The 107,748-nt window shown below is 39.1% G+C and carries 78 protein-coding genes (1 of these 78 running past the window's edge); 27 read left to right on the forward strand and 51 right to left on the reverse strand.

From position 1 onward, the window contains the following. Positions 1–470, forward strand: partial view of an exodeoxyribonuclease VII large subunit gene (xseA, locus tag FHK88_RS04705; RefSeq protein WP_227429603.1) — the 3' portion only. 1,045 nt of this gene lie to the left of the window's left edge; the window shows 470 of its 1,515 coding nt (coding positions 1,046–1,515); its start codon lies beyond the left edge, outside the window; it ends in the stop codon at positions 468–470. Positions 471–532: 62 nt separating this feature from the next. After that, a complete protein-coding gene (gene xseB / locus FHK88_RS04710; protein WP_227429604.1) occupies positions 533–787 on the forward strand; it encodes an exodeoxyribonuclease VII small subunit in 255 nt (84 codons plus the stop codon). Between the two features lie 114 nt (positions 788–901). Here xseB and FHK88_RS04715 read toward each other — a convergent pair whose 3' ends face one another. The 5 genes from FHK88_RS04715 to FHK88_RS04735 all read right to left on the reverse strand — a co-directional run bounded on the left by FHK88_RS04715 (position 902) and on the right by FHK88_RS04735 (position 9,545). Further along, positions 902–2,515 (reverse strand): inorganic phosphate transporter, encoded by a 1,614-nt coding sequence (locus tag FHK88_RS04715; protein ID WP_413680435.1) that lies wholly within the window; start codon positions 2,513–2,515, stop codon positions 902–904. Positions 2,516–2,959: 444 nt separating this feature from the next. Then, positions 2,960–4,771: a bifunctional peptide-methionine (S)-S-oxide reductase MsrA/peptide-methionine (R)-S-oxide reductase MsrB gene (msrAB, locus tag FHK88_RS04720; protein WP_227429605.1), complete on the reverse strand. Its 1,812-nt coding sequence runs from the start codon at positions 4,769–4,771 to the stop codon at positions 2,960–2,962. A 423-nt stretch (positions 4,772–5,194) separates the two neighbouring features. Continuing rightward, on the reverse strand, positions 5,195–6,034 hold the full coding sequence (locus FHK88_RS04725) for an ATP-binding cassette domain-containing protein (protein WP_227429606.1): 840 nt from the start codon (positions 6,032–6,034) through the stop codon (positions 5,195–5,197). A gap of 22 nt (positions 6,035–6,056) precedes the next feature. Continuing rightward, a complete protein-coding gene (locus tag FHK88_RS04730) occupies positions 6,057–8,033 on the reverse strand; it encodes a glycine betaine ABC transporter substrate-binding protein (protein WP_319800151.1) in 1,977 nt (658 codons plus the stop codon). Positions 8,034–8,102: 69 nt separating this feature from the next. Continuing rightward, entirely contained in the window at positions 8,103–9,545 is a 1,443-nt protein-coding gene (locus FHK88_RS04735; RefSeq protein WP_227429607.1) for a coniferyl aldehyde dehydrogenase, read from the reverse strand. Between the two features lie 336 nt (positions 9,546–9,881). Between FHK88_RS04735 and lipB the strand changes: the two genes are divergently transcribed. The 4 genes from lipB to FHK88_RS04755 all read left to right on the forward strand — a co-directional run bounded on the left by lipB (position 9,882) and on the right by FHK88_RS04755 (position 12,848). Next, on the forward strand, positions 9,882–10,607 hold the full coding sequence (lipB, locus tag FHK88_RS04740) for a lipoyl(octanoyl) transferase LipB (RefSeq protein ID WP_227429608.1): 726 nt from the start codon (positions 9,882–9,884) through the stop codon (positions 10,605–10,607). A 180-nt stretch (positions 10,608–10,787) separates the two neighbouring features. Then, the gene (locus FHK88_RS04745; RefSeq protein ID WP_227429609.1) at positions 10,788–11,318 is read left to right on the forward strand and encodes an inorganic diphosphatase; all 531 of its coding nucleotides are present in this window, start codon (positions 10,788–10,790) and stop codon (positions 11,316–11,318) included. 528 nt (positions 11,319–11,846) lie between these two features. Then, positions 11,847–12,419 (forward strand): DUF924 family protein, encoded by a 573-nt coding sequence (locus tag FHK88_RS04750; protein ID WP_227429610.1) that lies wholly within the window; start codon positions 11,847–11,849, stop codon positions 12,417–12,419. 24 nt (positions 12,420–12,443) lie between these two features. Beyond that, positions 12,444–12,848, forward strand: a complete 405-nt coding sequence (locus FHK88_RS04755; RefSeq protein ID WP_227429611.1) for a hypothetical protein — start codon at positions 12,444–12,446, stop codon at positions 12,846–12,848. Between the two features lie 81 nt (positions 12,849–12,929). On the opposite strand, the gene FHK88_RS04760 is transcribed toward FHK88_RS04755, so the two are convergent. The 6 genes from FHK88_RS04760 to FHK88_RS04785 form a co-directional block, all read right to left on the reverse strand. Then, entirely contained in the window at positions 12,930–13,955 is a 1,026-nt protein-coding gene (locus tag FHK88_RS04760) for an ABC transporter permease (RefSeq protein WP_413680436.1), read from the reverse strand. A gap of 1 nt (position 13,956) precedes the next feature. Next, on the reverse strand, positions 13,957–15,027 hold the full coding sequence (locus tag FHK88_RS04765; RefSeq protein WP_227429612.1) for a microcin C ABC transporter permease YejB: 1,071 nt from the start codon (positions 15,025–15,027) through the stop codon (positions 13,957–13,959). 72 nt (positions 15,028–15,099) lie between these two features. After that, complete coding sequence (gene gloB / locus FHK88_RS04770; RefSeq protein WP_227429613.1) at positions 15,100–15,879, reverse strand: hydroxyacylglutathione hydrolase; 780 nt, start codon at positions 15,877–15,879, stop codon at positions 15,100–15,102. Between the two features lie 283 nt (positions 15,880–16,162). Then, complete coding sequence (locus FHK88_RS04775; protein ID WP_413680443.1) at positions 16,163–17,959, reverse strand: extracellular solute-binding protein; 1,797 nt, start codon at positions 17,957–17,959, stop codon at positions 16,163–16,165. 159 nt (positions 17,960–18,118) lie between these two features. After that, on the reverse strand, positions 18,119–19,231 hold the full coding sequence (serC, locus tag FHK88_RS04780) for a 3-phosphoserine/phosphohydroxythreonine transaminase (RefSeq protein ID WP_227429615.1): 1,113 nt from the start codon (positions 19,229–19,231) through the stop codon (positions 18,119–18,121). A gap of 186 nt (positions 19,232–19,417) precedes the next feature. Then, complete coding sequence (locus FHK88_RS04785; RefSeq protein WP_227429616.1) at positions 19,418–20,323, reverse strand: hypothetical protein; 906 nt, start codon at positions 20,321–20,323, stop codon at positions 19,418–19,420. A gap of 346 nt (positions 20,324–20,669) precedes the next feature. Here FHK88_RS04785 and FHK88_RS04790 point away from each other — a divergent pair, with 346 nt between their 5' ends. After that, entirely contained in the window at positions 20,670–21,548 is an 879-nt protein-coding gene (locus FHK88_RS04790; protein ID WP_227429617.1) for a carbonic anhydrase, read from the forward strand. Between the two features lie 97 nt (positions 21,549–21,645). Here FHK88_RS04790 and aroC read toward each other — a convergent pair whose 3' ends face one another. Beyond that, a complete protein-coding gene (aroC, locus tag FHK88_RS04795; protein WP_227429618.1) occupies positions 21,646–22,746 on the reverse strand; it encodes a chorismate synthase in 1,101 nt (366 codons plus the stop codon). An 80-nt stretch (positions 22,747–22,826) separates the two neighbouring features. Next, on the reverse strand, positions 22,827–23,885 hold the full coding sequence (gene prmB, locus FHK88_RS04800) for a 50S ribosomal protein L3 N(5)-glutamine methyltransferase (RefSeq protein WP_264480615.1): 1,059 nt from the start codon (positions 23,883–23,885) through the stop codon (positions 22,827–22,829). Between the two features lie 471 nt (positions 23,886–24,356). Here prmB and FHK88_RS04805 point away from each other — a divergent pair, with 471 nt between their 5' ends. Further along, the gene (locus FHK88_RS04805) at positions 24,357–25,625 is read left to right on the forward strand and encodes a L,D-transpeptidase family protein (RefSeq protein WP_227429620.1); all 1,269 of its coding nucleotides are present in this window, start codon (positions 24,357–24,359) and stop codon (positions 25,623–25,625) included. Positions 25,626–25,751: 126 nt separating this feature from the next. Here FHK88_RS04805 and FHK88_RS04810 read toward each other — a convergent pair whose 3' ends face one another. The 10 genes from FHK88_RS04810 to rsmG form a co-directional block, all read right to left on the reverse strand. Then, on the reverse strand, positions 25,752–26,099 hold the full coding sequence (locus FHK88_RS04810) for a PilZ domain-containing protein (RefSeq protein WP_227429621.1): 348 nt from the start codon (positions 26,097–26,099) through the stop codon (positions 25,752–25,754). Between the two features lie 57 nt (positions 26,100–26,156). Next, a complete protein-coding gene (locus tag FHK88_RS04815; RefSeq protein ID WP_227429622.1) occupies positions 26,157–27,293 on the reverse strand; it encodes a DNA polymerase III subunit in 1,137 nt (378 codons plus the stop codon). Positions 27,294–27,299: 6 nt separating this feature from the next. Beyond that, positions 27,300–28,106: a 3-deoxy-manno-octulosonate cytidylyltransferase gene (gene kdsB, locus FHK88_RS04820; protein WP_227429623.1), complete on the reverse strand. Its 807-nt coding sequence runs from the start codon at positions 28,104–28,106 to the stop codon at positions 27,300–27,302. Between the two features lie 108 nt (positions 28,107–28,214). After that, positions 28,215–29,276: a tetraacyldisaccharide 4'-kinase gene (gene lpxK, locus FHK88_RS04825; protein ID WP_227429624.1), complete on the reverse strand. Its 1,062-nt coding sequence runs from the start codon at positions 29,274–29,276 to the stop codon at positions 28,215–28,217. 57 nt (positions 29,277–29,333) lie between these two features. Continuing rightward, positions 29,334–31,115, reverse strand: a complete 1,782-nt coding sequence (gene msbA / locus FHK88_RS04830; RefSeq protein ID WP_227429625.1) for a lipid A export permease/ATP-binding protein MsbA — start codon at positions 31,113–31,115, stop codon at positions 29,334–29,336. 72 nt (positions 31,116–31,187) lie between these two features. After that, positions 31,188–31,649, reverse strand: a complete 462-nt coding sequence (locus FHK88_RS04835) for an ExbD/TolR family protein (protein ID WP_227429626.1) — start codon at positions 31,647–31,649, stop codon at positions 31,188–31,190. Between the two features lie 14 nt (positions 31,650–31,663). Continuing rightward, complete coding sequence (locus FHK88_RS04840) at positions 31,664–32,362, reverse strand: MotA/TolQ/ExbB proton channel family protein (protein WP_227429627.1); 699 nt, start codon at positions 32,360–32,362, stop codon at positions 31,664–31,666. A gap of 121 nt (positions 32,363–32,483) precedes the next feature. Continuing rightward, the gene (locus tag FHK88_RS04845) at positions 32,484–33,518 is read right to left on the reverse strand and encodes a ParB/RepB/Spo0J family partition protein (protein WP_227429628.1); all 1,035 of its coding nucleotides are present in this window, start codon (positions 33,516–33,518) and stop codon (positions 32,484–32,486) included. Between the two features lie 211 nt (positions 33,519–33,729). Continuing rightward, a complete protein-coding gene (locus FHK88_RS04850; protein WP_227429629.1) occupies positions 33,730–34,512 on the reverse strand; it encodes a ParA family protein in 783 nt (260 codons plus the stop codon). A 149-nt stretch (positions 34,513–34,661) separates the two neighbouring features. Beyond that, positions 34,662–35,312, reverse strand: a complete 651-nt coding sequence (gene rsmG, locus FHK88_RS04855) for a 16S rRNA (guanine(527)-N(7))-methyltransferase RsmG (RefSeq protein WP_227429630.1) — start codon at positions 35,310–35,312, stop codon at positions 34,662–34,664. A 268-nt stretch (positions 35,313–35,580) separates the two neighbouring features. Between rsmG and FHK88_RS04860 the strand changes: the two genes are divergently transcribed. The 3 genes from FHK88_RS04860 to FHK88_RS04870 all read left to right on the forward strand — a co-directional run bounded on the left by FHK88_RS04860 (position 35,581) and on the right by FHK88_RS04870 (position 39,999). Further along, on the forward strand, positions 35,581–37,995 hold the full coding sequence (locus tag FHK88_RS04860; RefSeq protein ID WP_227429631.1) for a Lon protease family protein: 2,415 nt from the start codon (positions 35,581–35,583) through the stop codon (positions 37,993–37,995). 247 nt (positions 37,996–38,242) lie between these two features. Further along, positions 38,243–39,274, forward strand: a complete 1,032-nt coding sequence (locus FHK88_RS04865; protein ID WP_227429632.1) for a helix-turn-helix transcriptional regulator — start codon at positions 38,243–38,245, stop codon at positions 39,272–39,274. A 65-nt stretch (positions 39,275–39,339) separates the two neighbouring features. After that, the gene (locus tag FHK88_RS04870) at positions 39,340–39,999 is read left to right on the forward strand and encodes a TerD family protein (protein ID WP_227429633.1); all 660 of its coding nucleotides are present in this window, start codon (positions 39,340–39,342) and stop codon (positions 39,997–39,999) included. A gap of 95 nt (positions 40,000–40,094) precedes the next feature. On the opposite strand, the gene FHK88_RS04875 is transcribed toward FHK88_RS04870, so the two are convergent. From FHK88_RS04875 to aceE, 3 genes are all read right to left on the reverse strand, one after another. Next, positions 40,095–41,075, reverse strand: a complete 981-nt coding sequence (locus FHK88_RS04875) for an ion transporter (RefSeq protein WP_227429634.1) — start codon at positions 41,073–41,075, stop codon at positions 40,095–40,097. A 207-nt stretch (positions 41,076–41,282) separates the two neighbouring features. Further along, on the reverse strand, positions 41,283–42,986 hold the full coding sequence (locus FHK88_RS04880; RefSeq protein ID WP_227429635.1) for a 2-oxo acid dehydrogenase subunit E2: 1,704 nt from the start codon (positions 42,984–42,986) through the stop codon (positions 41,283–41,285). 63 nt (positions 42,987–43,049) lie between these two features. Then, entirely contained in the window at positions 43,050–45,824 is a 2,775-nt protein-coding gene (aceE, locus tag FHK88_RS04885) for a pyruvate dehydrogenase (acetyl-transferring), homodimeric type (RefSeq protein ID WP_227429636.1), read from the reverse strand. A gap of 548 nt (positions 45,825–46,372) precedes the next feature. Between aceE and FHK88_RS04890 the strand changes: the two genes are divergently transcribed. The 5 genes from FHK88_RS04890 (at position 46,373) to FHK88_RS04910 (ending at position 59,014) form a co-directional block, all read left to right on the forward strand. Next, complete coding sequence (locus tag FHK88_RS04890; RefSeq protein ID WP_227429637.1) at positions 46,373–49,207, forward strand: hypothetical protein; 2,835 nt, start codon at positions 46,373–46,375, stop codon at positions 49,205–49,207. A gap of 1,205 nt (positions 49,208–50,412) precedes the next feature. Next, positions 50,413–50,877, forward strand: a complete 465-nt coding sequence (locus FHK88_RS04895) for a hypothetical protein (RefSeq protein ID WP_227429638.1) — start codon at positions 50,413–50,415, stop codon at positions 50,875–50,877. A 61-nt stretch (positions 50,878–50,938) separates the two neighbouring features. After that, positions 50,939–52,801: a DUF11 domain-containing protein gene (locus tag FHK88_RS04900; protein ID WP_227429639.1), complete on the forward strand. Its 1,863-nt coding sequence runs from the start codon at positions 50,939–50,941 to the stop codon at positions 52,799–52,801. Between the two features lie 162 nt (positions 52,802–52,963). Further along, complete coding sequence (locus FHK88_RS04905) at positions 52,964–58,237, forward strand: DUF11 domain-containing protein (RefSeq protein ID WP_227429640.1); 5,274 nt, start codon at positions 52,964–52,966, stop codon at positions 58,235–58,237. A 12-nt stretch (positions 58,238–58,249) separates the two neighbouring features. Next, positions 58,250–59,014, forward strand: coding sequence for a hypothetical protein (locus FHK88_RS04910; RefSeq protein WP_227429641.1), 765 nt, complete (start codon positions 58,250–58,252; stop codon positions 59,012–59,014). Between the two features lie 111 nt (positions 59,015–59,125). On the opposite strand, the gene FHK88_RS04915 is transcribed toward FHK88_RS04910, so the two are convergent. From FHK88_RS04915 to FHK88_RS04940, 6 genes are all read right to left on the reverse strand, one after another. Continuing rightward, positions 59,126–59,818 carry a TetR/AcrR family transcriptional regulator gene (locus tag FHK88_RS04915; RefSeq protein ID WP_227429642.1) on the reverse strand — a complete coding sequence of 231 codons (693 nt, stop codon included), beginning with the start codon at positions 59,816–59,818 and terminating at the stop codon, positions 59,126–59,128. A gap of 391 nt (positions 59,819–60,209) precedes the next feature. Next, positions 60,210–62,339 carry a hypothetical protein gene (locus FHK88_RS04920; RefSeq protein WP_227429643.1) on the reverse strand — a complete coding sequence of 710 codons (2,130 nt, stop codon included), beginning with the start codon at positions 62,337–62,339 and terminating at the stop codon, positions 60,210–60,212. Between the two features lie 399 nt (positions 62,340–62,738). Beyond that, positions 62,739–63,533 (reverse strand): hypothetical protein, encoded by a 795-nt coding sequence (locus FHK88_RS04925; RefSeq protein ID WP_227429644.1) that lies wholly within the window; start codon positions 63,531–63,533, stop codon positions 62,739–62,741. Positions 63,534–63,558: 25 nt separating this feature from the next. Beyond that, positions 63,559–64,512 carry a peptide chain release factor N(5)-glutamine methyltransferase gene (prmC, locus tag FHK88_RS04930; RefSeq protein WP_227429645.1) on the reverse strand — a complete coding sequence of 318 codons (954 nt, stop codon included), beginning with the start codon at positions 64,510–64,512 and terminating at the stop codon, positions 63,559–63,561. A gap of 26 nt (positions 64,513–64,538) precedes the next feature. Further along, positions 64,539–65,321: a hypothetical protein gene (locus tag FHK88_RS04935; protein ID WP_227429646.1), complete on the reverse strand. Its 783-nt coding sequence runs from the start codon at positions 65,319–65,321 to the stop codon at positions 64,539–64,541. A 14-nt stretch (positions 65,322–65,335) separates the two neighbouring features. Continuing rightward, positions 65,336–66,958: an AmpG family muropeptide MFS transporter gene (locus tag FHK88_RS04940; protein WP_227429647.1), complete on the reverse strand. Its 1,623-nt coding sequence runs from the start codon at positions 66,956–66,958 to the stop codon at positions 65,336–65,338. Between the two features lie 541 nt (positions 66,959–67,499). Here FHK88_RS04940 and katG point away from each other — a divergent pair. Then, positions 67,500–69,752: a catalase/peroxidase HPI gene (gene katG, locus FHK88_RS04945; RefSeq protein WP_227429648.1), complete on the forward strand. Its 2,253-nt coding sequence runs from the start codon at positions 67,500–67,502 to the stop codon at positions 69,750–69,752. A 281-nt stretch (positions 69,753–70,033) separates the two neighbouring features. Then, positions 70,034–70,966, forward strand: a complete 933-nt coding sequence (locus tag FHK88_RS04950; RefSeq protein WP_227429649.1) for a LysR substrate-binding domain-containing protein — start codon at positions 70,034–70,036, stop codon at positions 70,964–70,966. Between the two features lie 98 nt (positions 70,967–71,064). Here the strand turns inward: FHK88_RS04950 and FHK88_RS04955 are convergent, their stop codons facing one another. Then, the gene (locus tag FHK88_RS04955) at positions 71,065–72,033 is read right to left on the reverse strand and encodes an AEC family transporter (RefSeq protein ID WP_227429650.1); all 969 of its coding nucleotides are present in this window, start codon (positions 72,031–72,033) and stop codon (positions 71,065–71,067) included. A 24-nt stretch (positions 72,034–72,057) separates the two neighbouring features. Then, complete coding sequence (mnmG, locus tag FHK88_RS04960; protein WP_227429690.1) at positions 72,058–73,953, reverse strand: tRNA uridine-5-carboxymethylaminomethyl(34) synthesis enzyme MnmG; 1,896 nt, start codon at positions 73,951–73,953, stop codon at positions 72,058–72,060. Between the two features lie 469 nt (positions 73,954–74,422). Here mnmG and FHK88_RS04965 point away from each other — a divergent pair, with 469 nt between their 5' ends. Both FHK88_RS04965 and FHK88_RS04970 read left to right on the forward strand, forming a co-directional pair. Further along, positions 74,423–75,859, forward strand: a complete 1,437-nt coding sequence (locus FHK88_RS04965; RefSeq protein WP_227429651.1) for a M16 family metallopeptidase — start codon at positions 74,423–74,425, stop codon at positions 75,857–75,859. A 116-nt stretch (positions 75,860–75,975) separates the two neighbouring features. After that, positions 75,976–77,532: a M16 family metallopeptidase gene (locus tag FHK88_RS04970; protein ID WP_227429652.1), complete on the forward strand. Its 1,557-nt coding sequence runs from the start codon at positions 75,976–75,978 to the stop codon at positions 77,530–77,532. 224 nt (positions 77,533–77,756) lie between these two features. Here the strand turns inward: FHK88_RS04970 and FHK88_RS04975 are convergent, their stop codons facing one another. Next, a complete protein-coding gene (locus FHK88_RS04975; RefSeq protein ID WP_227429653.1) occupies positions 77,757–78,344 on the reverse strand; it encodes a hypothetical protein in 588 nt (195 codons plus the stop codon). A gap of 132 nt (positions 78,345–78,476) precedes the next feature. Beyond that, entirely contained in the window at positions 78,477–79,355 is an 879-nt protein-coding gene (locus tag FHK88_RS04980; protein ID WP_227429654.1) for a D-Ala-D-Ala carboxypeptidase family metallohydrolase, read from the reverse strand. A gap of 419 nt (positions 79,356–79,774) precedes the next feature. Here FHK88_RS04980 and rodA point away from each other — a divergent pair, with 419 nt between their 5' ends. Together rodA and FHK88_RS04990 are read left to right on the forward strand one after the other, a co-directional pair. Further along, complete coding sequence (gene rodA / locus FHK88_RS04985) at positions 79,775–80,926, forward strand: rod shape-determining protein RodA (RefSeq protein ID WP_227429655.1); 1,152 nt, start codon at positions 79,775–79,777, stop codon at positions 80,924–80,926. A 601-nt stretch (positions 80,927–81,527) separates the two neighbouring features. Further along, positions 81,528–82,142: a septal ring lytic transglycosylase RlpA family protein gene (locus FHK88_RS04990; RefSeq protein ID WP_227429656.1), complete on the forward strand. Its 615-nt coding sequence runs from the start codon at positions 81,528–81,530 to the stop codon at positions 82,140–82,142. Positions 82,143–82,495: 353 nt separating this feature from the next. On the opposite strand, the gene radA is transcribed toward FHK88_RS04990, so the two are convergent. The 13 genes from radA to FHK88_RS05055 form a co-directional block, all read right to left on the reverse strand. Then, the gene (gene radA, locus FHK88_RS04995) at positions 82,496–83,932 is read right to left on the reverse strand and encodes a DNA repair protein RadA (RefSeq protein WP_227429657.1); all 1,437 of its coding nucleotides are present in this window, start codon (positions 83,930–83,932) and stop codon (positions 82,496–82,498) included. Positions 83,933–84,094: 162 nt separating this feature from the next. Further along, positions 84,095–84,829: an LPS export ABC transporter ATP-binding protein gene (lptB, locus tag FHK88_RS05000; RefSeq protein ID WP_227429691.1), complete on the reverse strand. Its 735-nt coding sequence runs from the start codon at positions 84,827–84,829 to the stop codon at positions 84,095–84,097. 185 nt (positions 84,830–85,014) lie between these two features. Then, entirely contained in the window at positions 85,015–85,479 is a 465-nt protein-coding gene (gene lptA / locus FHK88_RS05005) for a lipopolysaccharide transport periplasmic protein LptA (RefSeq protein ID WP_227429692.1), read from the reverse strand. Positions 85,480–85,669: 190 nt separating this feature from the next. Continuing rightward, entirely contained in the window at positions 85,670–86,317 is a 648-nt protein-coding gene (gene lptC / locus FHK88_RS05010; protein ID WP_227429658.1) for an LPS export ABC transporter periplasmic protein LptC, read from the reverse strand. 45 nt (positions 86,318–86,362) lie between these two features. Beyond that, entirely contained in the window at positions 86,363–86,887 is a 525-nt protein-coding gene (locus FHK88_RS05015; protein WP_227429659.1) for a KdsC family phosphatase, read from the reverse strand. Positions 86,888–86,953: 66 nt separating this feature from the next. Continuing rightward, positions 86,954–87,964 (reverse strand): KpsF/GutQ family sugar-phosphate isomerase, encoded by a 1,011-nt coding sequence (locus FHK88_RS05020; RefSeq protein ID WP_227429660.1) that lies wholly within the window; start codon positions 87,962–87,964, stop codon positions 86,954–86,956. Between the two features lie 462 nt (positions 87,965–88,426). Continuing rightward, on the reverse strand, positions 88,427–88,993 hold the full coding sequence (hfq, locus tag FHK88_RS05025; protein WP_227429661.1) for an RNA chaperone Hfq: 567 nt from the start codon (positions 88,991–88,993) through the stop codon (positions 88,427–88,429). A 214-nt stretch (positions 88,994–89,207) separates the two neighbouring features. Next, positions 89,208–90,356 (reverse strand): tRNA (adenosine(37)-N6)-dimethylallyltransferase MiaA, encoded by a 1,149-nt coding sequence (gene miaA / locus FHK88_RS05030; protein ID WP_227429662.1) that lies wholly within the window; start codon positions 90,354–90,356, stop codon positions 89,208–89,210. A 17-nt stretch (positions 90,357–90,373) separates the two neighbouring features. After that, the gene (gene mutL / locus FHK88_RS05035; protein ID WP_227429663.1) at positions 90,374–92,242 is read right to left on the reverse strand and encodes a DNA mismatch repair endonuclease MutL; all 1,869 of its coding nucleotides are present in this window, start codon (positions 92,240–92,242) and stop codon (positions 90,374–90,376) included. Positions 92,243–92,432: 190 nt separating this feature from the next. Next, a complete protein-coding gene (gene tsaE / locus FHK88_RS05040; protein WP_413680444.1) occupies positions 92,433–92,972 on the reverse strand; it encodes a tRNA (adenosine(37)-N6)-threonylcarbamoyltransferase complex ATPase subunit type 1 TsaE in 540 nt (179 codons plus the stop codon). Further along, positions 92,965–93,597: a 6-pyruvoyl trahydropterin synthase family protein gene (locus FHK88_RS05045; protein WP_227429665.1), complete on the reverse strand. Its 633-nt coding sequence runs from the start codon at positions 93,595–93,597 to the stop codon at positions 92,965–92,967. The genes tsaE and FHK88_RS05045 overlap by 8 nt, the downstream gene beginning before the upstream one ends. A gap of 242 nt (positions 93,598–93,839) precedes the next feature. Next, positions 93,840–94,148, reverse strand: a complete 309-nt coding sequence (locus tag FHK88_RS05050; RefSeq protein WP_227429666.1) for a YeaC family protein — start codon at positions 94,146–94,148, stop codon at positions 93,840–93,842. A 65-nt stretch (positions 94,149–94,213) separates the two neighbouring features. Beyond that, entirely contained in the window at positions 94,214–95,200 is a 987-nt protein-coding gene (locus tag FHK88_RS05055) for an NAD(+) kinase (RefSeq protein ID WP_227429667.1), read from the reverse strand. 440 nt (positions 95,201–95,640) lie between these two features. Here FHK88_RS05055 and FHK88_RS05060 point away from each other — a divergent pair, with 440 nt between their 5' ends. Further along, on the forward strand, positions 95,641–96,360 hold the full coding sequence (locus FHK88_RS05060) for a Bax inhibitor-1/YccA family membrane protein (protein WP_227429668.1): 720 nt from the start codon (positions 95,641–95,643) through the stop codon (positions 96,358–96,360). Between the two features lie 100 nt (positions 96,361–96,460). Here the strand turns inward: FHK88_RS05060 and FHK88_RS05065 are convergent, their stop codons facing one another. Next, the gene (locus FHK88_RS05065; RefSeq protein WP_227429669.1) at positions 96,461–97,648 is read right to left on the reverse strand and encodes a L,D-transpeptidase family protein; all 1,188 of its coding nucleotides are present in this window, start codon (positions 97,646–97,648) and stop codon (positions 96,461–96,463) included. A 163-nt stretch (positions 97,649–97,811) separates the two neighbouring features. Beyond that, complete coding sequence (locus FHK88_RS05070; protein ID WP_227429670.1) at positions 97,812–100,577, reverse strand: heavy metal translocating P-type ATPase; 2,766 nt, start codon at positions 100,575–100,577, stop codon at positions 97,812–97,814. Between the two features lie 315 nt (positions 100,578–100,892). Between FHK88_RS05070 and mrcB the strand changes: the two genes are divergently transcribed. From mrcB to FHK88_RS05090, 4 genes are all read left to right on the forward strand, one after another. Then, entirely contained in the window at positions 100,893–103,244 is a 2,352-nt protein-coding gene (gene mrcB / locus FHK88_RS05075; RefSeq protein WP_413680445.1) for a penicillin-binding protein 1B, read from the forward strand. Positions 103,245–103,369: 125 nt separating this feature from the next. Then, the gene (locus FHK88_RS05080; RefSeq protein WP_227429672.1) at positions 103,370–104,296 is read left to right on the forward strand and encodes a tetratricopeptide repeat protein; all 927 of its coding nucleotides are present in this window, start codon (positions 103,370–103,372) and stop codon (positions 104,294–104,296) included. A gap of 68 nt (positions 104,297–104,364) precedes the next feature. Further along, positions 104,365–105,279: a 50S ribosomal protein L11 methyltransferase gene (gene prmA / locus FHK88_RS05085; RefSeq protein ID WP_227429673.1), complete on the forward strand. Its 915-nt coding sequence runs from the start codon at positions 104,365–104,367 to the stop codon at positions 105,277–105,279. A gap of 378 nt (positions 105,280–105,657) precedes the next feature. Next, positions 105,658–107,748, forward strand: a 2,091-nt coding sequence (locus FHK88_RS05090) for a hypothetical protein (RefSeq protein ID WP_227429674.1), incomplete at its 3' end; no start/stop codon positions are given.

The raw sequence follows: 107,748 nt of genomic DNA on the forward strand, positions 1-107,748 counted from the left end.
AACAGTGTGAGCAACGCTTTTTTACCATCAAAGCTCAAAGTCAACATACCTTAGCCCTCTGGTACAAAGATAGCCAGTACACCATGCACCAAATTACCCAGTATGCCCAGTTTCACCTACAACAAGCCCAGCAGTTATCTCAGCAATATATTTATCTAACTCAAGAGAATGCTACTAACCAAATACGCACTGCCAAACAGGCTATCACCCAGCAATACACTACCCTTTATCAAGACAGTTATAGACTAATTAGCAATACAAAAACTCAGTTAAGTCATTACCAACAGCTTATCTTAGTCCAGCACCCTAATAGAGTACTAAAACAAGGCTATGCTCTAATCAAAGATGCCAAAACACAGCAAACAATTCCCCATAGCCATCAGCTCTATCCGCAACAAAACATCCAAATACAAATGCAAGATGGGCAAGTCACTGCGACTATCCATAGTACATATACTGATAAAAAATGACGAATATTGAGTGATAAGACATCTACCCTAAATCCTAACACTTTAATAAGCGAGGAATACCTATGGCAACCCGAAAAAAAGCCCCACCAAAAACATTTAAAGATGCCTATGAAATACTAAAGACCAATGCCACCGCACTACAGGCACAAACTGAGCCCGATATTGACAACTTAATGACAACTGTCGAGCAATCCATAGCTGCCTATAAAGTCTGTCAATCACGTATCGAAGCGGTACAGCAAGCACTTGATAATGCCTTTGCTGATGACAGCCTCAATGTAGATGAAACCATTGATAAAAAAGCAGTAGAAAAGTAACAATATAAATAAACAAAAATAAAAAGGCTTCTTATATTAAGAAGCCTTTTACACTTTAAGTTTTAACCGTTTAAGTTTTAGCCGTTGTATTACTTATCATAACTCCAGAGAAACTTACAACACATTAGTAAATAGTACAAAGCTAATTGACGCAATCGTAGCAGCTGCAGGTAATGTAATAACCCATGCCAACGCAATTGGTTTCATTAACGCCCAGTTCGCATTATTATTAACCAAACCAATCCCCAACACGGCACCCACTAAAATATGAGTACTTGATACAGGTAGTCCCATAAAAGAAGCTGCCATTACTACCCCAGCAGCAGATAGCTCAGCGGCAAAACCAGAAGCTGGGTGCATTTCTGCCAGATTTTTACCCACTGTTTGGATAACATTTTTACCAATAAACCATAGACCAACAATCAGAGCCACACCAAAAGTTACCATCGCAATCATTGGAACGGCCGCTTGAGCTTGCACAGATTGAGTACGCAGCACATCCATAATGGCAGCAAATGGACCAATGGCATTGGCAATATCATTTGAACCATGACTAAAGGCAAAGCCTGATGCGGTAAATACCTGCATCCAACTAAACATAATAAAAGTTGCTCTATCTAAACTCTGATCACTTTTTAAAGTTTTAGCATAGATAAAGGTTGCCATCCAAATCACAGCACCAACCATACCCATGATTAAAAAATTGGTCAAAGCAGACCAGCCTAAGTTTAGGTTTTTTAAACCTTTGAACAACAGCATGGCTGAGATAATCATACCACCTAGAGCGGCAACCAAAGGTACCCACATTTGCAATGCTTTAAATGCTTGTAACTCATACTTTTGTTGCTCAATGGCATACAATTTTTTGTAATACGGTGTTTCTAGCTCATCGGCAGTAATAGAATCTTCAGAATAAAGCTGTGCATCTCGTGCTAATGACCCTGTATAAGACAGCTTTTGAATATCACTAAGATGTTCAAAAGCCTTTTTATCTTCCTCTCGAGCCAAGCGCTTCTCTTTATTAAGTTTAACAATACGTTGTTGCGCCGAGTCGTTATAGCTTAAAATATACTTCTTAATCTGATAAAACAGGGCATAAGAAACCACCCCTCCTAAGACTGGTGATAAAACCCAAGAAACAGCAATATCACCAATTTTATCCCATTTTACTAAAGATAGCGCCGTATCACCGCCACCAATGATAAAGCCTAATGTCACTGATGAACCAACAATACCACCAATAATAGAATGTGTCGTCGAAACTGGCCAACCTTTTTTGGTTGCAAATAATAGCCACAGTGCCGCAGCGACTAAAGACGACATCATAATAAATACAAACTGCATCGGCTCAATATGCATTGAGCTCAAGTCAACGATACCTTTACGAATGGTATCTGTTACTTCACCACCAGCAATAACAGCACCCGATACTTCAAATATCGCCGCCACTGCCAACGCTTGTGGAATGGTTAACGTTCCTGCACCAACTGATGTACCAAACGAGTTGGCAACATCATTACCACCAATATTGAACGCCATAAAGACGCCAAATAACGTGGCTAATATAAAGATAAAAATATGATTACCATTGGTATAGTCTATACCCCACCACATAAAATAAGTGGTTATTAAAATCAATAATAATGCAAAAGCAACATTGACCTTAAATGATCCTACTTGTTCTATCTGATGTGGCATACCTGCTTGCCCGTTTTGCCCTGCTTGCATAGCCTATCCTTCATTTGTAGGAGACATAGGAGATGTCATAATGTGAAGTTTGAGGTGTGACTTATATTGGATATTACACATTGATTTTTGAATCTTGAAATTTGGATGTTTATTTTATGTTGTATTAGGGGCTATTAAATATTTATTACCCCTTGTAAATATTAGTTTAATGGGATAAGTATTTAACATACTCTAGACTTCAATAATGACAAATCCCAATACCATAATAAACACTGTTGCGATTGTACTTCCCATATATGACAATTTTATGACAATCTCTATTAACCTGCCAGCTTTATGCCAAATTTGAATTTAAAATAGCAACCCACATTATAAAAATCCAACATAGTAAAAAACCATCACAACGCATTTGCTGTGATGGTCTTTTATTTAATGCTATTTAGACATTAACGACTAGATACAGTCATTGTATCATTTATCACTTTACTCTTTTACCAAGTCAACCAATGCACCATAACCAGACTGAGGCATTAAGTTAACAGGGATAAACTGTAATGCACCACCATTAATACAATAACGCAAACCGCCTCTATCTCTAGGACCATCAGGAAAAACATGTCCTAGATGTGAGTCAGCCACACGGGAACGTACTTCTGTACGCACCATATTAAAGGTTGTATCATTATGCTCAGTAATGACTTGTGGTGCAATTGGCTTGGTAAAGCTGGGCCAACCACAGCCTGAATCATATTTATCAGTCGATAAGAATAACGGCTCACCACTGACCACATCAACATAAATACCCGGTGCAAATAAATGGTCATACTCATGACTAAATGCCCGCTCAGTACCTGCATTTTGAGTAATATGATACTGCTCTTTTGTCAGGGTATTTTGTAACGCATTTTTATCAAAATTTGCATAGCGACTGGGTGCTAATGCTTGCTCAACCGTTGTTGCTGGTGTCAATGCTACCTTTTGTTGTCCAGAAATAGCTGGCTTATCATCAGCAAGACTTAAATCAATATGGCAATAACCATTAGGATTTTTTGCCAGATAATCTTGATGATATTCTTCTGCCAAATAGAAATTATCTAACGGCTTATCTTCAATCGCAATTGGTGCTGAGAACTTATGTTGCAATTGCTGAAGTGCATTTTCAACAATAGGCTTATCTTCTTCTGATGTGTAATAAATACCTGTACGATACTGTATACCACGGTCATTGCCTTGCTTATTCACGCTGGTAGGGTCAATAACTTGGAAGTAATAACCCAACAAGGTTGGTAAGTCAATCTTGTCAGCATCATAGGTGACTTTTACAGTCTCAGCATGTCCAGAGCCTCGAATCACTTGTTCATAGCTAGGGTTTGGTTTATTTGGATTACCATTAGCATAGCCAGACACAGCATCTACCACACCATCAACTCGCTCCATATAGGCTTCTAGCCCCCAAAAACAGCCCCCCGCCAGATAGATAGTACGAGTATTAATAGGCTTGCCTTGGGCATTATAATACACCCCATTTTCTTGCTTAGGTGATTGAATATTATTTTGGGTTGTGGCTTCTGGTGCAGACTTACTATTTTTAAGCTCAGCAAAGTCATTATCAGCATTATTTGCTAACGCATAAGCTTGTTGAGAGGTCAGATTACCTTTGATTAAGCGTACCAGATTGCCTCTTTTATCCAAAATTGCCCAGCTTGGATAGACTTGAACCCCTAGTTGTTGAATAATTGCACCTGAATCATCAATTAATACAGGCAGTTGAGGATAATCTGCTTGCACGCCAGCATACCATTCAACAAATGCATCCTTATCTTTTTCATTTAACTGCCCCGGACTGGCAACAGTAATAACATTTAATCCAGAAAATTTAGGGTCTGTTCGCCATGCCTCTGTCTCTTCTAAAGTCCCGAGACATAAAGGACACCAACTTGCCCAAAATTTTACTAAAGTTGGCTTATCTGTATCGATAACTGCCTGACCAGTTTCACCCAGCCCTTGTGTTAATTGTGGTAGGCTTTGCAGTTGAGTGACAATATCTGATGGCAACATATCACGGCTGTTTGTAATACCTGCATTTTTGACAGACTCATGACCACTCCCACTTGCGCCACTTTCAGCATTGCTCATTTGACCACATGCAAGCAAAACAGTCGCACTCAGTACACTAGTAAAACCGAACACGCTGAAGTTTTTGATACGACGCTTAAGTCTTTGCTTATCAGATGTTTGGTTTACTAATCCATTGACATCCGTCTTTTTCGACTTATTAAAGGGCAAATAATCCATAAAACAATTTTCCTAATTTAGTTTACAATCAGCCAAACCACCAGCATACTTTTATTAATACATACTTTTATTAGCAAAATATCAACACAAAGTAGCATCAAATATTTATAAATCAATATTAGAATATCGGGTGAATGATGTAATCAGGTTTTAACAAACTAACGATATTAGCTCTGTAATCATATACCTTAATGGTAATTTTTATCCCTCTTAGTTTATGAGTACATCTGCTAAAACGTTATACATATCCTCTTCACATAGTACGCCTTTATCATAAGCAAGCAATTCACTTTTTTTAATGATTGCGTTTAATTTAATTGTGAACTTATGTTATCCTTTTAGGGACAGCAAGATATTAATCAGTTCATTATCCCTTGTAAATATTAGCCTGACAGGGTGAAAACTCAACAGAGCCTATCCATCCTAAGTATTTGCATTCATAAATTCAGCAATATAATCATTAACAGGATTATTTTTTAACTCCATTGCTGTTCCTGTCTGTACCAACCTTCCTTGATTTAAAATACTAATCCGTTGTCCCACTTTGATTGCCTCATCAATATCATGAGTAATAAAAACGATGGTTTTCTTTAGTTTACTTTGTAACTCTAAAAGCTGGTCTTGCAATTGATTGCGAATCAGTGGGTCGAGAGCTGAAAACGCCTCATCCATTAGCATAATTGGCGTATCCACTGCCAAAGCACGTGCCAGCCCCACACGTTGTTGCATACCACCTGATAGCTCATCAGGATAACTATCCTCCAGTCCATCTAAACCAACTTCATTGAGCCAATGTCTTGCAATCTCATGTCGTTGTGACTTTTTCACACCCCGCACACGTAGACCATAAGCAACATTTTGCACCACTGTCATATGAGGTACCAAACCAAAATGCTGAAATACCATGCTGACAGTACTCTGACGGAACTTTTGTAATGCTTTGTCATTTAAAGTCAAAATGTTAATCGCCGTACCATCTGGATTCAGTGGGCTATCTATCCATATCTCACCAGTTGTTGGGTCAATTAAACGGTTAATATGACGCACCAAAGTAGACTTACCTGAGCCTGATAGCCCCATAATGCAATGTAGCTCACCTGAATCAATGGTCAGGTTAATATCATAAAGCCCAACCGAATAGCCTGTCTGCTCTTTGACCTGTATGCTATCTGCACCCTGCGCCATCATTGCTAATATTTTATTGGCAGTCGCAGGTCTTGCATCATAGACTTTACTAATATTACTCAAGCGAATTTGACTCATAGAGGCTCTCTTAAAATACAAATCAACGTTGATAGTTTTTTACTGTTTTATTCCGCTCACGCCTTCCTTTTCCAAAGGCTTGAGTAATACGGTCAATAATAATTGCCATAATCACAATCGCAACACCAGCCTGTAGCCCCTGTCCGATATTTAGCGTTTGGATAGACTGTAACACATCCTCACCCAGCCCTGGCGCACCAATCATAGATGCCAATACCACCATTGCCAGTGACATCATCACTGCTTGATTTACTCCAGCCATAATACTGGGTAGCGCCTGTGGCAACTTAATCCAAATCAATAACTGCTTATGATTACTACCAAAGGAACGCCCTGCTTCTATCATTTCATGATTTACCTGAGTAATACCCAGCATGGTTAGGCGAATTAATGGGGGCAAAGCATATATTACTGTGGCAAATAAGGCGGGCACTTTACCAATCCCAAATAGCATCAATACGGGTATTAGATATACAAAGCTTGGCATGGTCTGCATCACATCCAATACTGGTGTGATGATACGTTGCAACAGCTTACTACTCGCCATAGCAATACCAATGGGAACCCCTATCACCACTGTCACCAAAACAGATACTATCAGTAATGCCAATGTGTCAATAAGAGCCAACCATAAGCCAAATGCACCAACCAAAAACATACCTAATGCACATAACAGTACAAACCAAATACGACGAGTGGCAAACCATGCCAATACTGACACTGCTAAGATAATCAACCATGCTGGAATCCATTCCAATAATGACTGTATTGGTAGTAGCCAATAAGTCAACGTCCACTGACTGACTGCTCGAAAAAATGTGCCGTAATCTTGAACAATATGGGCAAGTGTTTGATTTAATGAGCGCTCAAACGACCATGAAGGAAACCAGTTTAATGCAGAAAGGATAGGATTTTTTGCTGTTTGATTTGGATTGTTCAGCGTATTTTTGCTTAGGCTATTTGTATTTTGAGCTAAATTATCTTGAGAGTCAGATAACGACAATCCCAAAGCGGTTGCCATATTTTTTTGGGCTTGCTCACTGACCCATGCTCGCCAAACTTCAGGATTTTGTTGTAAAAACAAACGCGCTTGCTCTGTACCACTGCGCTGGTTTTCACTCATCTCTAAAATGGCTTGATTTAGCTCATCGGCAGAAAACTGCACCTTTTGGAAAGCATCTACAATGTCTGTATGCTCATGGGCAAAAGGGGTCGATACTGCGATGCCCAACTGTGACACAGCAAAACCTGACACACAGTCTGTCTCACTATTTGCATCTAGTAATTCATCCCAGCATGCCCCATCAAACTCAGGAAATGCAATCGGTGCAAAGTCATACTTCGCCACCAATCCTGCTGGTTGCCAATAGTAGAATAATAGTGGCTTATGTTGCTCAAAAGCAGAAGCAATCTCAGCATCTAGCGCCGCTCCTGTTCCGGGATGAACATTATTATAAAGTGTCGATAGCCCTGTATTTTTTAATAAATGGGTATTAAAAACCTCACATGTCCAGCCAGTTGGACAGTTTAATAATCGTGCTTTTTTTGGGTCTTCTGGGTCAATAAATAAGTCTGTAAATTGTGCCAAATCCTGATAGGTCTTTAACTGTGGATTATCTTCTATCACATACCTAGGTACATACCAGCCTTGCGTTGCCCCGCCTTTGAGCGTATCACCAACAATCTCAACCTGACCTGCATCAATCGCTGTCTGCATAATGGGAGAACGTCCCATCCACTGCTCAGCAATGACTTGAATATCATCTTGCACCAGAGCAGACTCTAGGGCAGGACCTGCACCGGGTACTTCCTCCACCTCACAGCCATAGCCATCTTCAACGATATATTTTAATATCCCTGTCATAAACTGCCCGCTCTCCCACGTCAGCGAGCCGAACTTAATGGGTGCATCACAGCCAGCGAATGCCGAAGGTGAAACAAACAACATCAAGGCAAATAAAAAAGAGAACAGACGAAACTGGCGCACAATAAGCCCCACTTATATAATCACTTAGTAATAATGTGTTGTAGATTCTAACGGTTCTGCCCGTAGATTGCGACCAAAGTGCTATTTAATTAACCAATCTATGCCTTTTTTAAACAGCTTACCATAAGGGGGTAAGAGCAGATTCATAGCATTTAAACGTGACTGCACAAATACAGGCTTCATATGACTAAAGCGCTCAAACCCCGTCTGCCCATGATAAGCACCGATACCAGAATCACCAACACCACCAAAAGGTAACTCATGCTGTGCCACATGCAAAATCACCTCATTTACTGCCACACCACCAGATACTGTATAGTCCATCACATAGCGCAAATTATCCTCATCTGAACCAAACAGATATAGTGCCAATGGACGTGGACGTTGATTAATAAAATGCACTACTTCACTGATACTGTCATAGTGAATCAATGGTAAAATTGGTGCAAAAATTTCCTCTTGCATCAGTGTACTATCGAGCGCTGGCTCTGTCACAATCACAGGTGGGAATAACCGACTTTTTGAATGGGCATCAACCTCTGTTAATGGATACACTTTATCTGTATCCAATGCTTCTAAATAACCCTGAACACGGTTAAACTGCTCATCACTAATCAGATGTGTATAGTCTTCATTATGAGCAAGATTTGGATAATGCTTTTGCATCCACTGTTTCGCCAATGTAATAAACTGTTGATGATACTGGCGAGGTAATAAAACATAATCTGGTGCAATACAAGTCTGTCCAGCATTGAGTGTCTTACCCATCATAACTCGATTAACCACTGTCTCAATATCAGCATCATCTAATACCACCACAGGTGACTTACCACCGAGTTCTAAAGTCACAGGGGTCAAGTTTGGTGCCGCCGCTGCCATCACCTTTTTACCCACCTCGGTTGAACCTGTATAAAGCAAATGATCAAATGGCAACTCACTAAATGCCTTTGCTACCTCCACTTCTCCAAGTACAACAGACACCACATCCGCCGAGAAGTACGATGCCACAGCCTCAGCAAAACACTGCGCAAAGTTTGGTGCAGTCTCACTCATCTTTATCATAATCCGATTGCCCGCAGTAAGCGCATCAATCATTGGTGCAACCGCTAAATACAGTGGATAGTTCCACGGTACAATAATACCAACCACCCCTAAAGGCTGAGGGTGAATCTCATTATGAGCAGGTAAATATAGTGCAGAAATCCCTACCCGCCGTGTTTTCATCCAGCTTTGCCCATGTTTTTTGGCATAAGCAATGGCCTGAAAACTCGGAAATAACTCTGCAAAATTGGTCTCATCAACACTACGATGATTAAAATCTTGACTAATTGCTTGTGCAAACTGACTTTGACACTCTTTTAGCATCTGCTCAAGTGCTTCAAGATGTGACAACCGCTGAGTCCATGTCAAAATTGGCGTTTGTCGACTCAGCTTAGACATGGCTTGGAATTGCGCCTGTAACTGCTCCTGATTTGTAATAATAGCTTTTACCTGAAACTGGCTACCATAAAGACTTTCTGACATGGTCATATCCTACCTCTATTCATATTTTTCCCTAAACGATATTTCATTACAAAGCGTGATTTATCAAAACACACTCAAGCCCCGTTTAAAGTCACTTTAAGACAATAAATAGCACTTAACTTCATATAAAAATCACGCTAAAATAACCAAACACTGATGGTTTGTCCTATACATTAGCAGTTTTATTCTTACTTTACTATTTTTATTATCTAGCTAACAAAACCACATCATCATATATAAATCGTATCTAACACAGTCTATTTATCCATCATATATAGATGCCAATTTCATTTAAATCAAATACTTACACTCATTGTCTTATTAGTGAATATCACCATGTCAACTAATACCAATCTAACCTACAAATATCTACACCAAGCCGACTACCAAGAAACCTATGAAGCAATGTTTGACTACACCCTGAAACGAATAGAGCATAAAAAATCTGGACTGACTCCCTTAGCAGATGCATTATGGATTGTAGAGCATAATGATGTCTATACATTAGGACAAGCTGGTAAAGAATCGCACATACTACAACGTACCAACACACCCATTATAAAAACAGACCGTGGCGGGCAAGTTACCTGGCATGGCAAAGGACAACTGGTCGTGTATTGGCTATTTGACCTAAACGCACTGGGTTGGAGTGTGCGCAATCTTGTCTCTCATGCTGAGCAAGCAATTGAAGATGTGGTCAACCACTATGTCATGCCTCATGGCTATGTCGCCCGTGCGCGAAAAGATGCACCGGGTGTTTACCTCTACCCACAACACAGCTTGCCAGAAGAAAGTGCCAATAGCACCCAATCCATGATTGGTAAAATTGCCTCATTAGGCTTTAAAATCAAACATGGGATGAGCTATCATGGTATCGCCCTGAATGTCGACTGTGACCTGAGCGCCTTTCACTTCATCAACCCCTGTGGCTATGCAGGTATGACCATGTGCCGTCTGGCAGACTTTGTAGCATTAAAAAGTGCTGATGATATACAAGGTGTTACTGAACGTTTAATTGACAATATCACACAACGCCACCAAGGGAATATTGCTCTGCGCTAATGGCTATCTTAATCTTACATTTACAGCTCCGTGTACGTGTAGTAAAGCAAAATTTATAGCCAACCACTCTCCTAATCGCACAATGGACAATCTTTATCCTGATTATGACTTTAGCCTATATGCGAAAATTGCTATACTGAGCAACGTTTTTAAACAACCAACTGAATAAAGGAACATAAAATGGCAGATTTTAATAAAATTTTGGACGCTGGTGATGTTGACGCTGGTGAAATCAACGTTGTTGTTGAGATTCCTACTGGTAGTAACCACAAAATCGAATGGAACCGCGAGCTTGCTGTATTTGAGCTAGACCGTGTTGAGCCTGCATTATTTGCAAAGCCTTGCAACTATGGCTTTATCCCACAAACTCTAGACGAAGATGGCGATGAGCTAGATGCACTTATCATCACTGAGCAACCTTTAACCACTGGTATTTTCTTAAAAGCCAAAGTAATTGGCGTGATGAAATTTGTGGATGATGGTGAAGTTGATGACAAAGTGGTTGTTGTTCCTGCAGATGACCGTAACAATGGTAATGCTTATAACAGCCTAGAAGACTTACCAGCACAGCTTATCAAACAGCTTGAATTCCATTTTAACCATTACAAAGACCTAAAGAAAGCTGGCACAACCAAAGTAGAAAGCTGGGGTGATGTTGCTGAAGCAAAAGAAGTGATTAAAGAGTCTATCCAACGTTGGAAAGATAAGTAATAAGTAACTATCACTATATATTCCCAAATTTATGCACTAAAAAACCATGTGTTATAAGTTTATGGGCTAAAAGTGATATAATCAGGTTAAGTCAATATTGGCTTAACCTTTTTTATTATCTTTTAGAGTCTGTTAAACATTCACCCCGTTAAATCAGTATTTGCAATGCTTACAACTGTTTTTCATTTTACCCACCACTTTATTCTATCGTATTCCTCAGCCTCTAATCAGAATCACTAACTTTTTAAAAAGCTTCATAGACTTGCTTTTACCAAAGCTCTCCCATTCCTTGAGAAAAATAATCAACGGCCTCAGCTTTATTTTTTGAAGTCCACGAACGTCTGACTCTGATATCATCCACACTCTGGTAAAAAACAGGAATAAATATATCTAAAATACTTTTATAGGTTTAAAAAATAATATGTTTTTCTTATCAAGACATAGATATTTTTTATCTTATGCTATACTCAAATAGACTATTTTGCCTATTATTTTTATTACAACTAAAAACCATAACTGGAAGTATTTATGTCCTCATCTTCAACTCAAGCATCAACAACCACTACGCCACAGTCCGTTCTTACCTTTTGGTTTGACACCTTAACTCCTGCCGATTGGTTTAAAAAATCAGACGAGTTAGACCAACAAATTAATGATAAATTTGCTAACACTTTACAGCAAGCAGAACGTGGCGAATTGGTACACTGGCGAGAAAATGTGCAAGGCAGACTGGCAGAAATCATTGTTCTTGATCAATTTTCTCGCAACATTCATCGAGACAGCGCAGAAGCATTTAAACACGATGGCATGGCATTAATACTCTCTCAAGAATTGGTTGCTCATCCTGACTTTGCTACACTATCACAAGATGAACGTAATTTTGCCTTACTGCCAATGATGCACTCAGAATCAAAGCAGATTCATCTATTGGCAAGACCCCTATTTGAGCAGTTTGCTAGCCAGCCGACCATTGACTTTGAGCAAAAACATTTTGACATCATCGAACGCTTCGGACGTTACCCACATCGCAATGCCATACTTGGTCGCACCTCTAGCGAAGCAGAGATAACATTTTTACAAGGTCCAAACTCTGGTTTTTAATTTTTCCAATTCATTGCTAACTTTATGTCTAATAAAAAACTACCCAAAGCGGTTGCCATTATGGTTGAAAAAAATAATCTGGTGGCAGCCATCAAAACACTGGCTGAAGAAGAAAACATCAGTATGACTGAGGCAAAGGTGCGTATTGATGACTATGAAGCCGAAATAAAAGCCAAGCAACAGCAAAATATTGCTAAGATTGCAAAAAAACAAGGGCTACAAATAGACCCCATACAAAATGATGCTGTGCAAAAGGATACTATCCAAAACAAGACAGGTGGCTTTGAACATTTAAGCTCAGGCTTAAACAATCACCTAAATGATATTGGCTATAAAAAACCGCTTATTCCTCGTTGGGTATGGCGGTTATCTATTATACTTGTGGTCATGGGAATTATATTTTTTGCACTTTGGCGACTATTTATTTAATGTATTAGTGTCTTTTGTTATATGGTTAGATATGATGAGCAAAAAAGTGTAGTCCTAATCTAAGCAGGCTATCTTAACTGACTAAGACAAACGCGGGTCAAATGCATCACGCAATGCTTCACCAATAAAAATAAGTAAGGATAAAATCAGAGTCAAGCTAAAAAATCCTGATAATGCCAACCACGGCGCATCTAGATTATTCTTTCCCTGTAGCATCAGCTCACCTAATGAGGGTGAGCCTGGTGGCAAACCATACCCCAAAAAGTCTAATGCGGTTAGAGCAATGATATTTGCTGTCAAGATAAAAGGCAACTGAGACAGACTTGATGCCAGTGCATTTGGCAAAATATGTCGCCAGATAATCTGACGGTCAGACACACCTAAGTTTCGAGCCGCACGTACATAGTCAAAGTTACGCGCACGTAAAAACTCTGCACGTACCAAACCCACCAATCCCATCCAGCCAAATAGCAACATCATGGCAAATAACACATAAATGCTAGGGCTAAACAGACTGACCAAAATAATAATCATAAATAGCTGTGGCAAACCAGCCCAGACTTCCATCAAACGCTGTCCAGCCAAATCAACCCAGCCCCCATAATAACCCTGAATCGCACCAACAATAATACCAATCAGTGAGCCTGCCAATGTCAATGCAATACCAAATAACAATGAAACACGTAACCCATAGAGGATTCTAGCGACCACATCTCGACCCACATCATCTGTCCCTAGCCAATTTTGGGCATTAGGTGGGGCAGGATATGGCTGTGCTAGGCTCACATTAGGCGTCTGGTCTGCAAAAGCAATCGGTGGCATGATATAAAAGCCATCATGGTTAATCAGTTGCTGAACCACAGGATCTTTATAATTTGCCTCTGTTTCAAACACCCCACCAAATGCTGTCTCGGGATAAGCCTTGAATACTGGAAAATAATAGCTATCCTGATACTTCACCAATAAGGGCTTATCATTTGCAATAAAGTTTGCACCCATACAGAGCATAAATATCAGTACAAATAACCATAGTGCGATTCTACCACTACGATGGCGTTTAAATCGCTCTATCCTTGCTTGCCAGATAGGATTGTGAATCATAGCCATATTAGCGACTCTCAAAATCAATACGTGGATCAACTAAATGGTAACTTAAATCACTAATCAACTGTAACACCAACCCCACCACAGTAAAAATAAATAACGTGCCGAAAATTACTGGATAATCACGCTGTACTATCGCTTCAAAGCCCAGCAATCCTAGACCATCTAAATTAAAAATAATCTCAATAATAAAGTTTGCTGCAAAGAATATCCCCACCACGGCTGCTGGAATACCAGCAATGATAATCAGCATCGCATTACGAAATACATGTCCATAAAGCACTTGGTTTTCAGACAGTCCTTTAGCACGTGCTGTTAATACATACTGTTTACCCAGCTCTTCTAAAAAACTAAACTTGGTCAGATATGCCAATCCAGCAAATCCACCAATGGTACTGGCTAACAATGGCAATGCCAGATGCCAAAAATAGTCTTTTACCTTACCCAAAAAAGAAAGCTGTTCAAAGTTCTCAGAAACCAACCCTTGTAACGGAAAAATCTGCCAATAGCTACCACCAGCAAAGAACACCAGCAAAATCACACCAAACACAAATACTGGAATGGCATGACCCACTGCCAACAAAAAGGCGGTGGCTTTATCCATTGTGCTGCCATTATGGATGGCCTTATAGATACCTAATGGAATGGCTATCAGATAAATAAGTAAAGTACTCCATAACCCCAAAGAGATAGATACTGGCAACTTAGCAAGGATAAGGTCTATCACTGGCTCACCCTTAAAAAAGGACTCACCAAAATCTAGATGTGCATAATTTTTTAACATCAACCAAAATCGCTCTGGTGCTGGTTTATCAAAGCCATATTGCGCCTCAATTGCCTTTACCATTTCTTCAGACAGCCCTCGTGAGCCTTGGTATTTACCACCATTACCCATGGTTGGAGTAGAAGATGGAGCCACTGCTGTCGCATCACCTTTATTAGCTTGCTCAATCAAAGATATTTGCTGCTCAACAGGACCTCCTGGCGCAGTCTGCACAATGATAAAATTTGCCAACAAAATCAAAAATAAAGTTGGCAACATCAATGCCAAGCGTTTTAATATATAGCGCCCCATTTACTTACCCATTTACTTAGTATTGCAATAGCTTACTTCCATTATCTATATCGTAGCTATTTTTTATTACTACTAAAAGTTATTTTTCAATTCTCGTAATGCAGCAAATACCGTTAATGGCTTAGTATCTACCAAACTGACTTGGCGACTAACGCCTTCAATAGTATCTGCCATATCTGGACGCATAAATACATTAACCTGCTTTTCATGTGCTAATGTCACCGGCAAAGAAGCAATACCTCGCTCTACATTCTTTGTGGCTTCTAACAAACTATGGCGTATCGCTTCATTATTTGGCTCAATAGATAGTCCAAAGCGTAAGTTATCAGCAGTATATTCATGTGCAGGATAAAACAAAGTTTCATCTGGTAGCTTTTTTAACCGCTCAAAGCTGTTATATAGCTCTTCAATAGTCCCTGTAAACACACGACCACAGCCACCACTAAACAAGGTATCACCACAAAACACATGCTTTTGTGATTCAATATCTAGCAGGTATGCAAGATGACTTTGGGTATGTCCAGCAACTTCCCATACCTGAGCAGAATAGCCCCAAGCATTCACTGAACTGCCATCCTTAACAGACTGATCCATACGAACGCCATGCTCACTATGTGCAACAATATGCGTCATTGGATAAGACTGCTGTAACTCTGCCACACCACCTGTATGATCCATATGGTGATGGGTAATCCATATTGCCGTTAAATCTAAGTCATGTATCTCAAGATATGCCATCACTGGCTCAGCTTGACCGGGATCGACAACAATGGCTTGATTATTACTATCATTAATCAGCGTCCAGATATAGTTATCCTTAAAAGCCTTAATGGGGCGAATATGTATGGCCATACAATTCCTTACTCACTATCGTTAGAATAATTCATGTTCAAATAATAAATATGCTGTTATCTTCCATAAAATCAATATAGTCAACAAACTTGATGACTGTTATGGTTTTAGGCTCGTTTGCTTTACAACCGTACTATCTACATTTGCTTTATAACTACGCTAACTATAGTAAGCAGACTATAGAAGTACACACAGCATATATGTAACTTATCTTGCTGATATTACGATAACTTAGGGTTATCAAACCATTAATAAATACTCAATATATTGCTATTACTAGGGTCTAATGCAAAGAATCATAAACTTGCTTTTCTGCCTCCGCATCGACCCACCAATAATCTAAGCCCAGCGCATTATCTGGTAGCTTATCTACATGACGGTATTGCTTCCAATATGCCACATTACTACCTGTATTACCCAGCATAGGTACAATGTAATAACCTGCTCTTAATAATCGGTCTAATACCTTGGTATAAAGGATAATCTGCTCACGATTATCTGCTTTTATCAGTTGCTCTATGACTGCATCTATCATTGGGTTTTTAATACCCATTGTGTTTTGATTACCAATGTCGTCCGCAGACTCACTACCCCAATAGGACAACTGCTCTGCACCGGGTGATAAACTTTGTGCAAAAACATCTACAATCATATCGTAGTCATAATGGCGTTTACGCTCCAAATATTGTGGCGCATCCACATTTTGAATACTGGCATCAAACCCTAAACGTTGCAGATGTCGCACATAAGATAACAGCACACGCTCCATACTACTACCATCAACAACCAAAATCTCAATACGTGCACGTTGACCATTAGGTTGATACAAGTGCATATCTTTATAATAAAAACCAGCAGATAGTAGTAATTTTCGCGCTTCTAACAACCCTTCACGATTAAAACCATCCCCATTAGATTGTGGTAAATGCCATTCATTCAAGACCTGTTGCCGATAATCACTGTCTGCATCAGCCAGTAAAGGCGTCAAAACTGCCATTTCTTCCACACTTGGCTTACCAGTTGCTTCTAGCTCTGAGCCATAAAAATAGCTCTGTGGCTGTTCATATTGCTCATAAAATAGTGTTTTATTAAGCCATTTAAAATCAAATGCTCGTGTTAATGCTTGTCGAACTTTGATATCTTGAAAGAGGGGACGACGCTGATTCATAACCAACCCTTGCATGGCAACAGGGTTTTTCATTGTCACTCTCTCTTTTTTAACCATTCCTGCTTGTATAGCTGGAAAGTTATACGCCTTTGCCCAGTTACTTGCTTTATTCTCTTGACGAAACTGATACTGCCCCGACTTAAAACCCTCAAATGCTACTTCATCACTCAAATAATATACATATTTTACTTTATCAAAGTTATAGCGTCCTTGATTTACAGCAAGTGACTGCCCCCAATAGTTAGGGTCACGCACATAAGTCACCGACTGTCCGGGCTGTATACTACCTAACTTGTAAGGACCACTCCCCATCAACGGTGTCAAACTTAATGTCTCAAAGTTTTTGTCAATAGAAGTTTTTGCAAATACTGGAAACTGTCCAACCGTGAGTAATATCTCTTTATTATCTGCTGAATTAAAAATAAACTTGGCTCGATATTTATCTAGTACCTGTACCTCTTTAATATCTCCCAAATAACTACGAATAAACATCGGACCTTTACTGAGTAGTGCATCAAATGTTGCCTTAACATCTTCGGCTGTCACATCTGAACCATCCCAAAACTTTGCCTTTGGATTAATATGATAAATAATCCAGCTTGGGTCATCAGGGTCGTAAGTTACCTTTTCAGCAAGCTGAGGATACATAGTAAAAGCTTCATTTAATGAGCCACTCATCAATGTATCATATAAAAGGTCTGTTCCTGCCATTGGTACACCTGTTGTCATCCATTTATTGGCACTATTAAAAGTTCCAAGTGTACTCATAGACAACGTGCCACCCTTGGGTGCATCAGGGTTAGCATACGGCATATGAGACTTTCCTTCATATGCCGTTGTGCTATTGTGTGCTAAAGTTGTACGAGTAATGGGGTCGGCTTGAACGGGCAATGTCAGTATACCCAAAGCCATGACTAACAAAGCCTGAGATATTATCCGCTGACCACGTTGTTTGTCTGGTCGCTTATATTGGTGTAAGTTTCTTTGCTCCAGCATCAAGCCCTTTTCCTTATTACAACTTTATATATCGGGTTTATTGAACATTCAGCAAACCCTAAGTATCTCTCATTTTTAAGACTGTGTTTTTTCAAACTCTTGCATAAAGGCAACCAGAGCCTCAACCGCTTCCATACTCACGGCATTATAAATACTGGCTCGCATACCACCAACGTCACGATGTCCTTTTAAGTTTAACAGCCCTGCTTGTTGTGAAAGCTCCAAAAACTTTTTATCCAAAGAAGCATCTGCAAGAGTAAACGGTACATTCATAATAGAGCGATAAGGTTGAGCCACAGGATTTTGATAAAAATCACTGTTATCAATTGCCTCATAAAGAAGCTGAGCTTTACGTTGATTCACTTTGCTAATGGACTCAACCCCACCTTGTGCCTCTAGCCACTCAAACACCAGCCCTGCCAGATACCATGAATAGGTCGCTGGTGTATTTGACATCGACTTTTTCTCAGCAAGATGCTGGTAATTTAACAATGTCGGACACCACTGACTCGCCTGACCTAATAATGACTCATGAATAATCACAATCACCAAACCAGCAGGACCAATATTTTTTTGCGCACCAGCATATATCATACCAAACTTAGAAACATCAATAGGTGCAGATAAAATACAAGACGACATATCAGCGACTAATGGTGCATCAACATCAGGTGCTGTATGAATCTGTACACCGTGGATGGTTTCATTGGCACAATAGTGAAAATACTTTGCACCTTCAGATACACGCCAGTCCTTAGGATTTGGCACCTCTGTAAAGTTACCTGCCAAACCACTGGCAACCTCATTTACCTGCCCTAGCCCCAATACCTGATAACGTTTGGCTTCTTTTAGTGCTTTGCTTGACCATGCACCAGTAGTCAAATAATCACCTGTCCCTCCCATCAATAAATTTAACGGAATGGCAGAAAATTGCAAACTTGCTCCACCTTGCAAAAATAGCACCTTATAGTCATCAGGAATCTGCATCAAGTCTCGTAGCTTCTGCTCTGCACGCTCTGCCACTGCCACATAATCCTGACTACGATGACTCATTTCCATAATTGACATACCACTGCCATGCCAGTCCAGCATTTCTGCCTGTGCTTGTGCCAGAACCTCCGTTGGCATGGTTGCTGGTCCAGCACAAAAATTATAAGAACGATGTGGCGCATTACTTTGTGTATTCATGATTAGCTCTCATGTTAATGTTCAGTCAATAATTAAAATAGGACAGATGTCCTAATTTACTCTTAGGGTCTGTTGAACATTCAAATATTCAACAGACCCTAGTAAAAATACAAATATAGTTATAACAAGTACATAGTAAATCACGACCAGCCAAACCCAGTGAATTACTGTTAAATTTCCATTAGTCTACTGTGTAGAAAGCAACTGCCATAACTTCCGTTTTTGGCTGGCATCAGTCAGCATCTGTTGCAGACTTGGTAGCTGACATAAGCGTTCATGAGTTAGACCATCAGGCAATACTGTCAAACCAGCTACCTGTTTTTTATCATCTTGAGCCATACAAAAGACAAAGCCTGCCAAGCTAGCATTTGCAATTTCCAAGCTATCCATACCAGCACAAATCGGGAAACGTAACTCTCGCTCTGTTGCTGACAACGCTTGCACAATATTCCGCCATAGTTGCTGACAAGCACTGTCTTGTAACTGTTTACTATCTACTAACAATACCCAGCCCCGAAACTGTATGCCCAATAGGCTAAATGGTGCAATACGTTGAACCACTTTTTCTTCTACATTGGCATTGACTGGTTGCAGTTTAGGCTGGCTATCTGGTTGTTGCACTTTATACATCTGTGCAAACATATCACTTGGCTTGTGTTGCCCTGTTTGTTGTATCGCCGTATCTTTTGCCTGCATATCTGAGACAGGTGATACAAATTGATGCTGAGTAAACCTGCTTTCTTCTAATTGGCTAGTATCCGATGACTGAACACCCAAAGTAGTGGCTATACTTGGCTGGCTGGCACTAAGCTCAGTAGATGGAATAGACTGAGCCGTATCTGATGACGGTAAACTTGGTTGTGCAGGTGACTGTATCGAAGACCGTATATATGATTGTTCAGAAGATGGTGTTGATGATATCAACGAAGGTGATGGCTGTTGGTTAAGTTGATGACCAAGCAAAGCACTTGTATCGACCCTTAAAGTAGGCGTCTTCCGACCCACCCAACACTCAATGCCCATCATATCTAAAATATGACGTTGCTGTATATGTCGTGCACTTGTAAAACCTTTGGCAACTGCTGAGGTCATGATAAAAACAGCCTATCCATTATGGATTTTTATAAACTTATATAAAGGAACTATTTTAACAAACGAATCATTAAAATGGTCATTCAACCGCTTAAATACTTCATTCATCTCAACTTTTGTTAAAGTAGTTATAAAGTTTGTGTAATTATGTTAAAATAAAATAACAGCATCATATTAAATGCTGTCACAAAAACAGTGAAATCATATCTCAAACTACCGTTTGCAAACAACATTCATTGTCATTATGAACGGTCACTTTATAGCAATATTCTGATGATAGAAACTTAATTCAAGGATGTTGAAAGTTTCACTACAAATGTATATTTATTTTCAAGGAACAATGTTCATGCAACTATCTTTTCAACGCCTACCACTTGCTATCAGTCTATCTGTAGCAACCATTGCTATCACAACTTTAAGTGGCTGTAATAACCATCGTGCAATGGAAGAAAGCACACCTGTTACTATCATCATGCCAGCAACCCAACATAGTGAAAGTGCTACTCATCAACAAGTCCATAATACAACAGATGCACATATCCCGTTATGGTCTTATGATGAAGGCTTAACTGGTCCTGCACACTGGGGCTCTAGTATTGATGCACACTCTGTTTGTCGTACAGGTGTCAAACAGTCCCCTATTAACATCACCCAAGCCTCTGGCTCAACAGAGACGGCACCCATCACCCATTATACACCTAGTGATGTTGACGTAAAAAATAATGGACACACCATCGTTTTTACCTTGGATAATGATGATAACACGTTAATGATTCATGGTGAAAAATATACTTTAAAACAGTTCCATTATCACACACCAAGTGAACACCAAATTGCAGGGGTCAACTATCCTGCTGTTATTCATTTTGTTCATGCAAATGATAAAGAAGAACTGGCCGTTATTGGTGTTATGCTAAACCCAACTGGTGAAAATACAGCATTAACTAAGCTCATACAAACTGGTATAGAAGCCACGCAAGCCCATAATACAATCACCATTCATAATGTTGATATTAACAAACTACTACCTACTAATAGCCCCTATTATCATTATAGCGGTTCACTAACAACACCGCCTTGCTCAGAGCAAGTACAATGGTTTGTCATGACTAAGCCACTGGCTGTATCACAATCTACGCTTGCGACCATGATACAGATGTATCATGATAACAACCGTCCTGTACAGCCTGTTGGTAGTCGCACCGTTGAAGTTATCAACCCATAAGTATATACATCACTTAAAGTGAAAAAAGACCCAAAATGGGTCTTTTTTTATTGCAAAAACAGCATGATGGATAAAGCTCACACTGTTGATATATTCACTAAATAGCAGAAATAGGTGCTGTCACATCTGCATTTTGCCCACGATGGCGTAGATAATGGTCTAACAATACAATTGCCAACATTGCTTCTGCAATAGGTGTAGCGCGTACACCAACACAAGGGTCATGTCTACCCTTAGTCAGCATTTCCACTGGCTCACCTTGTAGATTAATACTACGTCCTGCCGTAGTAATGCTTGAAGTCGGCTTTAACGCAATACTTACCCGAATGTCTTGACCAGAAGAAATACCACCCAAGATACCACCTGCATGATTCGCAGTAAAACCCTCAGGTGTTAATTCATCACGAGAAACATGACCAAATTGACCTGCCACTGCCATACCATCACCAATCTCAACACCCTTAACGGCATTAATACTCATCATTGCATGCGCAATATCTGCATCCAAACGGTCAAAAACTGGCTCACCCAATCCAACGGGTACACCACTGGCAATAACCTCTAGCTTCGCTCCACAACTCGTTCCTTCTCGGCGCAAGCTATCTACCAATGCCTCAAACTTTGGTAATGTATCAAAGTCTGCACAAAAAAATGGATTGTTATTCACAAACTCCCAATCAATTTGCTCAACTGGAATATCTTTTGCTACCTCTGAACCAATTTGAGTCACATAGCCTCGAATATCAATACCGAGATGCTCTTTAAGATATTTTTTAGCAATCGCACCTGCGGCCACCCGCATTGCTGTCTCACGAGCCGAAGAGCGTCCACCACCACGATAGTCACGAAAACCATACTTCATACTATACGTATAATCTGCATGACCTGGACGAAATGTATTCTTAATATCACTATAGTCTTTTGACTTTTGATTGGTATTACGAATTAACAGCCCAATTGGTGTTCCTGTGGTTTTTCCCTCAAACACACCGGAAATAATCTCCACCTCATCATCCTCACGACGCTGAGTAGAGTATCTCGATGTTCCTGGCTTGCGACGATCTAGATCTCTCTGTAAATCTTGTGCAGACAGCTCAAGGCTAGGTGGAACACCATCAACAATTGCCAATAACCCTGCGCCATGTGACTCACCACACGTCGTCACTCGAAACACCTGCCCTATACTATTTCCTGCCATACTATCGCCTCAAATCTGCCTTATATTACCAATATACCAAGCATCTGCTCAAAAAACTTTAAACACTTAGCCAAAACTAACTATAGACTAACAGATGCTTTTACTGCAAACAAAGAACGATTCGCCATTAATTGCTGGTAATCCATAGCAAAAATTCCTCGACCACCTCGGGCAAAACGTAACCAGTTAAACTCAATATCAGGATAAGCTTGACACAGCGCCCACTCACTATCTCCAACTTCACAAATCAACAAACCATTTTCACTCAGATAATCTGGCGCATCATGCAAGATATGATGTACCAAATCCAGTCCATCTTGTCCTGCTGCTAGCGCATGCTCTGGCTCATGTAAAAACTCAGGTGGCAAATCTGCCATAGTTGCTGCATCGACATAAGGTGGGTTGGTAATAATTAAATCATATTGATTTTCTGCAGGTAACTTATCAAACAAATCAGACTCAATTAAATTAACCTGATATTCCATACCATGATGCTCCACATTAACAGCAGCAACTTCTAAAGCAGCCTTATCAATATCAGTGGCATCCACAGAAGCATCTACAAAACGACTTGCCAAAGCAATTGCTAAACATCCAGAGCCAGTACATAAATCTAAAATACGCTCAGGTTGTGGCAGTTGCTTATCTTCCAGTCCATGCGCAAAAAAATCCTGCTTACCTGTATTCTGTTGATTTATCTGTGCTTGTTGAGACGACGGTTGATTTAGGACAGAATAGGACAACTCGTTGGTTTGAAAATAAGGATAAAACTGCTGACGAATCAGCTCAGCAATTGGTGAACGAGGAATCAACACTCGCTCATCAACATAAAATGGTAAATCACAAAAATAAGCAAGATTAATCAGATAACTTAAAGGACGACGTTGAATAATACGGTCTTGCAATAATGTCAAAATATCTGTTTTTTCTGAAGGGGTCAAACGACAATCTAATATCTGCTCATCTGCTGACCAATCTAATGCTAACGGATGCAAAACAATGGCTGTTGCCTCAGCAAACTCATCTGTTGTCCCTTGCGCAACCACAACATCATGAATGCGTAACTGGGTCACAGCAAAACGAATCATATCACGAATACTGACCAGACTATTCATAGCTTCACCGAAACTAGCATTCATCTCTTCTAAAGCTGCTTCAAGCTCAGCCTCATGATTCAAATCAGAAGAGACATACTCTTGTTGAAACTGCTCAGCACTCATAACATGATGATTGGTCATAAACTTTCCTTTTAAATTATTTAAAAAATATTAGCACAGTAATTATACTTGTGTAACGATGCTTGTGTCATTGAAAATACAACTTTATTCTTTTCGGGTATTAACTAATAAATACAGCTTTTTACCATTTTTGAACCGAATAACACGCCCGTACATTAGTGAATGGATTTTACCAATTATTCTACCTTATTTCACTAATGCCATGCTCAAACTCAATCTAGATACAATATAACATAACTAATTTATCAAAATAGCGACATAATATGTCGCATAGATTACTAATATAGCAATTTTTGTCGTAAAAATTTGCCAGTCAGCCTAATTATGAGCATAATAGCGACATCATGTTCACAATTATAGTGATGACTCATTATGTTAAAACGCAATAAACTCTCTACCCAACTTGCCAGCATCCTTTGCTGTGCAACTTTATCATCTGTCAGTGTGGCTACTTTTGCTGCTTCTACATCCTCTCAACAGACACTACCTGTCCGTAGCGTCGATGAGATACCAACATTAATCATTAATGACCAGGTTGTTGAAGATGCAGACTTAAGTGATATTGCCAATAATAGAGCAACAGCTAATACTGCAAACCAAACCTTAAACAATGACCGCACTGAAGAACTAAGCGATGACATTGAAGAAGGACAAGCTGTCGCACCAGCAACGAGCAATACCGATGAATCTTCTATTGCCAGTATTGAAAACAATAATGTGCAAAATAGAAACGGTAAAGTCTATACCACACTAAATCTATCAGACTATGCCAAACAGGTGAATGACGCAGTTTGGTCACCTAATATGAATGTTAATACTGCAATGACAGTTAAATTACAAACATTATTAGACTGGAACCATGCTTCACCTGGTCCAATTGATGGTGGCTGGGGAATGAATAGCAAAAAAGCCTTAAGTAACTTTCAGGCAATGCATGGCTTACAGCAAACTGGACGAATGAATGCTGAAACTTGGGAAGCATTAACAAAAAACATTGATATGAATCAGCCTGTATTGGTTGAGTATACTCTAACCCAAGATGATATCAATACACCTTTTGCGACTACACCAACAGGCGCAGAAGCAAAATCGAGAATGAAAGGTCTTTACTATCAAAACATCATTGAGATGCTAGGTGAACGCTTTCATATGGATGTACGCTACCTAGAGAAACTTAACAAAGGTAAGTCTTTTACTGCTGGAGAAACCATCACTGTTATCAATGTTGGTGAACCACTAAAAGAACGTATTACCCGTGTAGTTGCTGATAAAGATGCTAAAACTTTATATGCGTACAATGGTAATAAGCTGGTAGCTACTTATCCAACCACCGTCGGTAGTAGTAGCACACCTTCACCACACGGTACTTATAGAATTGTTAATAAAGTGAAGATGCCATGGTACAAAGCCACTGTTGGTAGCGATGCAGATAAAAAAGTCTATATGCTACCACCAGGACCTAACAATCCTGTTGGTGTCGTTTGGATGGGGCTATCAAAACCATCTTATGGATTACATGGCTCACCAAGACCTGAAGGCATCAGCCGTCAAGCCTCTCATGGCTGTATCCGTCTAACAAACTGGGATGTTCTTGAAGTCTATGCCAACATCAACAATGGTGCGACTGTTGAGCTAAAATAGGCTATCCATAGTATAGCCAGACAAGACTGTATTGCTATATACGAAGAAGGGCAGTTTATCTAAACTGCCCTTCTTCTATCTAGTCTGTCTCACTCTATTAAGATTAGGTCTGTTGAACTTTTATCTCTACATGGTATAAGTCATCTGTACAGAATCAGACTTACCTGCCAGCAAACGCTCCATCTCATTTTTCATTCTTAATCCAACCTCATCATTGCCAAATTGTACCGCAAATCCTGCAGGACGGTTTGCCTGAGCTTTATGGTTGACCCAAACAACCTTACCATTTAATGGCATACGCTCACTAGATCCTGGTAATGTAATAGCTACGAATACTTCGTCACCAAGCTGATGCTGACGATTAGAAGGTACAAATACAGCACCATTATTTACAAACGGAAGATAACTGGCATAAAGAGTTTCAATGTTCTCAATATGACAGGTAATAATACCACCACGTCCAGGCATTGCCATAAATAAAGTTCCTTATATGTTTTATATAAACATCAAATTTTAGATATCACATAGCTACTAAATTGTAGCAATCTGTTGCATCAATTTATCATATGCCAGCTTCTCTTGGACATTTTGTTGTACAGATAGCTTAATATCAGCTATCAAGTGCCATAAACTCACCCAATCTTCAAACTTACTGTCCATCAAGTCTGCTATCTGATTGAAGTGAATATCTCGCTGTTTAGGCTCAACTTGTAGCTTAACTCGCTGAATATCAACAATCATTAACTCAGATAGCTCAATAAACTCTACTAAGCTTAACTGTGACTGCCAATAATCACTGGCAGCTATGCTACTACGCCGTCCACAACGCAATGCCTGCCATGTCGTTAACCACAGTTTTCTCATACCATACCAAGCAGACTCCAGCAACACCATGGCTTTAAGTGGCGCACCATCCGCTACTGCTAATAGTTGGGAGGCATCATACTGCCCTACTGACAGTCTCTTTTCCTGATAGTTATTATGATACAAAGCTAACTGACGCTCTAAAAAATCATAAACTAAATTTGTAGAAATCTGGTCAATGGGTACTTTTTGTACTCGACTTTTGATGGTTAGTAGTAATTGTGCAGGAGTATCACTAATCAATAATAAATACACGCCATCTTTTGGTTCTTCCAATGTTTTTAATAGTGCATTTGCTGCTGCCACTGTCATGGTATCAGCATAATCAATCACACATACTCGCTGCCCACGACTACCTTGACTCACAAACGGTTGCAACGCTCGAATATCATCAACCTTAATTTTATCAGATATACTGCTTTTTTCTTTAGTATCGCTATTATTCTTAGCTGACTTCTGTTTGTTAGAGATGTCATCTATATCTTGATTTTCTAGTATCAAACTACTTTGAGGTAATACCATTAAGTCAGGATGTGTACCTGAAGCCAACCATTGACAACTTTGACATACACCGCATGCATGATATGTTTGTTTATCTCGATGGCTACAAAGCAACCATGCGGTAAAACGCCAAACAAAGACACGTTTACCAATCCCCGACATACCTGAAAACAATAAGCCGTGAGGCAACTGCTGACTACGAGATGTCAGACTCTCCCAGACTTTTTTTTGCCATGGATACGGCATCGCAAAATAAGTCGATGTTGTATCAGATTGGTTATCCAGACTATCCGTAGGTGACATTAATAACTATTCCATACTGATAAATTCTGATTTTGGCATCGCATTGAGTCGCTCTAAGTCTTCTTGCGTATCCACACCAGCAGGTAAATTAGTCATAGCTTGCGCCACCGCAATTTTTCCACCATTTTCTAAAATACGCAATTGCTCCAAACATTCAAGTTGTTCTAATACACCCTGCTCCCAAGACACAAACTTTTTCAACAGACCAACACGATATGCGTATAAACCCAAATGACGATAAGCATTATTAGGAACAGATAACGCTTGATTATCTGTCAGTTGCGTATGATTGGCTAATGCCAACGCATGCTCTCGATCACAAGGTATCGGCGCACGACTAAAATATAGTGCATTGAGCCTATTATCTGTCACAACTTTAACAACTGAGGGACGCATAAACTCATCATGTGTCATAATTGGCTCACACAAAGTTGCCATGACACACTCTGATTTATTAATCAGTAAATTTTTCACTTGCTCTAATAATACAGGCGGCACCAGTGGCTCATCACCTTGCATATTAACAACGATGTCATTATCAGCCCACTGCTTAATACTTGCAACCTCTGCCAGTCTATCTGTACCTGATGCATGGGTTTCAGAAGTCATGACCACCTCATAACCAGCTTGCATACATACTTGGGCAATCTGCTCATTATCAGTTGCAATACAAACATCATCAGCAAACTGTGCTGCCTGTGCTTTTTCCGCTACCCAAAGTATCATTGGCTTACCATGAATATCTAACAATGGTTTGCCTGGAAGACGCGTACTTTTATAACGTGCTGGAATAACAATATGGACTTTTTGCATTGTGCAACACCTGTAACTAAGAGATCGTTTTTTAATTAATTGATAGTATATTAACTGGAGCTGTTAAACAGTCATCTTATGAATATTTCAGAAGTATGAAGTATTCAGCTACTCTACTTTTATACCCACATCTGCTAGTTGCTGAAACAGTAAGTCATAACATGGTGATGATAGCTGCGCAGACACTGGTAAAACCCAAATAGACAAAGCAGCGATTTTTGAGTATTGTTGTGCTAAAACTTTTATCTTAACTGCATCTTTACTGGTAATAATAATTGGATAATCAGACAAATCTAATAAATCATCTTCCACAAACGCATGATGATCAGGAAATGCTCGCTCAATAACCTTATAACCTAACTGACGTAACGACTGAAAAAAACGTTGTGGATAACCAATTCCACTCACTGCATACACAGTTGCACCATTTTTTGGGGAACTTGATAGATTTTCTGTATCTAGGCACTCTTTCTTTGCTAGCAAACGGTATAGTTTGGATGGTTGCAACTGCATATAATAGGTATCATTTACATCACCATGCTGAAGATCAGACTGAGCAGTAATATGATAAATGACTGTCGCACCATCTAGCCGCGATAAAGGCTCACGTAAAAATCCTGTTGGTAACAACTGCTGATTACCAAACCCTCGACTACTATCAACCACTATCCACTCAATATCTCTTTGCAACGCATAATGTTGTAACCCATCATCTGCAATTATTAACTGCAAATTTGGATACACAGATAATAGTTTTTCAATTGCCTGTTGACGATTGGGACAAACACTCATAGGTACTTGGGTATTCGCCACAATAAGGCACGGCTCATCACCAACTGCTTGCGGTAAGCTTTGTTCAGTGACCAATGTGGGCATCAGCTGCGTATCCCCACCATAGCCACGGCTAATAACACCAACAGCAACACCACGCCTTTGTAGCTCATGCACAAGAGAAATAATCAATGGTGTCTTTCCACTGCCCCCCACACTGATATTCCCGATGACCATCACTGGTATAGGCGCTCGATAGCTTTTCAGACAACCATAGTGATAAAGCTGCTTCCGTAAAAATACAACCATGCCATATAGCCAGCTAACTGGTAATAATAACCACAGCCACTTAGCTTGACGTTGCCACGCTTGTGTAAATAGCGTCTCCAATTGCGCCATATCTGATCAGCCTATCTATACAACATTATACAATCTAGAAAGTCTACTATTTATATATTAAGCCTCTGCAAAATCTCGAGCATACATCTGAGCATATTGACCACCAAGCTGTAACAACTCATCATGTGTACCAATTTCTTTAATATATCCTCCATCAAGCACCACAATCTTATCTGCAGACTCAATGGTAGTTAATCGATGCGCAATGACCAACGTTGTGCGGCTCTTCATAATATTATCTAATGCTTGCTGAATATAATATTCAGACTCATTATCTAGTGCACTGGTTGCTTCATCTAAAATTAAAATCGGTGCATCTTTTAACAATGCACGAGCGATAGACAAACGTTGGCGTTGACCACCAGAAAGTTGTAAACCATCAGCACCAATATCACTACCATAACCATTAGGTAGCTGCATAATAAAATCATGCGCAAAGGCAGCTTTTGCCGCTGCGGTAATATCCTCTATTGGCTTATCTGCCAAACTACCATAGGCAATATTATGCTCAACACTATCATTAAACAACACAACTTGTTGGTTAACCATAGCAATTTGCGCACGCAATGACTCCAAGGTTAAAGAATCAATTGGTTGATTATCCAAAAATATCTGTCCAGATGTTGGCGTTAATGCTCGTGTTAATAAATTAACCAGTGTCGTTTTTCCCGCACCACTACGTCCAACCAGAGCAATTGTTTCCCCCGCCTTAACTGACAAACTAAAATCTTGCAAAGCCTTAGTACCATCTGCATAAGTTAATCCAACTTGTTCAAAGCGAATATCACCATGCAGTTTTGGTGTTAATGTTCCAGTATCTTGTTCCTCTGGCTCATCTAACAATGCAAAAATAGACTCTCCAGCAGCGATACCTTTTTGCAATTGCTGATTAATATCCGTTAAAGAGCGTACAGGCTTACTCAACAGACCCGCTGCGCCAATATAAGCGATAAACTCACCAGCAGTCGTACCACTCATTACCTCTGGACGCAGTGCCAACCAAACCACCACACACATAGCCATAGCCATCAATAACTGAATAAGTGGCGTATTGATACTATTGGTAATAACTACTTTCATACCTTGACGCAGGTTTTTCATAGAAGCGTCATTAAACCGCCGTGACTCATACTCTTGCCCACCATAGTTTTTAACAACTTGATAGCCATTAATGACCTCATTGGTGATATGACTGACACTACCCATGGTCTGCTGGATACCCTTTGATAAATGCAAAAACCGCTTGGATGCATAACGTACCAACCACAAAATAGGTGGCAATACCACAAATAAAATCAAAGTCAGTCGCCAATTGCTATAAAACATATAGCCCAATAAGGCAATCACTGTTAAGCCATCACGTAACAGCGTTTTTAAAGATCCTGTACTGGCTGCGGTCACCTGCTCGACATCAAAGATAAGTTTTGAAGAAATCGTACCAGAAGGATTTGCCAAATAAAAAGCACTAGGCAGACGTAACAATTTATTAAATACTTCTACCCTAAGTCGATATACCAAATTGCGAGAAATAAGTGCTGTAAAATAGTTTCCCAAAAAGCTGGCAAAACCACGAGTGATAAACAACAGAATGATTAAGATAGGAAATAGATTTTGCTGAGATTGATCACCACGATTAATGGCATCAGTAATGAATTGTAGCAACTTAGCTATCCATACTTCAGTTGCAGAATTAATAGCAAAACCAATAATGGTTAATAATAATGCCCACCAATATGGCTTTAAATAGCCAAGCAATCTAAAGAAAGTATGTCGCTGGCTAATTTCTGGTTTAAGTGTTGCTGTTAGCTCAGGATTTGAGGACTTTGCAAACGATGGCATGACAGTCTTTTATCCTTTATAGATATGAAAAAAACACAGAGGCGTGATGCTGGCAGAGGATATGGACTGTAACTACTCACTAGTCGCTGGGGCTGATGTACTTACTCCAGAGATGCTTTGTCCAACAGGAACAATCGTACTGATGTTTAAGTTCACAAATCCCATTTTACCTGCCACATCCATCACTCGTACTACAGACTGATGTGTTGCATTACCATCGGCAGCAATGACAAATACCATATCTCGTTCACTACCTGCCTCTTGATTAAGCATATTAGTCAGTTCAGCCTCACTATCCGACCCTAAAGCAATACCATTGACTGAATAGCTACCATCTTCTTGTACAGCTACCTCAATGGTCTTAGTATCTTCAGTAACCTCAACACCTTCAGCTTCTGGCAGTACAATATTTAAGCGACTGAAATGGTTAAATGTCGTTGCTAATAATAAAAATACAATCAAAAATAACAAACAATCAATCATTGGGGTCAGATTGATTTCAAGTGGCTCAACTGTAGGTTTTCTAAAACGCATACCTTAACTCTTATCTAATCGGTTAATATTGCATCACTACCCAGCTTTGAAGCCATTGCAGTTTCTTTATTATTCATATCTTGAGCGCTGATGGCTTCAGGAAAAAGCTGATAGTCATACATCTCTTGTATCATCATACCAGCTTCTGTTTCAAACCGTGCATTGATATCAACAATTCGGCGCTGAAAGAAACGATAAGCAACCAAAGCAGGAATCGCAACAATCATACCTGCCGCTGTAGTAATCAATGCTTGTGATACACCAGCAGCCAGTAATGTTGGGTCTTGCATTGCACCATCAGTAATTGCTAAGAAAGAAGAAATAATCCCTAATACTGTTCCTAATAATCCTAATAAAGGAGCGATTGCACCAATTGTGCCAAGCATATTAATGTTTTTTTCAAGCTGATGAATCTGCACACTTGCACGATTCTGCATATGCATGGTCATAGAATCTAGACCGTACTGACGGTATAACAGTCCAGTTGCCAATATATCACCCAATGCTGTTTTTTCTTTTACATTGAGCAGTTGTACGCGACTAATATTACCATTTTCACGCAACCGATTAATCAGTTGCTCACGTAAGCGCTTTGGTGCGACTTTTTCATACTGTAGCTTCATGCTACGTTCAATCATAATCACTAATGCCAGAACAGAGCATAGCACAATCGGTGCCATTAACCAGCCGCCTGCTCTTATTAACTCCCACATGACCACACCTTAATTATTATTTTTTTGACAAACATACTATCAATGCTACCCATCATTTAAATTATCAGCACTCATTTAAAATATTGAACGCATGCTTATTTAAACATGATAGAAAAGCACCTTAATCTTCTGTCAAATGTTTCATTAACTGCTCTAACTCATCCTGTGTATGAAAAAATATTTCCACACTTCCCTTGCCATTTTTTTTCTGCTTAAGCTTAACCTCAGCACCTAATGCTTCTGACAGTCGTTGATTTAGAGCGACGATTTCATGATTATTTACTTTCAGTTTATCTGTTTTTTCTGACTCGGGCTGTAAAATGGATTTGACTAACTTTTCAGCCTCTCGTACTGTCATCTGATTATCGATGATTTTTTTAGCAATGATGGGCTGTTGCTCTTGAGACAATGACAACAAAGTACGCGCATGTCCCATATCCAGTTGCTTATCAGCAAGATACTCTTTAACCGTTTCATGTAACTGATTGAGTCGTAATAAGTTAGAAACAGTTGTACGTGCCTTACCCACCACCTCAGCAATCATAGCATGACTCATACCAAACTCAGTATGAAAACGCTGGAGTGCTGCTGCTTGCTCAATCACGCTCAAATCTTCACGCTGAATATTCTCAATCAATGCCAGTGCGATTGCTAGCTCATCAGACAAAGCACGTTCAATAGCAGGAATAGTTGTCTCTCCTGCCATTTTGGCAGCTCGCCAGCGACGCTCACCAGCGATAATCTCATGTGTCACCTGCTCTGCTGTTTTATCTTCATTTGCCAATAATGGACGAATCACGATTGGTTGCATCACACCATGTTGACGGATAGAGCTAGCCAACTCTGCCAGTGCCGTTTCACTCATATCACGGCGAGGCTGGTACTTACCTGCTTGCAACTGCTCTACTGCTATCTGCACCAGAGACATTTGTTCTTCACCATTGACTTGAACAACTGATTTTTTACCAGCTATTTTATTTGCAGAGGCTTTAGCCGTCGCACCTTGAGACTTCTTACGTCCAGTTGCTTTTGTAGACACTGACTCAAGAGAATTATCATCACGAAGTGCTGAGGCTGTAATCTGTTTTTCTTTTTTAATGGACCCCAATAAGGCATCTAACCCCCTATTTACAGCCAGTCCTCGTTTTTTTGCCATGACAACTTATCCTCTCACCCACTTTTATCCAAGTTGTATACAGACAACCCCTGCACACATTTACACTATACATCAACACAACACACTTAGCACCTAGCCCTTGTGACTAGCAACTTTATTTAGTAGGACAATAAAGCCTAATAAATTCCTTGTGAATAAAGGGGCGACACGATACCACGCTTACTCACAAAGTCAATGCCATTAATACGCTTTATTCAACTTTTGGCAAATCCAAAGTCAACTGTTGGCTTTGTTTCATCACCTCACTTGCCAGCTTTTGATAAGCCCGAGAACCTTTAGAATACCTCTCAAAGGTCAGCACAGGCATGCCATGCGCTGGTGCTTCTGCCAAACGCACATTTCTTGGAATGATGGTCTGATACATCAAATCCCCAAAATAGGCTTCCAGCTCAGCAGACACATCATTTGCTAGAGTATTACGAGCATCAAATAAGGTTCGCACCACACCACGAATATGTAAATGTGGATTTAACTCTTTAAGGCGGTCAATGGTATGTGACAAATCTGCCAGTCCTTCAAGGGCATAATACTCACACTGCATCGGAATAATCACCCCTTGCGTTGCAACCATGGCATTGACTGTCAGTAAATTAAGACTCGGTGCACAATCAATGATGACATAGTCATAGCCTGTCAGCGACTGCATGGCCTGCTTTAATAAGCTGTGGCTATCTACCAGTCCCATCAAGCTAATATCAATACCAGACATATCACGGTTTGCACCCACCACATCAAAGCCTGCTGGACTAGTGACTATGGCATCAGCTATTGCAACGCCATCTAATAAAATATCTGCAGTCGTCAACTGCAACTCACGCTTTTCGATGCCAGTACCCGTAGTCGCATTACCTTGCGGATCCAAGTCTATCAATAATACATTATTTTTTTTCGCCGCCAAACAGGCAGCCAAATTCACTGCGGTTGTGGTTTTACCCACACCACCTTTTTGGTTTGCAATGGCAATAATTTCCATAAACACACTCAGTAATACTGACAGTTAAGAGTTAATATAAGATTATTAATATAAAGCAAGAGCGTTTAAAATTAAAATCATTTAAACTGAATTCATTTCCACAAAATAATCAGCCTGTCACTCATACATGTAAATCATGCTAAGCTCTATCAAATAAGATGCAAATTTACTAAATGACGAGTATCTGGCAACTGTGGCACAGACAAGGGTACAACATCAATATTCCATGTTGCCGACAACTGCTGTCTTTCTTCTACTTCAGGGGCATGTCCTTTCATTGCCTGCAAACAGCCATTGGCTTGCATTTTTGGTGAAGCTAGCGTCACAAAGTCTGTTAAGCTGGCAAAAGCACGAGAAGTTACCACATCAAACTGCCCTTCATAATGCTCAATACGGCTGGCGATGGGGGTAATATTCTTTAACGCCAGCTCACTACTAATTTGCTTAATAAAACGAATCTTTTTTTGGTTACTATCCAACACTGTACAATGACGCTCAGGTTGACAAATTGCAATTATCACTCCTGGTAATCCTGCGCCTGTACCAATATCTAACAGTGTACCATCATTTAAGAAAGGAACGATGCTCAAGCAATCAAATAAATGCTTAATCAATGCTTCTTTTGGCTCTGTAATCGCAGTTAGGTTATATGCTTTGTTCCACAATAACAACTTATCTAGGTACATCAGCAATGTTTGTTGTTGCTGAGCTGTCAAAGCCAATTCTATCTGCACCAGTGCTTGTGACAATTGCTCAGAAAAATCTGCACGGTATTTCTCAATTATTTTAAATTGTGTCATAGTTAAAGGTAGCTCACCATCTTATTATATTGAAGGACAAATTGCCTTCATTAGAACCGACATTATATAGTCATTTCTATGAAATTTCACTAATAGAACCTTACTGGTATCTGTAAATAGCAGACGCTATGGTACAGAATTTTGAGGATACTTTTAACTGGCTTAATATACTGGGGTCTGTTGAAGCTCGCTGAAATTAAAAATCCAGATTTCACTTTATAGTAGACGATGTTATCATCGGCAGTTACTTTCTTGAAAATATGTTCATATGCAAAAATCACTATCTTATAAAACTGTCAAACAAATCAAAACTGCCTGTCAACTTAGTGCATCACAAGTGAAGTGTTACACTGATCCAAATACTTTACCAAAAACTACCAATGAGGTCGCTGTTTCTAACAATGCAGATTTTTTAGGTATTGGACAACAACGTGCGCTCACTGCTATTGAGACAGCGTTGGGCATTCCTGCCAGTGGTTATCATATATTTGCAACGGGAGAAAGTGGACTCGGAAAACGTACTCTGATTCTAAAAAAACTGCAAGAACATGCTCAATCACAACGGACAGCAGATGATTGGGTCTATGTCTATAACTTCGTTGCACCTCGCTCACCAATTGCACTATCCTTGCCAGCAGGACTTGCCAGTTTTTTGGCACAAAATATACAACAACTTTGGGAAACTGCCAAAAAACAATTAACCCAACACTTTAATAGTCCACACTATCTCCAGCAGTTAGATATCATCAAACAATCAACGGCAACACAGTCTAACGATAAAAAAAGTAAAAAGAAAAAAAGTCACAGTACATCCAATACCACCATAGCTCATTCTGCACAGCCAAAATATCTGAAGACTGATTTTGCTCAGCTAGTAGAAACATTGACACTAGAAGATAAAGCCATTGCCCATATTGAGTGTCTACAACAAGCCTTAGCATCACATACCATTACCCCTCTATTTAAGACATTTAAACAACAACTGACTGAGTACTGGCACAAAACCACCTTGACTGATGCAGTTAGTAAGCCAATACAATCTGCACAGTTAGATGCTCTCTTAACACATTTACAAAATATAGAAAATGATATGATTACTCATATCATACAGATTGTTAAAGATGCATCAGAGTTTTGCTGTCATGGAATGCAAACTGTTCCTAGTCGTTATGACTTTCATATTATCGCTCAACACACGCCCGCATCTGGTGCGCCTATTGTGTTTGAGGACATGCCCACCCATCTAAATTTACTGGGACATATTGAGCAGTTAACCCAAAATGGTAGCATTAACAGTGATGTTAGTATGATACAGGCAGGTGCATTACATCGTGCCAATGGAGGCTACCTGATATTAGAAGCAAGTCATTTATTAGAACAGCCTTATGCTTGGCAAGGGTTAAAACGAGCCTTACAATCTGGACGTATCAAACTTTCCAGTCTAGAGCAAATGCTGGTACACAGTGACAGCCTATCTCTAACTCCCGCATCTATCCCTCTTAATGTCAAAGTTATTTTATTGGGTGAGCCAGATTTATATGAGCAACTGCTTGAGTTAGAGCCAGACTTTAATGCAATATTTAAAGTTCGTGCTGATTTTCATGATGAAGTCCTCCGTAATAAGGACAGCATTTATGCCATGATTGGCAAAATTACAGACATGATACTGGCAGATAATCTATTGCCATTTGATAATACAGCACTTGCCAGCCTTATTGACCACCTCAGCCTACAAGCAGAAAGCCAACATAAACTAAGTTTACATAGTGACCGTCTGGCACAAATATTACATGAATCCAATCGCCATGCACGGCTTAATGACTGCACTATTGTCTCAGCAAGCCATGTTCAACAAAGCATTGTTGATATTACGCAACGCTCAGGCTATCTTAAAGATTTATACTGGCAAGAGTTAATTGACGGACAACAACTGATAAGTACTCGTGGTAAAGCAGTAGGACAAATTAATGCTTTAACCATCATTAATTATGCAGACAGTGAATTTGGACTGCCAGCACGCCTAACAGCCGTTGTTCAGCATAGTATTGGCACAGGTGATATTTTAGATATTGAGCGTGACGTTGAGCTGGGCGGTAGCCTCCATGCAAAAGGCATGCTGATTATGAATAGTTATCTACGTGCTTTATTTAGTCCATTTCATACTCTTAATTTTACTGCCTCTATGGCTTTTGAACAGAGCTATGCTCATATAGATGGTGATAGTGCCACATTAGCAGAAGCCTGTGCATTACTATCAGCACTAGCAGATACTCCCATACATCAATCTTATGCCATCACAGGCTCTATGAATCAACTTGGAGAAGTACAAGCGGTTGGTGGTATTAATGATAAGATTATTGGGTTTTATGATGCTTGTATTGAGCAAGGACTAACAGGACAGCAAGGTGTTATTATTCCCAGTGCCAATATTAGCCAGTTAATGCTTCGAGATGACATTGTTAAGGCAGTTGCATCAGGGCAGTTTCATATCTATGCGGTACGCACCTTGAGTGAAGCACTGACTATTTTAACTGACCTTAACATCGACCGTATGAATAAGAAACAACGCTACCATAAATCCACCCTTTTTGGGCGTATTTTAAAGCGCTTGGAAATGTGGGAGATGGATAAAGAGCAAGAAGAAGATGACAATATAGAAAAAACGGAAAAAGACAATGGTTAAAATCAAGCTTAACAAAGCTCAAATTTAAAAAATAGGGTCTAAAAATTTAGCCAATGTTTACACAAAAGTAAAATAAGCTATATTCCTTGTAAATACTCACTTGACGGGGTGAATGTTCAACAGACCCTAATGGTAATGAAGAGTAAGTAAGATAAATTTGAGCTAAGATAACAGATTTATAGTAGAACAACACGACAATACCTCGTAACATAACTCCCATCTATAAGCTAAATAAAAGACTAGACACATGGAAACATCACCAAAACAAGACAGCACCGCCACCACCGCCAGACAATGGCAACTTCTTTCACAATTGGAGCGTGGACGCTGGCTCGGTACAGCTCATATTCATGAACAACTACAATTAGCAGGATTTGATGTCAGTCTACGCACCATTCAAAGAGACCTTAATGCACTGGCAAAACGCTTTCCCATCGAAAAAAATAATGCCAATCCTCAAGGTTGGCGCTGGAAAGATGACGCACCCATACAAAGTCTGCCACATATGAACCTTTCACAAGCAGTGGCTTTTAACATGGTTGAAGCCAACTTAGCCCAACTTTTACCACCAGCCATACTTGATGAGTTGTTTCCATGGTTTGACCTTGCACGTCGTCAACTCAAAGACAGCAAACTGACGCATACTTGGCTTGACCGTGTACGTATTGAACCTGCGACACAATCACTAATTGCACCCAGCATTGACCTAAAGTGCAAAGATGGTATTTATGAAGCAATATTTCATCAAAAACAAATTTGTGCCGAATATACCAGACGCAATACAGATGAACCTAGCAACTACCTTCTTAACCCACTCGCTATTGTTCAACGTGGCGTCATTATTTATTTATTGGCAACTCGTGTAGAAGACCCAGAAGCCATTATTCGTACCTTTGCTCTACATCGCTTTACACAAGTAGAAGTTGAGGACGCTGATGTCGTCATACCAAAAGACTTTGACTTAGCAAGTTACCTAGATGCTGGCGGAATGGGATTTGCCCATCCTTCTTTCAAAGATTTACCAAATCATGGAAAAAATACTGCCATTACCCTTGTCTTTCAGGGACAAGCTGGGAAAAGCCTAACCGAAAGTAAACTGAGCGAAGACCAACAAGTCATCGAAAATGAGGAAGATGACACACTGACAGTTACTGCGACTGTCAACTTAACCTCACAACTGGTTTGGTGGTTGCGAGGGTTTGGTAATGGATTAAAACATATCCAACCCAAAATACTTGCAGATGCTGTTAGGCAAACAGAAGAAATTACAGAAAGCTAGTTTCTAATTGATAAATATCAATCATCACAATCCAACATTAGCCCCTATGAACTGAAGAGCCAACTATGTCAGACAGTATACAAACCGACGCATCAACTCTTTCTCAACCTCTACCAGAAACATGGCTACTTAGTGAGCATAATATCAAAAGTCATAACCTTGTTTTTGGTCTAAACTTTCGCCCCACAAAAGTTCCCAAATCAGGGCTTATCAATCGTATAAAAAACAAACAGCAGTCAATGGATATTGATATCTCTTGTCTGTTATTTGATGCTAACTGCACGCTTGTCGATCAAGTCTGGTTTAAACAGTTACGTGACCAATCCCAAGCCATTCGCCATCACGGCGACAGCCTTAATGGTAAAGATAGAGGTAGTTTGGCAGAGATAGACCATAATGTCGATTTAGAGCAGATAGAGCTTCGTCTATCTAAACTTCCTGAAGAAGTGCAATATCTTACATTAATCGTCTCTTCTTACTATGGACAGCCACTAACACAATTAGAATATGGGGCAGTTAGAATCGAAGATGACGAGGGCAACATCATTGACCTACAAGACTTAAATGCTCTACCTGCTAATTGCAATGCTTTATGGTTAGCTTGTCTCAGTCGTGAATTAGGTGAATGGCGTGTCACCATGCACAAATTCCCACTGGCACATCATGACATTCCTCATATTGCTGATGACATCAAAAAAGAGCTACTACGTGCTTTAGCACTTTAAAACATACCAATAACATACTCAAATATAAAAATCCCTTGTTAATATATTAGCAAGGGATTTTTTCAGCCATAAACCTATAAAAAGACTATATAAAACTATAGCTTCTCACCACAATGTGGACAGTAGCATTTTTTTTCCAGCTCTCTCATCTTATTTTCATGCTCCTGCTCTCGTAGCACCTGTGTCACAATCTCTTGTGCATCTTCTTTATTTAACCCAATCTCCCGACGTAGCTTATCAATTTTTAATGTATTCTGCATTAAGCTAATATTTTCATTTAACAACAACTCTTTAAATCTAAGCTCTAACTCTTCACGCCGTTGCTCTAGCTCAGATGCCAGACCAGATGCCAAAATACCTGCAGGTAACGCAGCTAAGCCAACACCCAAAATAGTAATCACTGCCCCCAGTACCTTACCAGTAATAGTAACAGGGACAACATCGCCATATCCCACTGTGGTCAATGTCACCACTGCCCACCACATAGACTTTGGAATCGACTCAAATTCATCAGGCTGTGCTTGATTTTCTACCAGATAAATACCACTAGCAGCCATCACAATCATAATCACAAGAATAAATAGAACTGCTTTAAATGAATCTTTTTCCTTATTTATCACCACCAATAAAATACGCATTGCCACAAAATAGCGTGTTAACTTAAGTAGACGGAACAAACGTAATATTCTTAAGAAACGTAAATCAATATTAACAAAGAAGTTCAAGTATGCAGGGGCAATGGCAATCAAATCAATCAGCCCGCTCGGACTTTTTATCCAGTTCCACCTTTGCCTCCATTTGCCAGCACTGGGATCTGTTTCAACAATACACCAAACCCGCAATAAGTATTCAATCGAAAAGACCACTAAAGAGAAGTCTTCAAACCAATTAAAATACTGCTGATAAGGATAATACCAAGTATCCACCGACTCACAAATAACAGCCGCCACATTCGCCAAAATTAAGAAAATTAAAAAACGATCCACAGCCCTACTGAGTCTATTTTCAAACTCATTATTTTGCAAAACGTCATAAACATATCTTCTTAAACGGCGATAGGCAGTAAGATGACTCATAATATCCCAATAAATAAATGGTAATAATTTAAAAAACTCAATAATATACTAAACCTAATACAATAAATCACCTAAATTCAACTTATTGCTAAGTCATTTTGATTAATAACAACTATACGACCAAATATAATCAAAGAAAACCATAAATAAAAAAGACCATCCGAAGATGGTCTTTTTGTACAATTTCAAAATAATCTATAATAATAATTATAGTAAAATACGACGTGGATCTGCCAGCAATGTTGCCAGATAACGTGTAAACACAGCAGCATCTGCGCCATTAATCACACGGTGGTCATACGACAATGATAATGGCAACATCAAACGAGGCTCAAAGCTTTGCTTATCTGCATTCCAGCGAGGTTGCATCGTTGCTTCTGAGATACCCAAGATACCCACCTGAGGCCAGTTAACCAGTGGTGTAAAGTATGTACCACCCAAATTGCCTTGGCTTGAGATAGTAAAGCTTGCTCCTTGCAAATCTTTTGCACCCAACTTTTTATCACGTGCTTTAGCGGCCAACTCACCAATCTCGATAGCAATCTGTTTAATACCTTTGCTTTGTGCATCTTTGATGACTGGAACAATTAAACCATCATCGGTCGCAACAGCAATACCCATATTAACTGTCTTACGAACAATCAACTGTGTATTATCATCGCTTAAATGACTATTAAACTTAGGATGTTGCATCAACGCATAAGCTGTCGCCTTGACAATAAATGCCAAAATCGTCAGACCAATACCTTGCTTCTTAAAGTCACCTTTTAGCTCACCACGCAGTTTTTCTGTCTCAGTAATATCAGACAAATCAAACTGGGTTACTTGTGGTAAGTAAGTGTTATAGTTAAGCTGTGGAATAGAGACTTTCTGTAGACGGCTCAGGTCTTGAGTCTCTATCTCACCCCAGATATCTGTCTTACTCATATCTGGCAAGTTTGGCAAACCACTATATCCTGTCACATTACCAGCAGAAGCCACTGGTTGAGCAGAAGCACTATTACTCATCTGTGCTTTCACATAAGCAAACACATCCTCTTTGATGATACGCTGATTCACTGCTGAGCCAGAGACTTGAGTAATATCCACTCCCAACTGCCGAGCCAACTTACGTACTGCTGGTCCAGCATACACTTCTGTCAGCTTCTCATTAACTTGTGCTTCTGTCAGTTTTTGTATAGGTGCTGATGCTTGACTTGCTGAAGTAGGCGCAGCTTTGGTTGGTGCTGGCTTGCTACTTTCTGGCTCAGCCTTAGCAGCAGGTTTTTCCACAGGCGTTTGCTCTGGTGCCGGCGCAGTAGATGCACTACCTGAACTACCAACAATAACAATAAAGTCCTGACCGTTGGTTACTGTATCACCAGCTTGTACCAGTATTTTTTCTACCTTACCAGTTGCAGGTGCAGGTACTTCAACAGAAGCCTTATCAGATTCTATTAATAAAATAGACTGCTCAGCTTCCACCTCATCACCAACATTCACCATCACTTCAGCAACTTGTGCCTCATCAACACCGATGTCAGGCAGTCCATAAGTCTGTGCAGATGCTTCTGCTGGGGCTGTTGGCTGTTGCTCTGTCTCTACTGGTGCATCGCTTTCTTGAGACTGCTCTGCACTTTCTGCCTGAGTATCTGCATTCGTTTTTGTCTCAGCATTTTCTGTTGATGCCTCTTGTTCAGCTCCAGCATTGGCACTGATTTCAATCAGTGCGCTGCCTTCACTCACTTGATCACCCACATTAACCAAGATTTTTGTCACTTTACCTGCAGCCGATGCAGGCACTTCAACAGAAGCTTTATCAGACTCTAGTAGTACGATATTGTCATCTTCAGTAATGACATCACCAACACTGACCATAATCTCACTGACTTCTGCACTATCCACACCCAAGTCTGGGGCTAAAATTTCCATTATGCTATTCCTTATTCTGTACTATTTGATGTCTGCATTAATACAATTGCGATTATGTTGTCGTTATTTTGCGACATCATCCTGACCTTCATTAACAATCTCATCATCTTCTTCGATAAGCTCAGGAACTGGATTCGGATTCACATTATCTGGTGCTGGGGCATCTGGGAAGTGATCATAATGAGGCTGTGGTTGCCATGCTGGTGGCTGATCAACGTCTATCTCAAAGCTAGAGATAGCATCTTTCACTAAGCGCATCTCCACTTCACCTTCATCTGCCAGTTGTTTTAATGTGGCCACAACAATATGTGCAGCATCAACATTAAAGAAGCTACGCAACTGCTCACGGCTATCAGAGCGACCAAAGCCGTCTGTACCTAGTGTGGTATAAGGTCTGCTATCTGGCAACCATGCACGAATCTGCTCTGAATAGTTGCGCATATAGTCCGTTGCAGCAACTACGATACCTTCATGTGGTGCAAGCATTTCTGTAACCCAAGGTGTTTTCTCTTCTTCCATTGGGTGCAAACGATTATAGTCATCACACGCCATACCATCACGTGTCAACTCATTAAAGCTGGTCACACTCCATACATTGGCAGAGATATTAAACTCTTCTTTTAATATCTTCGCTGCTTTTTGTACCTCACGCAAGATAACACCAGAGCCTAACAACTGTACCTGAGTTGAACCATTATCTTCTAACAAGTACATACCACGTTTGATACCCTCTTCAACACCCTCAGGCATCTCAGGATGCTCGTAGTTTTCATTCATCAGCGTGATATAGTAATAGACACGCTCACCTTCACCATACATACGGCGTAGACCATCATGCATGATTACGGCTAGCTCATAGCCATAACAAGGGTCATAGCTGACACAGTTTGGCACAGTGCCAAATAATATCTGTGAATGTCCATCTTGGTGTTGCAAACCTTCACCATTTAACGTTGTGCGTCCTGCCGTTGCACCAAGCAAGAAGCCCTGAGCCTGACAATCACCTGCCGCCCACGCCAAATCACCAATGCGTTGGAAGCCAAACATCGAATAGTAAATATATAAAGGAATCATTGGTAGAGCATTGACTGAATAGCTAGTTGCCAACGCAATCCACGCACTCATTGCCCCTGCCTCATTGATACCTTCTTCTAGCATATGCCCATCTTTGGCTTCTTTATAGCCCATCAGTGCATCATTATCTTCTGGTGTATAGGTCTGACCAGCCGCCGAATAAATACCTAACTGACGGAACATACCTTCCAAACCAAACGTTCGTGCTTCATCAGGTACAATCGGTACAACACGATCTTGAATGTCTTTATTTTTCAACATCGCAGACAAGATACGCACAAACACCATTGTTGTTGACTGCTCTTTACCCTTACTACCTTGTAGTATGCGATCAAACAGCGATAACTCAGGAATATTAAGTGCAATATGACCACTACGACGATTCGGTAAATGTCCACCTAAAGACTCACGACGACCTTTCAAATACTTAATCTCAGCCGAGTCTTCTTCAGGACGGTAGAAAGGTAGAGTTTCAAGCTGCTCATCAGTAAATGGCAAATCAAAACGATCACGGAAATATACCAATCCAGCCTGATCTAACTTTTTGATTTGGTGTGCCTTGTTTACAGCCTGTGCCTGATTTGACAAACCATAACCTTTTACTGTTTTTGCCAAAATAACAGTTGGCTGACCCTTCGTTTTCATTGCTTCGCTAAAAGCAGCATACACCTTAACAGGATCATGACCACCACGATTTAGACGGGTAATATCTTCATCAGTCAGGCTATCTGCCATCTCTTTTAACTCAGGATACTTCCCAAAAAACTGCTCACGAACAAACTGAGGATCACGCGCCTCATATAGCTGATACTCACCATCAACCACTTCTTCCATACGATACTTCAACGCACCGCTATCATCACTGGCTAATAAAGGATCCCAACGTCCACCCCAAATTACCTTAATCACACGCCAGCCAGCACCACGGAATACAGACTCAAGCTCTTGGATAATCTTACCATTACCACGTACTGGACCATCCAAGCGTTGCAAATTACAGTTAATTACCCAGATTAAGTTTTCTAAACGCTCACGACCTGCCAGTGAAATAGCACCCAAACTTTCTGGCTCATCCGTCTCACCATCACCCAAGAATGCCCAAATCTTACGTCCTTCATCCTCAAGCAGACCACGATTAACCATATAGTTCTGTACGTGTGCCTGATAGATCGACATAATAGGACCTAGCCCCATAGACACTGTTGGGAACTGCCAATAATCTGGCATCAAATATGGATGCGGGTAGCTTGATAGCCCTTTACCACCGACTTCACGGCGAAAGTTCTCTAACTGCTCCTCATCTAAACGACCCTCGAGGAAAGAGCGCGCATAAATACCGGGTGCAGAATGTCCTTGGTAATAAATCATATCACCACCAAAGTGGTCACTGGCTGCACGGAAAAAATGGTTAAATCCAGTCTCATACAATGTCGCACTAGAAGCAAACGTTGCCAAATGCCCGCCCAAATCATCATCATTCTTATTAGCACGCATCACCATTGCCAATGCGTTATAGCGGATAAGCGCCCGTATTTTGCGCTCCATATGTAAATCGCCAGGATAAGCTGGCTCATCTTCTACTGGAATAGTATTAATATATGCCGTATCCAGACGATTAAAAGGCAGACCTTCTTGTACCGCCATATTATAAAGGGCTTTTAACAAAAACTGAGCGCGATCCTTATCAGCATGCTTGATGACTGACTCGAAGGCATCTAGCCATTCTTGCGTCTCAGTATTGTCATTATCCTTATAGTAGTTCATCGCGAATCCTTTAATATCAAAAAAGTAAAGTGGAAGCCAATTATTCAGGGTATGCTTTACACATTCCCAAGCACTTGAGTATGCTTTATATACTCATACTACTGCCTATTATAGAAGGTTCTTGACCATTTTGTTATCAATCATTAAAAATGACCAACCTATAGCTATTTAGTAAATAAATAGCTACTATACGCAGCGACAAACATCCATAAAATAGTGACATAGTAAAATAGCAACATAGTGATAGTGACCAGACAGTCCCCCCATAAATGAAGTATAACTGGTATAAAATCATACATATTTGTACAATTACCTAATGTTACATTCAATTCTTCTTAAAAAAACACTTTTAACCACTCATACACTATTTAACACATCCCGTATACAATTCTCTTAATAAGTACTTAGAGCTTGGTTACAATGAATCCATATTACTCTAAATATTTTTTGCCTTTGCTCAACTCTTAGTCTGTACCAGCATAATAACAGTGCTCAGACACACACAAAGGCAGCACATATTTTATCATTATCAAGCTAGGAAGACCTGCATGAAACTGCTATATAGTCTACTGACACCTACAGATCGTAAAGCCCAAACCACACAGCGTCTCCAGATGCCACAAGGTATGGAGTCGCATGGTATGTATGACTCGGCAGATGTTCATCTACCAGTCATCAAAACTAATACAAAAAATAGCAAACGTTACCTGCATATCGCAATTGCCATGTTGATGGGTACAGTCAGTATGGGGGCGATGGCAATAGATGATCCATTAGCAGGAAAATATGCAGGGTGGTCAGGACAACCTACATATACAACGACTATCACTGATGGTAGTGAAAGCACACAATTAACCGGAAAACTGACATCACCTAGCGGACAGTTTAATAGTCCTCCTATTATTAATAATCCATCAAACTCCAGCGCTCAAGGTACGAATTATTTTGTACTAACCCAAGATGCAGACAATCGAAATGTTAAAAGCACCTTAACTTTTACTAGTACAAAACTTTTAAGTGACTTAACACTAACACTCTATGATATTGATGCTGCCACATATTGGGATGAAGTAACTATTTATGGTCATAACTCTAAGTCTAATAATCCTAACCAGAAAATTGCTCCAATTGAAGCCCCAGACTTGTTTTCAAACTCTAAAGTTGAAGCTGTCCTAAAAACCTCAGGGCAATCATCGTGGTTAATATTACGACTCCCTGCTACAAATAAAAAAAATACACCTCGTTCTCCTATCTCACATTATACATCCTCAGAATTTGCAAAAGCAGTTACTTTTAGCAGTTCTGTAGACACAATTGTTATTGAATATGGTAATTATACTTTTTCACAACCTAATCCAAATTATACTGAATATTCAAATCCTCAATATCAGTCATTAGGTATAAGATTTGATACAGTAGATATTGGAGGAAGTACATATGTTCCTACAGTTCCTCTTAAACAACCTATTAAATGTCCTGATGACTGGAAGCCGGCTATATCAGATACGTTTGCTTCAGAAGATTATCACAACTTACTTGATGCATTAGGAGAAACTCCCTTTAATGGCAAAACCACACCATACATTTATATTAATGGTATCAATGATGAAAGTTATCTAGATGCCAGAATGAAAACTACATTTGCTAACATAGTACAACAAACAAGTGGTGCTATAAGGGTGTTAGAACGGCAGGCTCCTTTGGGAGGAAGAGTGCAAACATATGTAGAACAGAACCAAACTGTTGCTAACAGCCAAGGTTACAGTATTATTGAATATGAATTTAAAAATAAATTTGATAATAATCCCCAAGAGGTGCGCAACCTTACTCTAAGTATATATGACATTGATTATAATTCTAAAGGTTACAGTGATAAAGTAACTATTACTGGATTTACTAATGATGGTATCCCTGTCAAACCAATAAGAAAATCTATAGGAACAGATGTTGTTGAAGATTCTATTTCTAACTCCTATTATGGCAATCAGGAGTCTGGTAATAATATTTGTCGTTCACAACCATTTGATTCTAGATGCTATGTAACTGTGAAATTTGAATCACCTATTGTAAAATATCAAATTAAATATAATAACAAAGAAAGTTTCTCCTCTTATATATCACAAGAAATCTTCTCAACCTTAGATGGCTACTGCTATCAACCACAACCACGTTTAGTGTACTCTAAAGACCTGAGTGCTAACCGCATCCATGATACTGATCAGTTTACAGTTCAAGTTTTAGCAGATAATAGTAATATAACATTCCCTACTAACACTACTACTGAAGGTACTGGTAACACTATCGATGCGGGGACAGGTACAACAGGAACATTTAAAGTTAACCCAACCAAAACCTATACTTTAACTGAAGCTGCATCTGGTACTACTGACCTATCCAACTATCAAGCAACCTATAAATGTGCCAATGCCAATGGAAGCGAGATAGAATCAACCAACCCTTTAAATCCGAAAGCATTCAAAATGACCTATGGTCAAGAGTGGACATGTACTGTTACCAACGCTCCTAAAAAATACGTCTTTGAAGGCACAGTGTTCAATGACAATGGTGGTATCAGTGATAGCAAGGCTAGCCCTACAGCATTAGGTGGTGTTTATGACAATGATAAGTACTTCAATGGTCAACTAGATGAAGGTGAAAAGGGTATTTATGAAACTGGCCTCAAAGTTTCTTTAACAGACTGCAATAATCATATTATTGACACTGCTGATGTATCAAGTAGTGGTGACAATATTGGTAAATATACTATCAGTATTCCCAAAAGTGAACTCAATGGTGCAACTTCGGTATGTCTTGTTGAGCATACTGGGGATGATCTAAGTGAAAACTTGCAAACATATAGCATAGATACTTCACCCAATAAGCTCCCTATTACTCTAGACTCAGAGCAACTAGAATACCCAAATCAGAATTTTGGTAATGTAACCGAAGAAAATACTGCCCTTGTATTAGTCAAGCGTCAATATTTCCATGATTGTAAAAAAACTATCTCTGATATTCAGAATGCAGAAATAGATCCCAGTGGTGGACCAACAGCTGGTTTTAGTAAAGATACAATTACCGATGACCAAGGAGGAACGGGTAGTATTGGTATCAAACAATGTATCGCCTATCGTATTGATGCATATAACAGAGGTTTTGTAGAGTTATCTCAAGTTATTATCAAAGATACACTGCCAGAGAGATCTATCCTAACGACACCTCTGCCTAACAGTCCTGATGATATAAGCTTTAGTGATAGTTCGATTGGTGAAAGCGAAAATGGTCAAGTCATTACTAACCCATTTATATTACCTAAACGAACCAACTCAAGTGAATTAAAAAGAAAAGCTATTTTCTTTAATACTAATTTCAATATCAATTAAGCAATAAAAAACCATAATTCGTTATAAATTTATAAAATAGCCCTCTATAAATAGAGGGCTATTTTTATCTCAATAACCTTTTTCTATAAGAAAAAGCTTTCCTCACAGACACATGTCAAAGAAATCTAAAACAGATATACCTCAAAAAGCACAGATAGTACAGTTGTACAGTAAACATAGTCAACACCACAACTGTTTAATAGTTCTTTGACTATAATTTACCTTGACTATCTTCATTGGATATAACTAGCATTTCATACTCAAAAAAAGTACCTATTAACACCTTGTTTCATAGAATTTCTCAGCAAGATAATAACAGTAAATTAAATATAAAATTAAAAAAACTATAATAACATCAAATATCAGCAATATTTCCCAGTCTCTCAATTTTATTATTAAGTTTATTTTTTGACAAACGGTATAAATATCAAGACAAAAAGCATAAATGGCTTATTCAGATGGACCAATGAACTCATAACAACCATTAGCTAGACAGTAAATCTTAATATATCTAAGTTGACAATATCCCTATTTTTTATATGGATATAAAGTCAATACAGTCACTTTTATTCTACTGACACCATGCTAACCTGATCTCAGTTTCCTAAATAGCACCGCCTATATTTTAAGTAAGTAGAAAATCATTATACCATACCTCAACTCATTGATATTAAAAAGAAAATAATAAAAAATAGTATCGCTAGTCTATAACAACACACTAACTTAAACTACAAATCACCGTAAATAAAGAAAAACTAACACAACATAACACCAAAATTTATCATCTATTTATCTGACCATATCTGACTATATTTCAGCAACACACTGACAGATTTTGACGTAATTAATAAACAAAATTGTATAATATCAATAAAAAAGCAGTAAATTAAAATCAAAAACATATCATAGATATGTAATATTTCTGCATTGTACTGACCATTCATCCCATTTAAATACAAATAAATGGTTTTCGTCCTCTATTCCATTCACTCCATCGAAACATGCTTTAAGAGCATCTTCATTATCACTATAATTATTAACATTGATACTTCTATAAGAATAACTCAACTGTTACTAAACAGATATGCTACAAAACACAAAACTTATGGAATGTGATATCAATAGTAGGATTGGCTTAATCAACATAGCAGTCAATGCTATCACTGATTCAATATAGCTCAACTACGACACTCAAGGAGAAAACTTTGAAACTATCTCAACTAGCACGTATCGCACTACTGGCAGCCACGACTTTTCTAGCAGGAGGCACTTCAGCATTCGCTGCCGATGCACTGCAAATGAACCTACAACAGTTTAAAGTCGTTAAAGCCAATGATGGCAAAATAAGCTATGTTCCGGTTACTACTGCCGATGCAGGTACTGTTATCCAGTACAAAGCGACCTATAGCAATGTCACAAATACACCGATTAATGACATCACTATCACTGTCCCTGTTCCTGTCGGCATGAGCTTCACAGGTGAAGCTTACCCTGCCAGTGCACAAGCGACTACTGATGGCACGAATTATGCAGATATGCCTCTGATGCGCCGTGTTAATGGCAAATTAGTAAAAGTACCCTATTCTGAATACAAGTCTTTGCGCTGGAATATCAAGCTACTTCCAGCCAAAAAATCCGCCGACGTTAGCTTAAATGCAACCGTCAATTAAATCAAACCACTTGGACACAATGTCCTTAATTTTACTACCCGAAGTCTTAGGAGACTGACACATGAAAAAACAAAACTTTCAACAATCTTTACTTGCAGTTGGTGTTATCGCTGCATTAGGTCTATCAGGGACGGCTATTGCAGCTGAAGCAAAACCTGTTACAGAAACCTTTGACGTTACCAACGTTGCAAAAGCTACTTACCAAGTAGATGGAGTAGAGCAAGGTGAAGTAGAATCTAACCCAGTAACCGTTACTGTAAGTAAAGTTATTAAGTTTGAACTAACTAATAACAATGACAAAAAAGTAACTCCAGATGGTACAGTAACTTTTGACCACAAACTAACCAACAAAGGTAACACTGACGATACCTATACAGTAAAAGTTGAAGACCTAACTTCGGGTGATGACTTTGACTATACAGGCACAACTGTCAAATATAAAAAACCAGGTATGGCTACCTATGAAGAGATTCCACCTGAAGGTATTACCTTAAAACCAGATGAAACAGCCGATATCCAAGTAACAACTAAAGCTTCAGATAATGACATAAATGAAGCTGGTAAGCTAAAAGTTACTGCTGAAAGTACACTAAACCCAGCAGAATCAGGAAAAGTTACCAATATCGATACAGCTGTAACTGTCACTCCTATCTTTGCCATCAAAAAAACAGCTGAAGTAACTCAAATCATTGCTGGCTCTACAGCACCATTTGAATATCGCATTGAAATTAAAAACACTGGTAATATGGATGCCAATGGTATAACGATTGAAGATGCTCTACCAGCTGGCTTAGTATTTGCAGACGATAAAGAACTTTCTGTACAAGTCAATGGTAGTAATGCTGACCATACTGATGCTTCAACCGGAAATACATTAGTACTAACAGGTATCAATATTGCTAAAGAAAGTGCTGAAACGCTTGTTGTTAAATTTAAAGTAAAACCAGTAAATGCAACAGATGGCACTACATATGAAAACATTGCTACTGTTAAATACACACCAACAGGTGACGGTACAGAAGGTGGTGGTGCAGAGATTATTGATACCTCTAAGCATGATGATGACGTTGCAGGTGATCCAAATGACACCAATGATACTCCAGCACCAAAAATTCAAGTACTAAAACCTGGTTTGACATTTGAGTCACCTGAAGAGATTACTCTACCACCTACTGGTGCAAACGATACGAATGACTCTGTCTTCAAGCATACCATCACCAATACTGGTACAACAGATCAAAACAACTTAAAACTAACTACAGACGTTACTTTAGATAGTGGTAATATCTCACAGACCATCTATGTAGACAATGGTGATGGTATATTTAATCCTAGTGAAGATACTATATATGCTGGTACTACACTACCAACTATCAAACCAGGTAAACATCTAGACATCTTTGTCGTCAATACTGCAACTAATGCTAACCCTGGTACAGATGGTGTATCAGCACTAAGAGAAGAGTATACCATTAAAGTTTCTGGAAGTGGCCTAGCTACTACTGCTAATCTACCATCAGTAACAGATAAAGTGAAAATTGCTGCTCTTGAACTTAAAAAAGAACAAGCAGTAGCTGCTTGTGAAGCAGATTTAAGTTCATTGACATTCTCAAAAGCAGCCATAACAGAAGATGTAGAACCAGGTCAGTGTATCTACTATCAAATCTCAGCAATCAACCATTTACCAAGCTCAAACCCAACTCAGCAACTAAAAGAAATCACAAATCTAATGATTTCGGATACGCTTGATGAAGTTGGTACAGGCATTGGCAAAGTAACATTTAACAATGATATTACTAATACTGGTCTAACCAATGCTGCTACTTATGACTCTGGTAGTAAAACTGTATCTAGTGCTGGTAATACCCTAGCAGCCGAAGCAACTGCTAAAGTTAACTTCAGTGTTACAATTAACGAGCGATAAGAACAAGCGAACATATCGTTTTATTCTTATCTCAGATATCATTAAAAATATCTAAATATAATATCTAAGCAACATTATCTTCCTTTTGTCCAGTACAGAAGGAAGATAGCCCAAGCTTTAACTCTTTTTTCCTTTATTTATTTACATAAGTAGGTTTAATACATGACTCAATCATTGACTCGTCCTAACTTTTCGCGTCGCTCGTCCACGACGTTAAAATTATTGACAGCTTCGATGCTACTTATGCAAATGAATGCAGCAGTAGCAGAAAATGGCAATGGCTCATTTTTTATCAACAATACTGCTACTTCTAGTCACAGTATTGATAATATCGACTTTAACAATACATCAAATGAAGTAACAGCAACTGTCCATACTCTACCTATATACTCTGTTGTTTTAAGCCAACCAGCAAAACAGATAGTCTCACCAGGTCAACAGGTAGAGTGGTTAAATATATTAACCAATAATGGCTCATATGATGAAACAGTTGAACTGTCTTTTAGTGTCCCTAGTACACTATCAAACTTTGAAGTTTATCAAGACTTAAATAAAAACGGTAAGATAGATGCTGGTGAGCCAAGCATCAAAGACCAGATCAAAATTGGACAAGGTGAAAGCATCCAGCTAATCGTCAAAGCCTTAGCCAGTCGAGATATGAAAGACAAATCTACGGCAAGTATCGAAATCGGTGCAACCGTGATTGAAGATACATCTGTTACAGCAAATGCAACTGATGAGCTAGAAACTATTGCTCCATCTATTGAGTTTATGAATAGTAGCTTTACAAGCACTACAACAACAGATCAAGTCGGACAAGAAGTCTACGTTCAGACCTCCTATGCCCAATGTAACATAAATCCCAATTCCCGCGACCAAGTTTGGGTAACGTTACACTCTACAAAAACAAAGGATAGCTACTCACTCAAAGCCATCGAGACTGGTAATAATACTGGTATTTTCCATCTATCTGCTCCAACTGAAAATAATGCCAATGCTGTATCAGACAACATCATACAAACCCTACAAGGTGATGTCATCACAGCAACACTTGATGCCTGTATCAAGCCCTCAGTTGGCATTAACCAAACACCTAGCTCTAACGACTTTATCAACATCTCGGATAAAATTTCTACAAATATAGAAATGAGAGATAACTTACCAAGTTTACAAGTTGTTAAAACTGGTGATGTAACAGAAGCTGAGCTTGGTGACTATGTAAACTATAGCATCAAAGTTACAAACCGTGGTCTGTCTACTGCCTATGACGTTGACCTAAAAGATGCCCTGCCAAGAGGCTTTGCATACGTCTCTGGTTCTGCTCGAGTCGATGGTAAACCTGTAGCTGACTTTAATGCTGAAGGTAAATATAAAGTTCTTGGCTTAGATGATCTAAAAGCAGGACAAAGTAAAACTGTTACATATCGAGTACTAATTGGCTCAACAGCAATTGATGGAGATGGTATTAACCGAGCGACTGCTGTTGGTAAAAGCAATTTAGGGGAGTTCCTGTCCTCTCGAGAATCACAGTGGAAAGTCGATGTCAGCCGTGGTGTTATCAATACAGATGGTATCATTATCGGTAAAGTATATAATGATATCAACCGTGATGGTATTCAGCAAAAACAAAATGGTGAACTTGGTGTAGCTGGTGTCCGTATTTATATGGAAAACGGCAACTATGCTGTAACTGATGCAGAAGGTGAGTATAACTTCTACGGTATCAGTGCAAAAACTCACGTTCTAAAAGTAGACCCTTTAACACTACCAGAAGGTGTCGAACTCATTGACCAAAGTAATCGCAATGCTGGTGACCCCAACAGCTTATTTGTGGATATGAAGTATGGTGAGCTACACCGTGCAGATTTCGCGATTATTGATGGCATGGGAGACACTACCCAGCGTCTTACTGACATACTTATAGAGCGCAGCAATACAGTTGGTGTAAAAAACGATACATTAGAAAAAACAGTTCGTAACCAGTTAGCATTAGAACCTAACAACAATACCAATAAAAATAATGTTGACGCCAGTGGATGCAAACAAAATAACTCTTTAGATGAAGGGCTAAGCTGTAATACTGCCATTTTAAGAGTAAATGATGACAGTACAAACAATGTTCAGTCATTACAAGTAAACCGTATTGCGCAACCTGAAGCAGTTCAACTAGAAGAACATTTAAAAAATGTTCCAAATAATAATGTTACATTTATTAATCTAAAAGACCAGCAGCAACTAGACAGTAAAGTTCAATTAATACAGGTTCAAGCACCACTAGATACCACCTTTACCTTATATGCCAATGGTCAGCCTGTATCGAAAGAAAAAATTGGTAAAACTGCTACCCAGCAAAAACAATCTGTTTCTGGATATGATTACTATGGCGTACAGCTAAATGCTGGTCATAATACATTACGTGGTGTTGCAAAAGATGCTTCTGGCAATATTATTTCTGAACAAAGCATCCAAGTATATGCACCTGAACAACTGCAGGAAATAGACTATCGCACTCAAGAACAACTCGTCACGGCTAATGGACATAGCCAATATCAAGTCGTTATCAGCTTAAAAGATAAAGATAATCGTCCATACTTATCACCAACATTTGTTACTATTGATAGTAATATTGGTCGAGTAAACCTAAAAGATGAAAGCCCAGATACACCTGGAATACAGACCAGTATTTCTGGTGGTGAATTATTAATACCTGTCATTGCACCAACAAACCCTGGTAAAGGGCAACTAACCGTATCAGCAGGTACATTAAAAGAAAGCATTGACCTAGAATTTACACCTCAGCTGCGCCCTCTCATTGCCGTCGGTGTGATAGATGGCTCTGTATCATTTAAAGGCTTCGATAGTAGTAAAGTCTCTGCTGCACAAGACCTATTTGAACAAGAGCTACAAGAATTCTCTGGTAATGACGACTACTCAACCAATGGTCGTGCTGCCATGTTCCTAAAAGGGAAAGTGCGTGGTGACTACCTTCTAACACTATCTTATGACAGTGACAAAAAAGGTGAGCGTCTATTCCGTGATATCCAGCCAGAAGAGTACTACCCTGTCTATGGTGATGCCTCAGCAAAAGGCTTTGATGCACAGTCTAGTAGTCGCCTCTATGTTCGCCTAGATAAAGGACGCTCATACGCGATGTATGGCGATATTAATACCCAAGTAAATAATGATGAAGGTCTAAAACTTGGACAATATAATCGAACATTGACTGGTCTTAAAGCCCAGTATGAAGACGATAAGACACGTGTGACTGCATTTGCAGCACAAACCAACACATCTCAAAGTGTTAATGAAACACGTGGCTTGGGTATTTCTGGCCCCTATCCAATATCAAAAAACTTTGATAATGTACTAGAAAACTCAGAGACAGTTGAAGTCATTACTCGTGATGCAGATAATCCAGGTATTGTTATTTCTCGCCGGAGACTGACTCGCTTTGCTGATTATGAAATTGATCCAATCAGCCATAGCTTGTACCTTAAAAACCCAATTCCAAGTCAAGACTTTGATGGTAATCCCATCTACTTACAAGTCACTGTTGAAGTAGATAATGGTGGCGAAGAATACTGGCTAGGTGGTATCTCTGCCAAACGTGATATTACTGATAGGGTTTCAGTAGGTGGTAGCTATGTCCAGAGTGATAATCCAGAGAATAAAGAAGAGCTTGCCAGTATCAATAGTGTCATTAACTTTAGTGATAACTTAAAACTAATTGCTGAGTATGCACGTAATAAAGCTGAAAACCCTAACTACCAGTCAGCTAACCAGATTAATACAACAACAGCTTCAGGACAAGATGTTAAAGGTGATGCTGTACGTGTAGAACTCACTTATGATGATAATAATCGCACTCGTGCCAAGGCTTATTACAACGATGCAGATATTGGTTTCGTTACTGGCTCATCACCTATTACTGCCGGACGTACAGAATCTGGTGCTAGCTTAGACTATCGTATTGGTGATACCCGTAAGACAACCATTAAAGTTGAAGGTGTACTTACCAAAGATCATAAAACAGATGATGTCCAACAAGGTATCAAAGCCGGTGTTGAACGTCAGCTGACTGACAATATTACAGCAGAAGTTGGAACTCGTTACTATAAAAGAACAGCTGCTGCCTCTCGTGATATACAAGCAGCCACTGATGTTGTTTCCTTAACCAACAATACTAGTATTAATGGTGACATCATTAATCAATCAGCACTAGATGCTGTCAATAATGATACCGATATTGAAGGTACAACTGTACGTGCTAGAGTGACAGCTCGTCTTCCCCAGTTTAATAAGTCAGTTGTTTTTGCAGAATATGAGCAAGATATTAATCACAGTCATCGTAATGCAACCTCGATTGGTGGTGAAACAGCTCTTGGCAACATGGGACGCATATATGCACGCCATGACCTAATTAACAGTTTAACTGGTAGCTATGGTCTTGATGATACATCTGAAAGACAACGTACTGTAGTCGGATTCGATGCCAACTATATGAAAGACGGTAAGGTCTATAGTGAGTATCGCTCTCGTGATGCTATTAGCGCTCGTGAGGCAGAAGCAGCCATTGGTCTAAAAAATAAGTGGTATGTTAGTGATGGACTAACACTAAATACATTGCTAGAGCGTGTTGAGTCTTTACAAGGTGAGTCAGATAAAACAACCACTGCTGCCAGTATTGGTGCCGAATACCTCGCAAAAGATAACTATAAAGCCTCTGGAAGATTTGAAAAACGCTGGGGACAAACCAGTGAAACAACACTTGCTAGTGCAGGCATCGCGTATCGATACAATGAAGACATCACTTTACTAGCTAAAGATATCTACTCAAATACTGATTATGATAACGGCTATCGCACTATGAATCGCTTCCAAGTTGGTGCTGCCTACCGAGATACGGATAGCAATCAACTAGATATGCTGGGTAAAGTTGAGTATAGAACAGATGACAATGCAACTGGTAATGCACCATATGAAAGAGATGCTCTCATCTGGTCATGGCATGGTAACTACCACCCTACTCGTCCTCTAACTTTATCTGGACATTACGCTGGTAAGCATACACAGTATAAAGCAGAAAATATCGATAGTAAAAATACTGCCCATGCTGCTTATGTTCGTGGTATGTATGATCTCAATGAGCGCTGGGATGCTGGTCTACAAGCAGGGACTTATTGGAATGATCAAGCAGATGATTTATCTTATATGCTTGGTGCAGAAGTTGGATATAGCCCTATCACAAACTTATGGCTATCACTAGGCTATAACTTCGTCGGCTATCAAGATGAAGATATTGCTTATGATGATACCACTGCGCAAGGTGCTTACTTCCGCATGCGCTTTAAGTTTGATGAAAACTTATTTAAAGGTAAAGATCCTCAGGTTAATAGACGCTTACTTCCTGAACAAGAACCAACCCAAAATCGTTAGGAATATTTACGCATGAGCCATACTATCTTATCTTTAGCAAAAACTACGATTTCAGCCGTGGTGCTTGGTCAGCTTGTTCTACTTGGCTCTACCCAAGCATCTGCTGCTACTGAAATAACTCCATACAACCCTCAAACCTATTGCACACCAGAAATTGAGGCGCAGACATCTCATCCTGACCATGAAAGTCAGATGCGTTATGATATTGACTGTATGATAACTGAACTAAAACCTTATCAACAATATCAAGGAACTTCATCTAATATTCCCTATTATGCTTATAAAGCTCAGGGTTGGTTAAATTATGCTTACAATGAAGATAGTGAAGGTAGCTTAACAGATGCAGGTGCATATGCCTTAAACGAAGCATTAGTAATTCTAGATGCTTTACGCCATAACCAAACTGAGCAACTTACACTGGTCACTGATATCCCTCCAACATCAGCACTTATGCGTCCAGACTTATGGGCACAATTAATTGCACTTAAACAAAATAATGCCAGTACCATCTCTCCTCGAGATTTGGCATATAGTGAAGTACAATTAGTATGGGCTGCTGCAGAGCATTGTGAGCGAGGCTGGCGTCATTCTCGTCAGCACTTCTTAGCCGCTGAACGATATTTGGATAAAGCGACAAATCTTTATATTGACACATATAACGATTCACAAGCCCAAAAACTACAACAAGATACTCGCAGACTATTTACTTCTCTTGAAAATCTAGATAGAGAGGATAACCAGTGTTATGGTCAAAAATTTGTAGTAACAGACTATTAGTTTAGATGATTTAAATATCAACTTATTTTAAAAGCCAACATATATATTTGTTTGAATAACATTAAAAAAGCTGACTGTGATGAGTCAGCTTTTTTCATATGAACATAGCTACTAATGAGAGCGTCTTGGCAACTTTTCTGGTAAATAACAGCGTAAATATGCGATAGATGCTATCATTGCTTCTTGAGCATACTCATCTGTTACCTGCTCATAATGGCGAAATGATAACCCAAAAATACCATGAATAATACTAAAAGTAACCAACATAACCTTTTCTAAATCTTCATATGATGGCATCTCATACTGTGAGGACAAGCGTTGGTATGCCAATTTGACAACTTGATTATCCATTCTTTCACCAAACTTATCACCTTCAAAGTCTGGTGTATTAGCACCATAGATAAGCTGTGCTTTAGTAGGGTCTTCTTTTAATACACCAACCATTGCTTCTATTAAAGCCTTAACATATCCCTGCCAACGATCAAAATTGTTAATGTCTACCTTTTCCAAGGTTTCCATAATTTCAATGGCATTTAAAAAACGTAGGGCAAGAAATATCGCTTCAACATTTGGAAAAAAATGATACGCAGAAGCTCTTGGTATACCTGCTTCCACACATACTTCTGCTAAAGTAATGTCTTTAACAGGTTTTGTCTCACTTAGCTTTTTTGCACCCATCACTAGTTTTTGACGTCGAATACGCCCTTGCTGGCTAGTAAACTTAAATTTGTTTGGCACCAATTGTCTAGCTAGCTCAGAATCCACCAGCATGTCTTTAATTGTATTGTCTCGTGATTCAGTCATGACCATTCCCAATTCGTTTACGACATAATTCCAAAAATAAATAGTACATTCTATCCAAAACGCTTACAGCAAATGCCAGATATATTTAAAACAAACACTTTCGACATACGGTAAGATATCTCAGATAAAAAGCAAAAAATCATCATAATAAGCGACTATAACTGATTAATATTCATATTTATTACCTTAAAAGCACATAATATCATGATAAAGTGTACATTCCATCATAATATTACTACCACTCAATCACAACTTAATTACGTAAGTTATTGTATTCACAAGTTTATTTTTCTTCATTTAGTGTAAAATTCTAATATAAAATAAGTATCATTATGCTAATTAATGACTTTTAAAAAATAAAACTTATAAATAATTCTAAAAACAATATTTATTAATGCGTACCTTTTAGAAAATTAACTTCAGCAACTGTTGGTGTTTTTGGTGTTTGATGACGTGGTACACCAAGTGGACGACCTAAGTCATCAACTTTTCCACCATATACCATTTGTCTATACTTCATACTATACGGAATATTAGAATTTACGCTATGACAGTTGGTATTATAGTAATCAAAATAGCTTGTACCAGTACATAAAGAAACAGGTCTTATAGACTCTAGTTGACGACTGACTTGCAACTGTGCTTCTGGCAGTATTTTGGAAACAACGAAAGATACTCTTGGGTTAATCTGTGGATCAGTAATACGGTTCTTTTGTCCTTGAATAATTTGTGGTCGTTTGGTTTTCGAGTCCATTACCATGACATAACGATTAACACCAAATCGTGTCAACATCATTGCCTCTTCAAACATCATGGCGATATCTTCTTGCACTGTATAATAACCATAATCATCATTTGCTCGACCAGAAAAGAACCATTCTGCTACCTGTTTACCACTATATCCCAGTTGCTTAGAACTTGGAGTCTGCCCTGCATACCAAACTTGGGCTAAATCAGATAGTTGTTTATTGTTGAGGGGATAACTTTCTTCTAATTGACTAGAGACTGTTTGATATCCATTTCTACCAATCATATCGTATGCTGCCAACTTTGACAGTTGCTCAATACTATAATTATTTGTACTTGCTAATGTTTGTTGTGATACATAGTCATTGGCATGTGCCAACTCATGATAAAGCAAACTGGCTAGAGGTAGAGCTATCGTTTGCAGACTACGACTACGCTCACTCGCATGAGTGGGATAATAGTCTTTGTTATATAAAACACTTCTATTATCTTTTTCATAGTCAAAATCAAAGAAATAGTTAAATTTCTTAGTATAACCAGCGCGATAGTCTTTTGAATCAGTTAATGTATCCCTTTGTTCTGGTGTCATCCATAAATAGTCTGCACTTAGATACATTGTGCCTGTGCCACCCCAATAGAAAGAAGGCTTTACATTATCCGAAATAACAATCGCTGTGGTACTGCGCAATAAACGTTTAAAATCATCATGTTTATCATAATTGCGTAAAAACTTTTCAAAGTTTTCCCCCATCCAATCATGAGAAACCACAACTCTATCCATAATATCATCAATTGTTGGCTCTTCTGTTGACTGTCCTATAAAAGGCAAAGCAGCCAGATGACAGAGTCCCTCTGTGTTCACTTTATATGACATAACACAATCAGGCAGTAAATCTGCAACAGGAGATTGACTGCGATATGCATAATGGTGATTTAACGGAGAGGTAGATAAACAATATTGCCCACTAAGTGGCGAGTCACAGAAGTAATCTCCTTTTACAACACTACCTGGGCGTAATAAAATATATGCGGTATCTTTGACACTGGGGTCTGCTTTTAGGCTAGCCTCAAACGTCAATACCTCATCTTCCCATACCTTAGACAAGGTAATTTGTGCCAGCTCACTTTTAGAGTTTTGAGAGATGACAGCATCAGGACCAGAGGTCTGTACAATATTCCACTGGTCACTTGAGATAGCTTCTCCTGTATCAAAGTATAGACTCACTGTACCATTACTAGTTGCGACTCTATCTACACGTAACCTTGCTTTTTTCTGTTGTGATGGATTTGGAACAACATTTACTTTATAGAGAAGGGTATCTATTGTTTGCGGCGCATTATAATGATTTCTTTGCTGAACTGTTAGCTTTAGTGTATAGACACCAGGCTTATCAAATACAAACGAACTGGCTGGCTGATGCTCTGCACTAATATGTACATTTTTAGCATCCCCATGTATTACTTTCCATTGATAACTATCAATATCTTGAAAAATTTTTCCTGCCTGCTGTACTGCCAAAAACCCAACTTGCTCACCAACATTAATCGTTCTATTAACATCACCTTGTAGATGATAAAACCCACTTACACTGGTTAATGGCTTTACAGAAGGCGTCGGTTGATTTGTATTTGGAGGATTCGGTATTGAAGATGATGAAGGAGATGAATCTGAGCCACCACAACCAGTAACATTTAAAGTCATCAATATTGCTATTGCTACTGGTAAAGCTTGTTGTATATATTTTTTATTATAAGATTTATTTAATATCATCATAAGAACCTTTTAAACACCTAAGTTAAGTACTATCATAATAGTACCTAACTTGGGAATTTTAGAAAAATATAAAAGTATATATGATAATACTAACGTATTTTTTTATAAAATGCTGATTTGTTTTTAGCTTTATTAGAAAAATAATATCAAGATAAAATCCTTATCCTTGCCATTGAGCCATCGTTACTCGCTCATTGTTACCATAATCTTTGACGGTGTGTACATTTTTCCAGCCTTGATTAAGTAGCAGTTCTCGTACTGCACTGCCCAACAAAATAAAGCAAGCATCAAACTCTACACTAGATTCTCACACAGCAACCATTTGTCTTGTAGTTATACAGTTTACTCTTAAATCAACCCCCAAAAGCCATACTTTGATAGCTATAATTATCATGCATATTAGGTATAACACACACTGCTATCAAAAATCATATGATATTGCTCTTTGTGTTGTAGCAGGTTCGTTAATGTCATAGGATAATCCTCATCATAAAAAAACACAAACCCTCTAATAAATAACTCTGCAAATGATTTATAACGTATAAATGTTGCCTCACTAAGTGAATATATAGAAACTTCATTTTCACCATCTAAAAAACAAATATCAGAATGTAAAAAAGCTAAAGCTCCATTAACTTCCAATTCCCCATCTGCAATGACATAGTAATTTAACAAACTATCTTTATTTAAAGCAGGTAAAGATAAAAAACCATCTAATTTTTCATAATTAAAATAGTCGTCCACTTTATTATATTCATCAAAGCTGTCTTCATCAAAATGTTCAGATAAATACTCAATAATCTCTAGCATTTCCTTTTTGTCTTGCCTATCTGAATAGTTTTTTAATACCCTCCAGTCATTTGGTGCATAGAATGTCGCTAAATCTTTAATATTTGGATATTTTTCCTTAACATCTTTGGCATACATCAAATATAAAGCAAAGAATTTATCAAAGAAAAATAAAACACCTGATTGCCACAAATCTATATAAGAAGGTGGCAATTTTATTTGTGCCTCTGGCATCTCATAAATTGGCTGTTTTACAATATCTTGCCACAATGATAATAAAAAGTTAATCTCATCAATTTCAAGATACTCTTCTAAATTATCAATATTATTTTCCAGCTCATAAGTTAATAACTCTCGCCATTTTTCCGCTGTACCAATATAACCAGATATTAAATTAACATTCATTATGACTTTCCTTTTATCATAATCCTTATCCTTGCCATTGAGCCATCGTTACTCGCTCATTGTCACCATAATCTTTGACAGTATGTACATTTTTCCAGCCTTGATTAAGTAGCAGTTCTCGTACTGCCCTACCCTGCTCAAAGCCATGCTCGATTGCCAATAAGCCCCCTTGTTGCAAATAATTAGGGGCATGATTGATGATGGTTTGGATATCTGCCAACCCTTGATTGTCTGCCACCAATGCGGTGATGGGCTCAGCGATTAGTGCGGTTAAATGACTATCAGCTTTATCAATATAGGGCGGATTGCTAATAATAACGCTAAATTTATCACGCTCTTGATTGTTTTCTTGATTGGACTTAAAGATATTAGCGAACCAATCACTTTGGATAAATTGTATATTAGTCACATCATTTAATTGGGCATTTTGTTGAGCAATACTTAATGCTTCAGCGCTAAAATCAACAGCAGTTACTTGCCATATTTTAGGCATCATTTTATCCAATTCATAAGCCAAAGATATTGCCAAACAGCCTGTACCTGTCCCTAAATCCAGTAACTTGTATTGAGTTGGGTTTGAGGTTAAAGGTTGGTTATTATTGCTTAGGCTATTTTGGTTTTGCTGTATCCATGCCAACACTTGCTCAACCAACACTTCACTGTCAGGACGTGGGATTAAGGTATGTTCATTGACCAAAAATTTTAATGACCAGAATTCTTGATAACCTAGCAGATAAGCCAATGGTGTACCTGCCTGCATTTTTTGCACACCAGCTTGATAGTGTTGATACTCGTCTGCACTAAGCTGATAATCAGGATTGCTAAATAAAAAGCTATTGGGCTGTTTTAATACAAATAGTAGCCAATCAGTGAGCCAAAAGTCAGGCAGGGTTTGCCTATTTTGACTGGAGTCTAAAAATTGAATTGGATTGGTTTTGATTTGTTTTTTAAGTTGGTTGATGGTTACTGTATTGGGCATAAATTGACTCGTGAAAATGTCTCTTATTAAAATACATAAATATAAATATTAAGTAATAGATAGAGAACTAATACAGGAAAGAGAGCATATTGATGAAGAATAAAGTCTGCTTGGCTTTGAGTAATTTTTTGCTTACTTTGATTTTTCCATATACCCACAAAAATACTGACTAATATCATAATCAGCCCAGTAGCAAATAAAAATTTTATATCCCAAGCCATATAGGCTCGTTGCCAGAATAACTTTAATATTATGATTAGCCAAAATAAAGACCATATCATCAAATTTACTTTTCTATTTTTCTTTTGATAATATTCCTGACTTTCTTTATTTACACTGCTTTGTACTAATTGTGGCAATTTATTTTTTAACTGCTGTACTAAGTTAGAAAAATCTAGACAGTATTGACTATCAATGGTCATTTTTGGTTTATTTAAACTGTAGCTTTGTTGACTGTCATAAATTTTCAATTTTTGGTCGTTGTCTTGCTGTTCTAGTCCCGTAATATGACTAATATCTGTTAGAGCAATATGTTTAACACGAATAAAACTGAAGTAATAATCAAGAGAGTTATGGCTAATTTGCCAATATTGTCCCCAATAATTATTAACAGAAATCCAAATCAAAAAAATCACAAATACATAGCCAAGCCAATGAGTCGCCTGCCACCAGTTAAAAAAGATATCAACTGTTGGCATATAGGCAGATGACATAGCCAAAAAGATAAAAATTATAAAAATATCTATCTTCTGCATATGGGCATAATGATAGTATCGCTTTATAGCACTATTTTTAGAGGCTTTGCCCATAAAGCCAACCTTATTTAATCATCATAAATATCATCATTACCACCAATGACTATATGTTTATCAACCAAATAAATCAGTCCTAAAATCGGCACACCAATCAATGCGGTAAAGATAAAGAAAAACGGATAGCCCATATTATCGACAATCGTTCCTGAGTAGCCGCCCAAGACTTTGGGTAATAAGGTCATCAATGATGAGAAAATTGCATACTGAACCGCAGTAAAACGAATCGAGGTTAATGCTGATAAAAAGGCAATAAACACCGCACTGGCAAGCCCTGCCGCCAAATTATCAAAAATTACTGCCAAATACATATAAGGCAAACTGGCTGGGTGCATGGTCAATAGTACAAATAATAAGTTCGTAATACTGGCTAAAATAGCCCCTATCATCATCGCCCGCATGATACGGATTTTTTGTGCCAATACACCACCTAAAAAGCCCCCCGCAATAACCATCACCACACCGACCAATTTTACGGCATTGGCGATGTCGGTTTTGCTAAAGCCCATATCTTGATAAAAGACGTTGGAGATAACCCCTGCAACAATATCTGAAATACGATATAGACCAATCAAGGTGAGTAATAGTAAAGCCTTTGAGCCATACCGACGGAAAAAATCAACAACTGGTTCAATCCATGTCTGGTATGCCATTTTTTTATTAACCAGTCCGATTTGCACCAACAAATAACCAATAGTTAAAGCCACTGCCAAACTGCTTAATAAATGCGTCACTTCCAAGCCAAAACTTGTTAGCACCCCTTCAGTTTCAGGTAATATACCACCCAACTCTTTAAAGGCAAAAATAAAACCAATCACTGATAAGGCAAAAACAGCGACCAAACGCAGATAATCAGAAGCAGGTTTATTTTCAACTATTTTTTCACGGATAGGCTCACGAATGATTAAGGTTGTTGCCACGCCCACACCCATCACGCCAGCCATCACCCAGTAGGTATTTCGCCATGCCTCATAGCTATAAGCCGTCTCATTTGAGCCAAAATAGGTTGCTAAATATAACGCCCCTGCCCCAGCGACAATCATACCGATACGATAACCTGCGGTATATACCGCCGATAACACCGATTGAAAATCTGGCGGCGCAAGCTCAATGCGATAAGCATCAATCACGATATCTTGCGTCGCTGAGGAAAAACCTAAAAGTACTGCTCCGATTGCCATAAAGGTCAAAGCAGTGATTTCTATCTCTCTACCAAATATTGAAAAATGACTGACATTGTCAATGGCAACACTGGGATTAACACTTGCCATTAAACAAATAGCAAGGATAATCAATATTTGTGAGACTAACATCCATGCCCGCCTGCGTCCTAGCCATGCGGTTAAAAATGGCAAGGGTACAGCATCAATTAATGGTGCCCAAATAAACTTAAACGAGTAACCCAATGCCGCCCAACTAAACATGGTAACCACACTGCGGTCAACGCCTGCCTCACGTAGCCACAATGACAAACTTGAGAAAATCAGCAAAATAGGAATACCTGCCGAAAAGCCCAAAAACAGCATAATCAATGCACGTGGGTCTAGATAGGCTTTACTTGCTTCAAACCATGATTTCTTTTTGATATTTTGGGACGGTGGAGAGACGTTGGCAGATGATGTATTTGTGGACATAGTAGCTCACAGCATAAGAGTGTAGATAAAGGTAGATATACAGATAGATAATAATGATACAAAAACTACATATTACTGTAGATTTTAAGCTTTGGCTAGCAACCTCTGATAGTATGCTTGAATATCGGGATTTTCTAACCCTCTATCATCATTCCTTCTACTTAGCCTCATCTAAACCACCAAATTACAGTAGAAAATTCATACTTCCCTTACACTTAGTAACTTTATCATTTCTTTTAATTTATTTTTCAAATCAATTAATATATTTTGATTCGTTCTACAAAACACAATGTTTTGATGTATCAAATTTCCAAATTAAAAGCTCATGTGTATCCTATATTTCAAATCAAAGCAGGTTAGATATTTATCTTTAACCGTAATAACAACCACAAACTGCTTTTGCTTAATGGCTTACGTTTTGCAGATAAAACCGACATTTGGTAGCAAATTATCTACAAAATGCTCATATCAAGGTTGTTTATAAAAACGATATGATAGTCAGCGGTAATAGCCAAGTTAACACTCAGCCAAGGATACCATTATGGATAACAGCAAAAACACTGGTAAATGCCCAGTAGACCACAGTCAACTAAATCAACAGCAAACCCCTCAAACAGGTGGTTGCCCCGTTATGCACCAAGCGCATACCAATCAAGAAAGCTCAGTAACTGACTGGTGGCCTAATTCACTGAACCTTGACATTTTACATCAACATGACCGTAAAACGAATCCACTTGATGAAGACTTTGATTATGCTAAAGCTTTTGAGTCTTTAGACCTAGATGCGGTAAAAGAAGACTTAAAACAACTAATGACTGACTCGCAAGAGTGGTGGCCAGCTGATTGGGGACACTACGGCGGTTTAATGATTCGTATGGCATGGCACTCAGCAGGTACTTATCGTAAAGCAGACGGTCGTGGTGGTGCGAACACTGGTAACCAACGCTTTGCGCCTCTAAATAGCTGGCCAGATAATGTTAACTTAGATAAAGCCCGTCGCTTATTATGGCCAATTAAGAAAAAATATGGCAACCGCTTATCATGGGCAGACTTAATGATTTTGGCAGGTACAATGGCTTATGAATCAATGGGTCTGGAAAGCTTTGGCTTTGCTGGCGGTCGTGAAGATATCTGGCATCCAGAAAAAGACATCTACTGGGGTGATGAGCGTGAATGGCTTGCACCAACAGAAGAACGTTATGAAAATGATGAAGACCGTGAGTCATTAGAAAATCCATTAGCTGCCGTACAAATGGGCTTGATTTATGTTAACCCAGAAGGGGTAGATGGTAATCCTGATCCACTACGCACAGCCCAAGATGTGCGCACTACCTTTGCACGTATGGCAATGAATGATGAAGAAACTGTCGCTTTAACCGCAGGTGGACATACTGTTGGTAAGTGCCACGGTAATGGTAGCGCAGAAGTTATTGGTGCTGAGCCAGAAGCGGCTGATATTACCGAACAAGGCTTTGGCTGGAGCAATCCTCAAGGCTCTGGTAACGCAGGTAACACCGTATCTAGTGGTCTTGAAGGTGCTTGGACAACCAACCCAACACAGTGGGATAATGGTTACTTCCACCTACTATTTAACTACGACTGGGAGCTTAGAAAAAGTCCAGCAGGCGCACACCAATGGGAGCCTATCAATATTAAAGAAGAAGATATGCCCGTTGATGCCCATGACCCAAGCAAACGCCGTAACCCCATCATGACTGATGCAGATATGGCAATGGTCAAAGACCCAGAATACCGTAAAATCTCAGAAAAATTCTACAATGACCCTGAGTATTTTTCACAAGTATTCGCTCGAGCATGGTTTAAGCTCACTCACCGTGACTTAGGACCAAAAAGCCGTTACTTAGGTAAAGATGTACCAAGTGAAGATTTAATCTGGCAAGACCCTATCCCAAGCGTCGACTATACTCTAAGTGATGCTGAGATAGCTGAACTAAAACAAACGTTATTAAACTCTGGTTTAAGCCGTCAAGAGCTGATTAATACTGCTTGGGACAGCGCACGTACTTACCGTGGCTCAGACTATCGTGGTGGTGCAAACGGTGCACGTATCCGTCTTGCTCCACAAAAAGACTGGGAAGGTAATGAGCCTGAGCGTTTACAAAAAGTGTTAGCCACTCTTAGCGACATTCAAGCCAAACTAGATAAGCCTGTTAGTATTGCTGACTTGATTGTCTTAGGTGGTAGTGCTGCTGTAGAACAAGCTGCTAAAGACGCTGGGTTTGACATCACTGTTCCATTCAGTGCAGGTCGTGGTGATGCCACTGATGAGATGACAGATGCTGAGTCTTTTGATGACCTAGAGCCTATCCATGATGGCTACCGTAACTGGGTGAAAAAGGACTATGCAGTTGCTCCTGAAGAATTACTACTTGACCGTACACAGCTTATGGGACTAACTGCTCCTGAAATGACTGTACTTATCGGCGGTATGCGAGTTCTAGGTACAAACCACGCTGGTAGTCAGCATGGTGTCTTTACTGACCAAGTTGGTGTATTAACAAATGACTTCTTTGTTAATCTGACCGACATGGGTAATACATGGCACCCTGTAGAGAAGTCTGCACAAAACAACTTATATGAAGTACGTGACCGCAAAACAGGTGACGTTAAGTGGACTGCAACTCGTGTAGACTTAGTATTCGGTTCAAACTCTATCTTACGCTCATATGCTGAAGTTTATGCTCAAGATGACAATAAAGAAAAATTTGTCAAAGACTTTGTAAAAGCATGGGTGAAAGTAATGGATGCTGACCGTTTTGATATCAAACGCTAGTTTTGATACCTTAGGACGACATATCCTAAACTGTTCTCTATAAAAATTATAGATAGTAGCCATTGTAATAATGGCTACTATTTTATTTATGCCATAAAAGAATATAAAAATACTGATATTTCTCTTTATAAGAATATCTTAAATTCATTACACTACCCACCTGTGGCAGGTATATATACTAATATAGTGCAGAATTAAAGAATGGTATAAATATTTATCTTTCACTGACAATGCCCAACTTTAATTTTGACAACATCATCACTTATTTATAGGACTTATCTATGGCAATCAATGTGGTTGTTAACCAAAGACATTTACAAATCCAGCTAAAACAGCTAGAAACTGTCTGGCATACTGTCATCAATGGCTATAATCTTAGTCAAGCTGCCAATGTACTGCATACCAGCCAATCCAGCTTGTCAAAGCACATTGCTGCCTTAGAAAACCAACTTAAAACAGATGTCTTTATACGTCAAGGTAAACGACTAACAGGGCTGACTCCAATGGGTGAAGCGTTGTTGCCACATATTGAGTCTATCTTTGCTGAGATACGCACCATTGAAAACCTTAGCTTGGATTACAATAACCCACAGACAGGTACACTAACCATCGCTACGACACATACGCAAGCCCGCTATGTCTTACCAAAAATCATCAAAAAATTTAAAGAGAATTTTCCCAAAGTACAGCTAGTGTTACAACAAGCTGACCCTGAAACCATTGCTGATATGGTCATTCGGGGACAAGCTGATATCGGTATTGCCACTGAGTCCCTACTGCATAATGCTTACTTACGTTGTTATCGTTATTATGACTGGTCACATATCATCATTGTACCCAATGACCATGAATTAGCAGGACAAACAGATATTGACCTACCAACACTTGCCAGCTATCCACTGATTACTTATCACGGTGGGTTTACAGGACGTAGTACCATTGACAAAACTTTCCAACAAGCAGGGCTTGAGCCTGATATTGTTTTAGCCGCCTTGGACGCTGATGTGATTAGTACCTATGTCAATGCAGGGCTTGGTGTAGGTATCATTGCTGAGATGGCATTTGAGCCCAGCCATTATCAAAACTTAACAGCCATTCCAGTAAGCCATTTTGGACGTTTTACCAGTTGGATTGCTGTACGTGATGACTCTGAAGTACGTCAGTTTGGACAGGCATTTATTAAACTATGCCAAGGACAATTTGCTAAGCCATGATTTAAAACCACAGAATCAATAGCTTCTTGTAACTCGCAATACCAAAACTTTAGTATTGCGAGCTTTGCAATCATTAACCCTTTTAATTCACCTCACTCTTACATCAATCCAAAACCACGCAATACAGCAACCCCCACCGCCATTGCCAACATTGAAAATACAGTGGTAAATGCCAAAATATTTGCCGCTAGCACCTCATTACCACCCAGTGCCTTTGCCATTACATAACTGGCCGCAGCAACAGGTGAGGCAACCATCAAAAATAGCACCCCAAAATGTACAGGTGATAAAGCAAACACCAGCCCTGCCCCAACAGCTAATAACGGAGCAACCACAATGCGTCCAATACTTGCCTGCATACACAGTCCAGATGGTTGAATCATCGACTTGACATGGATACTTGCCCCTGCACAAATGAGTGCTACTGGTAGAGCCGTTGAGGCTAATAAATCCATCGTTTTATGCAACACACCTGTCATTGCTGGCAGTGGTAATGCCTTATAGATAAAGGCAGCAACTAAGGCAATGATTAATGGATTGCGGATAATTTTTTTACTAACCAACCGCCATTTATCCAGTTGTCTACTATGGGGAGTTTGTGAATCATGCGAAGAACGGCTAAGGGTTATCACGGCCAAAATATTAAAGACAATGGTAATTACTCCCATATATACCGCCCCAATGCTTAACCCTTCTGGTCCATAAGCATTGGCAATGGTAGCAAGCCCAATAATTGCCATGTTACTGCGAAACACCCCTTGCACAAACACTCCCTTATCTTGTTTATCGGCGACAAAGCGTTTGGCATATAACTCTGCCCCAAAAAACAATAATAAGGTGACGATAAGTCCTACCATAATCAGTTTGATTTGCTTAGCATAACTGACCTCACTACCAACCACACTTAAAAACAACAAACAAGGCAAGCAATAATTAAAGACAAAATAAGACGCTTGATTGATAAACTCTTGCCCAATCTCATGACGGCGACGCATAAAAAAACCCAACCCCATTAACAGCAGGTTGGGTAATGTAATGGATAAGGCAAAGGCAATCGCACTAAACATAATATCAATCGCTATATTAACTTATTAACTGCTTAATGCCGATTTTGCCTTACGTTGTTTTTTTAGCATCATGCCTAATAGTTGAATGGCAGCAGGCGTGACCCCACTGATACGACTGGCTTGTGCCAAAGTTGCAGGGCGAACTTGTTGCAATTTTTGTACAATCTCATTAGATAAACCAGATACTACCGCATAGTCAAAATCTAATGGCAACTGGGTATTCTCCAAACGCTTCATTTGCTCAATATCTTCTTGTTGACGGTCAATATAGCCTGCATATTTAACCGAAATTTCGATTTGTTCACCCACTTGAGCATTAACGGTTGAGTCTGTTATCGCTGCAATGTCCTCAAAATGGACTTGTGGACGTTTAAGCAAATCATAAGCATTGGATTCTTTGGATAATACTTCACCTGTTTTTTGGGTAAATTTATCACCCAGCTCATTACTAGGCGTTGCCCACAGCTCTTTTAAACGTGCCGATTCCGTGGCAACTGCTTCCATTTTATCTTGGTAGGCTTGCCAGCGCGTATCATCAACTAAGCCTAACTGTCGTCCAATCTCTGTCAAGCGTTGGTCGGCATTATCCTCACGCAATAATAAGCGGTATTCAGCACGACTGGTAAACATACGATACGGCTCTTTGGTGCCATGAGTAATTAAATCATCAACCAACACACCCAAATAGGCTTGGTCACGGCGTGGCACCCAACTGTCCATTACTGGGTTATCTTGAGTGGATAAGGCAGCATTAATCCCCGCTAATAGCCCTTGCACCCCTGCCTCTTCATAACCTGTTGTGCCATTGATTTGTCCTGCAAAATATAACCGTTCAATGGATTTGGTTTCTAAAGTTGGCTTTAGGTTTTGTGGGTCAAAATAATCGTACTCAATGGCATAACCGGGTCGGGTAATATGGGCATTTTCCAACCCTTTCATGGTACGGATAAATTCGAGCTGTACATCAAAAGGCAAACTGGTAGAAATCCCATTGGGATATAGCTCATGAGTGGTCAAGCCTTCAGGCTCAATAAAAATCTGATGGCTATCTTTATCCGCAAAGCGATGGATTTTATCCTCAATAGATGGACAATAACGCGGCCCTACCCCTTCGATTTTGCCTGAAAATAAGGGTGAGCGGTCTAAATGCTGACGAATGATGTCATGAGTTTTAGCATTGGTATGCGTGATATAACAATTCACTTGCTGAGGGTGCATATCAACATTGCCCAAATAGCTCATTACTGGCAGTGGTGTATCCCCCGGCTGTGGTATCATCACGCTAAAGTCCACTGTTTTGGCATCAATACGCGCTGGTGTGCCAGTTTTTAGACGACCCACTGGCAGTTTTAATTCACGCAAACGCTCTGCCAACTTAATACTGGGCTGGTCACCTGCCCGCCCACCTTTGGCATTTTGTAAGCCAATATGAATCACTCCACCCAAAAATGTACCTGAGGTTAGCACCACTGTTTTGGTACGAAAGACAATGCCTGTTGCTGTTACCACCGCACAGGCTTTGCCATTTTCCACCAATATATCATCGGCAGCTTGTTGGAATAAGTCCAAATTTGGCTGATTTTCTAGGGTATGGCGAATAGCAGCTTTGTACAAGATACGGTCAGCTTGTGCACGTGTGGCTCGTACGGCTGCCCCTTTTCGACTATTGAGTACCCGAAACTGAATACCAGCTTTGTCGGTTGCCAATGCCATTGCCCCACCTAAGGCATCAATCTCACGCACCAAATGTGATTTACCAATACCACCAATGGCAGGGTTACAGCTCATCTGCCCCAGTGTTTCGATATTGTGGGTCAATAATAAGGTCTGCACGCCCATACGAGCTGCTGCCAAAGCCGCCTCTGTGCCAGCATGACCACCGCCAATCACAACCACGTCATAAGTTTTTGGATATTGCATATGGTTAGCTTGCGCTGTATATTCCATCGTCGTCTCACTTGTACAGAACTTTAAATAGGTCTAAAATCGGCTAATTATAACAAATTCTCTATCAAACATCTTAGCGCATTCATAGTTCATTACTAATAAAATAAGGCTGAAGCTTTATCATCATGGGTGCCTAATGCAGCTTCAACTTAAGCAACCTTACAAATCTCTTACACCATCTTATATTTTTGCAAATAAAGATGGTCAAATAAGAATAATTTACATATAAAGAGCTCTATAGTTATAAACTCTCATATTTATTTTTGCTGATAGGTTTGGTGCTTTATAAAGAGCCCTATAGTGAAACTATAGAGATTATAGAAATATTGCAAGAAACATAAAGGGATACCACTATTTTTTACTTTTGGGTAAACATGAATGTTCAACAAACCTTAGCTAATTTTTATAACCACTTTTTTCCACAACAACAAGAGTCAACAATATGACAAACTTTTCATCATTATGTAATCAACATACCTTTTCATTAAAAACCCTAACTTTAGCCATAGCAACAACTGTTACCTTAGGGTTATCTGGTTGTCAAAGTTTACATCCTCATACAGATACTCAATCCAATCAAGCAACGACGACAAGCACAACAGCCCAAAACAACCGCCATGAATATACATTGGATAATGGACTAAAAGTTATTATCAAAGAAGACCATCGCGCACCTGTAGTGATGAGTCAAATTTGGTACCGAGTCGGAGCAACCGATGAGCCAGCCGACCAAGGTGGTATATCTCACCTATTAGAACACATGATGTTTAAAGGTACTGATAAGGTTTCTAGCAATGATTTTGAACGTCTGATTGCGAAGTTTGGTGGACAAAATAACGCATTTACCAGCTATAACTATACTGGCTACTATGAAATGTTCCCTGCCAATCGCTTGGGCTTAGCACTAGAGCTAGAAGCAGACCGTATGCAAAACCTACAATTTGATCCCGAGGCTTTTGCCAGTGAGCGTCAGGTTGTGATGGAAGAGCGCCGACAGCGTACTGATGATAACCCAATGTCACGCTCGTTTGAGCAATTTAATCTCATTGCTATGCCAGATAGCCCTAAAGGGGAGTCTGTTATCGGACCTATGTCTGAAATTCAAGGGCTAACCTTAGCACAACTACAACACTGGTATAAAACATGGTATGCCCCTAATAATGCAACCCTTGTCATTGTCGGTGATGTTGACCCACACAAAGCCCTTGCACAAGTGAAGCACTACTTTGCTGACATACCTGCCAGCAAACTACCCACGCGCCCCTCTGTACATCAAGCTGGTTTTCGAGGCTACCAACAAACAGTCCGCAAAGAGTCTGTTCAAGTTCCTGTTTTATTGATGGGCTTTAACGTTCCCAGCCTAACCAGCACCACAAACTCATCTGATGATACTGCCTATGCGTTGGCATTACTGCAAGATATTTTAGATGGTGGACTCTCTGCCCGCTTTGAATCAAGACTGGTGCGCCAACAGAATCTACTTGCCTCTATTGGTAGCTCTTATAGTGCTTTTGACCGAGGTGATGGTCTATTTCTTATCCAAGCCAGCCCACGTGAAGGCGTCAGTCTAGCAGAAACAGAAGATGCCATATTGGCAGAAATTGAGCGCCTAAAAACAACCCCAATCACTCAAGAAGAGTTAGCAAGAGCACGTACTAATATTGTTTCTGGGCTTATCTACTCACAAGATAGTGTTGAAGGACAGGCGCAAATGATTGGCTCCATGCAATCCATTGGACTTGATGACCGCTTATTAGCTCAGCTACCTGAAAAATTTGCTTCTATCACACCACAACAAATACAAGAGGTCGCAAAAAAATACTTAGTCAAAGATAACCTAACAGTAATGCAGATTATCCCAGAAGATACAGACAGATAGTTAAAATCCATAACCTTTTTCATAAGGGCTTGTTCACTATCTAGCTAGCAAACCCTAATCAACTGGTATTATCCTGAATCAATACGACTAAATAGCACCCTAAAATAAGGACAATTATGCACACTTTACATCATAAAAAATCAAGCACACAACCAACACGACACTTTCGTCAGCACTTACTTGCCTCTGTACTGGCTATTTTGACACTATCAACCACAGCAACCGTATACGCAATGCCGACAGAAACAGAGGAACGTCGCGCAACTGAAGTTGATACCAGCCAACCTATTGTTGCTATTGATAAACTTGATAGCCTAAAGCAGAATGAACCACTGCACATGACCCTGCCTGATATCCAACACTTTACAACAGACAATGGTGTGCCTGTTGCATTTGTACGTACAGATGAGCTACCTATGGTGGATATTAGCTTAAGATTTAATGCAGGTAGTGCACGTGACAATGCCATTCGTCCAGATGGCTTTGGCATTGCTAATATGACAGCAACCATGCTCAGCCAAGGTACAAAAAATCTAAATGAAGATGAGTTTGCTACTGCCACAGAACAACTTGGCATTAATCTTGGGGCTGGTGCATATAAAGATATGTTTGTTATCTCACTACGTAGCTTATCGGATGATGCTCACCTAGAGCCAGCCTTAGCACTATTTGCTGATATGCTTCAAAATCCCGTTTTTGATGAAAATATACTGCAAAGAAATAAAGCTCAACTGATGCTAGGATTACAACAACAACAGCAAAACCCAAGCAATGTCGCCAGTAAAGCATTTATTCAAGCACTTTATGGTGATCATCCTTATGCTCACCCTTCATCAGGTACATTAGAGACTGTTCCTAGTATCAGCCAAACAGACTTACAACAGTTTTGGCAAAAGTTTTTGGTAGCAAGAAATGCAAATATTGCCATCACAGGTAACTTAACTGAACAACAAGCCAAACAAATTGCTAACCAGCTTACTTCCATATTACCTCAAGGCGAGCCAGCCCCTGCATTACCAGAGCCCAAACCCCGAACCTCTGCGGAGCGTATTGACATTCCATTTGATAGCACCCAGACCACTGTCATGATTGGTCAACTAGGAAATACCCGAACTCGCGACCCACAACAAATGCAAGAGCAGACCAATTTTGCAATTGGAAACCATATTTTGGCAGGTGGGGACTTTAATGCACGCCTTATGACAGAGATTCGTAAAAATCGAGGCTATACCTATGGTATCTCTGGAGGTATGAGCCCCATGCAAGCCAAAGGACCATACCTAATTAGTTTTTCGACACGTAACGACAAAGCAGAAGACGCCATCAACGCAACCCTAGAAACAATTGAACAAACCCTCCAAACTGGCGTAGATGACAAAGAAGTCACCCTCACCAAAGACAACTTAACCAATAGCTTCCCAATGAGTTTTGCCAGTAATGCTAGTATTAATGCCATGCTTGGTATGATGGGATTTTATCAGCTACCTGACAGCTATTTGACTGAATATGTCCAACGCATTGAAAACAGTAACACAAATACGGTCAATCAAAGCCTACGCTCTACACTAACACCAGAGAACTTCCTAATCGTTACAGTGGGTCAACCTTCTGCTAGTAATGGTAATAATGACAGTAATAACAAGGACAGTGGTGATAACCGTGATAAGGAATGATTCAGTCACAATAAGCATCATCAAACAGAAAGTAATGCTTTAAAACCTTATCATCACCCTTATCCTTTACCTATTCTATAAAATAGCCAGCATAAAAAAGGCTCTAAACCAGACACTAGAGATACACTAGATTGGTTTAGAGCCTTTCTTAACACACATTCCAATTAAATATATTCCAATCAACCTTTAATACATACAATATTTCTATATACAACAACACCTTACTACTTATTATCGTCTGTTAAACTAATAGTAATATCATAATCAATCGGTTTCCGATTACCCGAACCATCATGAGTAATCCGTATCACATATTTATCGGTCTTCTGTACCAAATAACTACCATTATCAAAGTTATACTGATCGGGAGTAATCAGATTTTTCTGAATAGATGCTTTATTACTGGTCACCCCAAGATACTGCCCTGACACTGGATAAATAAAATAGTCACAATACTTATCTTTTAATAGCTCTCCATGACGTACCAAGCTATTACTATCAACATTTCTAACCAAAAGTTTGGGACAAATATCATGACGACGGGCAGCACGGCGAGCATAAGTATTTGCTAGCCTCTCTTTCATCATTTCCGCACTTTGTGCAACTACTGGGTCTATCTTAACGTTTGAGACTGGCTGTACAGGCTCAACAATATGAATACGCGAAGAACGTGTTGAGGTATCTGCTTTGGTTTCTTGCTCCGCATTATCTTGATCTTGGGGCATTAAATCTGGTTCTCCCTCACTTACACAGCCAGCCAATACTGTACAACATGCCACTACCACCATCATATAAGATTTAAGTCGTATCACAATATTTAATCCAGATTATATTTATTAAAAGCAAGACCCTTACACGAACCGCAATATTATTTAGGATATATAAGGTCTGTTACATATCCAATGCTATAGCCCAGCCCTATCAAAGGGCTCACTCAAAGTCGATTATTCAAAACGGCAAGGTGAGCTGCTACTAGAATGTGAAGCGCCCCATTTTCTATAGCCTTGCGTATCAATATGAATTGACCCTGTCGGATACAAGCCCAAACCAAAGTTATACTCTTCACCCTGATATGCCCAAAAAGCACACATATTATTTTGTAAGTTACTAATCTGCCATTCATTATACTGATATTCTGGCACCCAAATATCAATCGCACCATTAAGCATATGTTTACTACCAGAAGAACCACCAGCACAGTCATTTAAGTCAGGTGGGCGATATACAGAACGTATCTGTGTACTGGCAGGCAAAATTCCTTGCTGTCTTAATACCGAATAAAGACGTAGTGTCTGTAACATATTATGCCACAAATACTCTGGTGGAATCTGATATGGCTCATAGCCACAAGACTGCCAGCTACGTGCAGTTGTTAGCAACTGTTGCATCGGCGGTACGTTATAGTTACCCAAATGAGATGCTAAATAATCACGATAGCGTGCAACTTGATAACGACGACCACTCGCTGCATTTAGCCAGCGATTAAAGTCCATCTCATTAACAATAATACCTGTACTTACGCCACCTTGAGGAGAAACACGAACTTGCTCATCAATCACCAATCTTGTATCCAAGTTTTGACTACGCTCAAACTCTTGTTGCTTTGAACTAATGAGTCCTGCCAAATTATCCTTAGTGCCATAGTTCACACGACGTGTCGGCACAGGTTGTACTGTAGATTGAGAAGGACGTATAACAACTTTAGGAGAGCTTTCACGCAAAGAAACTTCCGCCATACCGGCTGGTATAGTGCCATAGACAATGCCACTAAATATGGCAAATGATATAGTAAGAGTGGATAAATGATGAGAAAGTTGAGACATTTTTTATAACCATATTTGCTTATTATTTAGTTGTACTATTCCAGTTTATAGTGTAAACGATATTAATAACCGTGTCTGCATCATTATTTCAAAGTAACTTTCAGAAAAATTAATACTGTTATAGTTTTGTTTACAGGTATATTTTGTTGCATCATTACCATAAAATATACTATCAAATTTTTGCCAAGCACGCTAAACTAATGCGCCTATATTAGATTTCGTTGAATATTCATCATCCTAATCCAATATTTACAAGAGTTACAACCTTTTAGCTTATATGTAAAATCTGGCTAAATTTTTTCTACAATACAAAGATAAAGCTCAACAGTTTATAATCCCAACTATTTCTGTTTATACTTTTATCTTTACAATATCGTTATATTATTTCAAAGTAATTCATCTATTTTTGTTGTTTGCCTATGTCTTCTACCTCACCAAATCAACAACAATATCGCTTTTCCCGACAAACACATCATTTTGGTCATGATCACACACCAAATATTTGGGAACGTATTCATATTGATCCTTGGCTCACATTATTACTACTCACCATTTGTTTTTTAAGTCTTGCCATTCTCTATAGTGCTTCTACTCAAGATATGGCAATGGTTATTCGACAAATGGTCAGCTACAGTATTGCCTTTACTGTCATGTTTGCTATGGCTCAAATTCCACCCAGCATCTATCGCTTATTTACACCCTTTTTCTATGTTGCTGGTGTCTGTTTATTACTACTTGTCGAAATTGCAGGTGAAGTACGCATGGGTGCTCAACGCTGGATTAGTATTCCTGGCTTTGGTAGTGTGCAGCCATCAGAATTTATGAAACTGGGTATGCCAATGGCTTGTGCTTGGTTTCTTTCAAAACGGGACTTACCGCCTAAAATAACTACTGTAGTGATTACCCTGATTGTCATCATGCTACCAGTTTTACTCATTGCAAAAGAACCAGATTTAGGAACTTCTCTACTGGTTGCTGCCAGTGGTATTTTTGTATTATTTCTAGCAGGACTACCATGGTGGATGATTGGATCAGCAATTGCAATGATGATACCTCTAGTCTGGGCTGGCTGGCAGTTTTTTATGCATGACTATCAAAAACAACGAGTCTTAACGTTACTTAACCCAGAGTCTGACACTTTAGGTACTGGTTGGAACATTACCCAATCCAAAATTGCCATTGGTTCAGGTGGTATCTCTGGCAAAGGCTATCTTGAAGGAACACAGTCACATTTACACTTTTTGCCAGAAGGTCATACTGACTTTATCATTGCCGCATTTTCAGAAGAGTTTGGTCTCATTGGTGTATGTGTTTTACTGTTCTTATATGCTTGTATTTTGATGCGTTCTTTATATATTTCACTGATACATAAAGATACTTATGGTCGGCTTTTAGGTGGTGCAATAGCTATCTCATTTTTTGTATACGTCTTTGTCAATATTGGCATGGTAGGTGGTATTTTGCCAGTTGTTGGTGTACCACTACCACTCATTAGTTATGGAGGTACGGCTGTTATTACACTAATGGCAGGTTTTGGACTACTCATGTCTATTTATACTCACAACCCATAACTTTCTCATCAAGTAACAATGAGATATCCATTGTCAACTTAACATAGATTATTTGAGATTATTGCTTATTGACAATAACCTTAAACCAAATGGGAAAGCTAACTATAAATTAACTGCTATTTCTTAATAAAGATTTCTAATATTACCATAAGTTTGCTGACTAATAGATATTCGTATGTTCAAGGTTGTAATCATGCAGAAGTTAAGGTAACCTATTAGGTACTGATAGTCATGGGACAAAATCTGTCTAAATTAACCAGACAAAATTCTATACTTTTGTTCTATTATATCTCTTTATTCTATAATGATGGTGTTGCTGTATTGGAGCAATATTATGTTATGTGCTTAGTATTTAATAAATATTTAACACATATTGTAGCTTAGTAAGAGTCAAGGTTTTCACTTATCTTACTAGTAAAGTCTACTGAATAAAGGAAATAAATACAGACGCTTTTTAACACAATTACTCGATACTTGGTTATCAAATAGATGCTAATACAGATTCTATATTAAGCATCGCCGCTTACCTAGTATCGTTTTATTTTGCTTTATAAAAAGCGACGACTGGTTGATTATCTAATTCTTAAATTATGAGGTGCTTATGAAAAAGCAACAATCCCGTCTGCTTTTAACAGCTTGCTTAATCGCAGGATCTAGTTTTAGTTTGACAACAAATGCAGCTGAGCTACCCACGACATCATCTGTATTGTCTTCTCAGTCTTCTACATCAAATATCGATCATGTTTTAAATGAACTGACACGCCAACATAACAATGCCTCCAGTCTCGTCAAACAAGCTCGCCAGCCTGTATCCTTAGCTGTAAAAAGCCCACTACTAACAACTGACACCTCTATTGCTACCAATGATGAAAATGTATTAGAGCGCTTAACTGCAGTTGCATCTAATAGTGTCAGTCGCTTTAAACAAACTGGACTAGCATCATGGTATGGTCGTCAATTTCATGGACGTAAAACAGCTAGTGGTGAAACTTTTAATATGAATGCTTTAACAGCAGCTCACCGCTCCCTACCGTTTAACTGTTATGTTAAAGTTACCAACCAATCTAATGGTCAAAGTGTCGTTGTAAAAGTAAATGATCGTGGTCCATTTCATGGCAATCGAGTTTTAGACTTATCTTATGGTGCTGCTAAACAAATTGGATTAACCCAAGATGGTGTTGGTAATGTCACAATTGAGCGTGTGAGTGGTCCATAATCGTTCATTTATGTTATTCATAAATTAGACAAATACAATACTAGCCACTTTTTGCTTAATACTAAAAACCTTCTGTATGGTGTTCTACAATACAGAAGGTTTTTTGTAATCAATTCACATTCCTCTAAAACAAAGACAGAAGAATCAAGCCAATATAAAATAATTAAAATAATCAAGTACAGGTAGCTCTCGCTACTAAAAGTAGGAATATTAACGAGTTCATTAACGCACTGTTTATCAACATCAGAAGGCAAATTTAGCCAATTTTAAATGAAAGTAAAAATAGCCACATCCCCTGGAGATATTAGCCTAACGGGGCGGGATATTAAACAGACCCTATATTCTACGTTCAGCTATAACTCAAATACATGCGCAATTGCATCATCCAAACGCTCTACAGGTATCACAGTGATTCCAGCAAACTGCTTCATTTGGCTTTTTGGTGCATTTGCCTTGGGTACAATGGCATGAGTAAAACCATGCTTCATTGCTTCCTTTAAGCGCTCTTGTCCATTTGGTACAGGGCGAATTTCTCCTGATAATCCGACTTCACCAAACACTGCTAAAGAAGAAGGTAATGCTTTTTCTCGAATACTAGAAGCACAAGCTAACAACACCGCCAAGTCTGAGCCTGTTTCCATCACTTTCACACCACCAACCACATTTACGTATACATCTTGTCCACTGGTATGAATACCACCATGACGGTGCATGACCGCCAAAAGCATGGCAAGACGTTGCTGATCTAATCCCAATGCCATTCTGCGTGGCTGACCTTGTGAGTCATCAACCAATGCCTGTACTTCAACCAAAAGTGGACGCGTTCCCTCTCGACTTACCATCACCACCGAGCCAGCAATCGGCTTATCATAACGACTTAAAAATATTGCCGATGGATTTGCTACTTCCTTTAACCCCGTATCAGTCATACCAAAAATACCCAGCTCATTCACTGCACCAAAACGGTTTTTCACTGCTCTAATCATACGGAATCGAGAGTCAGACTGCCCCTCAAAGTACAAAACAGTATCAACCATATGCTCTAATACACGAGGCCCTGCCAGTGTTCCCTCTTTGGTCACATGCCCAACCAGAAATAATGCTGTTCCTGTCTGTTTTGCATATCGTGTCAACATAGCAGCAGACTCACGAATTTGACTGACACCACCTGGTGCTGAGTTAATCGCTTCTGTATAAATTGTTTGGATAGAATCAATCACAGCGACAGCAGGTTGCTCTTGCGTCAAAGCAGCACAAATAGTCTCTACATTAGTTTCTGCCAATACCCGCAATTGATCTGCTGGTAATCCTAGTCGTTGCGCACGCATTGCCACTTGCGATAAAGACTCCTCTCCCGTTACATAGAGCGCACTACCTGCCAGTGAATCTACTTTTGCCATATTAGTTGCAGTTTGTAGCAAAATAGTTGACTTACCAATCCCCGGATCACCACCAATAAGTACCACAGACCCTGCAACCAAACCCCCACCCAACACACGATCAAACTCACCAATTCCAGTTGGTAAGCGTGTATCCAAAGAGACACTAACTGCACTTAATGGCATCACCCCACTATGCGCTCCAGAATAATTTTGATGCGCAGTAGTAGATACTGACTTTGTATGAGTTGACTTAGTAGAATGACTGTTATTCTTATGGTGAGGCATACTGACATTAGGTGCTTCAACCAATGAGTTCCACTCCCCACAGTCAGAGCATTGTCCAGACCACTTACCAAAATGTGCACCACAGTTTTGGCACACATAACTACTTTTATTATTTTTTGCCATTAGCCGACACCACAAATTATCATAAATGATTAAACCTATATTTCTATCTACCATTTGCCAGTGGATGATGACATATATGCCCCATTAACCAAATAAAGCTAATGGGGCATACTAAAATCATAAACGTATAAGTACTACTAATTACAATCAAACTGCTTGAAACTAAACTTGGAAATCTTTACCAAGATATACTTCTCTAACCAGCTCATTATTAAGAATATTCTCAGGCGTTCCTTCAGCAATAATAGCGCCTTCACTGACAATATAAGCTTTTTCACATATTGCCAATGTCTCTCGAACATTATGGTCTGTAATCAAAACACCAATACCACGATTTTTTAATGCCGTAATTACTGCTTTTATATCCCCCACTGAAATAGGATCAACTCCAGCAAAAGGCTCATCCAATAAAATAAATTTTGGGTTAGCTGCCAATGCACGTGCAATTTCACAGCGTCTTCTTTCACCACCAGATACACTCATACCCAATGAATGACGTACATGCTCTAGACTAAACTCAGTAATTAGTTGCTCTAAGTTTTGTTGTTGTTGCTGTTTATTCAGGTCTTTACGTGTTTGTAGAATTGCTAGAATATTCTGCTCAATAGAAAGTTTACGAAAGATAGAAGCTTCTTGAGGTAAATAGCCTATACCCGCTTTTGCTCGCTCATGCATGGCATATGCTGATAAGTCCTGATTGCCAAGTTTAACAACTCCTTTATCCAACCCAACCAGACCAACAACCATATAAAAGCTTGTAGTTTTACCCGCACCATTGGGACCTAGTAACCCCACTACTTCACCTTGAGTCACTGCAAATGAAACATCTTTGACCACCCAGCGTTTGCCATAGCGCTTTGCCATATTACGCATTGATAATGTTAAGCGTTCAGTCATTCCTTCTTGGTGACTGTTGTTATATTGATAGTGAGTCTGACTTACTTGCTCAGTTGTTGATGTTACATTTGTACTCATAGAATACTAATTCCACTCAAAGTTTTTCATCAATCCAAATATGCCTTAAACTTTCTAATACTTTACTCTGCAATAACATAAAATCTAAGTCATATAACCGCTATTATCTAACGTATTCCCTGACGACGTACATTTGGATTTGGTGGTATGATTAACTCCACACGTTGACTACCCCCTGCGGTTGCCTCAACATCACCAACTTTTAAACTATAACGAATCACATTACCTGAAAAACTTGCACCATTTTGTGTTAATCTAGCATTTCCTGTCAGTGTAACAATACCCGTCACTGCATTATAGACAATTTCATTTGCTTGTCCTTTTGCCAACCCTTTTTCCTGTGTGACAACCTGTTGCATCGTTGCAGGTCTACCTGTTGCCACTGCTGTTTGAATACTACGACCATCCGCTAAATTCACCGTCAGATTAGAGGCAGTTAGCTTCAAAGTACCTTGAGTAATAATCACATCTCCAGAATAAGTGGTGACACCTGTTCGCTCACTATAAGTTGCTCTATCAGCTAACAGCTTAATCGGCTGATTTGCATCTGAAGGTAATGCATGGCTTGTCATACTAAAGAGTGACAGCACCAATAAACAAACAATAGATGAGATATTTTGACCAGATTTGTACATAAAACATAGACTCATAACGTAAAAATAAAGGTGCTATTTAACTCAGCATTATCAGCATAATAACAGAAGGCTTTGCCAAATAGGATATTAACACATGCAATAATTACAACAATACTTGCATCATTCATTAAAATAAGGGTTTGTCTTGACGAGTAGGTGGCATAAATGTCATGGCAATCTGTGCAAACTCATACTCACCTGTTGCTAAGTCTGCTTGGAAACTGTTTGCCTCAAAACTATTATCTCCCTGCTTCACCATGATAGGTTGATTACTTAAAAGAGTCTTTCGATGTATATTACCCAAAAGTGTCTGCGCATTTAATACCATGCTTTCTGATACAGAATGTGGTGTTATTGCCCCACTATCACTGCTATTATTATCATTACTATCAACTGACCTAGCCTCTTTACTGGGTAAGCGATAACTAGATAGCACCACATTGTCTTTCATGACAATATCACCACTATCATGATTCAAAGAGGCTAACTGTGCTTGTAATGTCACACCCTGATTTTGCTGTGAGCGCCATTTTACATTAACCTGATCCATCTGATCAGTATTACTATCCATATAATGTGTTAGCTTATCTGCCTTTAGTAAATAATCAACCTCACCTAAATGATTAGTCTGTAAAGCATGAATTCCTGTTGCCTCATACTCAATATTAGACGCGCTCAAAGTAATAGGATTATCTAAGCTACCCTGCTCTTTATATAACCAAGATGCCAAAATGATGGCAAGAAAGGCAAATACAATTAACATTCGCGTATTCACAACGACTCCAAAATATGGTGCATCATATAACGACTATAAAAATTGTTATAACACATACTGCTGAATATAGTCATCATATACACCATGACCTTTTAATATCAGATCACACACCTCACGTACTGCCCCCATTCCACCTGTTCGAGATGTCACCATCATCACACGAGATAAAACTTCTTGATGGGCATTAGGAACCGTCGCAGAGAATCCGACTGACTGTAACGCCTTAATATCTGGCAAATCATCACCCATATAAGCACACTCTGCCAAACTAAGCTCAATATCTGCTAGCAATTCATTAAGTGCTACTAACTTATCATCTCGACCTTGTACAACATAATCTATGCCAATTTCTTTGGCACGTTTTTCAACCATTGGGCTTTTACGCCCTGTAATGATTGCTGTTTTAATACCATATTTTTTTAAAGCTTTTACTCCAACACCATCTTGGACATAAAATGCTTTGGTTTCTATACCATTAGCATCATAAATAATCTGACCATTAGACAAAATACCATCAACATCTAGTGCCAATAGCTTTACTTTTCCAGCTTCATTAATTAAATCACACATTATTACTTTCCTATATTATATTTATATCAACCTTATATAAACTTATTGATGAAGCCTTAAAGTCACCTAACTCACACCTGCTTGTAATAAATCATGAATGGTAATCACACCTTCAAGTGTCTGATCTTTATTTAATACCAATAATTGATTAATAGACTTTTCATTCATCAAGCTAAGAGCATCCGATGCCCGCATCTCTTTACTAACTTGTTGTGGATTAGCAGTCATAATCTCTTTCATTGGTGTCGATAGTGCTATTTGCTTTTCTAAGCCACGACGTAAATCACCATCAGTAAAAATTCCCACTACTCTATCTGTATCATCAACCACAACTGTCATACCCAACCGCCCACTGGTCATCGTAAATAATGCTTCATGTAATGATGCATCTACTGATACTTTGGGTAAACTTAAATCTTCCTCTGTCTGATGCATCAAATCTGCTACTCGCATCAACAATTTACGCCCTAATGCACCAGCAGGATGAGACATGGCAAAGTCCTCAGAAGTGAAGTCTCGCGCATGAACCAAAACAACAGCCATCGCATCACCCAAAGCCAAAGTCGCTGTGGTACTAGATGTTGGTGCTAGGCCAAGAGGGCATGCTTCATCAAATGCACCCAAGGTCAACGCCACATTAGCTGACTTAGGTAAGATACCGCGTTTGTCACGACTAATACTAATCATAGGAATATTTAACTGCTTAACCACAGGCAACAAAGTCTTAATCTCATCTGACTCACCTGAGTTTGATATGGCTAACAATACATCACCAGCCACCAGCATGCCCAAATCACCATGCCCTGCTTCACCAGGATGCATAAAAAAAGATGGCGTACCTGTAGAAGCAAAAGTTGCAGCAATTTTACGCCCAATATGACCAGACTTTCCCATACCAGTCACAACAACCCGCCCCTGACACTGAAAAATTAACTGGCATGCTTCAACAAATCGTTCATCTAACTGCTCAATTAGTAAATCTAATGCGGACTGCTCTGTACGAATTGCAGATGTTGCAAGACTAAAAATCTCTTTTTTAGAAAGGGAGATGTTTCCAGAATGGTTTGATTTTATCATATGAGTTTGCCTATACTTTGGCTGACTTAATAAAGTTCTGTTATACTTTTTAAAGATGCATCAAGATAGAGTATAAACTATTTAATCATTGTATAAGATAGATTATTTTTAAAGTGGATAAATACGATAAGATAATCATTTTCATTAAAATTAGATAACAAAAAACCTGCGTCTAGCACAGGTTTCTATTGAATCACTTAGCTCTGCAAATAAGATAAATATTCCAAAACATTACTTGTTTATATATGTATCACATATCATTGTCAGCAGATTTTTTAGTATTCTTTTAACTTAACAACCAGCATCTATTACTGTTTTATTATAATATAGCAAGGTCTAGTTATCGTTAAAAAATGTAGTTATCAAAATAACTTACTGTACCAGTAAATAAATATTCAACTTTTTTAACTGTGATTATTTAGCTAAATCAAATATTTATAAGTACTGGTAGAGATATTTATTTTAATTATTACCAGAATAATCTTCGTCTTGACCATCATCAAAGTCTGTATTTTCTGATATAGGTTTTGGAGCATCAAATCCACGCTCTTCAAAGCCTCTATCTTCGAAACCACGTTCAGCACCAAAACCACGTTGTGCACCAAAGCCACGGTCAACGCCAAAGCCACCACGCTCCGCACCAAAACCACGATCTTGGCTAAAACCACCGCGTTTAAAACCTCCACGGCTACTTCCAAAACCTTGATCAAAACCACCAGTTGCCATACCGCCAGCACCACGCTCAAAACCACCAGTACTACCATAACCAGCTTGATAGCCACCAGACTGAATACCACCAGCACTTGGTACGCTAGATGTACCACGTGGATTACGAGCTGGCACTACTGTAGAGATAGCATGCTTATATACCATCTGGCTCACTGTATTTTTCAATAGTACAACATACTGATCAAATGATTCAATTTGACCTTGTAGTTTAATACCATTTACTAAAAATATAGAAACCGGAATACGGTCCTTACGCAATGAGTTCAAAAACGGATCTTGTAACGTTTGCCCTTTTGACATTTGAGTATATCTCCTAAGTATTGACGCTATTTCATACAAATATAAGCGTGATTTTATCTAATTAAAATTAAATAGATGGTTAAATATTCTTATCAAGAAAATTTGTTTTATAAATACCTAGATAGATAGGCATTGTAAAGTATGTCATAACAATATAATATCAAGCTATTATATTACTTATTATTCATACCGAATCAGTAAACTTTTTATTGTTCTATATGGAAGTATCCATAAACTTTTTTAATTCTTGCACATCATCAAAAGTCTTTATCCTACTTTTAGAACACTGTGTCAATGTATTTGTAAAACAATCAAGTTGTTCAAACTTTCGCAACCAAGTAAATTGTCTTTTAGCAAGTTGCCTAGTTGCATATAATGCCTTATTTTTCATATCTTGACAAGCCACTGAGGGTGGTATGTCGTTATTCTTTGGTGATAACTTTGTAAGTGATAAACTCATCTTTTCTTTCTGTATCGTACACATTCTATCATGTTTATATGTCGTTGTAAGCTTCTCTTGGCATACTTGGCTGAGCGACGCTGTAGCATCCATTAATAAATCCATCACTGGATGCTCAATATTCTGTAAATAATCCAATACTTGACGATATCCTACACAACGCATTGAGGGCATCTGACGAGATAATGGATATTGCTCAATCAAAGATATGACTTCTTCCACCAGACCTTGTTGCCACATAATATCTAATCGTTTCGCAATACGTTGATGTAACCATGCTCTATCTGGAGTGACTATCAAGGCATGCCATTGCTGTTCTGGATTATTTGCCAGTGCAACTTTTGGTGTTTGTTGCCACACACTGAGGGGCTGACCTGTCTGCATATATACTTCAACAGCACGAGTAATGCGCTGTGTATCATTTACCGATAGTCGCTGTGCCATCGCTGGGTCAACTTGCGTTAAATAGTCATGTAACGCATGGATGCCTTCTTCTTGTCGCTTTGCCTCTACCTTGGCACGTATGCCTGCATCACTATCTGGTATGTTTGAAATACCATCAAATAGTGACATGTAATACATCATCGTTCCACCCACCAATAGAGGAATCTTTCCGCGCCTATGGATTTGAGCAATCAGTGTGTCTACATCTGCCACAAAGTCCGCAACACTATACTGCTGAGTTGGATCAATAATATCCACCAAATGATGTGGATATTGGGCTAATTCATCTGCCGAAGGCTTGGCTGTACCAATATTCATATCTCGGTAAATCAGTGCTGAATCCACAGAAACCAGCTCAAACTGACCTGTATCATACAACTCATAAGCAAGTGCTGTTTTACCACTGGCTGTTGGCGCCATCAGGCAAACCACACTGTTTTTATCATATAGTGTGTTCATTATGTTTCTTTTAGCCTTTATTCATTTGCATTTGCTGAATCAATCATTGCCGTCAATATTTGTGCTAATTGACCATAATTAATAGTAGCTAATGACTGATTTTGTATAAAATCCTGCCAAGATTGTATGCGCTCTGAGTTAGAAGATATGGATTCTGGACAAGAAAAAAACTCATAAAAAGATTGATTAATTTGTGACATTGCATCTGGTGCAGACATATCAATATTATCTTGAAACATAGATGATATGTCTGATTGAAACATAGATGATATGTCTGATTGAAAAGATTGCAAGAATGACACCAGCTCATTGTAATCAATCAAACTCATACCCTGTTGGTGTTGTATGATAACGCCATCAGCTAACAACTGGGGATACTGTTCTTGTGCCATGAATAACAAGCATTGTGGAATCAATGGTAATCGTGTTCTAGATGAATTATCTAGGATAGAGCCAGATGGAACGGAGCAATTAACACGACCGTTAACTTTAACATCCTGAATATCATTGCTATCATCGTTTTGGACAAATGGCTGAACCGTGTTACTAACACAGTGATATGCCTGTTTTGGCTCATTAACTTGGTGAATATGGGTATCATTACTTTGTCTTGTATTCTCAGGCTGTATTACCAACTTCGGACTTTGCTGTTGTATCCGCTCATACCATGCCTGTAAACGAGAGGTCACCATAACTTCCAGATGTGCCAACACATTAGGAAGGGTATGAATACTGATTCGCTGTTTACTTGGGTGGACATTCACGTTCAGCCAGTTTTGTGGTAATGTAAAAAATAGTACGTAGCCCACCTGCGTATGGCTGGCTTGTACCCTTGCTGGTAATGCTTGGCGGATACCATCACGTATTGTTTGTGCAATACGTGTGTCTTTAACCAATCGCCCATTAATATAAATCAACTTTGGTAAATCTATTTTTGCCCTATCGCTCTGGATATTTTCAGATTCAGCTTTCATAGCACGTTGAGAAGAGTACTGAGAGAATATATCTGGTAATAATAAAGTACCAGTAATACCTACTTGACTAGATTGCTGTAACTGTTCTTCTATATCCTTAATTAATCCTGATAGGTCGACTTGCAAAGGCAATGGCTCTAAATCATGTGCAAACTCACGCGCAAAAATTGTCTTGAGACGTGATAAAATCTGCGCTATACCACTACCACAGCTAACACCTTCTATCGTTGCCATATCAGAGGTAAATAATGTACTGGCTGACTCATCCATATCTGCTGTAATAGCTGGCAGGTGCAAACGACGCTTACCATCATGCCACAAACTAACAGTAACTTGGCTCACTGCCAATGCCAGTTCCCGTACCACAGTTTCAATATGTGCAAACTCAGTAGCAATTGACTTTAAATTTGCACGACGAGCGGGAACATTAAAATATAAATCTTTTACAGAAACAGTTGTTCCTTGGGTGTGCAAAATTGGTGATACCAACGGCTCATCATGAATCACACCCACAACACTGAGTTGCCTACCAATACCACTATCATCATGACAGCTACTGAGTGTCAATCGAGATACAGCCGCTGTTGATGCCAATGCCTCCCCTCGAAATCCAAGGGTTTGTATCCCGTGCAAATGTGCCACATCAGCAATTTTACTGGTCGCATGACGTGTTACTGCCATCACCATATCATCAGGATGAATACCACAGCCATTATCACGAACTTCTATCTGAGCCATACCACCTTGAGTAACCTTAATCTCAATCTCTGTTGCACCTGCATCAATGGCATTTTCCATTAACTCTTTTACAACAGAAGCTGGGCGAGTTACTATCTCACCTGCTGCCAACTGATTAATCAATAAAGGAGGCAGTTTTTTAATACGTGCTGAATCAGAAGAAAATATTGGCATATAATACTGCTAAAGTTAATATGGTTCATATAGCTAAGTTAAACACTTAGTCTTCTACTACTATAATTAATTCAAATTATAATACTGATGATATGAGGAAAATGAGTAAAGATATTAAAGATATATAGAGGTAGTACAAATTAGCTTAGCAACATCACAATTTTTATATTAATTTCATAATATTAATCTATTAGTTCGACATTAATGTTGCCAAGCTTAATCCAGCATGAATGCCTATTTTACTAAGCTGTAAATGCACTTGACGTTGATGATTTGATAACTGGGTAATATCAATAAATAAATGTGGTGCTGGCAGGTATTCATCAGCTTGGCTTGCCCATTCAATGATAATTAAAGCATTAGGATCATTAAAATACTCATCAAAGCCAATAAAAGACAGCTCTTCTGGGTCTTGCAAACGATATAAGTCAGCATGATAAACTGATTTTGACCCACCAGCTACTTGTGCAATTTGATAAGGCTCAACTAAAGTATAAGTTGGACTTTTCACTGAGCCTTGATGTCCCAATGCTTGTAGCCAATAGCGTGTCAATGTGGTTTTTCCTGCACCCAAGTCTCCCGATAACCACACACTACCAGATGGTATTATTGTCACCAACTGCTGTGCTAATAACTGTGTGTCTGCTTCAGTACTTAGCAATAACTGAATAGCATCAGACTTTGTACTATCAGAAGCCTCAACTTTAGAAAAATTAGGCACATTAGTCATTGCCTTTGTCTCCATCAACGCTTCCATCTTTTACCGTTACTTGCATATCCACACTAGGATTCATAAACGGCTCACCTCGTAGCAACTTGGCATACATCTGTGGGTCGTGCCATTCACTTTGAATCTGCTGGCTAAACTCAAAATCTTCTAAACGCAATTTACCCATCTGTTCATTACGCACATCCTCAGCAAAGCACTGTGCATACCCTGTTGCCGTTTCATGAGCTATCACAGAATACACCTGCACATCAGCTTCACCATTGCACATCTGAGTCTGTCGTAAAATCGCATCTGCCCAAAAGAAAATGACTCGAGAAAATTGCTCAGCAGAAGGGGATACTGGCAAGCTAATCCAACGGGCGCTAAACTTTTGACAAGCTTCAATATACTCAGGGTCATCTTTATTCCAAAAACAGATGGCATGGTCAAAGCTGTCTATCATATCCTTGATAGATGACTTTAACAGACCAAAATCATACACCATCTGTCCATGATCAAGGCGATGTGCCTCTAATATCAGCTCAATCTGATAGCTATGCCCATGAATCGAGCGCTTGCAACGATCTGAGCTACAATTACGCACAATATGAGCGTTTTCAAATTTAAAAAGTTTTCGGATACGCATGATAAAATCAATGATAAAAAAATGGCATGGGTGGATAGTATACCAAATCCCATGCCTGACTTCAGTGAACTATCATGAATAATCATGATTGACTTACTTAAACTATTAGAGTCTGTTGAACAGTTATCTTCATAGGAAAAATCTAACCAATTGATACATGAAAGTAAAATATAGCTGTATCCCATGTAAATACTAATCTAGCGGGGTGAAATCTCAACAGACCCTCACCTATTGAAAATGGCTTAATGACGAAACTTCACTGGTTGTACTGCACCAGTTGGGTTTGGTAAGTTAGGATAATGGTGATCATGCTCTACATCACATTCCTCCCCAACAGTTGCACCACTATCATCAACGGGCTTATGAATATAACCAATACGCTCTTCAGGTGGTAAATGCTCATGCTCCCATATCATCACCGCTTGCATACAAGTTTGGCGCTGTTCATCAGTCAACCTGCGCCCATCTGCCCATTTACCCAACTCAACGGCTGTACGAAACTTTTCCACCAGTTCAGGCGTTAATGTATCAAGTACTTGCTGTTTATCCATTATTTCTACCTTAACTATGATTTAGCTTGAATAGGATATCACGATAATAACCATGATTTTAAAAACTAATCCTGATTATCCAGACTGAATTCTTCGGCATGTGCATTCCAGTTTAATTTTGTACGACATGCCTTATAAAAATCAAACCCTGGAGGATGCAATAATGTTAACTTATCAGGATGTTTACGAATATGCAGTTGCTGGCCATGGTCTAATGGTACACTGGTTTTACCATCTGCACTGACCATCGGCTGAGTGCGATTATCTTTATGAATCTGAATCACAATCTCACTATTGCCACTCACCACGATTGGTCGGCTCGATAAGGTATGAGGATGCATTGGTACTAAACAGATGGCATCCATACTTGGATGAATAATAGGTCCTCCCCCTGATAAAGCATATGCTGTTGAACCTGTTGGTGTCGCTACAATCAATCCATCGCTGTGCTGGCGGTACACATCTAATCCATCTATTTTCATCTGAAAGTCAATCATATGCACAGACTTACCTGCATGAAGCACAACATCATTGAGTGCCATATCCTCATGAATAACATGGCGTCCTTCCAAAATCTCACACGTCAATAAAAAACGCTGGTCAAGCTGATAATCTCCCATTAAAACTTGACATAACTTTTTACCAACTTCATCTGGATTAACATCCGTCAAAAACCCTAACCGTCCACGATTCACACCCAAGACTGGTACACGATATCTTGCCAGCGCATGTGCGGCGTGCAAAATTGAACCATCACCACCAACCACCACAACCAAATCGCATATCTCTCCAATCAAGCTACGCTTAACAATCTGTAGTGTTTGAATATGCTCAAGCTTCATGTCTGGTAAATGGGCTGTCTCTGAATCCATAATCAGATTTAATCCCATTTCATTGACACGCTGAGCTATCTCTGTAATGGTCTGAATCACACTTTTTTTATGCGCCCGCCCCATCAAGCCAATACGCCGAAACGCTGGATTTTTAATGTTGAAAAATAATGTAGAATCCGATAAATTCGGGATTTTATGCGACTGTGCAGAGTGTTCCATGAGCTGGGATACTATTATAATGGATAAATTATGAAGCTTTTATAATAAGCAAAATAATACAATGAACATGACATCAACTATTATTTTTATTAACGTCAGTCAATTATATCAACCTGTGTTTTAGGGAGAGCTTTACTTCTTAAAGTAATGGTACAAACATCAACCCATTACATTAACTGCCCTATACACCAATGGTTGCAAGCCTAGCATAAATTTTAGCAGGATGCATCCTGCCAACAGCACTCAACTAACAACTTAAATACATACTTAGAAAATATATCATGAATTGATAAGATTTCTATATAAATTATCATAACAGTTTTACTATTGTTTTTCTTAAATTAGTACTTATAATTACAGGACTTAACTTAAATCAGGAATGCGGTATAGACCCATTTTTACTTAACTAAATACTGCAACTTTTATAAGGAAACATAACTATGGCAAACCCAATTGTCAGCCGTACCCAGCTTGCTACTGGTGGTCGTGCGATGACTGTCAAAGGCGTCATCCAAAAAACCAGTTTTTTACTTGGACTTAGTGCTGTCACTGCACTTGGCTTTTTCTTTTTTATCTTAACTCAAGGTCTAAGCTATTCTTTTGTAAAAATTGCCGCTTTCGGTAGTATGTTTGCTGCTTTTGGCTTGGCACTTTTGATTACTTTCAAACCACATTTAGCAAAAACTTTAGCTGCACCTTATGCTATTTTAGAGGGATTGTTTTTAGGTGGCATCTCTTCATTCTTTATGGCGATTGCACCTACCGTTCCTTTAACTGCATTGAGTGCTACTTTTGTCACTGCCGCTATCATGCTTGGTTTATATCGTACAGGTGTCATTAAAGTAACAGAAAAGTTCCGCTCTATCTTAATGTCAGCCGTATTTGCCATCATGCTACTATACTTAGTACAGTGGGGCTTTGTGATGTTTGGCTCAAGCCTTCCTTTCTTATTTGATGGAGGCATGATTGCAATTGGTTTTAGTCTATTTGTAGTTGTGATTGCTTCATTTAGTTTATTGTTAGATTTTGATAATGTTGAGCGTGGCGTCGCCATGGGTGTATCAGAAGAGTATGAGTGGATTTTTAGTATTGGTATTCTAGCCACTCTAGTCTGGATGTATGTAGAATTCTTACGCTTACTTAGCTACTTACAAGACTAAATAAACCAGTATCAAGACAAACAAAAAGGTCGTTCAACTTGAACGACCTTTTTTATTCTCAACTAATAATGAATAAAGCCTTCTTCTAAAAATAGCTTGCTTATAAGAACTCAACAGCTGCGCCTTCATTAATTGTGGAATATAGAGCCAAAGCATCCCAGTTTGTCAAACGCACACACCCATGAGAGTTTTGCTGGCTTATCTTCTCTGGCTCTGGAGAGCCATGTATACCAAATCCTTGTTTATTTAAGCCAAGCCATACACGCCCGACAGGATTATTTGGACCTGGAGGAATCGCACTGTTTTTATTACGAAAGTTACTATTATAAGTTGGATTCAATACTCGATTGATAACTTTATAATTCCCATTTGGCGAAGGGGTATAACGTCCTCCAACTGTCGTAGGGTATGTGGCAACCAGATTATCACTATCATCATAAGCATAGAGTATATTTTGCTTTTTATCGACCACAACTTTATCTACAGCTTTCATATTTGGTGTACCACGATTATAGATCGTAATGGTTTCACCCGCCTTAAAACGCTTATCTGTATTTAACGCGCTTAACAACCCCTGACTCATATGAAACTTTTCTGCCAATGCTTCCTTAACACTTCGATACTGCACTCCTTTGCCTAACCTTGGCAAATAAACATCATCTTTAGTCAGCGTATAATTAACCAAAACAGGACGATTGGCTAGTTCAGTATCTTCAACCAACTTTAACCATGTATCAACGTTCATCTCATTGGTTTGTGGTAAGTTATTTGCTTTTTGAAAAGCTTGCATCGCCTTGATGACATTACCACCGAAAGCACCATCTACTGCACCGACACCATGTTGATGCCAGTTAAGTAGCGCTTGAATTTTTATAATTACATTACGATTTAATTCTTTTTGTCCATACCATGAGGTGATATTAACTTTTAGTGCATCTAAAGTTAAGTTTTCTACTGAATAATCAATATCTGGAACTGCTTTTGCTAGACGTGCTTCGATACTACTGCCATCGTCATCTTGCTGCTCATCATCTTGTATACCATCCTCATCCTCAGCGAGTAATTGACTGTCTTCTGGCAAAGCATCTTCTGATTGTCCCTTCTCATTGACATCTTCTGTCTCACTGACCTCAGTATCTGCCAGTTGTTCAGCTGATTGCTGAGTGATATCATCCAAATTAGTATCCAACCCAGCATTGAGGCTAGTCTGTCCACTTTGATTACACGCTGATAGTAAAGTAATACTTAAAATACTACTGATGGCACAAACCATGTATTTTGCTTTCATATTCATTTCAACAATTTTTTAACAGAAGTTGTGATAATAGTCGGCAAAATAATAACATATTTTTCTAGTAAACAACGCCATGTTACAGGTTGTTAATACTATTTAATCATCATCTCATACCATTACAGTTCTCTACTTAAGGCATTCAAAACTTTCACAGAAGCTAAGCTTGTTTTAACCGTAGTGCATTTAAGACAACTAATAAAGAGCTTAAAGACATACCAATAGCAGCCAACCAAGGTGGCACAAAACCTAAAGCAGCAGGAATTAAAACCACTGTGTTATACCCCAAAGCCCAATACAAATTTTGCTTAATGATTCTTTGCGATTGATCAGCAACACGTTTTGCATCATTTACTGATGTTACCTGTCCATCTAATATCACACTATCACTAGATACCTGTGCTAGGTCTGCTGCCCCCGCAATCGCTGTTGAGATATTCGCGGCTGCTAACACTGGTGCATCATTAATACCATCCCCCACCATCATAACCACAGCGCCTTGTTGCTGTAACTCCTGAATATGATGCACTTTATCTTCAGGTGATAGTCCATTATAAGCTTGATTAATGCCAAGCGCCTTTGCAACTTTTAAGGCTTGTTCACTTGGATCACCTGTTAGCATCAGTGGCGTGATACCTTTAGCTTGTAATGTGGCAATCATCGTTGCCATACCATCACGCACTTTGTCATTAAAATAAAAATAAGCCAATGGTTGCCAAACAGATTTACTTCCATCTACCACCTGTTGTGACAATGTAACCACTGTACTGGCATGATATTTTTCTAGGTTTGGTAACTGGACATTCAATTGCTTATCTACTGACTCTAACTGGGTATTAGTAGCAAATGCAATATGCCCTAGACGATACCGTATACCATCAATTTTTGCTTCAACACCACCTGCAGGATATAACTTTAAATCTTGAGTTGTTGGTAAATGTAGCTGATAGGCTGCTGATAAAATTGCATGGGCAATCGGATGGCGACTGCCAGTTTCAAGAGCAGCCGCTATTGCTAATAGTCGTTGAGCGCTGGTCGTGCTTTCTGGTGTTTCTATTTTATTCGCTGTGTCAGCTAACGTTTCAATATGCAACAGATTGGGTTTACCATAAGTTAATGTACCTGTTTTATCAAACGCCACATGTGTCACTTCTGCCAAAGTCTGCAATGTGTGACCACGTGTTGCTAAAAATCCATAATGGGCAACTCTATTAGTCGAAACAGTCAAGGCTATTGGGGTTGCTAAAGATAAGGCACACGGACAGGTTGCAACTAATACTGCCACTGTTGCCCAAATGGCTTGGCTAATATCATTAGGGTCATACCAACACCAGCCCAAAAATACCAATATTGATAAAACCAAAACTCGTGCTACAAACCAACGTGCCCATTTATCTGCCTGTTGTGCAATTTTTGGTTTTTCACTCATCGCACGATTCATTAGCCTATCAATTAAGCCCATTTGGCTATCTTCAGGTAATGCAGTAACCAGCATCACAAAGGGTTGGCTATCATTTTGTGAGCCACCCACAATAGCATCACCCAAGTTCTTGACAATTAAATCACTCTCACCAGTCAGTAGGCTTTGAGAGACTGTCGCTGTTGGACTACACAATACCCCATCAGCCAAAACATCCATACCCGCTTCAATAAAGATAACATCACCAACCTGTAACACATGGGCAGTAATTTTCTGGCTTACAAGCTCAGAGTTATCTATAGAATCATTAAGTGTCCTCTCTAAATTGTGTGTTCTTAACGCTGCTAACTGTGCCAGTCGTTGTATATACTGTGCATATTTTGACTCTGGATAATCATTGCCACTTTGATTTTGTAGAGATGATTTATCAGCCGTAAACTGTAATGCCTGTTGCGCCAGCTCTGACTCATGCCCCAGTTTTTCTACCAACGTTGGCTCAAGCACTACCAAATCATTTGCCATATTAGAGGCTTTTAAACGGGCATTATGCTCAATATAACGCCCTGCCAATAAAAAGAAGATAAACATACTAACAGAATCATAATAAGTCTCTCCTTGACCAGATATTGTTGCATATAAACTGGCAAAAAACGTCACAAATAAGGCAATACTCACTGGCACATCCATATTGACTTGCCGAGCTTTTAGCGCTGTCCATGCAGATTGAAAAAAAGGCAATCCAGCATAGAAAAATACAGGTACACTAACAAACAAAGAGACCCAACGTAAAAAGTCACGATGCTCTAATAACATGCCCCGATATTCACCAAAATACAGACCAACTGCAAACATCATCGCCTGCATTGCTCCTAATGCAGCAATACCAAGGCGAATCAACATCTGTTTATTGTATCGTGCCAGCATGGCTTCATGTGTATCTTGTCGATATGGTCTGGCATCATAGCCTATTTGATTAATCGTTCCCAAAATGCGACTAATTGGCAATTTTGCCTCATCCCAGATAACTCGCATACGCTGATTGGTCAGGTTGACTTGACATTGTGAGACACCGTCCAACTCATAAAGCCGAGTCTCAATCAACCAAGTACAAGCTGCACAGCGTAAATTGTTAACGGACAGCTCTGCTACTGATAAACCATCTTGTGCATATACAAACTGCGACTTAACTTCCTCATGATCATATGCCTCTAGCTGTGTCATCTGTATTGGTAGACTGGCAGTACGATTAATCTCTGTACGATCTAAATAATACTGCTCAAGTCCTGCTTCTACGATACTTTCACTAGCAAGCTGACAGCCCAAACAGCACATCTCACGAGACTTGCCAAGTACTGTTGCAAAAAAAGGTGGCGTTGGCACAGGGTCTCCACAATGAAAGCAATAGCCTTTATCAGGGATGATCAATTGCTCAAATAATGCTGAAGATACTGGTTCAGTAGAAGAACTATTAGAAGTAGAGCTTGACGGAGCTTGTGAATTTTTCATAGCTAACAATAAAATCAAATGCCAAGATGGAAAGTCATATTGTAGCAGTTTTCATTACCTTACCTTTGAGATTATTCAAAAGTGAAAAAATCATGAAAACGTACAAATCTGTAGGAATACTACTGATATTTACTATGATATTATTGAAAATACACCTTTTTTAAGTCATCATTAGACAGTTTTTAGTCAATTTGGTAATCGTCTGTGCAAGATTCTCATAAACGTACTTCTATATCACCAGCTCAACATCCATCAAAACAAGCCCAAAAAGGCTCTGTTATTGGGTTTTTATTCTTAGTTATTATCATTATTGGTATGATCATGCTAACACTATATGTGCTCAAGCTTGATAAGACCATTACAACAAAGTTTGAGGGTAAGCGCTGGAACATACCTGCCAAAGTCTTCTCACAACCACTTGAGCTATATCAAGGTGCACCTGTCACCCAAAGTGACTTGGATACATGGTTAGAATTGCTTAACTACCGTAGCAACCAACAATATGAACGGACAGGTACTTATCATAAAGCAGGCAGTGAATACTTTATCCATACTCGTGGCTTTAGTTATAGTGCTAATGATGTTGATGAAGAACAAATCATTAAACTTAAATTAGCAAATGGTAAAGTTGCCAATATACAAAGTACCCAACCAAATCGACTGGGTATTGTTCGTCTAGAGCCAGTCACTATTGGTGGTATTTATCCTGATAATAATGAAGACCGACTGGTAGTCTCTATTGATGATATCCCCCCTACGCTGATTGATGCTCTTATTGCCACAGAAGACAGAGGGTTTTATGAACATAAAGGTGTATCATTACGTGGTATAGGACGAGCTGTCTATAACAACTTCTCTGGTAAATCTATGCAGGGTGGCTCAACCATCACTCAACAGCTGATTAAAAACTTCTATCTAAATTCAGACCGTACACTAAAACGCAAAGCAAACGAAGCCATTATGGCACTATTACTTGAGCTACATTACGATAAACGTGCCATTTTACAAACCTATCTTAACGAAATTAATCTTGGTCAAAATGGTAACCGCTCTATCAACGGTTTTGGTCTGGCAGCTCAGTTTTATTTCAATCAGCCACTAAATGAACTTCGTCTTGACCAACAAGCAATGCTGGTTGGCTTGGCAAAAGGTCCAACACAATACAACCCTCGCCGCAATCCTGAAACAGCAAAAAATCGCCGTGATACGGTCTTACACAATATGCTAGTAACAGGCAAAATAGACCAAGAAACCTATGATCAAGCCATTGCTCAGCCATTAGATGTGATTGAAAAACCCAACGTCGGTAAAAGTCGCTTCCCTGATTTTTTAGATATTGTGAAGCGTGAACTAAATCAGGTATATCACCAAGATGACCTAAAAAATGAGGGGCTACGCATATTTAGTACCCTAAATCCAATTGCCCAACTAGCAGCAGATAATGCTGTAGAAAAAGAATTGGGTCGCCTGCGTAAAACCAGCAATAAAACTACAGAGCTACAAGCAGCATTGGTCAGTGCGAATCCTGATACAGGTGAACTATTATCTGTGGTTGGTAGTGGTAGTGAGTTTACAGGGTTTAACCGTGCTATTGATGCCAAACGACAAGTTGGCTCACTATTAAAACCTGTTATTTATATGACAGCACTAGCGTCTGGCAAATATAATCTAGCCAGTCCTGTCAATGATAACCCCGTTTCTATCACCTTAAGTAATAACTCTGTTTGGTCACCAAAAAACTATGGTGGACGAGATCATGGCTATGTACCACTTACCCAAGCTTTAGCAAAATCCTATAACCAAGCTGCAGTTAATACAGGTATGGAGTTTGGCGTTGGCACATTTGTTAACCAGTTGCACCGCCTTGGTATCAAAGAAAAGCTGCCAACCTATCCCTCAATTTTCCTTGGCTCTGTCAATCTGAGTCCAATGGATATGCTCGGTATGTATCAAGTATTTGCTTCTGGTGGATTTCACACTAGTATTCATAGTATCCGTAGTGTCGTTGATAACCGTGGTCAAGTCTTACAACGTACAGGCTTAAATACCAAACAAGCCGTTCCAACTGATGTTAACTTTTTAACAAACTATGCCCTACAGCAAGTTGTTAACAATGGTACAGCCACTCGCGCACAATCTCTTGGAAAAAATCTAAACCTAGCAGGAAAAACAGGTACAACCAATGACTATCGTGATGCTTGGTTTGCTGGATATAGTGGTAACTATGTCAGTGTTGTTTGGGTTGGACGAGATGACAACAAACCTATCGGGCTAAGTGGTGGTAGTGGTGCGCTACCCGTTTGGATAGACTATATGAAACGCCTAAAATTATCTCCAGTTGCACCTGTACAGCCCGATGGTATTGAATGGCTATGGCTGGAAAATGGAACTGGCAAATTATCACGAGAAAGCTGTGAAAATGCAGTCTACCTACCAGTCTTATCTGCCTCTATCCCTAAAGAAGCCAGTGACTGTGCGGTAGAGATGTATGAGCAAGAGCGCCTGCGAACACAAATGTCATGGCTTGAACAACAACAAGCAGCCATCCAACAAGAAGAAGGAGATTCCTTTACAAATGATGAATCGCAAGAAGTCATTGAATCTTCCGATGAGAATAATAACGAGACCAGTGACACATGGTATGATAAAGCGTTAGAGTGGTTCTAAAACCATGTAATCTATCCCATTATATCGGTATCACTCGCAACAAATAGATAGGGCTGGATTTTCCCAGCCCTTATCATTAACTAGCATTGCAATAAGAACCATAACCATTACACATGAGTGCCAAAATGATGCATCTACCGAAATCACCACTGGCTGTGTCACAGCAGGAAAAATTTACTTTAAGACCACATAGCCCCATACAAGCTCTTATCATTCTGAGCATGGCAATATTGATCTGTGCCTGTCAAAGTGTACCAGCTGTACAGCAGACATCACCACAGCCACACATAACATCTCAACCACAGCACACAGCTAGTGAAGCGACATCCCCACAACATACTCAGAACACTATTACTACTATTGACTCTACAAACACTAATGAGCAGTCACCTAATAGTCATACTACAACTACTATAGAAGACGATAAAATCGGTACAGCACCAAAAGACTATGTTACGCCTTCTCATACTCCTGAAACAAAATCACCAACCCCATCATCTTCCTCTTTAGATACAAATAATCCTGACCCAAGTATACTAACACAACCCACACCCAACGTATCAGAACAACCACCTAGCACAAGTATAGAAGCGCAAACAACTGACACGCCCACTGCACCAGTAGTCATCGTTACCATTCCTAAACCCGACCCAGAGACGACTCGACAAATATTACTGGAGCGAGCCAGAGAGAACTCACAAAATAACACTGGTCACACCAGAATACTCAACACAGGTGACAACTTACCAGCCTTTCGTCAACTCATGGACATTGGTGTCTCACAACTGCAAGCCAACCAACTAAACGCAGCAGAAAACAGCTTTACTCGTGCTCAACGTCTTGCACCACAGTCATCGGCAGTTTACTTTTATCTTGGACAAGTAGCACTGAAAAAAAACCAACCTCGTAAAGCTGAAGCCATGGCACGCCGAGGCTTAATCGTGGCTCAATCTCCTGAACGTAGACGCGCCTTATGGCAAATTATCTTACGCTCAGGACAGCAGCAAAATAATCCAAGAGTAATTCAAGAGGCACAAAACGCACTACGTTAATGCTCATTACATGTCATAACCAACACTCATCAACAAGCCATATCAATTTTTTTAAGGAACGAACTATCATGCAATGGCAACAACTACACTTACAATGCCCAAAAGACCAAGTCGACTTAGCAGAAAGCCTACTACTAGAGTCGCAGGTCTTATCTATAGTCTTAGAAGATGCTGGTGATCAACCATTATTTGAACCCATGCCCGGACAATCCCCCCTTTGGGATGATGTGATTGTTACTGGTATTTTTAGTGCTGAAATGGCTCAAGAAATTGAAGCACTTGCACAAGAAATTGCCAGCCAAATTAATGCCAGTCGTGTTTGGATAAGCCAAGTTGCTGACAAAGACTGGGAAAGAGAATGGATGACACACTATCATCCTATCGAATGCGCCAATAACCTATGGATTGTTCCAAACTGGATAACACCACCGAATCCTAAAGCAACCAATATCATCATGGACCCCGGTCTTGCCTTTGGTACAGGTTATCATGCCACCACTCGTCTTTGTCTTGACTGGCTTACTGAACAAGACTTACAGGATAAAATCATTATTGACTATGGATGTGGCTCAGGCATCCTTGGAATAGCAGCACTACTTCTAGGAGCAAAGCAAGTCTATGCTGTCGATATTGACCCACAAGCTGTCCTAGCAACAAAACAAAATGCTGAGCGCAATCATGTTGCACAAAAAATCATGACATTCTTACCAGAAGAATTTGATGCTTATCGTAAAGAACAAAATCTGATGCCTGTCGATATCATCACAGCAAATATCTTAGCCAAACCACTGATGCAACTTGCACCCTACTTTGCAACACTGATAAAACCACAAGGTCAGATTGTGTTAGCTGGACTAATTGAACCACAACTTAATGATGTTAAACAAGCATTTGCGCCATGGTTTACACTCGACGGCTCTCATGCTTTTAGCAATGATACTGACAAACATTGGCACCGTTTATCTGGCATTTTTGCTGGATAGTAATATAATTTTACATATGTTAATATAAATAAATAGTGAAGATAGATATTATGCTATTTTTATCACTTATCATCGGACTTTAATTGAGTAGCCATGAGCTTTTAGTTATGATTTATACTCACGGTCTGTATCGGTCAATATAAATAAAAAATTACTTTATATGATAGAGAGCAAGTATTATGCCAGCATTTAGGCAAAGTAAGCATACCTAACCTGCTAGTCTGGCATAATATTCGATGTTATTAATGATGGAAATTTATAAAAAGCTTCACTATTTATAGTTTTATGAAGTACTAAATTAAGTTAGCATAATCAATATATTGGTTTAATAACATAAGTCAACTTGCCAATTATGGCATCAGTATACTGTAGATACTTATGGATAATTATCTGAAAGCCCGATGCCCTAAATGCCATACAACATTTGTATTTGGTGTTGATCAGCTCACATCCAGCAACCAGACAACCTGTTGCGCACAATGCCAATATACATACCCAATTCATGCTCACCTAGTTACCATACCATTAGCAAAAAAAGCGCATTGTGAAAAATGTCAACAAACACTTACTCAGCAAACTGCAACAAACCGTAATAAAAAAGCTGATATTAGAAAATCAGTCAAACATTATCCTGAGTATCCTGCTCAAATGACTTCACGTGCTAAAAAGTCAGCAAAATCGCGCGCAAAAACTAAAAATACTGAATACACCATAGATCCATCTGATATAAAAAAAATCAGAAACCGACTTGATCGCAACATTAAACAGCTGACAAATGAAAAGCTATCATCAACCAGTGTTAACTTACAAAAACCATTATCTAATAAAGCAACAGCTCATATTACCAAAAAGACCACTAAAACAGCTGGTCATAATAACACTACCATACCATCAACCGCTTCTACTAAAATTTTACCAACAAATACAACACATCTAATTAATGAGATCATTCAAAAAAATATAACGACGACAGAAGCAGAAACAGTGAACCATATCATAAATGATAAGGTCCAAGACTATGTCATGCACAATGATAATAGCAATACAATAAAACAAAACATAAATACTCAACAACCTTTACCTACAGACTCACCTGAAAAACAAGCTCAGCAAGTTATCAACACCGCAACTACTGCCACTCCAACAAAAGCAACTCCCAAAATGACAGCGCCAAAAATAGATACTGCTGGTTCTCAAACTAATGAGCAACCTATAGGTAACTCAACAGAAGCGCTCAATACTGACAATACTGATAACAACATGCCTATAACATCACAAGACGAAAATAATAATCAAAAAGATACAAAATCCATTACGGTCAAGAGAGATGTATCTATCAATAATATTAAAGTTGTAAAAGATACACCTGTCCCTATTGGAATACCAAGTATAAAGAGCAATGACGATAACAATAACGCTTTTGAAGATGAAGACTGGATCAGCCAACTATTAGCTGATGATGACGAAACACCTACACAAGAAGACACAGTCACTGCTGATACCGAAGAAACACCGACAAATCCAGATCAGGATGAAGCTTGGTTAAACGAACTACTTGCTGATGATGAATCAGAAACAACTTCTACAGAAAATGTTGATGCTCCTGTTTCTATGGAAGATGAGGTTTCAAGTGTAGAAACTGCTTCTGTAGAAGATTTAGAACAGCCTAACGACTCATCCGAAGAGCCTTTTACTCTAGAATTAGATGAAGACAACAAGACTACACAAGCAGAAGAAATACCGACAAATCCAGATCAGGATGAAGCTTGGTTAAATGAACTGCTTGCTGATAATGAATCAGAAAAAACTTCTACAGAAAATGTTGATGCTCCTGTTTCTATTGCAGATGAAGTTTCAAGTGTAGAAGATACTGCACCAGCAGAAGATTTAGAACAGCCTAACGAATCATCCGAAGAGTTTACCTTAGAATTAGATGAAGACGACAAGACTACACAAGTAGAAGAAACCCCTGTAAATCCAGATCAGGATGAAGCTTGGTTAAATGAACTGCTTGCTGATGATGAATCAGAAACAACTTCTACAGAGACTGTTGATGCTCCTGTTTCTATGGAAGATGAGGTTTCAAGTGAAGAGACTGCACCAGCAGAAGATTTAGAACAGCCTAACGAATCATCTGAAGAGTTTACCTTAGAATTAGATGAAGACGACAAGACTACACAAGCAGAAGAAACCCCTGTAAACCCAGATCAGGATGAAGCTTGGTTAAATGAACTGCTTGCTGATGATGAATCAGAAACAACTTCTACAGAAAATGTTGATGCTCCTGTTTCTATTGCAGATGAAGTTTCAAGTGTAGAAACTGCTTCTATAGAAAATATAGAAGAGACTAGTGAATTATCTGAAGAGTTTACCTTAGAATTAGATGAAGACGACAAGACTACACAAGCAGAAGAAATACCGACAAATCCAGATCAGGATGAAGCTTGGTTAAATGAACTGCTTGCTGAT

It is taken from the genome of Psychrobacter sp. I-STPA6b, from assembly GCF_020662265.1.
GTDB lineage: Bacteria > Pseudomonadota > Gammaproteobacteria > Pseudomonadales > Moraxellaceae > Psychrobacter.

Bases quoted from the DNA above. Each gene is read 5' to 3' on its own strand.
- FHK88_RS04775 (WP_413680443.1), bottom strand. From the start codon at position 17,959: ATGGCTTTGGGTATACTGACATTGCCCGTTCAAGCCGACCCCATTACT.
- FHK88_RS04950 (WP_227429649.1), top strand. From the start codon at position 70,034: ATGGCAATCAATGTGGTTGTTAACCAAAGACATTTACAAATCCAGCTA.
- FHK88_RS04790 (WP_227429617.1), top strand. From the start codon at position 20,670: ATGCAACTATCTTTTCAACGCCTACCACTTGCTATCAGTCTATCTGTA.
- FHK88_RS04935 (WP_227429646.1), bottom strand. From the start codon at position 65,321: ATGGGCAAAGCCTCTAAAAATAGTGCTATAAAGCGATACTATCATTAT.
- gloB (WP_227429613.1), bottom strand. From the start codon at position 15,879: ATGGCCATACATATTCGCCCCATTAAGGCTTTTAAGGATAACTATATC.
- FHK88_RS04765 (WP_227429612.1), bottom strand. From the start codon at position 15,027: ATGGGGCGCTATATATTAAAACGCTTGGCATTGATGTTGCCAACTTTA.
- FHK88_RS05070 (WP_227429670.1), bottom strand. From the start codon at position 100,577: ATGAAAAATTCACAAGCTCCGTCAAGCTCTACTTCTAATAGTTCTTCT.
- FHK88_RS04925 (WP_227429644.1), bottom strand. From the start codon at position 63,533: ATGAATGTTAATTTAATATCTGGTTATATTGGTACAGCGGAAAAATGG.
- kdsB (WP_227429623.1), bottom strand. From the start codon at position 28,106: ATGCAAAAAGTCCATATTGTTATTCCAGCACGTTATAAAAGTACGCGT.
- FHK88_RS04810 (WP_227429621.1), bottom strand. From the start codon at position 26,099: ATGGCAATGCCTGGACGTGGTGGTATTATTACCTGTCATATTGAGAAC.
- FHK88_RS04785 (WP_227429616.1), bottom strand. From the start codon at position 20,323: ATGACCTCAGCAGTTGCCAAAGGTTTTACAAGTGCACGACATATACAG.
- FHK88_RS04915 (WP_227429642.1), bottom strand. From the start codon at position 59,818: ATGACTGAATCACGAGACAATACAATTAAAGACATGCTGGTGGATTCT.
- FHK88_RS04750 (WP_227429610.1), top strand. From the start codon at position 11,847: ATGTCCTCATCTTCAACTCAAGCATCAACAACCACTACGCCACAGTCC.
- msrAB (WP_227429605.1), bottom strand. From the start codon at position 4,771: ATGGATTATTTGCCCTTTAATAAGTCGAAAAAGACGGATGTCAATGGA.
- lipB (WP_227429608.1), top strand. From the start codon at position 9,882: ATGTCAACTAATACCAATCTAACCTACAAATATCTACACCAAGCCGAC.
- tsaE (WP_413680444.1), bottom strand. From the start codon at position 92,972: ATGACTAATGTGCCTAATTTTTCTAAAGTTGAGGCTTCTGATAGTACA.
- FHK88_RS05080 (WP_227429672.1), top strand. From the start codon at position 103,370: ATGATGCATCTACCGAAATCACCACTGGCTGTGTCACAGCAGGAAAAA.
- FHK88_RS05020 (WP_227429660.1), bottom strand. From the start codon at position 87,964: ATGATAAAATCAAACCATTCTGGAAACATCTCCCTTTCTAAAAAAGAG.
- FHK88_RS04755 (WP_227429611.1), top strand. From the start codon at position 12,444: ATGTCTAATAAAAAACTACCCAAAGCGGTTGCCATTATGGTTGAAAAA.
- FHK88_RS04955 (WP_227429650.1), bottom strand. From the start codon at position 72,033: ATGTTTAGTGCGATTGCCTTTGCCTTATCCATTACATTACCCAACCTG.
- lptB (WP_227429691.1), bottom strand. From the start codon at position 84,829: ATGACTGAACGCTTAACATTATCAATGCGTAATATGGCAAAGCGCTAT.
- FHK88_RS04900 (WP_227429639.1), top strand. From the start codon at position 50,939: ATGAAAAAACAAAACTTTCAACAATCTTTACTTGCAGTTGGTGTTATC.
- xseB (WP_227429604.1), top strand. From the start codon at position 533: ATGGCAACCCGAAAAAAAGCCCCACCAAAAACATTTAAAGATGCCTAT.
- FHK88_RS04880 (WP_227429635.1), bottom strand. From the start codon at position 42,986: ATGGAAATTTTAGCCCCAGACTTGGGTGTGGATAGTGCAGAAGTCAGT.
- FHK88_RS04970 (WP_227429652.1), top strand. From the start codon at position 75,976: ATGCACACTTTACATCATAAAAAATCAAGCACACAACCAACACGACAC.
- FHK88_RS04840 (WP_227429627.1), bottom strand. From the start codon at position 32,362: ATGTGGGAGTTAATAAGAGCAGGCGGCTGGTTAATGGCACCGATTGTG.
- lpxK (WP_227429624.1), bottom strand. From the start codon at position 29,276: ATGGCGCAATTGGAGACGCTATTTACACAAGCGTGGCAACGTCAAGCT.
- miaA (WP_227429662.1), bottom strand. From the start codon at position 90,356: ATGAACACACTATATGATAAAAACAGTGTGGTTTGCCTGATGGCGCCA.
- FHK88_RS04815 (WP_227429622.1), bottom strand. From the start codon at position 27,293: ATGTCACCTACGGATAGTCTGGATAACCAATCTGATACAACATCGACT.
- prmB (WP_264480615.1), bottom strand. From the start codon at position 23,885: ATGAATGCTAGTTTCGGTGAAGCTATGAATAGTCTGGTCAGTATTCGT.
- FHK88_RS04870 (WP_227429633.1), top strand. From the start codon at position 39,340: ATGTCAGACAGTATACAAACCGACGCATCAACTCTTTCTCAACCTCTA.
- FHK88_RS04805 (WP_227429620.1), top strand. From the start codon at position 24,357: ATGTTAAAACGCAATAAACTCTCTACCCAACTTGCCAGCATCCTTTGC.
- FHK88_RS04715 (WP_413680435.1), bottom strand. From the start codon at position 2,515: ATGCAAGCAGGGCAAAACGGGCAAGCAGGTATGCCACATCAGATAGAA.
- hfq (WP_227429661.1), bottom strand. From the start codon at position 88,993: ATGTCAAAAGGGCAAACGTTACAAGATCCGTTTTTGAACTCATTGCGT.
- FHK88_RS04905 (WP_227429640.1), top strand. From the start codon at position 52,964: ATGACTCAATCATTGACTCGTCCTAACTTTTCGCGTCGCTCGTCCACG.
- FHK88_RS04990 (WP_227429656.1), top strand. From the start codon at position 81,528: ATGAAAAAGCAACAATCCCGTCTGCTTTTAACAGCTTGCTTAATCGCA.
- FHK88_RS04845 (WP_227429628.1), bottom strand. From the start codon at position 33,518: ATGGCAAAAAAACGAGGACTGGCTGTAAATAGGGGGTTAGATGCCTTA.
- FHK88_RS04865 (WP_227429632.1), top strand. From the start codon at position 38,243: ATGGAAACATCACCAAAACAAGACAGCACCGCCACCACCGCCAGACAA.
- FHK88_RS04980 (WP_227429654.1), bottom strand. From the start codon at position 79,355: ATGTCTCAACTTTCTCATCATTTATCCACTCTTACTATATCATTTGCC.
- prmC (WP_227429645.1), bottom strand. From the start codon at position 64,512: ATGCCCAATACAGTAACCATCAACCAACTTAAAAAACAAATCAAAACC.
- katG (WP_227429648.1), top strand. From the start codon at position 67,500: ATGGATAACAGCAAAAACACTGGTAAATGCCCAGTAGACCACAGTCAA.
- FHK88_RS04920 (WP_227429643.1), bottom strand. From the start codon at position 62,339: ATGATGATATTAAATAAATCTTATAATAAAAAATATATACAACAAGCT.
- FHK88_RS04745 (WP_227429609.1), top strand. From the start codon at position 10,788: ATGGCAGATTTTAATAAAATTTTGGACGCTGGTGATGTTGACGCTGGT.
- mrcB (WP_413680445.1), top strand. From the start codon at position 100,893: ATGATCATGCTAACACTATATGTGCTCAAGCTTGATAAGACCATTACA.
- FHK88_RS04875 (WP_227429634.1), bottom strand. From the start codon at position 41,075: ATGAGTCATCTTACTGCCTATCGCCGTTTAAGAAGATATGTTTATGAC.
- FHK88_RS04890 (WP_227429637.1), top strand. From the start codon at position 46,373: ATGAAACTGCTATATAGTCTACTGACACCTACAGATCGTAAAGCCCAA.
- prmA (WP_227429673.1), top strand. From the start codon at position 104,365: ATGCAATGGCAACAACTACACTTACAATGCCCAAAAGACCAAGTCGAC.
- FHK88_RS04910 (WP_227429641.1), top strand. From the start codon at position 58,250: ATGAGCCATACTATCTTATCTTTAGCAAAAACTACGATTTCAGCCGTG.
- FHK88_RS04940 (WP_227429647.1), bottom strand. From the start codon at position 66,958: ATGTCCACAAATACATCATCTGCCAACGTCTCTCCACCGTCCCAAAAT.
- FHK88_RS04860 (WP_227429631.1), top strand. From the start codon at position 35,581: ATGCAAAAATCACTATCTTATAAAACTGTCAAACAAATCAAAACTGCC.
- FHK88_RS04850 (WP_227429629.1), bottom strand. From the start codon at position 34,512: ATGGAAATTATTGCCATTGCAAACCAAAAAGGTGGTGTGGGTAAAACC.
- FHK88_RS04735 (WP_227429607.1), bottom strand. From the start codon at position 9,545: ATGTCAGAAAGTCTTTATGGTAGCCAGTTTCAGGTAAAAGCTATTATT.
- radA (WP_227429657.1), bottom strand. From the start codon at position 83,932: ATGGCAAAAAATAATAAAAGTAGTTATGTGTGCCAAAACTGTGGTGCA.
- FHK88_RS05055 (WP_227429667.1), bottom strand. From the start codon at position 95,200: ATGGAACACTCTGCACAGTCGCATAAAATCCCGAATTTATCGGATTCT.
- FHK88_RS04760 (WP_413680436.1), bottom strand. From the start codon at position 13,955: ATGGCTATGATTCACAATCCTATCTGGCAAGCAAGGATAGAGCGATTT.
- FHK88_RS05050 (WP_227429666.1), bottom strand. From the start codon at position 94,148: ATGGATAAACAGCAAGTACTTGATACATTAACGCCTGAACTGGTGGAA.
- mnmG (WP_227429690.1), bottom strand. From the start codon at position 73,953: ATGCAATATCCAAAAACTTATGACGTGGTTGTGATTGGCGGTGGTCAT.
- FHK88_RS04835 (WP_227429626.1), bottom strand. From the start codon at position 31,649: ATGCGTTTTAGAAAACCTACAGTTGAGCCACTTGAAATCAATCTGACC.
- rsmG (WP_227429630.1), bottom strand. From the start codon at position 35,312: ATGACACAATTTAAAATAATTGAGAAATACCGTGCAGATTTTTCTGAG.
- FHK88_RS04725 (WP_227429606.1), bottom strand. From the start codon at position 6,034: ATGAGTCAAATTCGCTTGAGTAATATTAGTAAAGTCTATGATGCAAGA.
- mutL (WP_227429663.1), bottom strand. From the start codon at position 92,242: ATGCCAATATTTTCTTCTGATTCAGCACGTATTAAAAAACTGCCTCCT.
- msbA (WP_227429625.1), bottom strand. From the start codon at position 31,115: ATGCCATCGTTTGCAAAGTCCTCAAATCCTGAGCTAACAGCAACACTT.
- FHK88_RS05015 (WP_227429659.1), bottom strand. From the start codon at position 86,887: ATGTGTGATTTAATTAATGAAGCTGGAAAAGTAAAGCTATTGGCACTA.
- FHK88_RS04965 (WP_227429651.1), top strand. From the start codon at position 74,423: ATGACAAACTTTTCATCATTATGTAATCAACATACCTTTTCATTAAAA.
- FHK88_RS05060 (WP_227429668.1), top strand. From the start codon at position 95,641: ATGGCAAACCCAATTGTCAGCCGTACCCAGCTTGCTACTGGTGGTCGT.
- serC (WP_227429615.1), bottom strand. From the start codon at position 19,231: ATGAATACACAAAGTAATGCGCCACATCGTTCTTATAATTTTTGTGCT.
- FHK88_RS05065 (WP_227429669.1), bottom strand. From the start codon at position 97,648: ATGAAAGCAAAATACATGGTTTGTGCCATCAGTAGTATTTTAAGTATT.
- rodA (WP_227429655.1), top strand. From the start codon at position 79,775: ATGTCTTCTACCTCACCAAATCAACAACAATATCGCTTTTCCCGACAA.
- lptA (WP_227429692.1), bottom strand. From the start codon at position 85,479: ATGACAAGCCATGCATTACCTTCAGATGCAAATCAGCCGATTAAGCTG.
- FHK88_RS05045 (WP_227429665.1), bottom strand. From the start codon at position 93,597: ATGCGTATCCGAAAACTTTTTAAATTTGAAAACGCTCATATTGTGCGT.
- aceE (WP_227429636.1), bottom strand. From the start codon at position 45,824: ATGAACTACTATAAGGATAATGACAATACTGAGACGCAAGAATGGCTA.
- aroC (WP_227429618.1), bottom strand. From the start codon at position 22,746: ATGGCAGGAAATAGTATAGGGCAGGTGTTTCGAGTGACGACGTGTGGT.